Annotated in this window: 96 protein-coding genes and 5 pseudogenes; 49 read left to right on the forward strand and 52 right to left on the reverse strand. The window is 67.6% G+C overall.

The window, feature by feature from the left end:
- The first annotated feature begins 291 nt into the window (after positions 1 to 291).
- Complete coding sequence (locus A5659_RS20115; RefSeq protein WP_067183719.1) at positions 292 to 2,241, forward strand: NAD(P)/FAD-dependent oxidoreductase; 1,950 nt, start codon at positions 292 to 294, stop codon at positions 2,239 to 2,241.
- A 10-nt stretch (positions 2,242 to 2,251) separates the two neighbouring features.
- Positions 2,252 to 3,371: pseudogene (locus tag A5659_RS20120) on the forward strand (alcohol dehydrogenase catalytic domain-containing protein).
- On the opposite strand, the gene A5659_RS20125 reads toward A5659_RS20120, so the two are convergent.
- Together A5659_RS20125 and dtd are read right to left on the reverse strand one after the other, a co-directional pair.
- A complete protein-coding gene (locus A5659_RS20125) occupies positions 3,282 to 4,193 on the reverse strand; it encodes an SAM-dependent methyltransferase (RefSeq protein ID WP_067183726.1) in 912 nt (303 codons plus the stop codon). The pseudogene A5659_RS20120 and the gene A5659_RS20125 overlap by 90 nt on opposite strands.
- A gap of 65 nt (positions 4,194 to 4,258) precedes the next feature.
- Entirely contained in the window at positions 4,259 to 4,690 is a 432-nt protein-coding gene (dtd, locus tag A5659_RS20130) for a D-aminoacyl-tRNA deacylase (protein WP_066876658.1), read from the reverse strand.
- 51 nt (positions 4,691 to 4,741) lie between these two features.
- Between dtd and A5659_RS20135 the strand changes: the two genes are divergently transcribed.
- Both A5659_RS20135 and A5659_RS20140 read left to right on the forward strand, forming a co-directional pair.
- Entirely contained in the window at positions 4,742 to 5,047 is a 306-nt protein-coding gene (locus A5659_RS20135; RefSeq protein ID WP_066863327.1) for an MTH1187 family thiamine-binding protein, read from the forward strand.
- A gap of 49 nt (positions 5,048 to 5,096) precedes the next feature.
- Entirely contained in the window at positions 5,097 to 6,401 is a 1,305-nt protein-coding gene (locus tag A5659_RS20140) for a competence/damage-inducible protein A (RefSeq protein WP_067183729.1), read from the forward strand.
- Between the two features lie 2 nt (positions 6,402 to 6,403).
- Here A5659_RS20140 and A5659_RS20145 read toward each other — a convergent pair whose 3' ends face one another.
- A complete protein-coding gene (locus A5659_RS20145; RefSeq protein ID WP_255364653.1) occupies positions 6,404 to 7,756 on the reverse strand; it encodes a sialate:H+ symport family MFS transporter in 1,353 nt (450 codons plus the stop codon).
- Here A5659_RS20145 and A5659_RS20150 point away from each other — a divergent pair.
- The gene (locus A5659_RS20150) at positions 7,755 to 8,822 is read left to right on the forward strand and encodes an amidohydrolase family protein (protein ID WP_066863317.1); all 1,068 of its coding nucleotides are present in this window, start codon (positions 7,755 to 7,757) and stop codon (positions 8,820 to 8,822) included. The two genes, A5659_RS20145 and A5659_RS20150, sit on opposite strands and share 2 nt — an antisense overlap.
- Before the next feature lie 47 nt (positions 8,823 to 8,869).
- Positions 8,870 to 9,265, forward strand: a complete 396-nt coding sequence (locus tag A5659_RS20155; protein ID WP_066876664.1) for a phage holin family protein — start codon at positions 8,870 to 8,872, stop codon at positions 9,263 to 9,265.
- On the opposite strand, the gene A5659_RS20160 is transcribed toward A5659_RS20155, so the two are convergent.
- From A5659_RS20160 to A5659_RS20185, 6 genes and pseudogenes are all read right to left on the reverse strand, one after another.
- Positions 9,262 to 10,227 carry an FAD-dependent oxidoreductase gene (locus A5659_RS20160; RefSeq protein ID WP_067183736.1) on the reverse strand — a complete coding sequence of 322 codons (966 nt, stop codon included), beginning with the start codon at positions 10,225 to 10,227 and terminating at the stop codon, positions 9,262 to 9,264. The genes A5659_RS20155 and A5659_RS20160 overlap by 4 nt on opposite strands.
- Before the next feature lie 162 nt (positions 10,228 to 10,389).
- Positions 10,390 to 10,941: pseudogene (locus A5659_RS28265) on the reverse strand (hypothetical protein); the annotation flags it as partial.
- A 38-nt stretch (positions 10,942 to 10,979) separates the two neighbouring features.
- Positions 10,980 to 11,474 carry an SRPBCC family protein gene (locus A5659_RS20170; protein WP_066863309.1) on the reverse strand — a complete coding sequence of 165 codons (495 nt, stop codon included), beginning with the start codon at positions 11,472 to 11,474 and terminating at the stop codon, positions 10,980 to 10,982.
- A complete protein-coding gene (locus A5659_RS20175; RefSeq protein ID WP_066863306.1) occupies positions 11,474 to 12,115 on the reverse strand; it encodes a nitroreductase family protein in 642 nt (213 codons plus the stop codon). Before A5659_RS20175 ends, A5659_RS20170 begins: the two co-directional genes overlap by 1 nt.
- A 237-nt stretch (positions 12,116 to 12,352) precedes the next feature.
- Entirely contained in the window at positions 12,353 to 13,336 is a 984-nt protein-coding gene (locus A5659_RS20180; protein WP_082976133.1) for a nitronate monooxygenase family protein, read from the reverse strand.
- Positions 13,333 to 13,725, reverse strand: a complete 393-nt coding sequence (locus tag A5659_RS20185; protein WP_067183741.1) for a tautomerase family protein — start codon at positions 13,723 to 13,725, stop codon at positions 13,333 to 13,335. The genes A5659_RS20180 and A5659_RS20185 overlap by 4 nt, the downstream gene beginning before the upstream one ends.
- 109 nt (positions 13,726 to 13,834) lie before the next feature.
- Here A5659_RS20185 and A5659_RS20190 point away from each other — a divergent pair, with 109 nt between their 5' ends.
- Together A5659_RS20190 and A5659_RS20195 are read left to right on the forward strand one after the other, a co-directional pair.
- Positions 13,835 to 14,704 (forward strand): LysR family transcriptional regulator, encoded by an 870-nt coding sequence (locus A5659_RS20190; protein ID WP_067023917.1) that lies wholly within the window; start codon positions 13,835 to 13,837, stop codon positions 14,702 to 14,704.
- A gap of 96 nt (positions 14,705 to 14,800) precedes the next feature.
- Positions 14,801 to 15,480: pseudogene (locus A5659_RS20195) on the forward strand (phytoene desaturase family protein); the annotation flags it as partial.
- A 9-nt stretch (positions 15,481 to 15,489) separates the two neighbouring features.
- On the opposite strand, the gene A5659_RS20200 reads toward A5659_RS20195, so the two are convergent.
- The 4 genes from A5659_RS20200 to A5659_RS20215 all read right to left on the reverse strand — a co-directional run bounded on the left by A5659_RS20200 (position 15,490) and on the right by A5659_RS20215 (position 17,402).
- On the reverse strand, positions 15,490 to 16,098 hold the full coding sequence (locus A5659_RS20200) for a YbhB/YbcL family Raf kinase inhibitor-like protein (protein WP_066863297.1): 609 nt from the start codon (positions 16,096 to 16,098) through the stop codon (positions 15,490 to 15,492).
- A gap of 65 nt (positions 16,099 to 16,163) precedes the next feature.
- Positions 16,164 to 16,610 (reverse strand): SRPBCC family protein, encoded by a 447-nt coding sequence (locus A5659_RS20205; RefSeq protein WP_066863295.1) that lies wholly within the window; start codon positions 16,608 to 16,610, stop codon positions 16,164 to 16,166.
- Positions 16,611 to 16,662: 52 nt separating this feature from the next.
- Positions 16,663 to 17,079, reverse strand: a complete 417-nt coding sequence (locus tag A5659_RS20210) for an SRPBCC domain-containing protein (RefSeq protein WP_066863292.1) — start codon at positions 17,077 to 17,079, stop codon at positions 16,663 to 16,665.
- Positions 17,076 to 17,402, reverse strand: a complete 327-nt coding sequence (locus tag A5659_RS20215; RefSeq protein ID WP_066863289.1) for a helix-turn-helix transcriptional regulator — start codon at positions 17,400 to 17,402, stop codon at positions 17,076 to 17,078. The genes A5659_RS20210 and A5659_RS20215 overlap by 4 nt, the downstream gene beginning before the upstream one ends.
- Before the next feature lie 85 nt (positions 17,403 to 17,487).
- Between A5659_RS20215 and A5659_RS20220 the strand changes: the two are divergent.
- The 6 genes and pseudogenes from A5659_RS20220 (at position 17,488) to A5659_RS20245 (ending at position 23,494) form a co-directional block, all read left to right on the forward strand.
- Positions 17,488 to 18,200 (forward strand): annotated as a pseudogene (locus A5659_RS20220) (MBL fold metallo-hydrolase).
- A 246-nt stretch (positions 18,201 to 18,446) separates the two neighbouring features.
- The gene (gene aceA / locus A5659_RS20225) at positions 18,447 to 20,735 is read left to right on the forward strand and encodes an isocitrate lyase ICL2 (protein ID WP_066863286.1); all 2,289 of its coding nucleotides are present in this window, start codon (positions 18,447 to 18,449) and stop codon (positions 20,733 to 20,735) included.
- 261 nt (positions 20,736 to 20,996) lie between these two features.
- The gene (locus A5659_RS20230) at positions 20,997 to 21,215 is read left to right on the forward strand and encodes a hypothetical protein (RefSeq protein WP_067183744.1); all 219 of its coding nucleotides are present in this window, start codon (positions 20,997 to 20,999) and stop codon (positions 21,213 to 21,215) included.
- Positions 21,216 to 21,366: 151 nt separating this feature from the next.
- Positions 21,367 to 21,771 carry a hypothetical protein gene (locus A5659_RS28655; protein ID WP_067183855.1) on the forward strand — a complete coding sequence of 135 codons (405 nt, stop codon included), beginning with the start codon at positions 21,367 to 21,369 and terminating at the stop codon, positions 21,769 to 21,771.
- A gap of 160 nt (positions 21,772 to 21,931) precedes the next feature.
- The gene (locus A5659_RS20240) at positions 21,932 to 23,095 is read left to right on the forward strand and encodes an LLM class flavin-dependent oxidoreductase (protein ID WP_067183747.1); all 1,164 of its coding nucleotides are present in this window, start codon (positions 21,932 to 21,934) and stop codon (positions 23,093 to 23,095) included.
- A 78-nt stretch (positions 23,096 to 23,173) separates the two neighbouring features.
- Complete coding sequence (locus A5659_RS20245; RefSeq protein WP_066863273.1) at positions 23,174 to 23,494, forward strand: hypothetical protein; 321 nt, start codon at positions 23,174 to 23,176, stop codon at positions 23,492 to 23,494.
- Positions 23,495 to 23,551: 57 nt separating this feature from the next.
- Here A5659_RS20245 and A5659_RS20250 read toward each other — a convergent pair whose 3' ends face one another.
- The gene (locus tag A5659_RS20250) at positions 23,552 to 24,019 is read right to left on the reverse strand and encodes an SRPBCC family protein (protein ID WP_066863270.1); all 468 of its coding nucleotides are present in this window, start codon (positions 24,017 to 24,019) and stop codon (positions 23,552 to 23,554) included.
- 209 nt (positions 24,020 to 24,228) lie between these two features.
- Here A5659_RS20250 and A5659_RS20255 point away from each other — a divergent pair, with 209 nt between their 5' ends.
- Both A5659_RS20255 and A5659_RS20260 read left to right on the forward strand, forming a co-directional pair.
- The gene (locus A5659_RS20255) at positions 24,229 to 26,076 is read left to right on the forward strand and encodes a fatty acyl-AMP ligase (RefSeq protein ID WP_067183751.1); all 1,848 of its coding nucleotides are present in this window, start codon (positions 24,229 to 24,231) and stop codon (positions 26,074 to 26,076) included.
- A 40-nt stretch (positions 26,077 to 26,116) separates the two neighbouring features.
- On the forward strand, positions 26,117 to 26,794 hold the full coding sequence (locus A5659_RS20260; protein ID WP_067183755.1) for a hypothetical protein: 678 nt from the start codon (positions 26,117 to 26,119) through the stop codon (positions 26,792 to 26,794).
- A 10-nt stretch (positions 26,795 to 26,804) separates the two neighbouring features.
- On the opposite strand, the gene A5659_RS20265 is transcribed toward A5659_RS20260, so the two are convergent.
- Positions 26,805 to 27,575, reverse strand: coding sequence for an SDR family oxidoreductase (locus A5659_RS20265; RefSeq protein ID WP_066876701.1), 771 nt, complete (start codon positions 27,573 to 27,575; stop codon positions 26,805 to 26,807).
- Between the two features lie 58 nt (positions 27,576 to 27,633).
- On the opposite strand from A5659_RS20265, the gene A5659_RS20270 reads away from it, so the two are divergent.
- Positions 27,634 to 28,110: a nuclear transport factor 2 family protein gene (locus tag A5659_RS20270; protein ID WP_066863261.1), complete on the forward strand. Its 477-nt coding sequence runs from the start codon at positions 27,634 to 27,636 to the stop codon at positions 28,108 to 28,110.
- Positions 28,111 to 28,177: 67 nt separating this feature from the next.
- Here the strand turns inward: A5659_RS20270 and A5659_RS20275 are convergent, their stop codons facing one another.
- A complete protein-coding gene (locus A5659_RS20275) occupies positions 28,178 to 28,918 on the reverse strand; it encodes a DJ-1/PfpI family protein (RefSeq protein ID WP_066863257.1) in 741 nt (246 codons plus the stop codon).
- 19 nt (positions 28,919 to 28,937) lie between these two features.
- The gene (locus A5659_RS20280; protein ID WP_066876858.1) at positions 28,938 to 29,888 is read right to left on the reverse strand and encodes a GlxA family transcriptional regulator; all 951 of its coding nucleotides are present in this window, start codon (positions 29,886 to 29,888) and stop codon (positions 28,938 to 28,940) included.
- Positions 29,889 to 29,998: 110 nt separating this feature from the next.
- On the opposite strand from A5659_RS20280, the gene tpx reads away from it, so the two are divergent.
- The gene (tpx, locus tag A5659_RS20285) at positions 29,999 to 30,493 is read left to right on the forward strand and encodes a thiol peroxidase (protein WP_066863254.1); all 495 of its coding nucleotides are present in this window, start codon (positions 29,999 to 30,001) and stop codon (positions 30,491 to 30,493) included.
- A gap of 17 nt (positions 30,494 to 30,510) precedes the next feature.
- Here tpx and A5659_RS20290 read toward each other — a convergent pair whose 3' ends face one another.
- Both A5659_RS20290 and A5659_RS20295 read right to left on the reverse strand, forming a co-directional pair.
- The gene (locus tag A5659_RS20290) at positions 30,511 to 31,479 is read right to left on the reverse strand and encodes a nitronate monooxygenase family protein (RefSeq protein ID WP_066863251.1); all 969 of its coding nucleotides are present in this window, start codon (positions 31,477 to 31,479) and stop codon (positions 30,511 to 30,513) included.
- Positions 31,476 to 31,856, reverse strand: a complete 381-nt coding sequence (locus A5659_RS20295) for an NYN domain-containing protein (RefSeq protein ID WP_067023956.1) — start codon at positions 31,854 to 31,856, stop codon at positions 31,476 to 31,478. Before A5659_RS20295 ends, A5659_RS20290 begins: the two co-directional genes overlap by 4 nt.
- Positions 31,857 to 31,932: 76 nt before the next feature.
- Between A5659_RS20295 and A5659_RS20300 the strand changes: the two genes are divergently transcribed.
- From A5659_RS20300 to A5659_RS20315, 4 genes are all read left to right on the forward strand, one after another.
- On the forward strand, positions 31,933 to 33,117 hold the full coding sequence (locus A5659_RS20300; RefSeq protein WP_067141941.1) for an acyl-CoA dehydrogenase family protein: 1,185 nt from the start codon (positions 31,933 to 31,935) through the stop codon (positions 33,115 to 33,117).
- Between the two features lie 388 nt (positions 33,118 to 33,505).
- Positions 33,506 to 34,954: a condensation domain-containing protein gene (locus tag A5659_RS20305; RefSeq protein ID WP_067183759.1), complete on the forward strand. Its 1,449-nt coding sequence runs from the start codon at positions 33,506 to 33,508 to the stop codon at positions 34,952 to 34,954.
- Between the two features lie 18 nt (positions 34,955 to 34,972).
- Positions 34,973 to 36,328, forward strand: coding sequence for a hypothetical protein (locus A5659_RS20310; protein WP_067183762.1), 1,356 nt, complete (start codon positions 34,973 to 34,975; stop codon positions 36,326 to 36,328).
- A 168-nt stretch (positions 36,329 to 36,496) separates the two neighbouring features.
- A complete protein-coding gene (locus A5659_RS20315) occupies positions 36,497 to 39,388 on the forward strand; it encodes an RND family transporter (protein ID WP_369829390.1) in 2,892 nt (963 codons plus the stop codon).
- Here the strand turns inward: A5659_RS20315 and A5659_RS27260 are convergent.
- Positions 39,316 to 39,999 carry a response regulator gene (locus A5659_RS27260; RefSeq protein WP_082972422.1) on the reverse strand — a complete coding sequence of 228 codons (684 nt, stop codon included), beginning with the start codon at positions 39,997 to 39,999 and terminating at the stop codon, positions 39,316 to 39,318. The two genes, A5659_RS20315 and A5659_RS27260, sit on opposite strands and share 73 nt — an antisense overlap.
- Positions 39,981 to 41,666 (reverse strand): ATP-binding protein, encoded by a 1,686-nt coding sequence (locus A5659_RS20320; protein ID WP_197498113.1) that lies wholly within the window; start codon positions 41,664 to 41,666, stop codon positions 39,981 to 39,983. The genes A5659_RS27260 and A5659_RS20320 overlap by 19 nt, the downstream gene beginning before the upstream one ends.
- Before the next feature lie 124 nt (positions 41,667 to 41,790).
- Here A5659_RS20320 and A5659_RS20325 point away from each other — a divergent pair, with 124 nt between their 5' ends.
- Positions 41,791 to 42,693, forward strand: coding sequence for an NAD(P)-dependent oxidoreductase (locus A5659_RS20325; protein WP_067183770.1), 903 nt, complete (start codon positions 41,791 to 41,793; stop codon positions 42,691 to 42,693).
- A 32-nt stretch (positions 42,694 to 42,725) separates the two neighbouring features.
- Here the strand turns inward: A5659_RS20325 and A5659_RS20330 are convergent, their stop codons facing one another.
- Positions 42,726 to 43,295, reverse strand: coding sequence for a TetR family transcriptional regulator (locus A5659_RS20330; RefSeq protein ID WP_066863227.1), 570 nt, complete (start codon positions 43,293 to 43,295; stop codon positions 42,726 to 42,728).
- Positions 43,296 to 43,374: 79 nt separating this feature from the next.
- Here A5659_RS20330 and A5659_RS20335 point away from each other — a divergent pair, with 79 nt between their 5' ends.
- The 5 genes from A5659_RS20335 to A5659_RS20355 all read left to right on the forward strand — a co-directional run bounded on the left by A5659_RS20335 (position 43,375) and on the right by A5659_RS20355 (position 47,534).
- Positions 43,375 to 44,193, forward strand: a complete 819-nt coding sequence (locus A5659_RS20335) for a class I SAM-dependent methyltransferase (protein ID WP_067141954.1) — start codon at positions 43,375 to 43,377, stop codon at positions 44,191 to 44,193.
- The gene (locus A5659_RS20340) at positions 44,186 to 45,040 is read left to right on the forward strand and encodes a lysophospholipid acyltransferase family protein (RefSeq protein WP_067183773.1); all 855 of its coding nucleotides are present in this window, start codon (positions 44,186 to 44,188) and stop codon (positions 45,038 to 45,040) included. Before A5659_RS20335 ends, A5659_RS20340 begins: the two co-directional genes overlap by 8 nt.
- A gap of 59 nt (positions 45,041 to 45,099) precedes the next feature.
- The gene (locus A5659_RS20345; RefSeq protein WP_066863218.1) at positions 45,100 to 45,552 is read left to right on the forward strand and encodes a helix-turn-helix transcriptional regulator; all 453 of its coding nucleotides are present in this window, start codon (positions 45,100 to 45,102) and stop codon (positions 45,550 to 45,552) included.
- Between the two features lie 4 nt (positions 45,553 to 45,556).
- Positions 45,557 to 45,967: a VOC family protein gene (locus A5659_RS20350; RefSeq protein WP_066876714.1), complete on the forward strand. Its 411-nt coding sequence runs from the start codon at positions 45,557 to 45,559 to the stop codon at positions 45,965 to 45,967.
- Positions 45,968 to 46,079: 112 nt separating this feature from the next.
- Entirely contained in the window at positions 46,080 to 47,534 is a 1,455-nt protein-coding gene (locus A5659_RS20355) for an aldehyde dehydrogenase (RefSeq protein ID WP_067183777.1), read from the forward strand.
- A gap of 72 nt (positions 47,535 to 47,606) precedes the next feature.
- Here the strand turns inward: A5659_RS20355 and A5659_RS20360 are convergent, their stop codons facing one another.
- Entirely contained in the window at positions 47,607 to 47,861 is a 255-nt protein-coding gene (locus A5659_RS20360; RefSeq protein ID WP_066863208.1) for a hypothetical protein, read from the reverse strand.
- A 169-nt stretch (positions 47,862 to 48,030) separates the two neighbouring features.
- Between A5659_RS20360 and A5659_RS20365 the strand changes: the two genes are divergently transcribed.
- Positions 48,031 to 48,714 carry a hypothetical protein gene (locus A5659_RS20365; protein ID WP_067183780.1) on the forward strand — a complete coding sequence of 228 codons (684 nt, stop codon included), beginning with the start codon at positions 48,031 to 48,033 and terminating at the stop codon, positions 48,712 to 48,714.
- Between the two features lie 30 nt (positions 48,715 to 48,744).
- Positions 48,745 to 49,587 (forward strand): SAM-dependent methyltransferase, encoded by an 843-nt coding sequence (locus A5659_RS20370; protein WP_067183784.1) that lies wholly within the window; start codon positions 48,745 to 48,747, stop codon positions 49,585 to 49,587.
- 12 nt (positions 49,588 to 49,599) lie between these two features.
- Here A5659_RS20370 and A5659_RS20375 read toward each other — a convergent pair whose 3' ends face one another.
- Positions 49,600 to 50,448 carry a family 16 glycosylhydrolase gene (locus tag A5659_RS20375; protein WP_066876724.1) on the reverse strand — a complete coding sequence of 283 codons (849 nt, stop codon included), beginning with the start codon at positions 50,446 to 50,448 and terminating at the stop codon, positions 49,600 to 49,602.
- Positions 50,449 to 50,696: 248 nt separating this feature from the next.
- Between A5659_RS20375 and A5659_RS27875 the strand changes: the two genes are divergently transcribed.
- From A5659_RS27875 to A5659_RS20395, 5 genes are all read left to right on the forward strand, one after another.
- Complete coding sequence (locus A5659_RS27875; RefSeq protein WP_156749290.1) at positions 50,697 to 50,909, forward strand: hypothetical protein; 213 nt, start codon at positions 50,697 to 50,699, stop codon at positions 50,907 to 50,909.
- A gap of 381 nt (positions 50,910 to 51,290) precedes the next feature.
- Positions 51,291 to 53,603 carry an acyl-CoA dehydrogenase gene (locus tag A5659_RS20380; RefSeq protein WP_067183787.1) on the forward strand — a complete coding sequence of 771 codons (2,313 nt, stop codon included), beginning with the start codon at positions 51,291 to 51,293 and terminating at the stop codon, positions 53,601 to 53,603.
- Positions 53,604 to 53,620: 17 nt separating this feature from the next.
- Complete coding sequence (locus A5659_RS20385) at positions 53,621 to 54,994, forward strand: 4-hydroxyphenylacetate 3-hydroxylase N-terminal domain-containing protein (protein WP_067183790.1); 1,374 nt, start codon at positions 53,621 to 53,623, stop codon at positions 54,992 to 54,994.
- A 79-nt stretch (positions 54,995 to 55,073) separates the two neighbouring features.
- Positions 55,074 to 56,273 (forward strand): LLM class flavin-dependent oxidoreductase, encoded by a 1,200-nt coding sequence (locus A5659_RS20390; protein ID WP_067023843.1) that lies wholly within the window; start codon positions 55,074 to 55,076, stop codon positions 56,271 to 56,273.
- Positions 56,270 to 57,211 carry an LLM class flavin-dependent oxidoreductase gene (locus A5659_RS20395; RefSeq protein ID WP_067183792.1) on the forward strand — a complete coding sequence of 314 codons (942 nt, stop codon included), beginning with the start codon at positions 56,270 to 56,272 and terminating at the stop codon, positions 57,209 to 57,211. Before A5659_RS20390 ends, A5659_RS20395 begins: the two co-directional genes overlap by 4 nt.
- On the opposite strand, the gene A5659_RS20400 is transcribed toward A5659_RS20395, so the two are convergent.
- The 5 genes from A5659_RS20400 to A5659_RS20420 form a co-directional block, all read right to left on the reverse strand.
- On the reverse strand, positions 57,158 to 57,928 hold the full coding sequence (locus tag A5659_RS20400) for an SDR family NAD(P)-dependent oxidoreductase (RefSeq protein WP_067023837.1): 771 nt from the start codon (positions 57,926 to 57,928) through the stop codon (positions 57,158 to 57,160). The two genes, A5659_RS20395 and A5659_RS20400, sit on opposite strands and share 54 nt — an antisense overlap.
- Positions 57,925 to 58,611 (reverse strand): GntR family transcriptional regulator, encoded by a 687-nt coding sequence (locus tag A5659_RS20405; RefSeq protein ID WP_066876865.1) that lies wholly within the window; start codon positions 58,609 to 58,611, stop codon positions 57,925 to 57,927. The genes A5659_RS20400 and A5659_RS20405 overlap by 4 nt, the downstream gene beginning before the upstream one ends.
- A 10-nt stretch (positions 58,612 to 58,621) precedes the next feature.
- Positions 58,622 to 59,263, reverse strand: a complete 642-nt coding sequence (locus A5659_RS20410) for a carboxymuconolactone decarboxylase family protein (protein ID WP_066876734.1) — start codon at positions 59,261 to 59,263, stop codon at positions 58,622 to 58,624.
- Positions 59,264 to 59,390: 127 nt separating this feature from the next.
- Positions 59,391 to 60,068, reverse strand: coding sequence for a TetR/AcrR family transcriptional regulator (locus A5659_RS20415; protein ID WP_231997928.1), 678 nt, complete (start codon positions 60,066 to 60,068; stop codon positions 59,391 to 59,393).
- A gap of 106 nt (positions 60,069 to 60,174) precedes the next feature.
- Positions 60,175 to 60,948 (reverse strand): enoyl-CoA hydratase/isomerase family protein, encoded by a 774-nt coding sequence (locus A5659_RS20420; RefSeq protein WP_066863356.1) that lies wholly within the window; start codon positions 60,946 to 60,948, stop codon positions 60,175 to 60,177.
- 66 nt (positions 60,949 to 61,014) lie between these two features.
- Here A5659_RS20420 and A5659_RS20425 point away from each other — a divergent pair, with 66 nt between their 5' ends.
- On the forward strand, positions 61,015 to 62,166 hold the full coding sequence (locus A5659_RS20425) for an LLM class flavin-dependent oxidoreductase (RefSeq protein ID WP_066863176.1): 1,152 nt from the start codon (positions 61,015 to 61,017) through the stop codon (positions 62,164 to 62,166).
- Here the strand turns inward: A5659_RS20425 and A5659_RS20430 are convergent.
- From A5659_RS20430 to A5659_RS20440, 3 genes are all read right to left on the reverse strand, one after another.
- Positions 62,163 to 62,834 carry a UbiX family flavin prenyltransferase gene (locus A5659_RS20430; protein ID WP_067183795.1) on the reverse strand — a complete coding sequence of 224 codons (672 nt, stop codon included), beginning with the start codon at positions 62,832 to 62,834 and terminating at the stop codon, positions 62,163 to 62,165. The genes A5659_RS20425 and A5659_RS20430 overlap by 4 nt on opposite strands.
- Positions 62,834 to 64,318, reverse strand: a complete 1,485-nt coding sequence (locus A5659_RS20435; RefSeq protein ID WP_067183799.1) for a UbiD family decarboxylase — start codon at positions 64,316 to 64,318, stop codon at positions 62,834 to 62,836. Before A5659_RS20435 ends, A5659_RS20430 begins: the two co-directional genes overlap by 1 nt.
- 78 nt (positions 64,319 to 64,396) lie before the next feature.
- Positions 64,397 to 65,095 carry a cutinase family protein gene (locus A5659_RS20440; protein ID WP_156749291.1) on the reverse strand — a complete coding sequence of 233 codons (699 nt, stop codon included), beginning with the start codon at positions 65,093 to 65,095 and terminating at the stop codon, positions 64,397 to 64,399.
- 119 nt (positions 65,096 to 65,214) lie between these two features.
- Here A5659_RS20440 and A5659_RS20445 point away from each other — a divergent pair, with 119 nt between their 5' ends.
- Positions 65,215 to 65,877 carry a class I SAM-dependent methyltransferase gene (locus A5659_RS20445; RefSeq protein ID WP_067141630.1) on the forward strand — a complete coding sequence of 221 codons (663 nt, stop codon included), beginning with the start codon at positions 65,215 to 65,217 and terminating at the stop codon, positions 65,875 to 65,877.
- Between the two features lie 12 nt (positions 65,878 to 65,889).
- On the opposite strand, the gene A5659_RS20450 is transcribed toward A5659_RS20445, so the two are convergent.
- The 3 genes from A5659_RS20450 to A5659_RS20460 are packed head-to-tail and all read right to left on the reverse strand — an operon-like array spanning position 65,890 to position 68,955.
- Positions 65,890 to 66,966, reverse strand: coding sequence for a prenyltransferase (locus tag A5659_RS20450; protein ID WP_067183802.1), 1,077 nt, complete (start codon positions 66,964 to 66,966; stop codon positions 65,890 to 65,892).
- A complete protein-coding gene (locus tag A5659_RS20455) occupies positions 66,953 to 67,711 on the reverse strand; it encodes a class I SAM-dependent methyltransferase (protein ID WP_066863162.1) in 759 nt (252 codons plus the stop codon). The genes A5659_RS20450 and A5659_RS20455 overlap by 14 nt, the downstream gene beginning before the upstream one ends.
- Positions 67,705 to 68,955 (reverse strand): glycosyltransferase family 4 protein, encoded by a 1,251-nt coding sequence (locus A5659_RS20460; RefSeq protein ID WP_066863159.1) that lies wholly within the window; start codon positions 68,953 to 68,955, stop codon positions 67,705 to 67,707. Before A5659_RS20460 ends, A5659_RS20455 begins: the two co-directional genes overlap by 7 nt.
- Before the next feature lie 321 nt (positions 68,956 to 69,276).
- On the opposite strand from A5659_RS20460, the gene A5659_RS20465 reads away from it, so the two are divergent.
- Positions 69,277 to 70,095, forward strand: coding sequence for a DUF1906 domain-containing protein (locus A5659_RS20465; protein ID WP_067183806.1), 819 nt, complete (start codon positions 69,277 to 69,279; stop codon positions 70,093 to 70,095).
- Between the two features lie 182 nt (positions 70,096 to 70,277).
- Here the strand turns inward: A5659_RS20465 and katG are convergent, their stop codons facing one another.
- The 3 genes from katG to A5659_RS20480 all read right to left on the reverse strand — a co-directional run bounded on the left by katG (position 70,278) and on the right by A5659_RS20480 (position 74,391).
- Complete coding sequence (katG, locus tag A5659_RS20470) at positions 70,278 to 72,518, reverse strand: catalase/peroxidase HPI (RefSeq protein WP_066863153.1); 2,241 nt, start codon at positions 72,516 to 72,518, stop codon at positions 70,278 to 70,280.
- A 50-nt stretch (positions 72,519 to 72,568) separates the two neighbouring features.
- Entirely contained in the window at positions 72,569 to 73,009 is a 441-nt protein-coding gene (locus A5659_RS20475) for a Fur family transcriptional regulator (RefSeq protein ID WP_156749292.1), read from the reverse strand.
- 95 nt (positions 73,010 to 73,104) lie between these two features.
- Positions 73,105 to 74,391 (reverse strand): Ig-like domain-containing protein, encoded by a 1,287-nt coding sequence (locus A5659_RS20480; protein ID WP_066876747.1) that lies wholly within the window; start codon positions 74,389 to 74,391, stop codon positions 73,105 to 73,107.
- A gap of 155 nt (positions 74,392 to 74,546) precedes the next feature.
- Here A5659_RS20480 and A5659_RS20485 point away from each other — a divergent pair, with 155 nt between their 5' ends.
- Together A5659_RS20485 and A5659_RS20490 are read left to right on the forward strand one after the other, a co-directional pair.
- Entirely contained in the window at positions 74,547 to 75,356 is an 810-nt protein-coding gene (locus A5659_RS20485; RefSeq protein ID WP_066876749.1) for a hypothetical protein, read from the forward strand.
- Positions 75,357 to 75,419: 63 nt separating this feature from the next.
- A complete protein-coding gene (locus A5659_RS20490; protein WP_067020655.1) occupies positions 75,420 to 76,910 on the forward strand; it encodes an FAD-dependent oxidoreductase in 1,491 nt (496 codons plus the stop codon).
- 13 nt (positions 76,911 to 76,923) lie between these two features.
- Here A5659_RS20490 and A5659_RS20495 read toward each other — a convergent pair whose 3' ends face one another.
- Both A5659_RS20495 and A5659_RS20500 read right to left on the reverse strand, forming a co-directional pair.
- Positions 76,924 to 77,967 carry a bifunctional 2-polyprenyl-6-hydroxyphenol methylase/3-demethylubiquinol 3-O-methyltransferase UbiG gene (locus A5659_RS20495; RefSeq protein ID WP_067020623.1) on the reverse strand — a complete coding sequence of 348 codons (1,044 nt, stop codon included), beginning with the start codon at positions 77,965 to 77,967 and terminating at the stop codon, positions 76,924 to 76,926.
- A gap of 59 nt (positions 77,968 to 78,026) precedes the next feature.
- The gene (locus A5659_RS20500; protein WP_067183810.1) at positions 78,027 to 79,193 is read right to left on the reverse strand and encodes a glycosyltransferase; all 1,167 of its coding nucleotides are present in this window, start codon (positions 79,191 to 79,193) and stop codon (positions 78,027 to 78,029) included.
- 467 nt (positions 79,194 to 79,660) lie between these two features.
- Between A5659_RS20500 and A5659_RS20505 the strand changes: the two genes are divergently transcribed.
- The 3 genes from A5659_RS20505 (at position 79,661) to A5659_RS20515 (ending at position 82,811) form a co-directional block, all read left to right on the forward strand.
- Positions 79,661 to 81,040, forward strand: a complete 1,380-nt coding sequence (locus A5659_RS20505) for a PPE domain-containing protein (RefSeq protein ID WP_067183813.1) — start codon at positions 79,661 to 79,663, stop codon at positions 81,038 to 81,040.
- A 100-nt stretch (positions 81,041 to 81,140) separates the two neighbouring features.
- Complete coding sequence (locus A5659_RS20510) at positions 81,141 to 81,905, forward strand: C39 family peptidase (protein ID WP_067183816.1); 765 nt, start codon at positions 81,141 to 81,143, stop codon at positions 81,903 to 81,905.
- Between the two features lie 60 nt (positions 81,906 to 81,965).
- Positions 81,966 to 82,811, forward strand: a complete 846-nt coding sequence (locus A5659_RS20515; RefSeq protein ID WP_067183819.1) for an MOSC domain-containing protein — start codon at positions 81,966 to 81,968, stop codon at positions 82,809 to 82,811.
- A gap of 36 nt (positions 82,812 to 82,847) precedes the next feature.
- Here the strand turns inward: A5659_RS20515 and A5659_RS20520 are convergent, their stop codons facing one another.
- The 7 genes from A5659_RS20520 to A5659_RS20550 form a co-directional block, all read right to left on the reverse strand.
- Positions 82,848 to 83,099, reverse strand: a complete 252-nt coding sequence (locus A5659_RS20520) for a hypothetical protein (RefSeq protein ID WP_066863124.1) — start codon at positions 83,097 to 83,099, stop codon at positions 82,848 to 82,850.
- Positions 83,096 to 83,311 carry a DUF3072 domain-containing protein gene (locus tag A5659_RS20525; protein WP_066863121.1) on the reverse strand — a complete coding sequence of 72 codons (216 nt, stop codon included), beginning with the start codon at positions 83,309 to 83,311 and terminating at the stop codon, positions 83,096 to 83,098. Before A5659_RS20525 ends, A5659_RS20520 begins: the two co-directional genes overlap by 4 nt.
- Positions 83,312 to 83,375: 64 nt before the next feature.
- Complete coding sequence (locus tag A5659_RS20530) at positions 83,376 to 83,624, reverse strand: DUF6480 family protein (RefSeq protein WP_066863117.1); 249 nt, start codon at positions 83,622 to 83,624, stop codon at positions 83,376 to 83,378.
- A complete protein-coding gene (locus A5659_RS20535; protein ID WP_066863114.1) occupies positions 83,599 to 84,834 on the reverse strand; it encodes a zinc-dependent alcohol dehydrogenase in 1,236 nt (411 codons plus the stop codon). The genes A5659_RS20530 and A5659_RS20535 overlap by 26 nt, the downstream gene beginning before the upstream one ends.
- A gap of 14 nt (positions 84,835 to 84,848) precedes the next feature.
- Positions 84,849 to 85,337, reverse strand: coding sequence for a hypothetical protein (locus A5659_RS20540; RefSeq protein ID WP_066876765.1), 489 nt, complete (start codon positions 85,335 to 85,337; stop codon positions 84,849 to 84,851).
- Between the two features lie 193 nt (positions 85,338 to 85,530).
- Complete coding sequence (locus A5659_RS20545; RefSeq protein ID WP_067183823.1) at positions 85,531 to 85,785, reverse strand: hypothetical protein; 255 nt, start codon at positions 85,783 to 85,785, stop codon at positions 85,531 to 85,533.
- Between the two features lie 176 nt (positions 85,786 to 85,961).
- A complete protein-coding gene (locus A5659_RS20550) occupies positions 85,962 to 86,510 on the reverse strand; it encodes a thioredoxin family protein (RefSeq protein ID WP_067183826.1) in 549 nt (182 codons plus the stop codon).
- 218 nt (positions 86,511 to 86,728) lie between these two features.
- Here A5659_RS20550 and A5659_RS20555 point away from each other — a divergent pair, with 218 nt between their 5' ends.
- Entirely contained in the window at positions 86,729 to 87,286 is a 558-nt protein-coding gene (locus tag A5659_RS20555; RefSeq protein ID WP_067020636.1) for a CsbD family protein, read from the forward strand.
- 26 nt (positions 87,287 to 87,312) lie between these two features.
- A complete protein-coding gene (locus tag A5659_RS20560) occupies positions 87,313 to 87,987 on the forward strand; it encodes an IF2 family translation initiation factor (protein WP_067183829.1) in 675 nt (224 codons plus the stop codon).
- A gap of 8 nt (positions 87,988 to 87,995) precedes the next feature.
- On the opposite strand, the gene A5659_RS20565 is transcribed toward A5659_RS20560, so the two are convergent.
- Complete coding sequence (locus A5659_RS20565) at positions 87,996 to 88,658, reverse strand: cutinase family protein (RefSeq protein ID WP_067183834.1); 663 nt, start codon at positions 88,656 to 88,658, stop codon at positions 87,996 to 87,998.
- Between the two features lie 105 nt (positions 88,659 to 88,763).
- A complete protein-coding gene (locus A5659_RS20570; protein ID WP_231997929.1) occupies positions 88,764 to 89,186 on the reverse strand; it encodes a DUF3253 domain-containing protein in 423 nt (140 codons plus the stop codon).
- Between A5659_RS20570 and A5659_RS20575 the strand changes: the two genes are divergently transcribed.
- Entirely contained in the window at positions 89,185 to 90,297 is a 1,113-nt protein-coding gene (locus tag A5659_RS20575) for a spore photoproduct lyase family protein (RefSeq protein ID WP_067183837.1), read from the forward strand. The genes A5659_RS20570 and A5659_RS20575 overlap by 2 nt on opposite strands.
- Before the next feature lie 3 nt (positions 90,298 to 90,300).
- Here A5659_RS20575 and A5659_RS20580 read toward each other — a convergent pair whose 3' ends face one another.
- The 3 genes from A5659_RS20580 to A5659_RS20590 form a co-directional block, all read right to left on the reverse strand.
- Entirely contained in the window at positions 90,301 to 91,074 is a 774-nt protein-coding gene (locus A5659_RS20580) for an enoyl-CoA hydratase/isomerase family protein (protein ID WP_067183841.1), read from the reverse strand.
- 59 nt (positions 91,075 to 91,133) lie between these two features.
- Positions 91,134 to 92,156 (reverse strand): YihY/virulence factor BrkB family protein, encoded by a 1,023-nt coding sequence (locus tag A5659_RS20585; RefSeq protein WP_066863086.1) that lies wholly within the window; start codon positions 92,154 to 92,156, stop codon positions 91,134 to 91,136.
- Positions 92,157 to 92,225: 69 nt separating this feature from the next.
- Positions 92,226 to 93,209: a GGDEF domain-containing protein gene (locus A5659_RS20590; protein ID WP_066863083.1), complete on the reverse strand. Its 984-nt coding sequence runs from the start codon at positions 93,207 to 93,209 to the stop codon at positions 92,226 to 92,228.
- A 193-nt stretch (positions 93,210 to 93,402) separates the two neighbouring features.
- On the opposite strand from A5659_RS20590, the gene hrpA reads away from it, so the two are divergent.
- From hrpA to A5659_RS28660, 3 genes and pseudogenes are all read left to right on the forward strand, one after another.
- Positions 93,403 to 97,362: an ATP-dependent RNA helicase HrpA gene (gene hrpA / locus A5659_RS20595; protein ID WP_067183844.1), complete on the forward strand. Its 3,960-nt coding sequence runs from the start codon at positions 93,403 to 93,405 to the stop codon at positions 97,360 to 97,362.
- Positions 97,363 to 97,516: 154 nt separating this feature from the next.
- The gene (locus A5659_RS20600) at positions 97,517 to 98,992 is read left to right on the forward strand and encodes an FAD-dependent monooxygenase (RefSeq protein WP_067183848.1); all 1,476 of its coding nucleotides are present in this window, start codon (positions 97,517 to 97,519) and stop codon (positions 98,990 to 98,992) included.
- A 95-nt stretch (positions 98,993 to 99,087) separates the two neighbouring features.
- Positions 99,088 to 99,576: pseudogene (locus tag A5659_RS28660) on the forward strand (hypothetical protein); the annotation flags it as partial.

Consider the following 99,576-nt stretch of genomic DNA (forward strand, 5'->3'; position numbering starts at 1 on the left):
TGCGGACCCCACCACCGCCTCCTCGAGAAGGGCTGGACCACCCGAAAACGCGCCAACGGCGACACCGAATGGATCCCCCCACCACACCTCGACCGCGGCCAACCCCGCACCAACACCTTCCATCACCCCGAAGAAATCCTCGCGGACGAGGACGACGACGATCCCTAGCGGCCACGATCCGTAGCTGCGAACGTCTTGATCCCGCGCCGAGCGACCGGGTAGCGTAGTGCTGCCAATTACGAAACTATGGGTAGCGTAATTGGTACCAAGCCACCGAGAGGATCTCCCGTGATGCGCAGCCGCTACGCCGGCGATCCCTTCACCACATCCACACCCGAGATCGCCGCCGTGCTAGAGGATGTCAGCATTCCCACGCTGTTGCTCTCGCTCGTCCACATCACCGGCGACCCACGGTTCATCCGCGACTTCAAGCAGATGGGCATCTTTCTCAACGAGGTCCAGGGGTTCATGTCAGAGGACGACAAGGCGCGGGCGCGCGCCGAGGCCCTGTCGGTCATCACCGAGTATCGCGACCGCGGTTGCCCCGAACCGCAGCCGCTGAGCCCCGAACTCATCAGGGAGATGATGGACTGGGCGGCTTGCGAACACGTGCCCGACGACTACTTGTCGCTGATCTCCGAAGAGCTCGACCTCGACGGCGTCGACCCTCGCCGGCCCGCCACATTGCCCGCCGAGCGCACCGCCGAACTTCCGGTCCTGGTCGTGGGATGCGGCGAATCGGGCATCCTGGCCGGCGTGCGCCTCAAGCAGGCCAACATCCCGTTCACCATCATCGAGAAGAACGCGGGCCCCGGCGGAACCTGGTGGGAGAACAGCTATCCCGGCGCCCGGGTGGATGTGGCGAACCATTTCTATTGCTACAGCTTCGAGCCCAACAACGACTGGACGCATTTCTTCGCCGAGCAATACGAGCTGCAAGACTATTTCACCAAGGTCATCGACAAACACGGCCTGGCAGACCATGTGCGTTGGCGGACCGAGGTTCTCGCGGCCGAATGGAATGACGACGACGGCGCGTGGAGCGTTTCGCTGCGCTCGTCCGACGGTCGGGCGACCACCGTGCGCGCCCGCGCGGTCATCACCGCGGTCGGGCAGCTGAACCGTCCGAACATCCCCGAGTTCGCCGGCGCGGACACCTTCGCGGGGCCGTCATTTCACTCGGCGGCCTGGGAACATTCGGTAGATCTCAACGGCAAGCGGGTCGCGCTCATCGGCGCCGGCGCCAGCGGATTCCAGATCGCCCCCGCGATCGCCGAGGACGTGGAGCACCTCACCGTGTTTCAGCGGACCGCGCAGTGGATGTTCCCGAACCCGATGTATCACGACGAGGTCGGCGACGGGGTGCGCTGGGCGATGCGCCATCTTCCGTTCTACGGCAGGTGGTATCGCTTCCTGGTGCTCTGGCCCGGCTCCGACAAGGGTCTCGACGCGGCCGAGGGTGACCCGGGTTACGCCGACCAGGAGCACGCCGTCAGCGACATCAACGCCGCCGCCCAGATGATGTTCTCGCAGTGGATCACCAGTCAGGTGAGCGAGGATTCCGAGTTGCTGGCCAAGGTGATGCCGGACTATCCCGCCTGCGGCAAACGCACCTTGCAGGACAACGGCAGTTGGCTGCGAACGCTGCAGCGCGACAACGTCGAATTGGTCCGCACACCCATCGACAAGATTACGCCAAACGGCATCGTCACAGGTGACGGTGTGGCTCATGACGTCGACGTCATCGTGTACGCCACCGGGTTTCGGCACACCGACGTGCTCTGGCCGCTGAAGGTCACCGGCCGAAACGGCACCGATCTGCATGAGATGTGGGGGAGCCGGCCATACGCCTACCTCGGCATCACGGTGCCGGAGTTCCCAAACTTCTTCATCGTCTACGGCCCGGGAACTCATCTGGCCCATGGCGGCAGCCTCATATTTCAGTCGGAGTTGCAAATGCGTTACATCGACCAGTGCCTGGCCCGACTGGCCGAAACCGGCGTGCATTCGCTCGAACCGAAACCCGAGGCCGCCACCGATTGGCACCGGCGGACGCAGACCCAGATCAAGAAGATGGTGTGGTCGCATCCGGCGGTCAAGCATTCGTATTTCAAGAACGCCGACGGGGAGATCCACACGGTGAGCCCATGGCGTCTCAACGAATACTGGTCGGCGGTGCGCGAGCCCGATTGGTCACAGTTTGTAGTCCGAACGAAAGATTCGGCGCGACAGGGAAAGTGAGCATGTCAATATGCGCACCGTAGTCGTCGACGGGCCCCGCAGCATTCGGGTGGACACCCGCCCCGATCCGGCGCTTCCGGGGCCCGACGGAGCGATCGTCGAGGTGAGCGCCGCGGGCATCTGCGGATCCGACCTGCACTTCTATGAGGCCGACTTTCCGATGCCCGACCCGATCGCGCTCGGCCACGAAGCGGTCGGCACCGTCGTGGAAGCCGGGCCGCAGGTGCGCGACGTCAAGGTCGGCGATCAGGTGATGGTCTCGTCGGTCACCGGTTGCGGCGCGTGCGCGGGCTGCGCCACCCGCGATCCGGTGATGTGTCACTCCGGATTTCAGATCTTCGGCGGCGGCGTGCTCGGCGGCGCGCAGGCCGACCTGCTCGCCGTGCCCGCCGCGGATTTCCAGCTGCTGAAGATGCCCGAGGGCATCAGCACCGAACAGGCACTGCTGCTCACCGACAACCTGGCCACCGGCTGGGCCGCGGCGCAGCGGGCCGACATTCCCTTCGGCGGCACGGTGGCAGTGATCGGCCTGGGCGCGGTCGGCCTGTGCTCGCTGCGCAGCGCGCTGTTTCAAGGTGCCGCAACGGTTTACGCGGTCGATCAGGTCGAAGGCCGGCTACAGCGGGCCGCCCAGTGGGGCGCGACGCCGGTGCAGGCGCCCGCGCTCGAGGCGATCCTGGCCGCCACCGGCGGCCGTGGCGCCGACGCGGTGATCGACGCCGTCGCGACGGACGCCTCCCTGACCGAGGCGATCAACGCCGTCCGGCCCGGCGGCACAGTCTCGGTGGTCGGCGTGCACGACATGAATCCGTTTCCCCTCAACGCGCTGGGCTGCCTGATCCGCAGCACCACGGTGCGGTTCACCACCGCACCGGTGCAGCGCACCTGGCCGGAACTGATTCCGTTGCTGCAGTCGGGCCGGCTCGACGTCGACGGGATCTTCACCACCACAATGCCGTTGGACGAGGCGGCCAAGGGCTACGCGACGGCGGAGTCGCGTTCGGGCGACGACGTGAAGATCCTGCTGAAACCCTAGGTGATCAGCGGGTCGCCGTGATGTATTGGGACCGCATGAAGCTGTCGATCTTGACGTCGACGTCAGGCGGGGTCATGCCGTAGCCGGCCTGTAGGTCGAGCGTGTTGCGGACGGGTTCGACGGCCCAATCGTGGGCCGCGAGCCACTCCGCGGGGTCAGACTGGGGTTCATAGGTCAGGGCCGAAAAGTCCACATTGCCGGACACATTCACCCCGGGGTGGCTCGCCTCCAGGGCGTGGAGCTGGTCGTGGTCCAGTCGCGATCCCAGCGCGCCGATGGCGATCCGGCTGCCCGGCGCGCTGAGCCCGCTGATCCGGGTGAAAAGCGCGTGTTGCGCCTCGTCGGTGAGGTAGGGGAGCAGCCCCTCCACCGACCAGGCGCTCGGGGTCTCCACGTCGAACCCGGCCGCTTCCAACGGCCGTGACCAGTCGGTGCGCAGATCGGCGGCGACCTCGACGCGACGGGCCTTCGGGGTCGCGCCCTGTTCGCCGAGGACGCGGGCCTTGAATTCGAGGACTTTCGGGAGATCGACTTCGAAAACCCTTGTGTCTCGCGGCCATTGGAGCCGATACGCCCGAGAATCCAGGCCGGCGGCTACGATCACCGCCTGCCGGATGCCCGCGGCTGCCGCGGCCTCGAAGAAGTCGTCGAAGAAGCGGGTCTGGACTCCGTAGAGGCGCGGGAAGGCCGTCTCGTCGTCGGAGGTACCGGGGTTGGCAAGCACACTCGCCAGATACGGGTCCTGCGAGGCGGCAATGAAGACTTTCGCGTATTCGTCGCGCACCAGCGGCCGCGGGCTCACGGCGTGCAGCGCTCGCCATCCCGCGACGAGCAGCGCCGTGTACCCCACGCTGCTGACGATGTCCCAGTTGTCGTCGTCGGAACGGAGTGACCCGAATTCGGGTGTCGTGCTCATGGTTGCCCTCCCGTCGGCGCCGGCGACGACAAGCCGCCGGGTCCACGGTACCCGTGGGGGCGGGCTCACAGCTCCAAGAGCACCGTCACCGGACCGTCGTTCACCAACTCGACCTGCATGTTCGCCCCGAACACCCCGGTCTGCACCTCGGCGCCCGACCGCCGTAACGCCTCGGCGAACTCCGTCACCAGCGGCTCGGCGACCGCTCCTGGAGCGGCCGCGTTCCACGACGGGCGGCGACCCTTGGCGGTGTCGGCGTACAGCGTGAACTGACTCACGACCAGGATGGGCGCGTTGACATCGGCCGCGGAGCGTTCGTCGGTGAGAATCCTTAGCTGCCAGAGCTTCTCAGCGAGCCGTCGCGCCTTGTCGCCGTCGTCGCCGTGGGTGACACCGACGAATGCCAACAGGCCCTGACCAGCCGGACGGATCGCGCCCACCACCGCGCCGTCCACCGAGACCGTTGCCGACGAAACCCGTTGCACCAACACCCGCATGGGCCTCGATGGTGCCAGACCGGCCCCGCGGATCTTGGGTACGCTCGATGAATGTCTGTGCTCGTCGCGTTTTCCGTCACCCCGATGGGGGTGGGCGAGGGGGTCGGTGAGATCGTCGCCGAAGCGGTTCGGGTGGTGCGCGATTCCGGGCTGCCCAACAAGACGGATGCGATGTTCACCGTCATCGAAGGCGAAACCTGGGCGGAGGTCATGGCCGTGGTGCAGCGTGCGGTCGAGGCGGTGGCCGCCCGGGCGCCCAGGGTCAGCACGGTGATCAAGGCGGACTGGCGCGCCGGGACGACCGACGCGATGACGCAGAAGGTCGCCACCGTCGAGCGTTACCTTTCCGAGGGCTAGCTGTACCGACCTGAGCCGTTAGGCTTCCGGACGAACGTCCTCGGAGCCGATGCGTAGGCTCGGGGCGGTGAGCACACGCGCAGGAATCGTTGTCACCGGAACCGAGGTCCTGACCGGTCGGGTTCAAGATGCGAACGGCCCCTGGATCGCCGATCGCCTCTTGGAGCTGGGCGTCGAGCTGGGCCACATCACCATCTGCGGTGACCGGCCGGCCGACATCGAAGCGCAGCTGAGGTTCCTGGCCGACCAGGGCGTGGACCTGATCGTCACCAGCGGGGGCCTGGGGCCGACGGCCGACGACATGACCGTCGAGGTGGTCGCGCGCTTCTGCGAGCGCGAGTTGGTGTTGGACGCCGAGGTCGAGGAGAAGATCGCCAACATCCTCAAGAAGCTGATGGGCCGCAACCCCGCGTTCCAATCCGCCTTGGATCCCGGCACTTTCGAGTCGCTGCGGGCAGCCAATCGCAAGCAGGCCATGGTGCCGGCCGGGGCGCAGGTGCTCGACCCGGTGGGGACCGCTCCCGGTGTCGTCGTGCCCGGCAAGCCGACGGTGATCGTGCTCCCGGGTCCGCCGCGCGAGCTGCAGCCGATGTGGCACACCGCCATCGAGACGCCCGCGGCGCAGGAGGCGATCGCCGGCCGGACCGTCTATCGGCAGGAGATGCTGCGCATGTTCGGGCTGCCGGAGTCGGGACTGGCCGAAACGCTGCGCGACGCCGAAACGGCCGTGCCCGGCTTCGAACAACTGGAGATCACCACCTGCCTGCGGCGCGGCGAGATCGAGATGGTCACCCGCTACGAGCCGGACGCCGCGGACGCGTACGCGCAGTTGACCAAGCTGCTGCGCGAGCGGCACGGGCATCAGCTGTACTCCGAGGACGGTTCGCGCGTCGACGATCTGGTGGCCCAGCTGCTGGCCGGCCATCGGATCGCGACGGCGGAGTCCTGCACCGCGGGCCTGCTGGCCGCGCGGCTGACCGACCGGCCCGGGTCGTCGCATTACGTGGCCGGCGGCGTCGTGTCCTACTCGAACGAGGCGAAGGTGGAGCTGCTCGGCGTCGACCCCGCGCTGATCGACGCGCACGGCGCGGTGTCCGAGCCGGTGGCCGAGGCAATGGCCGCGGGTGCGTTGCAACGCTTCGGCGCCGACACCGCGATCGCGATCACCGGAATCGCGGGCCCGGGCGGGGGGACCGAGGAAAAGCCGGTGGGCACAGTCTGCTTCAGCGTGACGGCCGCCGGCCGGACCGATACCCGCACACTGCGGCTACCCGGCAACCGCTCGGATATCCGGGAGCGCTCGACCACGGTGGCCATGCACTTGCTGCGACGCCTACTGGACAACAGCGACTAGCGTCACGTCACTTCGCTTGCCAGGAAAGCGCTTTCGGTGGTGCCGAACCGGATTCCGGTGGCGTCCCTTCCGATCAGCGTCAGCCCCGCCACCGCGATCAGCACCGGCACGATCGTGGCCGCCAACGCGAACGGATAGCCGTGCGATTCGGCGAGGCGTTCCTGGATCGGTAGGTTGAACGCCGCCAGCAGGTTGCCCAGCTGATAGGTCACCCCGGGATAGAGGCCGCGGATGGCGTCCGGCGACATCTCGGTGAGGTGCGCGGGAATCACGCCCCACGCGCCCTGCACGAAGAGCTGCATCAAAAACGAACCCAGGCACAGCATCGCGGCGCTGCGCGAGTACGCGAACAACGGGACGATGGGCAGCGCCAGGATCGCACAGAAGACGACGGTGTAGCGGCGGCTGAAGCGCTGCGACAGCGTGCCGAAGACCAGGCCCCCGACGATGGCGCCGACGTTGTAGACCACCACGATCCACTTGACCGTCGTGCTGGACAGACCGGCGCCCTGATTGGCGTGCGCCCCCAGGAAGGTGGGATAGACGTCCTGCGTGCCGTGGCTCATCCAGTTGAAGGCCGTCATCAGCAGCACCAGGTAGATGAACCGACGGATGATGGCGCCGCTGCGCAGCACGTCGCGGATCCGGGTGCTGGTGAGCTTCATCTGATCCTGGGCGGCTTCCCACACCTCGGACTCCTCCACGCGGTAGCGGATGACCAGGCTGATCAACGCGGGGACGATGCTCAGACCGAACAGCCACCGCCACGACAGCCCGATCCAGTCGATCACCACCAGCGAGGCGACGCTGGCCAGCAGGTAGCCGAACGCGTACCCCTCCTGCAGCAGCCCGGAAAAGAACCCGCGCCGCTCGACGGGAACCTTCTCCATGGCGAGCGCGGCGCCCAGCCCCCATTCGCCGCCCATGCCGATGCCGTACAGCAATCGCAGGATGACCAGCACGGTGAAATTGGGGGCGAATGCGCACAGGAAGCCGACCACGGAATAGAACATCACGTCGACCATCAGCGGCAGCCTCCTGCCGACGCGGTCGGCCCAGAGGCCGAACAGCAGCGCGCCGACGGGCCGCATGATGAGGGTGGCAGTGGTGACGAACGCGACCTCGGCCTTGCTGTGATGGAACGTCTTGGCGATGTCGGCGTAGACGAGCACGACGATGAAGTAATCGAAGGCGTCCATCGTCCAGCCCAGTAGCGCCGCGATGAAGGAGTTTCGCTGATCGGCGGTCAACTTCTGACGAGGGCGTGGTGTGGTCACGTCAGCATCGTGGCTTACCCAGCGCGCCGGCGCGAGTTGTTTCACCATGTGGACCGCGGGAGTAAGTTCCGGATACATGCGGATCATCGACGCCGACGGACACGTGGCCGAGAATTCCTCGCTGGCAATCGAAGCGATCAAACGATGGCCGCAGCACGTCAGGCCCAGCACCGACGGCCGGCCGGGATTGACGCTCGAGGGCCGCAACTACCCCGAGGACACGGGTCCGGGCGCGGGTTGCCCGCCCGAACACGGGATCAGTAGGGCGCCCGACATCAACTGCCGCTCACCCGAGGGCGTGCTGGGGGACGCCGATCGCGACCACATCGACACGATGGTGCTGTATCCCAGCATGGGGTTGTGCGCGCCCAGCCTCGAGGACCCGGAGTTCGCTGCGGGATTCTCGAGGCTGTACAACCAGTGGATCGCGGACTACTGCGCCTCATCGGGTGGCCGGTTGCGCGGCGTCGCCGTCACACCGATCGAGCACGGCCGCGTCGCCGTCGACGTCATGACGGAGGCCAAAGAGCTTGGGCTGGTTGCCACCTTGGTGCCGCCGGCGCTCAAGAGCCGCAACCTCGACCACCCCGACCTCGATCCGTTCTACGCCGCCGCCGTCGAGCTCGGCATGCCGTTGGGGGTGCACGGCGCCCCGGGCATTCACCTGCCCAAGATCGGTGTGGACCGTTTCACGAATTACATTCAGGTGCACTGCATCAGCTTCCCCTTCGATCAGATGACGGCGATGACCGCGATGGTCTCCGGCGGCGTCTTCGAGCGCCACCCCGAGTTGCGGGTCGCCTTCCTCGAGGCCGGCGCGGGCTGGGTCCCGTTCTTCATCGACCGACTGCACGAGCATTACGAAAAGCGCGGCGACTGGGTCAAGGGCGGCTGGCGCCGCGATCCGCACGACTATCTGGCCGCGGGCAACATCTGGGTGACGTGCGAGCCGGAGGAACCGATCCTGCCCGGCGTGATCGACGTGCTGGGCGACGATTTCATCATGTTCGCCAGCGACTACCCGCACTGGGACGGTGAGTGGCCGGAGAGCACCAAACACCTGCGCACGCGAACCGACCTCAGTGAGGACTCGCGGGAAAAGATCGGCGGCTTGAACGCGCAGCGCTTCTACAATCTGAACTGAGCTCCGCCGCTTACTCCCGGCCCCGACGGGTGGCAGGATTTGCGACCATGGGCCCATTTCTGTTGCGCGCCGCGTTGACCGGCCTGGCGCTGTGGATCGTCACCCTTTTCGTGCACGGCCTTAGCTTCGTGGGCGGGGACACGAAGCTGGAACGCGTCGGCATCATCTTCGTCGTCGCCGTGATCTTCGGGTTGGTCAACGCGTTCATCAAGCCGATCGTCCAGATCCTGTCGATCCCGCTGTACATCCTGACGCTCGGCCTGTTCCATGTCGTCGTCAATGCGCTGATGCTGTGGATCACCGCGCGGATCACCGAGCACACCACGCACTGGGGATTGCAGATCGATCACTTCTGGTGGACCGCGATCTGGGCCGCGATCGTACTGTCGATCGTTAGTTGGTTGCTGTCCTTGGTGATTCGGCGTACCGGCGCCCGGCGCTAGCCGTCATTGGCCAGGTTCACCACATCGCCCGCGCAACCCCAGGACAAGGTGACGCCGTTGCCGCCGTGCCCGTAATTGTGTATGCACCGCGCCCGCCCCAGCGGCTCGGCTTCCACCCGCACCGAAGGACGGTCGGGACGCAGGCCGGTGATCACCTCGATCACCTCGGCGTCGTTCAGGCGCGGCTCGACGCGGCGACAGCGCCGCAGGATGCGTTGCGTCACGTCGGGGTCGGCCGCGGTGTCCCAGCGCCCGGGGATGCTGACGCCGCCGCAGACCACCCGTTGCGGATGGGGGAAGTAGCAGGTCCAGTCCGGGCCGCCGTCGGTTTCCACAAACAATTGCCGCAGACCGGGATTGGTGAGCACCACATGCTGGCCGAACAATGGCTGCATGGTGTCGTCGCCGACCAGCGCGCCGGCGGCCAGCCCGGCGCAGTTGACGACGATTTCGGCGGCGTCGGCGGCCTCGTCGAGCGTCCGCACGGGATGCTCCTCGATTTCGCCGCCGGCCGACGCCAGCCGTCGGGTCAGGTAGTCGAGATAGTGCGGCATGTCGATCATGGGCAGGGTCGCGCGAAACCCGGTGCGGGAGCCCTCGGGGAGATCGGCCGGGTCGGCCGGCCGCAGGTCGGGAATCAACGCCGCCGCCGCCGATGACATCGCCTCGGTCGCGGTCAGTTCACCGGCGGCCAGCGCCGGCGCCAGCTGGACCCCGGAGTCGGGATCGTCGGCAAGATCGGTGAACACCCGCAGCGAGCGCTCGGTCCACTCCAGCGTCTCGGCTGCGCGATCGGCGGGTCGTGGGGGGAGCCAGACGGCGCCGGCCACCGCCGAGGTCGTCTGCTTGCGCGTGGCGGCCGCCCATACCCGTACCGGCCAGCCGGCCTCGGCCAAACAGATGGCCGACGTCAGCCCGCTGACGCCGGCGCCGACGACGACAATCTGCTGCGAAGGTGCCACGGCGCCACGGTAACGAAAACGGCCCGGCCGCGGAACGGGCCGAGGGTCGATCAGGGTCGATCAGGAATGCGCGCCCTGCGGGGCCGGCGAAGCGGGGGAAGCCGCCGGCGCTTGCGGGGCCGGCGAGGCGGGTGAAGCCGCCGGGGCCTGGGGGGCCGGCGAGGCCGACGGCGCCCGCTGGGCACCCCCGCCCAGCAGGCTGTTGAGGATGCCGAGCGTGCCCTGCACACCCGCGGGCGGCGCGCTCGACGGCACCGCGGCGTCCGGCGTCAGCTGCCAGGGCTGGCAGCCCGAGGTCTTGAACGCTTTGTCGCCCGGATCGATCTGCACGACCTGGGGCTTCTTGGACATGGCGTTGTCGATGATGTTGCCGTCGGGGTTGCCGGTCCGCTTCCAGTAGCAGGTGCCGTCGCCGACGGGACCCCCGGAGCTGTATATGCCCGGCACGATGTCGCTACCCACCGCGTAGATGCCGTCCTTGTCGATGGACGTCTTCGGTTCCGCCGGCGCGGGCGAGGCCCCCGGGGACGCGGCCGGCGACGGCGACGCCGAAGGTGCCGGCCCGGGCGCCGGCCCCCGCGTCTCGTCCGGATCGGCGCTGGCGACGACCGTGGACGCGGCCCAGCCCGCGACCATCAGACTCGCAGCGACCACCCTCGCCGCAGCAGGTACTCCACCCATAGAGATCGAGGGTACCGGGGCGGACAACCTAATTCATATCGTTGTGAAATCTGCGGAGTGGCAAAGAACGGCTAATCCAGCCGCCGGACCCGGCCCGCGTAGCCGAGCGCGTGCTCGTAGGTCGCGAGGTTGTCGCGGGAGATCTTCGCGTGCACCGGGCGTTCGAGAAAGAAGCGCAGCACCGGGTTGTAGGCGTGGTACGTCTCGTGGAAGGTCAGCACGGTGGTGCCGTCCGGCTGCTCTTCGAGCCGGTGATATCCCTCGGCCCGCGACCACAGCGGGGCGCCAACGGCGACGTAGCGCGACAGCTTGTTGAGCTCGGCCTCGGTCACGGTTTCCCAGGATCGCGCCCTACCGCCGGACAGCAGGTATTTGGGCACTTCGAAGATGCAGGTCCGGACCAGGCCCTCGCCGGCTTCGTTGCCCTCGTTGAGGATTTCCATGCTGCCGTTGGGCCACTCGAGCACCCGCGGCCGCGGGGCGTTCGGTGGGGCCGGCGGATGCAGCACCCGCCACACTTTGCGCGGCGGCGCATCGACGTGGAATCGCACGGTGTAGGACTGCATCAGCTGGCTCCGACGGGCCGTTCCCAGGTGTCCCAGTACGTGATGGTCTCCGCGGGCGGCCGCTTGGCCGGCCGGAAGTCGGTGCCGATCGTGTAGGCGACGGGGAACAGCGCCGCCTGCGTGACGGTCGGCGGGATGCCGAGCAGTTCGGCGACCTCCTTCTCCTTGAACAGATGCATCGTCGTCCACACCGATCCCAGCCCGCGCGAGCGCAGCGCCAGCAGAAAACTCCACCCCGCGGGGATGATGGATGCCCAGGCCGCCGCGGCGATGCCCGGTTCCGCGGTGTCGATGCGCTCGGTGAGGCAGGGGATGACGTGCACGGGCACCTCCGCCAGCGTCTCGGTCAGGCTCATCGCGCTCTGGTACACCCGCTGCGTTTGGGCGTCGGTCGCGTTGTCGGCCGCGTAGGCCAGGTACTGGGCGCCGATGCTGCGGTAGATCTCGGCGATCGCGGCGCGCTTGTCCGCGTCGGTGATGACCAGCCAGCGCCAGTTTTGCGTGTTGCTCGCCGTGGGCGCCTGCATCGCCAGCTGGATGCACTCCAGGATCACGTCGCGACCGACCGGGCGGGTCAGGTCGAGGCGTTTGCGGACCGACCGTGTGGTGCTCAGCAGCTCGTCGACGGTGGCGATGTCCATGGGTTCCTTTCCGATGGGTGATCAGAGGTCGATGGCGCAGGACTTGTCGATGCAAAGGCATTGGCGCGCAGGGTATCCCGGACAACTGGCGGATGCGGCGACACAGTCGTCGATCATGGCGGCTTCACCGCCGGGGCCATCCGGGACGTTGATACGGGCCATCGCGCACTCCTGCCCGCGCAGACAAGGCGGAAACAAGCTAGCCAGCTGAGCAAACCAGACTCGTCGCTCGGCTGTCTAGGGCGCGGGGTCGCGGTTGAGGATGCGGTTGGCGTCACCGACCATCTCGGTGACGATCTCCGCGGCGGGCCGAACCTCGCGGACGCGCCCCACCCCTTCGCCGGTGAGGATGGCGGCGGTATCGAAATCCTCTGCGGCTACCGCTTTTTCGTAGGCGTCGATCGCTTCGGGCAGCCGCGCCGACAGCTCGGCCTCGTTGCCGTGCCAGGTGTTCAGGAAGGCGTTGTTCAGGGCCCGCACGGTGTATCCGGTGGGCCAATCGAGGCGGCGCACGACGTCGTAGACCCGGGTGCGCACGGTGTCGTCACCGCCGGCCGCCACTGCGCGCCGCTGCGCTTGGGGTGAGACGAGCGCTTCCGGCGTCGCCCAGAACCGGGTACCGACTACGGCGCCGTCGGCGCCCAACGCGAGCGCGGCGGCCAATCCGCGGCCATCGCCGACGCCACCCGCGGCCGCCACCAACGTGGCCGGAGAGCGGTCCGCCACGAAGTCGACGACCTCGGGCACCAGGGTGAAGGTCGACCGCACGCTCATGCCGTGCCCGCCGGCCTCGCCGCCCTGCGCCACGATGACTTCCGCACCGGCATCGAGCGCGCGACGGGCCTGATCTAGGTTCTGCACCTGCGCGATCAGCGGAACGCCGGCCGCATGGATGCGATCGGCGAAGGGCGCCAACTCGCCGAACGACAGCATCACGGCCGCCGGATCCCTTTCCAGCGCGACGTCGAGCACCTCCGGATTGCGGGCCAGGCTCCAGGTGATGAACCCGTATCCGACCCGGGCGCCGGCGGCCCGGTCGATCTGCGTCTGCAGCCATTCGGCGTCGGGATAGCCCCCACCGATGAGCCCCAGTCCGCCCGCCCGTGTCACCGCCGCCGCCAGCCGGCCCCCGGAGACCAGGGCCATCGGCGCGAGCAGGATCGGGTGCTCGATCCCGAACAGGTCGGTCAGGCGTGTCGGCAAACCCGTGGCGGCGCTCACTTGAGTTCACCGGTGAGGAACTGGGCCCTCCCGTGGCCGAAAGACCAGTCCTCGTCGTCGTTTTCGGTGACCGAGACGATCAGGTCGGCGGGGTCGAGCCCGCACCGGTCGGCGAGGCGCGACGCCAGCAGTTCATAGAACTTCTGCTTGAGCTCGCGCGGCCGCCGTCGGCTTACCACGTGCAAGATCACCTGGCGAGACGACCGATCGATGCCCAGACCGGTGTCCAGCGTGACGATTTCATGTACCGGGTGGGTATGCACCACCTGGTAACGATCCCGCGGCGGAACGCCGAACGCCTCGACGACCGTGTCGTGGATCGCGTCCAGCAGGGCGCGAACCTCCGAGGGCGTACGACCCTCGATGAGGTCGATGTACAACAGCGGCATTTTTCCTCCTGCGAACAACAGCGCGGATTGCGCTCCCAGTGCAACCGACGTTAGGTCTTCGGGAATCCCGCGTGAAATGCCTTGTGTGAAGGATCTATGCTCATCGAGCATGGACGCGGTGCAGTCCGGGCGAGTCGAGTTGCGTCACCTCCGGGCGTTCGAAGCGGTGGCCCGCCTCGAATCGTTCACGCTGGCCGCGCAGGAGCTCAGCATCACCCAGCCCGCGCTGAGCCGAACCATCAAACAGCTCGAAGACGCGCTCGAAGCGTCGCTGCTAGACCGCAGTTCGCGCCACGTGGCGACCACCCCGGCCGGGCGGGTCTTCCTCGGTCACGTCGAGCGGGTCCTGGCCGAGCTGGGGCGTGGGGTCGACGCCGTCCGGCAACAAGCGAGCATCCGCCTCGGATTCAGCTGGCTGCTGCCCGACCCGTGGGCGCAGGACACCGTCGCGCGGTTCGAGCGGACCACCCGGACCACCGTCAGCCTGATCCGCACCGACGACGCGCTCGGGGCGGTCCAGCAGGGCCGGGTGGACATCGCCCTGGTGCGCGGCCACGTGACCTCGACCGCCGTTCGAATCGTGCACCTTTTCGATGAGCCCCGGGTGGCGGTGTGTTCGGTGCATTCGCCCCTGGCCAAGCGGGCGAAGCTGGACTGGGCCGAGGTGCCACGCTGGCCGCTGGTGGTCAACACGGCCAGTGGTACCACCGGGCCCTGGTCGTGGCCGGCGGGGGATGGGCCGGAAACCATTGTCGAGACAACGAATTTCGACGAGTGGATCGAATCCGTCGCGGCCGACCGCGGCATCGGGGTCATTCCCGACGTTGCGATCAGGCGCAACATCCACCCCGGCGTGCGGTTCGTCGCGCTGCGAGGCGCGCCCGACATTCCCGTCGCGTTGGCGTTTGTGAAGCGGGCCAACGGCCCCGTGCTGCGGCGCTTCATCGAGGCGGCCGTGGACGCCGCGGCAAACCAGTGACGGCTTCGGGCGGGGGTGCCGTCAGGCCAGCGGCGCCAGGCCGGAGCGCACCAGATCAAGACTCGCGGTGACGGCGTCGGCGAGATCGCCGGAACAACCGAGCTGATCGCGCCCGAACACGTTCCCGCCCAACTGGTCTCGCGTGTCTCCGGCCGCGATCACCGGGCCTCGTTCGTGCAGATCCACTTCGCGCTGGGCGGGCTGCCCGAATTCGCCCCGCCCTATGAGTTCCTCAATGAGGAAGGAATGCAACAGTCGGTCGGAATCTTCGGGTCACCCGAGGAGCAACAGCTGCACTGGGAAAACTGCCGCCGGGGCGTCATTCCGGACAACCCGTCGATGGGCATGCAGATCCCGTCGGTGCACGATCCCAGCATGGCGCCGCCCGGCAAGCACGCGGCCAGCGCATTCGCTTACGCGTTTCCGGTCGAAGTCGCCCGCGACCAGCATGGCCATCTCAAAAACGCGATGGCGCAACGGGTTATCGACAAGATCACCCGATTGGCGCCGAACTTCAAGGACATCGTGATCCGCCACATCACCTTCGCGCCCTACCCATGAACACCATGTTCGGCGCGCCCTCGGGCGACTTCTGCCACGGACTGCTCCACCCCGACCTGATGGGCCCGAACCGGCCCGGCCCGAAGGGCTTTGTCGACATGCCCATCGAAATCGACGGTCTCTATCTCGCCGGCGCCGGATGCCACGGCGGGCCCGGCATCACGTTCACTCCCGGCTACAACGCCGCCTATCAGGTTCTCGACGACGCGTCGTGACGGGCCCGATCAGCCGCCGAAGACCGCGGTGAGCTGAGCCTGCGCGGTCGCGACGCCGCCGATCGTCTGCGCCGCCTGCACCCCGGCCAGACCGGCGGGCAGCTGATAGTCGTTGGGCAGCTGATAGAGGGTGAACCGGTAGTGATGCGTACCGGTTCCCGCCGGGGGACAGGGCCCCTTGTACGCCGGCTGGCCGGCCGTGTTGGGCAGCGCGGTCGCCCCGGCCGGGGTCTGACCATCGGCGGTGCTTCCGGAACCAGGCGGGATTCCGACGACGACCCAGTGGACGTACAGCCCGTTGACGGCGTCGGGGTCGTCGACCACCAGGGCCGCACCCAGCGGCGCCGACCACGCCAACGGCGGCGCGATGTCGGCGCCCTTGCAGGTGTACTGCACCGGGATCGGGGCCCCGTCGGCGAAAGCGGGACTGCTGATGGTCAGCGGTCCGTCGGCGGGCGCGCGCGGCGCCGTGCGACCGAGGGTGGTGATCTTCGGCGCCGACGACGTCGTCATGTGGCCATCGCCGTGGCCGCCGCAGCCGGCCAGCGCCGGCGCCATCGCCAGCACACCGATGATCGCTGCGATTCGGTGCGGCCTGCCCGCCGGCGTAGGTTCCATGACTACCAGTCTGACTCGCGCGCTCACACTCGGGAAGGGCCCGATTTCACCCGCGCGAGGCCAAGCTACTTGCCGCGCTGCTCGACTTCGAGGACCCGCTTGCGCAGTCCCTCGGTGGCGGTGTCCATCAGGCTCTTGGCCCCCTTCTTGACCAGAAATCCGGGGACGGGCGCCACCAGGTCGACGGTGAGCTCGAAACGGACCCGGGTGCCGTCCCCCTCGGGGGTCAGCGTGTACCGACCCTCTTGAGCGCGTTGCTGTTTGGAGCTGACTAACGTCCAGCCGACGCCGTCGTCGTGAACGGTGTAGGCGAGCTCCTGTTCGTCGCTGACGCCGACGAGCTTGACGACCTGTCTGGATCGCCTCGGATGGTTCTGGTCGTCACGTTCGAGCACCTCGACCTTCTTGTGCGCCGACGACCACTCGGTCAACGACTCGAGGTCGAACAGCACGTCCATGATTTCGTCGGGCGTCGCCTCGATGACGACTTCGCGGGAATCGGTGATAGCCATTCCGGGGTGATAGCCCGAGCGGTCTGCCCCGAAACCAGTCCCACGGTGGGGTCTAGCGAGTCGTCTGGGCGCCGAGCTGGGCGAGTCGGGGCAGGACGACGTCGCGCCATCCCGGCCCCATGCGCTCGAACGCCCGGGCCATGCGGCCGTCGCCGAGGTCAAAGCCGCTGTGTTCCAAGAAGACTCGGGTGCCGTCGCCTTCGGCTTCCAACCGCCAGGTCAGCGTCCAGGCCGCGGTGAACGTGTAGACGAACCGGTGCGGTGCGTCGACCTCGAGCACCGTGCAGGGCTGCTTGCCATAACCCGGCATGTCGAGCGTGAACTGGTGTCCCACCACCGCGGCCACCTGCCCCTCGGCCCACCAGAGCTTTATCAGCGCGGGTTCGGTGAGCAATCGCCACACGGTGGCCGGTGGCGCCGCGACGAATTGATCGACCCGGACCGTCGCGGACCGTGACGTTTCGGTCATTCCAGCTCCTGTGCTACCTCGGCGAGCTTGGCCAGTCGGCCGCGCCAGAACTTCTCGAAGGGATGCAGCCAGTCGCCGAGGTCTGCCAACGGCTCGGCGGTCAGGCGGTAAATGCGATGACGCCCCTGCGGCCGGTCGGCGACCAGTCCCGCGTCACGCAGCACCTTGAGGTGCTCGGCGACGGCGGGGCGGCTGAGCTCGAAGCGATCGCTGAGTTCTCCCGCCGAGAGCGGTTGGGCGGCGAGGATCTCCAGCAGTTCGCGCCGCACCGGATTGGCCAGGGCGAGGAAGACGCGATCGACGCTGTGCACGTCCGCCAACATACGTCGGGAATTTCCGACATGTCAACCATGTCCGACATAAGAAGCGGGCGGCGACCGCTTGCCGGGGCGGCTACCTTCGGAGGCTGTGCAACTCGCCTGGGAACGGTTGACCGCCACCGCGCGTCGCTGCCGGCTTCCGTTCTGCGACGTGACCGTCGGGCTGGTGTGGGGCCGCACCGGCGCATTGCTCGTCGACACCGGGACCACGCTCACCGAGGCCGCCGCGATCGACGCCGACGTCCGGCTGCTTGCCGGGCGCCCGGTGACCCATATCGTGTTGACGCACAAGCACTTGACCACGTACTCGGTGCGTCGCTGTTCGCCGGGGCGAAGGTTTTCTGCGCCCCCGAGGTGGTCGAATACCTTTCCTCGTCAACCGGCGACCTGCGCCAGGACGCGCTGCGTCATGGCGGCGACCCCGCGGAAGTGGACGCGGCGATCGCGGCTCTGCGGCCCCCGCGCGGTGGAGGTCACGACGCCGTCATCGACCTGGGGGACCGGGCGGTGACGATCGCCCACCTCGGCCGGGGCCACACCGCGTCGGACTTGGTGGTGGTCGTGCCCGCAACGGAAGGCGGCGATCCGACCGTGGTGTTCACCGGTGACTTGGTGGAGCAGTCCGGCGACCCCGCGATCGACGCCGACTCCGATATCGCGGCCTGGCCCACGACCCTGGATCGGCTACTGGCGGTCGGTGGGCCCACGGCGATCTACGTCCCCGGCCATGGCAGCGTCGTCGACGCAAGATTCGTCCGGCGCCAGCGAGACTGGCTGGCCCGTCGTGCGGCGGCCCCGTGATCGATACCGTATCGAAAGGTATTGTCTCCCAAGGCGTTGAAACCGCACCGCGCCGCGGTGCCTCGCTGTCCCAACGTCCTCAGCCATCCGGTGGTTCACGCCGGTCACCGGTCCGCCACCGAAAAGCTCTCGCAAGTACATGGCGGGGCAACAGTTTTGGCTCAAGTCGTTCGAGCCCTGATTGAACTGCCGTTTCCGGGGATAGACTCACGTTCAGTGGAATCATGCGCGCGAAGGAGCGAAGACATGGCGATCATTGATAAGGACACGCAAGTCCGGCCATCGTTTGACGACGAGGTCGCTGCCACGCAGCAATACTTCGACGACCCGCGCTTCTCTCGCATCACGCGCCTCTTCACGGCCCGCCAGGTAGCAGAGCAACGCGGCACCATCCCCACCGATTACACCGTCGCCCGCAACGCGGCGGCCGCGTTCTATGAGCGGCTGCGCGAGCTGTTCGCCGAGAAGAAGAGCATCACCACGTTCGGTCCGTACTCGCCCGGCCAGGCCGTCGCGATGAAGCGGATGGGCATCGAGGGGATCTACCTCGGTGGTTGGGCGACGTCGGCCAAGGGTTCCACCACCGAGGATCCCGGCCCCGACCTCGCCAGCTACCCGCTGAGCCAGGTGCCCGACGACGCCGCGGTGCTGGTGCGCGCGCTGCTGACCGCCGACCGCAACCAGCAGTACCTGCGCCTGAACATGAGTGAGCAGCAGCGGGCGACCGCCACCGAATACGACTACCGGCCGTTCATCATCGCCGACGCGGACACCGGCCACGGTGGTGACCCGCACGTGCGCAACCTCATCCGCCGGTTCGTCGAGGTCGGGGTCCCGGGGTACCACATCGAGGATCAGCGTCCCGGCACCAAGAAGTGCGGCCACCAGGGCGGCAAGGTGCTGGTGCCGTCGGACGAGCAGATCAAACGCCTCAACGCCGCGCGCTTCCAGCTCGACATCATGAAGGTGCCGGGCATCATCGTCGCCCGCACCGATGCCGAGGCGGCCAACCTGCTCGACAGCCGGGCCGACGAGCGCGATCAGCCGTTCCTGCTCGGCGCCACCAACCTCAACATCCCGTCGTACAAGTCCTGTTTCCTGGCGATGGTGCGTCGCTTCTACGAGCTGGGCGTCAAAGACCTCAACGGTCACCTTCTCTATGCACTGCCCGAAGGGGAGTACGCCGAGGCCGGCGCCTGGCTGGAGCGCCAGGGCATCCAGGGCGTCATCTCCGACGCGGTCAACACCTGGCGCGAGAACGGTCAAAAGTCGATCGACGACCTGTTCGACCAGGTCGAGTCGCGGTTCGTGGCGGCCTGGGAGGACGATGCCGGGCTGATGACCTACGGCGAGGCCGTGGCCGAGGTGCTCGAATTCGATGCGAGCGAGGGCGAGCCGGCCGACATGAGCGTCGACGAGTGGCGAGCGTTCGCGGCGCGCGCTTCCTTGTACTCGGCCAAGACCAAGGCGAAGGAATTGGGCGTCGACCCGGGTTGGGACTGCGAGCTGTCGAAGACCCCCGAGGGCTACTACCAGATCCGCGGCGGCATCCCGTACGCCATCGCGAAGTCACTGGCGGCCGCGCCGTTTGCCGACATCCTCTGGATGGAGACCAAGACCGCCGACCTGGCCGACGCCAAGCAGTTCGCCGACGCCATCCACGCCGAGTTCCCCGACCAGATGCTGGCCTACAACCTGTCGCCGTCGTTCAACTGGGACACCACCGGCATGACCGACGAGCAGATGAAGCAGTTCCCCGAGGAACTGGGCAAGATGGGCTTCGTCTTCAACTTCATCACCTACGGCGGCCACCAGATCGATGGCGTCGCGGCCGAAGAGTTCGCCACCTCGCTGCAACAGGACGGCATGCTGGCGCTGGCCCGCCTGCAGCGCAAGATGCGTCTGGTCGAATCCCCTTACCGCACACCGCAAACCCTGGTCGGCGGGCCGCGCAGCGACGCGGCGCTGACCGCGTCGTCGGGTCGCACCGCGACCACCAAGGCGATGGGCGAGGGATCGACCCAGCACCAGCACCTGGTACAGACCGAGGTGCCGAAGAAGCTGCTCGAGGAGTGGCTGGCGATGTGGAGCGAGAACTACAGCCTGGGCGAGAAGCTGCGCGTGCAGCTGCGGCCCCGCCGGGCCGGCTCGGACGTGCTGGAACTCGGGATTTACGGCAACGACGACGAGCAGTTGGCCAACGTCGTCGTCGACCCGATCAAGGACCGGCACGGCCGCAGCATCCTTCAGGTCCGCGACCAGAACACCTTCGCCGAGAAGCTGCGGCAGAAGCGACTGATGACGTTGATCCACCTCTGGCTGGTGCACCGCTTCAAGGCCGACGCGGTGATCTATGTGACGCCGACCGAGGACAACCAGTATCAGACGTCGAAGATGAAGTCGCACGGCATCTTCAGCGAGGTCTACCAGGAGGTCGGCGAGATCATCGTCGCCGAGGTGAACCGGCCCCGCATCGCCGAACTGCTGCAGCCCGACCGGGTCGCGCTGCGCAAGCTGATCACCAAGGAAGATTAGCCAGCCACCCGACGGCGGCCGCCCGATCGACCGATGCGGCGGCCGCTAACGGAGTCATCATCCAGCGCCGACGTGCACCGGCGCGCCGCCCGAGCCCGGCGCGGGCCGCTCCCGCCACCCGCGCATTCGACGTGCCCCGGTTCGCCGTGCGACACGATGCCAAAAATTTACCCTGCGCATAGTTGCACAGGTGTAGGATTTAGCTAGTAACAAACGTGCGCTCAGATTTAACAAACGTCCTGGAACAGAGAGGAGCGCCTGATGGGGACCCCAATCAACAAGGCGATCGCGGTGTTCGTTGGTGCGGCAGCGGTTGTTCTGGCGGTCGGATTCGGTGCCGTGGGCGTTAGCCAAACCGGCAACGCAGCGACGGCGGCGACGCATCCGCCAGCCAGCGTCGCGATGCCGCAGCCCGGCACGACCGTCCCCGGCGTGCATATCGGCACGCTCGCGGCCTGCATCGTAGGATCGAACTGCTAGCCGACCGCTGTTCGCGATGGCCCATCACACCTGCGTGATGGGCCATTTTCGTCCGGCACGATTTCGCCGCCCGAATCTGTTTGCGCGGCGAGGCCGCGGGGTAAGAAAAAGTGGGCGGCGCGAAGTGGCGCACGTGGAGATGGGGGATCTGATGAGATCTGGCCCGAGGACGGCGGTCGCACTGTTCGGCGGTGCGGCGATGCTCGTGTTATCGGTCGCCTGCGGTGGCGGACATAAGGGCGGCCCCAGCAGCAGCACCACGACCCCGACGACCACACCGTCCTCCAGCGTGGCGCCCTCCACCGCACCCGGTGGCGGCGGCGGTGAGCCGGGCGGCCCGAACGGCGGCGGTGGCCCTAATGGCGGTGGCGGCGGCGTGCCCGGCGGCCCGACCGGTGGCGGCGGTCCCGGTGGCGGTGGCGGCGGCGTGCCCGGCGGCCCGACCGGTGGCGGCGGTCCCGGCGGGGGCGGCGGCAGCATTCCGGGCGTCGGCGGTGGTGGCGGCGGACCGGGCGGTGGCGGCGGTTGCGTCGGCAACGTCTGCGGCGGTTTCTGATCACCCGATGAGCCGGCGCTAAAGCGCAAACACCAAGACTTGCTCCCTAGCCGGTGGGGCCGGGATCACCTGGCCCCATCGGCTGAACCCTTGTCTGGACCTAGGGCCCAAGCCGCATTCCGAGTTATGGTTCTGCCAACTCGGATGCAAGGGGACTTCAATGTCGAAGCTGCGGTTCGGATACTTCATCGCCCCGTTCCACCGCGCGGGCACCAATCCGACGCTGGCCCTGCAACGCGATCTCGCCTTCGTCGAGCATCTCGACGCGCTGGGCTTCGACGAAGTCTGGTTGGGCGAACACCACTCGGCGGGTAGCGAAATCATCAGCTCCCCAGAGATTTTCATCGCCGCCGCCGCCGAACGCGCGAAGCGAATCCGGTTCGGCACGGGTGTCATCTCGCTGTCGTATCACAATCCGCTGTGGGTCGCCGACCGGCTGATGCTGCTGGATCACCTCACGCACGGCCGCATCATCGGCGGCGTCGGGCCGGGCTCGCTGCCCAGCGACTCGTCCATGATCGGACTCACCCCGACCGACACGCGCGAGCTGCTGGAAACCAATCTCGACATCGTGGTGCGGCTGCTGGCGGGCGAGACGGTCAGCGCCAAGACCGCCACCCATCAGCTCTTCGATGCGAAGCTGCAGCTCGCTCCCTACTCCGATGGCGGGATACCGCTGTCGGTCGCGGCGGTCGCCTCACCGACGGGCGCGCGGTTGGCGGGTAAGCACGGCATCGGCCTGCTGTCCATCGGGGCGACGTTGACCGTCGAGGGTTTCAACGCGCTGTCCTACCACTGGGGCATTGTCGAGGAGCGCGCCGCGGCCTTCGGCACGCAGGTCGACCGCAAGAACTGGAGCCTGGTCGGTTTGTTCCACCTGGCCGAGACCGAGCAGCAGGCCCGCGAGGAGGTCAAGTTCGGCATCGAGCCGTGGTTCCGGTACTTCCAGAAGGTGGCGGCGTTCCCGCAGATGACGATGCCGGGAGAGCAGCTCGACGAAATGATCGACGTCATCAACGAGAACGGCGCGGGCGTGATCGGCACGCCGGAGCGGGCGCGCGAACAGGTGCAGCGGCTCTGGGACCAGTCCGGCGGATTCGGCTGCATGCTGCAGATGGGTCACGAGTGGGCCAACCCGGCCGCCACCCGACGGTCCGCCGAGTTGTTCGCCGCCGAGGTGATGCCGCACTTCCAGGGCCAGGCGCAGCCGACGCTCGACGCCGCCGCGCGCGCCGGCCAGGCCCGGGAGAACCTGGCGCAGTCGCAGCTGGACGCCGTCGCGCACATGACCAAGAAGTATCAGGACGAGGTCGAGTCCAGATAGCGGCTCATTGCGAGGCTTCATACCGAGACGACAGCCGCCTCCCAGTGGGCAGCTAAAGACGCGGCGCATACCTGGAGAATGACCACCGACACCCTTGGCCCCGCGATCACCCGCGTCTTCGGAATTGCCGCCACCCTGGCCGTACTCGCGCTCTACGACGCGGCGCGTGTCACGACACCGGAGACCGTGCCGAGCTGGGACTCGGTGCACCTGGCGGACGCCGCCGGTTCACCCGGTCTCACCGGCGGTTTCGCGACCGATGACGGCGACGATCAACTGCAGCAGCAGCTACAGCAATCCATGCAACAGGCCGAACAGCAGAACGAGCAGGCCCAGCAGCAGTTCAATCAGGACATGCAGCAACAACAAACGTACGAAAACCAGTTCAACAACCCGTGATTCGTGAATCGAAGCGTGGCGGCCGCTTCGTGCGGCAGTCATGCGGGTGCGGGACGGTCAGCGCCCCGCGCGGGATTCCCGCTCGGCCGCCTTCACCAGCCGGCCCGCGAAGAACCGGACCGCTCCACCCATGGCGGCGCGCATCAGCGGACCCGTCCCGCGGACGCCTTCGGTGAACGAACCGGTCCAGCGGATGTCGGTCCCGCCCGCCGCGTTCGGCGTCAGGACCACCTCGCCGCCGTAATCCTGGGCCGGGGTGCGCGGGCCCACCAGCTTGTAGGCGTGGCGACGGTCCGGCTCGTAGGCGACGGTTTCCTCCTGCACGTAGACGGGCCACATGCCCACCTTGCGGACGGCCCCGATGCCACCAGGCGCCGGGTCGCCCTGGCGCGCCCAACTCGAGTGCACGACGATCGGCTTGGCCCACTGCGACCAGTTGGCGCCGTCGGCCACCAGCCGGAACACCGTCGCCGGGGGCGCACTGCTGGTGCGGGTGACTTCGAAGGAATAGTTGCGGCCCGGCATGACGACTCCTGGTGGTAGCAAACGGACGGCCCTGGACGCCGCTCGCCGGTAGGCTACCGCCCGCCCCGGCCCATGACCGGATCGGGTTGACCGTCGCCGCGCGCCCGGTGATCGAGCACCCGCCCGAGGCGGCGAATGCCCGCGCCGCTCTTGCTGTTTGCCGATTCACCGGCGCGAAGACCGCCGCTCGGCTTGCCTAGACTGCAGTCATGGATCGCGGCTCCCGGCAGGACGGCCCGGCTGCCGGTGGCCTCCTTCGCATCGAGGACTGCCTGGACGCCGCGGGCCGGGTGGTGCTGCCGCCCGGGGTCAACCTGATCTCGCTCATCGACCGCAACATCGCGAACGTCGGTGACACCGTGGCGTACCGCTACCTCGATTTCAGCCGTTCGGCGCGGGGCGAAGCCGACGAGGTGACATGGACCCAGTTCGGTGCGCGGCTGCAGGCCATCGGCGCATGCATCCAGCAGGCCGCGGGCCGCGGTCAGCGCGTTGCCGTCCTTGCGCCGCAGGGCATCGACTACGTCGCCGGGTTCTACGCGGCGGTCAAGGCCGGAACCATCGCAGTGCCGTTGTTCGCCCCGGAGCTGCCCGGGCACGCCGAACGCCTCGATACCGCGCTGCGGGATTCGGAGCCCACCGCCGTGCTCACGACGACCGCCGCCCAAGGGGCGGTGGAGGCGTTCCTGGCCGGCCATCCGCATCTGCGCCGGCCGCAGGTGATCGCCATCGACCAGATACCCGACGCGGCGGGGGAGTGGTTCGCGCCGACCGAGCTCGGCATGGACGACGTCTCGCACCTGCAGTACACGTCGGGCTCCACCCGCCCGCCGGTCGGTGTCGAAATCACCCACCGCGCGGTGGGCACCAACCTGGTCCAGATGATCCTGTCGATCGACCTGCTGGACCGAAACACCCACGGCGTCAGCTGGTTACCGCTCTACCACGACATGGGTTTGTCGATGATCGGCTTCCCGGCGGTCTACGGCGGCCACTCCACGCTGATGTCTCCCGCCGCCTTCGTCCGCCGCCCGCAGCGATGGATTCAGGCGCTGTCCGACGGGTCCCGACAGGGCAACGTCGTCACCGCCGCACCGAACTTCGCGTACGAATGGGCCGCGCAGCGCGGACTGCCCGGCCCCGAGGCGGACATCGACCTGCGCAACGTGGTGATGATCATCGGTTCCGAGCCGGTCAGCATCGACTCCATCAAGACCTTCACCAAGGCGTTCGCGCCCTACGGGTTGCCGCCCACCGCGTTCAAACCCTCCTACGGCATCGCCGAGGGCACCTTGTTCGTCGCGACCATCGCCCCGGCCGCCGAGCCGACGGCGGTGTACTTCGACTCGGAACTGCTGGGCGCCGGATCGGCGGTGCGCGTCGACGCCGATCATTCCAGGGCCGTCGCGCACGTGTCGTGCGGTCAGGTCGCACGCAGCGAATGGGCCGTCATCGTCGATCCCGCCAGGCGATCGGAGGTGCCGGACGGCCAGGTGGGCGAAATCTGGTTGCAGGGCAACAACGTCGGACGGGGCTACTGGGGACGGCCCGACGAGACGCGACGGGCCTTCGGCGCCAAGCTGCAGTCGCGGCTCGCCGACGGCAGCCACGGCGACGGCGCCGATCTGGACGGCTCCTGGCTGCGCACCGGGGACCTGGGCGTGTATCTCGACGGTGAGCTGTACGTGACCGGCCGGATAGCGGACCTGGTGACGATCGACGGCCGCAACCACTACCCGCACGACATCGAGGCCACCGTCGCCGAAGCCTCCGAGATCGTCCGGCGCGGATACGTGACGGCGTTTTCCGTGCCGGCCGACGATGACCCGGATACCGCCCGACTGGTGGTGGTCGCCGAACGCGCGGCGGGCACCAGCCGTCAGGATCCGCAACCGGCGATCGAGGCCATCCGGGCGGCGGTCGCACAGCGACACGGCCTGAGCGTGTCGGACGTCCGTCTGCTGCCGGCCGGCGCCATCCCGCGCACGACCAGCGGCAAGCTGGCCCGCCGGGCCTGTCGCACGGAATACCTCGCCGGCACCCTGGGCGTCCGCTGACCCGGGGTCAACCCGGGGGAGTTGCTGGCATCCTGGCGGTGTGGGTCTGATATTCCGGTTGGCGGAGCTGTTGATCGTCATCCTGCCGCTGACGGGCGCGATCGTCGCCGCCGTGCGCGCGTTCGGCAGCTACCGACGACGCGCCGACGAGCGGTCGCGGGAGTTCGGCCGCGAACCACTGCCCGGCGCGCCCGCGGGCGACGGCGCGGGCGGAAATCAAGCGGCCCAGTGGCGCGCGATCCGGCGCGTCCTCGATGAGCATGGCCGCACGGATGCCCGCTGGCTCGAATATGAGCTCGATGTCGCCAAACTGCTGGACTTCCCGCTGATGACCGACATGCGCGAGGCCAACACGATCGCGTTCCACAAGGCCAAGCTGCGGGCCGACTTTCTGCGGCCGGCGCAGGCCGAGGATCTGCTCGACGACCGCGACGGCGCCGCGCGGTACATGGCCGCGGTCGAGGACTACGTCACGGCGTTCAACGCCGCCGAGGCCGAGGCGATTCGCCGCCGCCGCACCGATTTCTCCAACGCGGACCAGCAGCGAATTGCGCGGGCGCAGAGCCTGTTACGGGTGGCGGCGGACCCCGCCGCGGCCGCCCAGGAACGTCAACGCGCCTACGATGTGGCCCGCAACGAACTCGAGGGCCTGCTGGTGTTGCCCTCGGCGACGCAGGCCAACCTCGAACGCGGGATCTCCGGCGAGCTCGAGCGATAGGGCCGGTGAGCTAGGGACAGGTGTAGCCGCCGTCGATCACGACGTCCGACCCCGTCATATAGCTGGACGCCTCGCTGGCCAGATAGACGTACAGGCCGACGAGTTCCTCGGGGCGACCGATGCGGCCGAGCGGAATCTTCGGCTCCCACTGGCGGTGATACTCGGTTAACGGCTCGACGAGCTCGGTGAGGATATAGCCGGGGCTGACGCTGTTCACCCGGATGTTGTGGGCCGCGAATTCGACCGCCATGGCCTTGGTCAACTGGATGACGGCCGCCTTGGCGGTGCAGTAGTGACCGACCTGCTGCGGAACGTTGATGATGCTGCCCGACATCGACGCGGTGTTGATGATGACGCCGCCGCGCCCCTGGGCGACCATCGCCCGGGCCGCCGCCTGCGCGGTCAGGAAGACTCCCGTCACGTTGGTGTCCTGGATCCGCTGGAATTCCTCCGGCGACATCTCCAGCATCGGGACGACCGCGATGATGCCGGCATTGCAGACCGCGACGTCGATCCCGCCCAGCTCCGCGGTCACCCGGTCGACCATGCTGTTCACCTGGTCGGGTTGGGTCACGTCACATCGAATCGGCAGGACCTTGCCGGCGCCGTCCGCCGCCAGCTCGCCGGCGATGCGTTCCAGCGCCTCGACATTCCGCGCGGCGATGGCGACGTGGGCGCCGGCTTGCACGTAGGCCTGCGCGACTTTCCTGCCGATGCCGCTGGACGCCCCGGTCACCAACGCCCGCTTGCCGCGCAGGCTGAACAAGTCCAACACGTTCATCCGATCTCCCCATTCATACGAGCGACCCAAAACCGAAACACGTTCTAGTGTGTCCGCTATGGGCAAATTCACCAGGGCAGAAATCGACGAAGCCGTCGAGAACTACACCAAGGTCGTCGAAGGGTGCAGCGCTTCGGGCGACTGGCGGCCCTTCGCGGACCTCTTCACCGAAGACGTCGTCTACACCGAGCATCACTACGGCGTCTTCCACGGACGCGAGGCGGTTCGCGACTGGATCGTCGCGGTGATGGCGCCGTTCCCGCACATGCGGTTTCCCAGTGACTGGATCGCCCACGATGAGGACAACGACGCCGTCGTCGTCATGATCAAGAACCTGCTCGACCATCCGACCGATCCGAACGGCGAGCCGTTCTGGTTCCCCAACTGGACCCGCCTGGTCTATGCCGGCGACGGGCTGTTCTCCAGCGAGGAGGACATCTACAACCCCGACCGTGACGCTCCCGGCGCCGTCGCGGCGTGGCTGCAGGCCGGCGGGCAACTCGCCACCACCGAGATCCTGCAGCCCGGCGCCTAGCGGCTAGGCTCTGGCTCGAGAGTGCTTGTGCGCGAAGCGCTATCACCGGCGCTAGCGCATTCCCCAGTTACGTAATGCTCTCCAGCGGCCGCCTGCGCCGCCGCGACCGGACCTTGTCCAGCGCCTGCTCCCAGGCGAGCAAGGTCGTGGCCTTCACGTTGGCGGGCTTCACGCTGTCACGGGACAGCAGCGCCGTCGCAGCGGCCTTCGTCGTCGCCGAGGCCTTCGACATGTGGCCCGAATCGAATGGCGGCTGCGGATCGTATTCGAGCGCGAGCTGGATTGCCTTCGCGCGGGATTCGCCGGCGATCTGTCCGGCCAGCCACAACGCGAGGTCGAGCCCGGCGGACACGCCGGCGCTGGTGACCATGTCGTCGGAGTGCACGATCCGTTCGTCGGCCACCGGAACCGCGCCGAATGCCTTGAGCGCGGGGATCGTCAGCCAGTGCGACGTCGCCCGCCGGCCGTCCAGCAGCCCCGCGGCCGCCAAGATCACCGACCCGGAGCACACCGACGTCGTCCAGCTCGCGCTGCGGTGGGCCCGGCGCAGCCAGTCGAGCAACGCGTCGTCGCGTGCGTGCACCGGGGTCGACGGCCCGCCGGGCACGAGAATGACGTCGGGGGAGGGTGTTTCGGCCAGCGAGTGGGTGGCGCCGATGACCAGCACCCCGGAGTCGGCGGTGATCGGTCCGGCCTCGTGCCACACGAAGCGAACCTCGGCGCCGGGCAGGTTGCGCAGCACCTCGTACGGCCCGATCATGTCGAGCGCGGTGAATCCGGGGTAGGCCACGATGGCGATTTGGGTCATCGGTGTCGTCCTTTCGGTGTCAGGCGAAAGCCTTGCGGTATTGATCGGGCGAAATACCCACGCGGCGAAGGAAATTGCGCCGCATGGTTTCCGCGGTGCCGAAGCCGCACCGGGCGGCGATGGCGACGACGGTGTCGTCGGTCTCCTCCAACTGCCGGCGCGCGGCTTCGGTGCGGATCCGTTCGACGTATTGGCCGGGCGCCTCGCCGATTTCGGCGGTGAACACGCGGGTGAAGTGGCGCGGGCTCATCGCGGCCCGGCGGGCCAGATCACCGATGCTGTGCGGACGGCCCGGGTCGACCTCGATCGCCTCCTGCACCTCGCGGATGGAATCCCGTCTGGCCCTCGGCATCCACACCGGCGCCGCGAACTGCGTCTGGCCGCCCGGTCGGCGCAGATACAGCACCAGCCAGCGGGCGACCGTCTGCGCGACCTCGGTGCCGTGGTCGTCCTCGATCAGCGCCAGCGCCAGGTCGATGCCGGCGGTGACGCCCGCGGCGGTCCACACGGTCTGCGAGCTCCGCACGAAGATCGGGTCGGCGTTGACCTCGATCGCGGGGAATTGCGCCGCCAACCGTTCGGCGAAGGCCCAGTGTGTGGTCACCCGCTGCCCGTCCAGCAACCCCGCCTCGGCCGCGAGAAACGCACCGGTGCACACCGTCACCATGCGGCGGGCCTGGCCGGCGACGGCCTTGATCCAGGCGACGAGCTCGGCGTCGGCGCGTGCCTCGTCCACGCCGGCACCGCCGGGCAGCACCACTGTGTCGATCGGGTCGGCCGGGTCCGGCAGCGGCGTCGTCACGAAGGCCAGCCCGGTCGCCGTGGCTATCGGTTGGCCGCCGACCGAGGCGACAGCGACGTCATACCCGCCGCCGGTCAACATCGATGCGCTGGTGAACACGTCGTATGGGCCCACCACATCGAGCGCCTGCACACCGGGGAAGCCGGCGATCACCACCTTGCGAGGCATGGATTCAGTGTTGGCCACGCGGGGGCACGTCGTCTACGCCATGCACCCCACCAATTAGGACATGGGACCTGCCCCGTGGCGGCCGCGACGGCCTTGGCAGACTGTTGCCCATGGCACAGATAACGTTGCGTGGAAACCCGATCAACACTGTCGGCGAGCTGCCTGCCGTCGGATCCAAAGCCCCGGCCTTCAGCCTGGTCGGCGGCGATCTGGCCGCGGTCAGCAGCGAGCAATTCGGCGGTAAGCCCTTGGTGCTCAACATCTTTCCGTCCATCGACACGCCGGTGTGCGCGACCAGCGTGCGGACCTTCAACGAGCGGGCCGCCGGCGGCGGGGCGACCGTGGTGAACGTCTCGAAGGACCTGCCGTTCGCGCAGGCACGGTTCTGTGGCGCCGAGGGCATCGAGAACGTCAAAACCGCGTCGGCGTTCCGGGACAGCTTCGGCGAGGACTACGGCGTCACGATCACCGATGGCCCGATGGCCGGATTGCTCGCGCGCGCCATCGTGGTGGTCGGGGCCGACGGCAACGTCGCCTACACCGAGTTGGTGCCCGAGATCGCGCAGGAGCCCAACTACGACGCGGCTCTGGCGGCCGCGGGCTGATCCGCGCCCGCTGCCAGTCAGGCCTGTTCGAGTTCGGCCCGCCCCACGCGCTGCGACGTGGCCCCCAGCACCTCGCGGCAGCCTCGCCACATCTGCTCGATGATGTCGGCGGCCGGGGGCAGGTCCTCGATGCGCCCGGCCACCTGGCCGGTGTTGGCGACGCTGGCGTCGAGGTCGCCGTCGAAGTAGAGCCGCTGCACGCGTTGTAGGGCCGCGGCGCCCGCTTCGGCGGACGTCGCGGCGTCGAGCCGCTCGGCGGCGGGCGTGCGGATGACGCGCATCATCCGGTTGCCGTCGAGGGGGAGCAGCACCGTGCCGGTCTCGTCGGCGTCGACGACCGCTTGCTTGAGGTTGCCGTGCACCGGCGAGTCCGCGGACGCGAGCAGCCGGGTGCCCATCTGCACCGCGTCCGCGCCGAGGACGAAGGCGGCCGCCATGGACCGCGCGTCACAGATCCCGCCCGCGGCCACGATCGGGACGTCGACGTGGGCGGCCACCAACGGCAGCAGCACCATGGTCGAGGCGCCGAACCGATTCTTGAATCCGCCTCCTTCGACGCCTTCGACCACCAGCCCGTCCACGCCGGCATCGACGGCCTTCTTGGCCGCGGCCAGGGTGCCTACCACGTGGAACACCGTGATGCCCGCATCGTGCAGACGTTCGGTGAAAATCGACGGGCTGCCGGCGGAGGTGGTCACGAAGCGAATGTCGTTGGCGACAAGCAAGTCCAGCATCGCCGGATCACGATTGAACAGCAACGCGATGTTCGCGCCGACGGCACCGGCGGTCAGTTCGCGCACCCGCCGCAGGTCGGCTCGTCCTTGATCCGAGGTGGTCTCGATGATTCCCAGCGCACCGGCGTTCGACACCGCAGCGGCCAGTTGGGCGCCGGCGATATAGGTCATCGGCGCCTGGATGATCGGGATGTCGATGTGCGCCAGCGCGCAGACCCGGTTGCCCGGTGGACCGGGTTCGGCGGTGGTCATCGGTCCCGCGGATCGACGAGGTCGCGGAAGCTTTCCGACCGCTGAACGGATGCGCCCAGGCTTCGCACCCGGTCGGTCAGCGCGCGGTCGGATGTCACCACGCGAATGTCGTGCGGCGCGGCGTCGGCCGCGACCAGCCGGACGATCTCGTCGTCGGCCGAATTGGCGGCCGCCCTGGGTGCGTGCGCTATCTCGATCACCGATGACGTGATGGCGCTCGACGGCGGTCGCTCAAAAACCACCGTCACCGTTTCTCCTTGCCGCGACGCCCATCGATTCAGCCTTTCCACCAAGGTGACCATCGCACCGTTGCGGTCCTTCCACCAGCCATCGGGACGGCTTCCGATCACATTCATGCCGTCGACAATCCAGCGCACCACCCACACGGTAAACGACCTGTCACGACGGCTGATTTCGTTCGCAAAACCGGGAGTGGTTGATACGGTCACCCCCATGACCTCGATCGCCGACACAACAGACCGGGTGGTGGCGCTGGCCCGCGGTATGCGGGACCTGGTGCAGTCCGAAGCCGCCGAATCGGAGCGGCTGCGCACGCTGTCCCCGGCGATCGTCGATGCGATGTGGGCCAGCGGGCTGATGTCGGCGTTCAACCCGGTGGCGGCCGGTGGCGTCGAGCCGTCGTTCACCGAGATGATCGAGACCTGGATCGAAATGGCTTGGCAGGATGGGTCATTCGGTTGGGTGGGGATCGCCAATCTGCCCTCGTCGTTCGCCGCGGCAGCATACCTGCCCGACGACGGCTTCGCCGAGGTGTTCACCGCGCACGACAACCGGGTCACCCTGGGCGGCCAGTTCTTCCCCAACGGACAGGGCGCCGCCGGCGACGGTGGCTACCGGGTGAGCGGCGCGTGGAACTTCGGCTCGGGCATCGGGCACGCGGAATATGTTGCCGCCGGGTTCCTGCCGATGGACAACGGCGAGATGCGCTGGATCAGTGAGGGTTTCCCCGAGATGCGGGTCGCCGTCATTCCGCGCGACGAGATCAGCTTCAACGACGGCTGGTTCGTGCAGGGACTGAAGGGAACCGGTTCCTACGACTACAGCGCCGCAGACGTTTTCGTGCCCGAGAGGCGCACGTTTGAACTGTTTGTGCGGCAGCCCCACCGCGGGACGTCGCCGGCCAGCCGGATGGGACTGATGCCGGTGACCGCGGCCGGGCACGCGTCGTGGGCGCTGGGCGTGGCCAAGAGCATGCTCGACGATGTCCAAGAGCTGGCCGCGACGAAGTTCCGAATGAGCGACATGGCGTCGCTGGCCAGCCGCCCCACCTTCCAGAAGGGCCTGGCGCATCACCGCGCGGCCTGGCGCGCGGCCCGGCTGTTGGTGCTCGACGCGTTCACCGCCGCCGAGGCGGCGGTGGCATCGGGACAGGACCTCACCCCGGCGCTTCGCGCCGACATGCGGGTGGCCGCCGTCTACGCCACCGACACCGCCCGCGGCTGCGCCGAATGGGCGCATCTGGTCGCCGGGACCAGCTCGATCCGCGAGGGCAGCCGGTTGGAGCGCGCCTTCCGCGACATCTACACCGGAACGCAGCACGCCTTCATCAGCGAGAAGGTCGCCATCGACGCCGCCCAGATCTGGCTGGGCATCATCGACGACCAGCCCGGGTTGTAACCCGCCGGCGCCGGGCAGTTTGCGCACGCGCCTAACCGGCGGTGGCAATTGGCTGGCCCCTGAACCGATCCTCGAGATCAACCCCACCGCGTTCCTCGAGGCGGCTGACGGCAGGCGTCAGCTGGTGCGCATCGATCGCCGCCCATCGCGACGGATGAGCACAATGCGCAAAACCAGGAAATCGTCGCTTTTGGTGACTATTGACTACAACAGCGACACAGCTCTAAGCGGCGTCGTACGTTCGGATTGCACAACATATCCGAGTGCGGCGCATGATTACGGAACCACTGGAAATGCACGCGGGCGCGAAGTTTATCCGCAAATGGCCGGTTCTGCCATTCATGTGCAACGTACTAAATGTCGATGTTGAAAGACAAGGAGCGAGGAAATGGTCGCATTGGGCAGCATCAACGGATGGCAACCGGCCCATGGTCCGGTAGTCACATGGACTGCCTCAGCAGTAGCGCGTGAGGCGGCTCGTACGGCACCGCGATCGGACCTGCCTGCCACTTACCAGCAGTTCCAACACGTGCGAATCGCTCACTACGCGAAGGCGATGGGCAGGCAGCTGCCCCGTTTGATGGTCGTGGCGTGGGACATCCCCGGTGTGTGTGACATCGCGGCGATGACGGCCGCAATCAATGCGCATGTTCGTCGTCACGACACCTACCACAACTGGTTCGAATTCGATAATGACGACGTTGTCCGACATGCCATCGACGACGTGGAAGCCGTCGAATTCCTCCCGGTGCAGTCCGGGAATATGGACGTGGCGCAGATAAGGGCGCATGCAATGACGACAACGCCGGGAACCCTCGAATGGGATTGCTTTACCTTCGGCGCCATCCAGCACAGCGAATACTTCACGTTCTACGCCAGCGTCGACCATCTCCACATCGACGGCATCTCCGGCAGCTTGATATTCCTCGACATTCACCTCGCCTACCAGCGCTCGCAGCTTGCCGCACCGCTCACGCTTCCGCCAGCCGGGAGCTACAGCGACTACACCATGCGCCAACACGAGCAGCTGGCCGGCCTGACCTCGTCGTCCCCGCAGGTCAAGGATTGGCTCAAATTCGCGCACGACACCGACGGTGACTGGCCGAGCTTCCCGTTGCCGCTCGGCGACACGTGGGCCAGCGACCGAGGCGACTTTCTGACTGTCGACTTGCTGGACGCGGCCCAGACAGAGTCCTTCGACACCGTCTGTCGCGCAGCCGGCGCCCGATTCAGCGGTGGAATTCTGGCCTGCGCAGCCCTGGCCGAACGCGAATTCACCGGCGCCGACACCTATTACGGATTCACGCCGTACGACACGCGGACGCCCGGCATCGACACGATGAGTGTCGGGTGGTTCGCCAGTCTCATTCCCGTGACCGTGCCGACGGGTGCCGGCTGTTTCTTCGAGTCGGCGCCGGCAGCCCAGAAGGCGTTTGACTCCGCGAAACATCTTGCCGGCGTGCCGTTGGAACGGGTCTTGGAGTTGACGACCCCAGATCAGCCGGCCATCAAGCTGCCCACGCGCCCGGCCATGATGGTGTCGTTTCTTGATTTCCGAAAGATACCGATCGCCGCATTGTGGGAAGAAACGAACTTCGGCGCCTACGGCGACAACTTGTCGCACGGCGGGATCAACATCTGGATCAACCGGCACGCGACAAAAACCACCGTGACCATCTCCTTTCCGGATAACCCGACCGCGCGCGATTCGGTACATCGTTACATCTCGGCATTGACGCAAGCATTCACCGCCGTCGCCGAGACCACTTCGCGGTGGGCGGATGTGGTTGCAGACCACGCCAACTCGAGCCACGCCGTACCCGCAATCACCCTCTAACCCGAAGGGATAAGCACAATGACCAATGTCATCGACCTGGTGGACCAGATCCACTTCCTCGGCGAGCAGGCCACCGGAACCAGCAACGTGCTTCAATGCGTCTGGGTCTACGACCGGACCATCGACGTCGATGGTGTGCGGCGGTTTCACCACCATCTTGAGCGAGGACGGTTAGCCCGTCGCATCGAACGGTCACCGGTGCCCTGCGGCCGGCACCGCTGGGTAACGCCCGGCCGCTCATCCGGCCTCGAGATCGTCGCCCGCGCCCGCTCCCGCGCCGAGTTCGACGCCTGGTTGGACGAGCAGGCCAGCACCCCGCTGGATTGCGAGCACGGACCCGAATGGCACCTCGCCGTTCTGCCGTTCGCTGAGGGCGGCGCGGGAATCAGCCTGGTCATCTCACATTGCCTCACCGACGGTGTCGGGCTTTGCGAGGCATTGGCGGATGCGGCCGACGGTCTGGACGACGTGATTACATGGCCCGCCGCGCAATCGCGCTCCCGGTGGCGCGCGCTTCGCGAGGACAGCCGCCAGACGATGCGCGACATCCCCGCGATCAGTCGCGCCATCACCGCAGGCACACGGACGCTACTGCGCAGCCAGAGTCGTGACGGGTCTGGCACCCCTGCACCGGATGGGACACAGCTGCCTTTCGTCGGGACTGACGAACTCGTAACTGTCCCGACGGCAACGGTATTCGTCGACGCGCAGGAGTGGTACGGACGCGCACAGACGCTCAGGGGAACTGGCAACGCATTGCTTGTGGGACTGGCGGCACGCCTGGCCCACCGAATGGGGCGGGTCGCAGCCGACGGTTCGGCGGTCGTGGCAATACCCGTCAACGACCGCGTGCCCGGTGATACCCGCGCCAACGCGATCACCGGTATCGACATCTCTGTCGACCCGCTGTCAGCGGCGACGGACCTTCAGGAGATCCGCGCCGCAACCAAGCACGCGCTGACCCACCGCCAGGAGGTGCCCGACGAACGGTTCGCGCTGCTGCCCATCGTTCCCCTGCTACCGAAGTGGTTGGTAAAGCGAATGATCGGTCTGGCCGTTGGCAATACGACCACCGCGTCGTCCAACCTCGGAGTCGTCAACCCGGCCGCCAACCGGCCAGACGGCACCGACGCCGACTACTTCGCCATGAAGATGCGTTACCCCAGCATGACCAAGGCGACGATGCACCATACCGGCGGGCTGCTCAGCTTGCTCTCCGGCATAACACACGGACGGGTCTTCGTCTCCGTCGTTGCATACCAACCTGGAAACATGACAGACGAACTGCAGCAGATGATTTCGGACACGCTGAGCGACTTCTCGCTCACCTGCACCACGAACTGGCGAAGCCCCGAAGTCGTGGCCGCCGGATAGACGCCGGTAAAAGGCCACCCACGAAAGCGGCATCAGAAGCCGCCCCCTCGACCGCACCCACACGAATGAAGGTTGGCCATGGCCACGCAATCGATCACCCCCAAGGTCTCGACAGGCAGCGACGCGTTCGCTGTGCTGGGCCGCCTCATCAGCCGTGCACCTTGGCTCGTGATCGCCGTCTGGCTCGCGGCAGTCGGCGTTCTGGCGGTGGCCTTCCCCTCCCTGACGAAGGTGGTGGAAAATCAAACCGTTCAGGCACTTCCGGCCAAAGACCTGGCGGCGGCCGACCAGATGGCCAAGGATTTCGGTGAATCCGCGCAGAACATCCTGATCGTCGTGCTCACCGATGGCAACGGGCTGACACCCGCCGACGAGGGGGTCTATGGCAGGCTGGCCGCCAGGTTGCGCGCCGATACCCGCGATGTGGCCGGCGTGCACGACCTCGTCACCATGCCCGCTCTGCGCCCTTCGATGGTCAGTGCCGACAACAAGGCGTTCTACCTTGCGGTGGACCTCAAAGCGCCCGCGGGCTCCCCGGAGTCCTCTCAGGCTTATCAGCGGATCGCAGCAGTCACCGAACGCTCCGCCACGGGCTCCGCGCTGACCGCGCAGGTGACCGGACAAGCCGCCGTCGTCGGTGACATGTCAATCGTGACGGCCCACGACATGCACTTGATTGAAATCGCCACCGCCGCACTGGTGCTCACCATCCTGTCGGTGATCTATCGGCGCCCGGTCACCGTGTTGGTGCCCTTGCTCACCATCGGATTTTCGGTGGCCTCGGCCCAGGGCATAGTGTCCGCGCTGAATCAGCTGGGGTTAGGTGTGTCCGCACCGACGATCGCATTGATGACCGCGATGATCGTCGGCGCCGGCACCGATTACGCCGTTTTCTTGATCAGCCGTTACCACGAGTACCTGCGGTCGGGTGCCGACTCCGACCTCGCAGTACAGAAAGCGTTGACCTCCATTGGCAAGGTCATTGCCGGCTCGGCGGCCACGGTCGCCCTCACTTTTTTGGGCATGATCTTCACCCGCCTACCCGCGTTCACAACTGTTGGCCCGGCACTTGCTATCTCGATCCTGATCGCCTTTCTCGCCGCGATCACGTTGTTGCCCGCCACGCTCGTCCTTGCAGGCCGGCGCGGTTGGGTGGCGCCCCGAAAAGCTCTGACTGGCCGGCTGTGGCAGAGGTCAGGCGTGCTGATCGTTCGCCGGCCCAAGATGCATCTCCTGATCAGTCTGGCACTGCTGGTCGCGCTGGCCTCCTGCGCCGCCTTCCTATCACCCACCTTCAACGACCGTATGCAGCTGCCGCAGTCGGCACCGAGCAATGTCGGCTTCACGGCGATGGAACGTCATTTCGCGACCAGTGCACTGCTGCCGCAGTACATCTACGTGCGCTCGCCACGTGACCTCCGTACCCCACAAGCCTTGGCCGACCTGGAGCAGATGGCCCAACGCGTTTCGCAGCTGCCCGATATCGCCGCGGTGCGCGGCGTCACGCGACCCAACGGCCAACCGCTCGATCAGACAAAACTGAGTTTTCAAGCCGGACAGGTAGGCACCAACCTCGAGAATGCCTCAACCCAAGTCTCCGGCAGAAGCGACGACCTCGACGCATTGACCGCTGGCGCGGACAAACTGGCGGCAAGTCTCGGCCAGGTTCGCGACCAGACCCATATTGCTGCCAGGCCAGCAATGGAACTCGGCACGACCTTGAACCAGGTGCGACAGCAGCTGGTCGCCGCGTCGCAGTTCTTGGACACCCTGCGTGGGCTGGCGAACACCGGGTCCGCCGCGCCGCTGGTCGACGGTGCCGTTGACGCGGTCGGCCCCATGATCGACGCCTTGAACGTGAGTCCGCAATGCAACGCAGACCCTGCGTGCACTGCTGGCCGCGCGCAACTGCAACAACTAGCCCCGGCGCGAAACGGTGGTACGTTGATTGCGCAGATAGCCCCTGTGGTGCAACGGCTCGCGACGATGATGCAGCGGCTGAGCGCACTGTTGGCGGCGGCGGGCAATACCGACGTGCCCCAACGGTTGGTTCGGCTGCAACAAGGTGCCGACGCGCTCGCCGACGGGAGCCAGCGGCTGGACCAGGGAGTGCGCACACTCGTCGAACAGACCAAGAAGATGGGCGTCGGAATGAACCAGGCGGCCGACCTGCTGCTCTCGATGAATCGTGACGCGTCGCAAACCGCCATGGCGGGCATGTACATCCCGCCCAAGGTGATCACGTCGGACGACTTCAAGAACGCCGCGAAGATGCTCATCTCGGCCGACGGGCGTTCGGTGCGCTTCATCGTCGAGACGAAATTCGATCCGTTCAGCACAACCGCAATGGATCAGGTGGCGTCGATCCTCAATACTGCTCGCGGCGCCCAGCCCAATACCTCACTCTCGGATGCATCGATATCGGTCGTCGGCACCACCGCGATGTACAGCGCGATGCGGAGCTACTTCAACGACGACGTACGTCTGATCGTCATCGTGACGCTCGCGGTTGTCTTCTTTATCCTCGTCGCACTGCTGCGGTCCATCGTGGCTCCGCTGTATCTTATTGCCTCCGTGGTGATCTCGTTTCTGTCGGCGCTGGGCGTGGGAGTCGTCGTCTTCCAGTTCGTGCTCCATCAGGCCATCTATTGGAACGTGCCGGCCATGGCGTTCATCGTGCTGGTCGCCGTCGGAGCGGACTACAACCTGCTCTTGATCACACGAATTCGCGAAGAGTCAGCCTCGGGCGTCCAAAGCGGAGTCATCCGTGCCGTTCGTTCGACCGGTGGTGTCATCACCTCGGCCGGCATCATTTTCGCGGCCTCGATGTTCGGGCTCCTATTCGGCAGCCTGTCTTCCATGGTGCAAACCGGGATGATCATCGGTGTAGGGCTGTTGGTCGACACCTTTGTGGTGCGCACCATTACGGTGCCGGCTCTGGCGGCAATGCTCGGCCGGGCGAACTGGTGGCCCGGCAAGGCGATCACTCAGCGGGGTAGACGCCTTCGTCGCTTGTCGATCGCTACGAATTCCTGCTCGGGTCGTCCCGTGGCTCCGTAACGCAGGCCCACGGTGAGGTCACCGGTGCTGGCCAACGCCGCCAGATACCGTTGGGCGGTTGCCCTCGATATCCCGATCGCAGCAGAAACTTCCGCCGCCGACATCGGCTTGTTCGATGTTCCTAAGGCTTGCAGCACAAGCTGTTTGGTGGAGGAAGCCGCTAGGGTGGCCGGCTGGGAAGGAGCAATCCTCGGGCGCAGCGCGTCGAGTGCCGCGTCCACGTCGCTGGAGCTCAGGTTGGGGCTGGAAAGGATTTTGCGGTACCGCGCATAGCCGGCCAGCCGCGCGGCGAGGTCTGTGGTCGCGAACGGCTTCACGAGATAGCTCAGAGCCCCGGCCGACATGGCTGCTCGGATCGTGGCGGCCTCGGTTGCCGCCGTCAGTACCATGCTGTCGCCGCGTAATTCACGGACAAGATCAATTCCGGACCCGTCGGGTAGGTAGACGTCCACCAACGCAAGATCGACGGCGTCGGCCTTGCGCGCGGCGTCGAGCGTGTTGACGGTGGCGACCACCGTGAAGCCGCCAAGCGTATTGACGACCTCCGCGTGCATATTGGCGACGCGGAAGTCGTCATCGACGACCAGCACCGTCAGGTCTGCGTCGCCCATTGCGCCTCCTCTACCATCACGCCTGGCAGTCGAGCGATGAACTCCGCGCCCTGCAGCTGCATCTCGGTGTTCCCGGGACTGGCCAGCCATAGATCGCCGCCCAGCGAGCGGCTGATCTGACGCGACAGCGCGAGCCCGATACCCCGGCCGCCCGGGATGCCGGAGTCCGGCTTGGTCGTCCTGCCCTCGGTGAACAGATCGCCAACGAACTCGGGCGCGACGCCGTCGCCGCTGTCGGCCACCGTGACATGCAGCGTCGAACCGTCCTGCAATAGCTCGACTTCCACTTCTCTGGGCTCGGTATCGCTCACCCGAGCGGCATCGATGGCGTTGTCCAGCAGGTTGCCCACCACGGTGGTGACGTCGACTGGCAGCACGAGCCGGCCTGACACCCAGGTGTTCTCACCGATCTTCAGCGTCACGCCGGCTTCGCGCGCGGCCGCAGCCTTGGCCGCCAAAAAGGCCTGCAGGTACGCATCGCGGATCGAGTCGATGCCCGGTAGCGCGGATCCCAACGGGCCGGAGCCGAGAAGCTCTTCCAGATATTGCAACCCCTCGTCGACATGGCCGCCGTGCAACAGCCCGTTCAGTAGGTGCAGACGGTTGGCGAACTCATGGCGCTGTGCGCGCAGCACGGTGCTCATCACCTGCACCGCGTCGAGTTGCCGCGTCAGTGATTCGACATCGGTTCTGTCCCGCACCACCAGCACGGTTCCCAGTTCGCGTCCTTCTCGCAATACCGGCCGCGCGGAGACCACTACGATGCGACCACTGACATTGGCCAGCGTTGGCGCCGAATCGGCCGCTTTGAAAACGTCACGGACCCGTGGGGTCAACCCGATGTCATCGACGGAGCCGCCTGTGTCGCTACCGATCTCGAGAAGCCGGCACGCCTCATCGTTGACGAAGGTGATGTTCCAGGAGGTGTCGGCTGCCAGCACGCCCTCGCCGATGCCTTGCAGCACCGCCGTCTGGCTGCGCACCAGCTCGACGATCTCGGCCGGCCGCAAACCCAGCGTCAGCCCTCGCCAACGCCTGGCCAGCAACACGGAGCCGACCACACCGACCACCAGGAGAACTCCTCCCATCGCGGCCAGCACGCGCAGATTGCCAGAAAACTGTTCATCGAACGCCCTCGTGGAGATGCCAACGCCGACGAAACCCAGCACACGATCAGAACCCGCGTCCAGCACCGGAACCCTGGCAACTATCGACCGGCCGTAGACCGTGATTTCATGAAATGTCTCCTCGCGCCCGGCAAGGGCCTGCGTGATATCGCTACCGACCATCCGGGCCAAATTGTGCCGATCGGGAGAGGCGAGCCTGATGCCACGCATGTTGGCGATCACCACAAACGACACGTGCGTGCGCTGTTCGACGTGTGACGCAACGCTTTGAATTGGACCGACCGCAAGTTCGTCGACCAGTGCAGGGCTTGCGGTCAACGGGGTGTCGTTGTAGCGGGAGATGTTGTTGATGACCGTCGGGGAAGAGGCCACTACCCGAGCTATATCCAAGGCGTGAACGCCGTACTCGACGTCGAGACGGTGACGGTTGAATGCGGCGAACAAACCAAACGCGACGATCAACGTCAGCGTCACGACGACGAGCTGCACCAGCAGTACCTGGGTGCCGAGTCGCAGGTCGATGCGGCCTGTGGCGGCCATGCAAAGACCCTATCGCTCTCGTGAGCAAAATGCGCGAAAGTTCACGACGTGGGGCCGCAACCACCCCAAACAAGGGTGGACGGTTATGCAACATCCAGTTTCGTCACCGCATACCATTGCGCCCATGCGCGGCGCAAAAATCCTGATCACCGGCCCGACCGGTCAAATCGCCACCCCCATCGCCCGGGCGCTTGCCGGCGACAACGAGGTCTGGGGGATCGCCCGTTTCACCGACACCGCCGCGCGTGAAGGCCTCGAGAAGGCCGGAATCCGTTGCGAGAAGGTGAATCTCGCGGCCGGCGACTTCACCGGTGTGCCAACCGATTTCGACTATGTCCTCAACCTGGCGGTGGCCAAGAGCGGAAGCTGGGACAAGGACCTTGCGGCCAACGCGGAGTCGGTCGGCCTGCTGATGGCCCACTGTCGCACCGCAAAGACCTTCCTGCATTGCTCGTCGGCGGCCGTCTACGACCCGCCGGACGACGAGCCGCGCAGCGAGCGGTCCGCCCTGGGCGACAACCACAAGCCACTCTTTCCGACCTATTCCATTTCCAAGATCGCCGGGGAAGTGGTGGCCCGGTCGGCGGCTCGCATTCTCGGCCTGCCCACCACGATCGCGCGGCTCAACGTTCCCTACGGTAACAACGGTGGTTGGCCGTTCTATCACATGGAGATGATGCTGGGCGGCATCCCGATTCCCGTCCCGCCCGGTGAGCCCGCGCGCTACAACCCCATTCACGAGGACGACATCATCGCCACCATCCCCAAGCTGCTCGAGGCCGCGTCGGTCCCGGCGACCACGGTCAACTGGTGCGGAGACCAGACCGTCAGCTTGCAGGAGTGGTGCGACTACCTCGGGTCCCTAATCGGCGCCGAACCGGTCTTCGAGCCGAGCGAGCAAGCGCTACGCGGCAATCCCACCACCATCGACCGGATGCACGAGCTCATCGGCGGCACCTCGGTCGACTGGCGCGACGGAATCCGTCGCATGGCGGCCAAGTACCACCCGGAGCTCGTTGGCGTCTAACCGGTTGCGGCACAACATTATCGGCGAACACATCAGGCTCGGCCCCGGATAAGCCGGGCCGCGGCCTCCACCGCGGCGGCGCGGCGGCGTGCGATGACGTCCGCGTCCGTGGTCGCCGCGTCGGGGTCGGGCCAGTGGGCCCAGGCCAGCCCGATGCCGAACAGCAGCACCAGCAGCTGCCTCGGGTCCCACGACGGATCGACGTGACCGTCTAGGCGGGCGCGTTCCAGCGCCGCGACCGCCCTGTCGGGCGGGGACTCGCCGTCGAACTCGGGCTTGTCGAGCGGAAAGCCCTCCAGCCGCGCCCAGGTGATCATCCGCAGGTGTTCCGGCCGGTTCTGGGCGAGATCGAAAATGTCACCGACGAACTCGGGGACCGCGTCGGGGCGCACCTGAACGGCGCGGAAGAACTCCGCGCCGTCAGCGGCGACCACATCGCGGAACAGGGTCTCCTTGTCGCCGAAATGCGCGTACAAACGTTCCTTGCTGGCACTGGCGGCCCGCGCGATGCGGTCGATCCGGGCGCCCGCCAATCCGTATTGCGCGAATTCCGCGCGAGCGGCGGCGAGAATTTCGCCGCGCAGCTCAGTGGTGGTCCTCACAGACTCATCATAGGCGGACGAACTGGTTCGTTTGTTACGGTGGTGGGAGCACACCGCAAAGCGCAAAGGAGACGGGGCGATGGGAACGGCCAGAACACTCGATCAAGCTGCGGTCGCGACGATGCCGCGGGGCGGACCCGATGCGTCGTGGCTGGATCGCCGGTTCGAGACCAATACGCCGGAGTACCTCGATCGCGAGGACGTCGCCGACGAGGTCAAGCAGAAGGTCATCGGGATGCTGGATCGCATCGGCACGCTGACCAACCAGCACGAGACGTTCGCGCGGATGGCCCTGGATGTCGTGGCCGACATCGCCAACCCCCGCGTCCTGGAACTGGGCGCGGGTCACGGCAAACTGTCCGCCAAGATTCTGGAGCTGCACCCCACGGCGACGGTCACCGTCTCGGATGTGGACGCGACCTCGGTGGCCAACATCGGCGCCGGTGCGCTCGGCGCTCATCCACGCGCGCAGGCAAAACTGATCGACGCGACGGCGATCGACGCCGCGGACGACAGCTATGACCTGGTGGTGTTCGCGATGGCGTTTCACCACCTGCCGCCGGCAGTGGCTTGTCGTGCCATCGCCGAGGCCACCCGGGTAGGCAAGCGGTTCTTGGTCATCGACCTCAAGAGGCGAAGTCCGTTGGCCACGTTGCTGTTTCCGGTGGTGACGCTGCCGGTGAACCTGGTGCTGTTGCCGTGGTCGTGGATACACCCGTGCCTGCACGACGGGTTCATCAGCGCGTTGCGGGCCTACAGCACGTCGGCGCTCGAGGCCCTCGGCCACAGCGCCGGCCCCGACATCCGGATGCAGGTGTTGGCTTCGCCGCGGCGACGCGGGATGCCGTCGCACGCCGTCGTGTTCTCGCGTCCGGAGGGACCCGCCGACCATGAGTGACGGACCCGATCTCGTCGCCATCACCGACCCCGGCGAGCGTGTCCGGGCGCTGCGCCGGGTGCTCGATGCGGTGACCGATGGGCTGCACCCCGTGCTGAACCTGTCCCGTCCGTACGTCGACGGGCTGGAGAATCTGCCGCCCGACGGGCGATTCCTGTTGGTGGGCAACCACACTCAGCTCGGCTCCGAGGTCTTTCTGATTGCGGATGCGGTGCGGCGCAGCATCGGAACGCGGGTACGGCCACTGGCCGACCGGAATTTCGGGCGGCTGCGCGGATTGCCCGCCGATCTGATGGCGGCGTTCGGCGGCGTGATCGGCGCACCCGAGAATGCGCGTGAACTGATGCGCCACGACGAAACCATCCTGGTGTTCCCCGGCGGCGGAGGCGAGATCGCGAAATTCAAAGGCGAGGAGTACACGCTGCGCTGGCAAGGGCGCTCGGGCTTCGCCCGCCTTTCGGTCGAAAATGGCTACCCGATCGTGCCGGTCGGCCTGGTCGGGGGCGACGACGTGTATCGCAGTTGGACCACCCGCGACAGCGCATACGCGAAAGTCAGTGCGGCCCTGAGCCGGCGATTGAATGGCCGGCCGGACATGGCGATGCCGTTGCTGCGGGGGATCGGGCCGACGCTCATCCCGCGCCCGCAGCGGATGTATCTGCGGTTCGGCCCTGCGATCGACACCACGACGCCGCTCGGCGTCGAAAACGAACAGTGGGTGGATATCGTCAGGCAGCGGGCCCGGCTGCAGTTGGAAGACATCCTGGCCGACCTGCTCCGGCTGCGCGGGCAGGACCCCTACCGCGGGCTGAACCCGCTGGCCTGGCGCAGCGCCACAATGGCCTGAGGACGAAACACCCCGAGAGAGATGCGCCCTCAACAGGTCGGGGTGGCAGCATCACGTAGGTGACCAACACACCGGACGCCGCGGCGCAGCGCCTGCGCACCCTGGTCCTGTTGCGCCGCGTTCGGGACCGCATCGACCGGGACTACCGGCAGCCGTTGGACGTCGAAGCGCTCGCGCGCGGGGTGCACATGTCCGCCGGCCACCTCAGCCGCGAATTCCGGCGTGCCTACGGCGAATCGCCGTATTCGTATTTGATGACGCGTCGCATTGAGCGGGCGATGGCGCTGCTGCGCCGGGGCGACCTGAGCGTGACCGAGGTCTGCTTCGCGGTCGGCTGCTCGTCGCTGGGCACCTTCAGCACCCGATTCACCGAATTGGTCGGTGTGCCGCCCAGCACCTACCGCCGCCAGGCTGCTGACGCGCTGGCGGGCATGCCGCCATGCGTGGTCAAACAGGTGACCAGACCGATCAGGAATCGAGAAGCAGCTGCCATCGGACCGCACCTAACCTGACCGCATGGACATCACCATTCACTCGAGTTTCCTTCCCCACACGGACCCGGAATCATCGCTCGCCTTCTATCGCGACGTCCTCGGCTTTGAAGTTCGCCTGGACGTCGGGAAGGGCACGATGCGCTGGATCACGGTGGGTCCGCCAAACCAGCCGGACACGTCCATCGTCTTGAACCCGCCGGCCGCCAATCCGGGCATCACCGACGAGGAGCGCCGCACCATCGCCGAGATGATGGCCAAGGGCAGCTACGCCACGCTGCTGCTGGCCACCAAGGATCTCGACGGCACCTTCGAACGGCTGCAGGCCGGCGACGTCGACATCGTCCAAGAACCCACCGACCAGCCGTATGGGCTTCGCGACTGCGCCGTCCGCGATCCCGCCGGAAACCTCATCCGCATCCAGGAATCGCGCTGAGCCCATCCGCGTGCGGATGCTTGACCAGCCGTGTGCACAATGCTAAGCAAGTGCTCAGCACTGAGCGCACGGGGCGCCGGGGCGCCACGACTGGCAAGACGAAAGGGATCAGATGACGGTGCAGGCGGTATTGGACGACATTCGCAAGCGCCCCGGAACGGGGGACGTCATCGCGGTCATCGATCCCGCGACCGAGGAGACGATCACCGAGTTCACCGACTGCGGGCAGGAAGCGGTCAATGACGCAGCGGCCAAAGCGAAGGCGACCTTCGAGTCCGGCGTCTGGGCGGAGCTGCCGGGCCGCGAGCGGGCCAAGATCTTGTGGCGGATCGGCGAACTGATCGACGAGCACGCCGAGGAGTTCGCCCAACTGGACTCGCTCAACACCGGCATGCCGTTGCTGCAGGCCCAATTGCAGATGTCGACCTGCTCGGAGTTCTTCCGCTACTACGCCGGTTGGTGTTCGAAGATCAACGGCGTCGCCTACGACGTGAAGACCGACGGCATCGCCACCGACAACTACGTCAACATACACGCCTACACGCTGAAGGAGCCGTACAGCGTTGTGGGACTGATCTTTCCGTGGAACGGCCCCATCTTCAACGCCAGCGCGAAGCTGGCACCGGCCCTGGCGGCGGGCGGCAGCCTGCTCGTCAAGCCGGCCGAGGAGACCCCGCTGTCGGCGCTGCTGCTGGACCGGCTCATCCACGAGGCCGGGGTGCCCGAGGGGGTGGTCAACCTGCTGACCGGATACGGCCACACCGCCGGCGCCGCGATCACCGCGCACCCCGATGTCGAGAAGGTGGCCTTCACCGGCTCGACCGAAGTCGGCAAGGAGATCGTGCGGGCCTCCGCCGACAACCTGAAGAAGGTCACGCTCGAACTCGGCGGGAAGTCGCCGGTGCTGATCTTCGACGACGCGAACCTGGACAACGCCATCATGATGGCGTCGCTGGGCATCTTCGTGCACTCCGGCCAGGGCTGCGTATGCGGGTCGCGCATCTTCGCCCAGCGCGGCGTCTACGACCGGGTCGTGGAAGGCATTGCGATGATGGCGAATTCGTTCAAGTTGGGCGCCCCCAGCGAGGAGGGCTGCGTCAGCGGGCCGCTGATCAGCCAGAAGCAGCTGAACCGGGTCATGGGCTTCATCGACGAAGGCCGCAGCGACGGCGTCGAGGTGGTCACCGGCGGCCACCGGCTGGACCGCAAGGGCTACTTCGTCCACCCGACGGTGCTCACCAACGTCGACACCAGCATGCGGCTCTACCAGCAGGAGATCTTCGGTCCGGTGGTCACCATCCTGCCGTTCGACGACGAAGACGAGGCGGTGGCGCTGGCCAACGACACCACCTACGGCTTGGCGGCCACCGCCTGGACGGAGAACCTCGGTCGGGCCCACCGGATCATGCGCCGACTGCAGGCCGGCAGCGTGCAGGTCAACTGCCAGCTGGTGTTCGACCACGATGTCCCGTTCGGCGGGTACAAGCAGTCCGGCTGGGGTCACGAGTTCGGCAAAGAGGGCCTCGAGATCTACCTCAAGACGAAGTCGGTCTGGGCTCAGCTCTAAAGCAATTGCGCCACAACGGAAAGTCCCGGACCCGTACCAGGTCCGGGACTTCTCCGACGGCCGTCAGACGAGTCAAGATCCCTTGTTGTAGCGGGTGAGGAATCCGACGGAGGCCACCGCGGCGGCCGTGCCGATCACACCCCACAACACCACCTGGAAGGCCATCGCGCCGAAGAACCAGCCGAAAGTCATTCCGAGGTAGAGCATCCAGATCAGTCGGTAGACGCTCCAGAGCGCAAGCAGCCCGGTGCTGATCCCGATGTACAGGCTGCGCTGCCGATCGACGCGGTTGATCTGCTCTTGGATGCTGGTCGGCACGATGTTCATTTGCTGTCTTCCTTTCCTGGGTCGCCACCTCCTTGGCGGCGTCATGGCAGCAAGTACAGCCCCGGCCCGCGGCTACCGATCCCAATCACGCGTCGCCGCCCAAACCGGCCCGCCGAATCCACGGCGCGTCCTACCCTGCAGGAGGGGGCCTGACGAAGGGGTTGGCTCGATGAACGTGACGCGCTGTGTGGCCCGGATCTTCACCGTTGCTGCGCTCGCCCTGCCGACGCTGTCAACGGCGGCGGCCGGGCCCGCGGCGGCGGATCCGCCGCCCACCCAGTCGATCACGGTGATGGCCGTCGGGCCCAGCGGTGAAGCGATCAACGGCTACCACGTGGCGTCCGGGCCGGGCAACGTCGGGCAGGCGAGCGACTGCTCGGAACCGTCGCCGTCGGCGGTGGCCGACAACGTCTACTACTGTTCGCCGAGCGCGGCCGGAGCCGGCACATGCTGGCCCTCCACGCCGGGATCGCTTCTGTGCGTGGACAATCCGTGGGACATGCAAATGCACCGGGTCACCTTCGACGGTCACCTTCCGCCCGTGCACCCGACCGCCGACCCGGACCCGTTCGCGCTCACCCTCGACGACGGCACCCGCTGCCTGCTGCGCAACGGTGGCGCGTGGGGTGGGCGCGCCGATGGGTACGTCGGCGTCTACGGATGCGGCGGCGCCGGTAGTGACCTGGCCGTGCTGTGGCTGCCCAGTCAGGGTGCGGGATCCTGCATCGATCGCTCGTCGTCGGCGTGGAGCGTCAAAGTCGGTCGCCTCGGCCCGCCCGACGCCGTTCTTCCACCGCCCGCCACCCGTGGGGTGACCGCCGCGTGGTTCGCGGGAGGCAGGGCCGGCCAATAGCGCGGCGCCGGTACTGCTATAACGCAACGTATGTCTGGTCCAGGGCACACGATCACCCATGTTTCCGATACCGCCCGGTGGACGGCGTTGCACCGGGCAACCGAAACGCTGCGCCCCGACGCGCTGTTCAGCGACCCGCTCGCCGAACGTCTCGCGGGAGAGCACGGCCGCGCGATCGTCGCGGGAGTTCCCTGGACGGACCGCAGCGGTTGGTGGCTGGTCGCACGGACCAAGCTCATCGACGACGCCATCGCAGCCGCACTCGCCCAGGGCTGTGACCGCGTCCTGAACCTGGCCGCCGGCCTGGACACGCGGCCCTATCGCTTGGAGCTCCCACCCGATCTGACCTGGATCGAAGCCGACCTACCCAAGCTGCTCGCCGAAAAGACGCAAATCCTCGCCGATCAGACACCGCGCTGCCGGCTGAACCGCGTCGCGGTCGACCTCGCCGACCCACACGCCCGGGACGCCTTCCTCGACGAGGCGCTGGCCGGCGCGACGAAGGCCTTCGTGCTGACCGAGGGGCTGTCGATGTACCTGGAGGCCTCCGACGTCGCCGCCCTTTCAGGTGCGATCAAGCGACCCGAGGTCACCTGGTGGATGATCGATTTCGCCTTTCCCGGTCTCAAAGAGCGGATCAACAAGAACGTCGCCGGGATTTCGGAAAACGCACCCTTCAAGTTCGCGCCCGAAAACGGGTTGGCCTTCTTCGAAGACCTCGGCTGGCGAGCCGTCGAAGCGGAATCGCTGCTGGTGGCCGCCAAACGGTTCGGCCGACTACCGATCTTCATGCGCCCGTTCGCCTGGCTGCGATCGGATTTGCGCCGTCCGGGTCGCAGGCCGACGACGGCGGTCGCGCTGCTGACGCACTGAGGGCGCGCCGCCCTACCAGACGCGAATCCAGTCGACGAGCATGTCGGCGGGGTAGCTGCCCGGGCCCGGGTCTTCCCCGCCCGATCCGGCCACCGCCAGGTTGAAGACCGGATAGACCGTGTAGCCCGCACCGTTGAACGGCCAGTCCGGCAGCGAACTCGCCGGCACGTCGAAGTAGGGCGCGGCGCCCTCGGTGTAGTCCTTCCAGAACCGGATGCCCGCCTCGTCCCACTGCGTGCGCCAGGTATGCCAGGCGCTGTCCACCGCGATGTTGTGCGTCTTCCATTCGCCGCCGTTGGCCTTGGCGTGCACGGTGGTGGCCGACGGCCACTTGCCGTTGCCGTACCACTCCATGACGTCGATCTCGCCCTGATCGTCGTTGCCGAGCCAGTACGCGGGCCAGGCGCCCGCGGTCAGGCAGTTCAACTTGATCCGGGCCTCCCAGGTGTGGCCGACGCCGCCGCGCCACAGGCTCTGCACCTTGCCGCTGAAGTAGGTGGGGCCGTCCTTGGCGGCGCGCAGCACCAGGTTGGAATTCCCGTCCACGAACACGTTGCGGCGATCGTCGCGGTACTGCCCGATGTGCTCGGGCAGCTCCCAATAGGTCGGGTCCTTGATCGTCTCGCGGGCTTTGGCCACCGCCCACTTCGACGCGTCGGGGGCCGACCCCGCCGGACCATCGAATTCGTCCGAGAAGATGTAGTTCCCGGATTGGCCGCTGGGCGCGGCGGGCGGCGGTATCCGGCCGGCAGGCTCGTCCTGTCTGGCAGGGGAGGCCCAGGCGTTCGAGGTGGGCAGCGCTGCTGCCAGCACCCCGATCCCGGTCGTCAAGATCATGCGGCGGCGATCAATCTCCGGCATAAGCAAGGGACCCTAGCAGCCCACCGGGCACGAGGTTGAAACGGAATTCTGTCGGTGCCCGTCGCTATGGTTCTGATCGCGGTCGGACCAGCGTGGACGACAGCACGGCAGTGGCAACGGATTACGCGCGCAAATTCACGGCCAATTCTCACCTTGGCGGGTGGTTTGGTCTCAGGATTCGGCGGGCATTCTGGAATCACGATCCGATAACCACACTGTTGTAGCTTTTGCGGGTGGTACTGAGAGGAGTGACGATCGTGGCGAATACACCAGAAGGCACGGTTATTTTCCTTCAGTCCCATCCAGCATGGGCCGCCGCGCAGCGTCGCGAACGCGAACGCAATGCGGCAATGCGTCGTCATCCCTCATTTCGCGCGCGCCAGCGCGCCGCAGCGGGGAACCCGGTCGTTCCGCTGGTCCGCAACTTCAAGCTCTACTCGAGCGGCAACACCCCGGCCTGAATTTCGCCACGAATTGTGGTGGCCGCGTTTCTCATCTCTGAAAAGGCGGTCCGTGGCAATTGACGCGCAGCCATCGAATTGCGCACGCCGCTTCGGTCGCAAAGTCTCAAGCCCAAGTCGAGAGATGTCCGGGTGCCACTACCGTGCGTTTCCATAGGTCGGTGCGCATGCCGCCGGCATTTCTTAGGCATTTGAAGCCGGCCGCCCACCGGGACCGACCAGCAACGTCAACCGCTTTTCCCGGCTGACCCCCGGCTGCGGCATCGGGCATTGCCACCCGCCGCGCTCCGGGCCGAGATTGCATACAACCAGCGGCGCACGGCGATACCTTGCTGGCCATCGAACATTGACACCCGTCAAATCGGCCCTACTGTATACAAAATGGCCGTCTCGCTGGACGCGCTGTCGTCTGCCTCCGAACTCGACGACCTGCGTGACATGGTGCGCAAACTCGTGGCCAAGCGCCTTCCGCTGCACGAGACGCGGCACGCCGGTGCCGCGGCCGCACGCCGCGCGGGGTGGGCCGAGCTGGCCGAATTGGGGCTGCTCGGCATCGCGGTGCCGCAGCAATACGGCGGCAGCGGCGCCGGGCTGTACGAACAGGCCGTCGTCTGCGAAGAACTCGCGCGGGAACTGGGCGCGGTGCCCTACCTGCCCACCGCCTGCCTGGCCGCCGAAGCGCTGCTGGCCTGCGGCGACGACGCCGTGTGCGCCGAACTGCTGCCCGGCCTGGTCACCGGCGAGCTGACCGCCACCCTCGCCGACGGCACCGGCCACGCCGAGCGGCACGGGCCGAACTGGGTGGTGTCGGGCCAATTCCACCACGTCCCCGACGGCGCCGACGCCCAGATCGTCTTGGTCGCTGCGGACACCGACGGGGGCACCACGCTGTACGCCGTCACCGGCTCCGACGGTGTAGACCGCGAGCGGTTGTCCACCCTGGACCCCAGCCGCGGCCTCGCCAATCTCCGACTGAGCGGCGCACCGGCTCGACAGGTCGGTGCCGTGGCGGCGGCCGAGGCGGTCCTGGCCCGGGTGCGGCTGCGCGCGACGGCGCTGCTGGCCGCCGAGCAGGCCGTGCTCGCCGAGCAGTGCGTCGCACTGACGAAGCAGTACCTGTTGGATCGGCGGCAGTTCGGCCGGCAGATCGGGGCGTTCCAAGCCCTCAAGCACCGCCTCGCGGACGCCGCGGTACGGGCCGAATTGTGCGCCGGCAGCGCCTGGTACGCCATCCGGCAGCTGGCCGGCGACGCGGCCGACGCGGACTTCGCCGTCAGCGTCGCCGCGGCCGCGTGCGGGGAAGCCGCACTGCAGAACGCCGCCGAGATGATCCAGCTGCACGGCGGAATCGGCTACACCTGGGAGCACGTCGCACATCTGTACCTGCGCCGCGCCAAGGCCAACCAGTACCTGTTCGGGACGCCGTCGGCCCACCGCCACCGGCTCGGCACGGCCGTGGCCGAAAGCCGTTCGACCGCAACGGAAACCGTATCCGATCAGGCCCGGGGCGAATCGCCGGCGCCCGACGAGCTGCGCCGCTGGCTGGCCGACAACCTGACCGACGCGATCATGCGCGATCACGCCCCGCCGCCGCCGGGCGAGAAATACTCTGCGGTGCAGCGAGATTGGTATCGCCGCCTCGGCGAGGCCGGCTGGGCCACACCGACCTGGCCGACCGAATACGGCGGCCGCGGTCTGGGTCGCGACGAAGGCGGTGCCGCGGTGGAGGAGTTGCGCCGCCGCGGTGTCGACCGGCCCGAGGAGGACTTCGTCGGCGTATGGCTGGCGGGTCCGACCATTCTGCAGTGGGGCACCGATGAGCAGCGAGACACCTACCTGCGGCCGCTGGCCCGCGGCGATCACCGCTGGTGTCAGCTGTTCAGCGAGCCCGGCGCCGGATCGGATCTGGCGTCGCTGTCCACCTCGGCGGTGCGTATCGATGACGACCGCTGGCTAATCAACGGCCAGAAGATCTGGAGTTCGTTCGCCGACACGGCCGATTTCGGGCTGTTGATGGCGCGCACCGATCCGACGCTGCCCAAACATGCCGGCATCACCTATTTCCTGCTCGACATGCGCACGCCCGGAGTGGACGTGCGGCCGCTTCGGCAGATGACCGGTGACGCCGAATTCAACGAGGTCTTCCTGACCGACGTCATAGTGCCGGACGCGGCCCGCCTGGGTCCGCTCAACGCCGGCTGGAAGGTGGGCATCAGCACCCTGATGCAGGAACGCAACAGCCTCACCGGGCCTCCCGTCGTCGGCCCCGGCGTGGCCGACCAGCTCATCGCGGAGGCGGTGCGTAGCGGCGCATGGCAACGGGCCGATGTGCGAGACCGCCTGCAGCACATGCTCGTCGACGAACGCGCACTGCAGAGCGCCGGCTTTCGGGCCAGCGTCGCCGCGGACCGCAACCCCGGGGCCATCGACTCCATCCGCAAACTCGTCAGCGCCGACCTGCACGAGCGCGCGGGGCGCATCCGCGTCGACCTGCTTCCCGAACTCACCATGGGCTGGCCCGTCGACACCGAAATGCCTTCGGGCACACGGTCATTCTTGGAGATGAAGAAGTATTGCATCGCCGGGGGCACCTCCGAGATCCAGCGCAACATCATCGCCGAGCGCGTGCTTGGGCTGCCCCGCGAGGCCGACCCCGACCGTGACACACCCTTCAACCAGCGGACCAGCCGATAGAGGAGAGCGCACCGACCATGATGACCGGCGAGCAGTACACGAACTCACTCCGTGACGGACGGCGGGTCTACCAGGACGGCAAGCTGGTCGCCGACATGGACACCGATCCGCTGCTGGCGCCGGCGCTCGACGCGGTGGCCGCCGGATACGACCAGTACTACCGGCCCGACGGCGACGCGGTGAACCCGTTGGTGGAGGCGCCGCGCAGCGTCGCGGAACTACGTGACCGGGTGCCGATCCTCACCAGCATGGACCTGCTGCTCAACGTCACCTACCAGTCGCTCATGACGCTCGTGGTGGCGGCGGCGCGGCTGGCCGACGCCCACCCCGAGTTCGTCGCCCGCATCAACTCCTATGTGGCACAAGCCCGCCGGGACGACATCCGAATCGCCGAATGCATCACCGACTCCAAGGGCGACCGATCCAAGGCGCCAGCCGCGCAGGACGATGCCGACCAGTACGTGCGCGTGGTGGCGCGCCGCGACGACGGCGTGGTGATCCGCGGCGCGAAACTTCACATCAGCGCGGCACCGTTCGCCCATCACCTGATGGTGATGCCGACCAAGTCGATGAAGCCAGGGGAGGAGGACTACGCGATCGCGTGCGCGGTACCGGTCAACGCCCCGGGGGTGCACGTCATCAGCCGCACCGTGCAAGCCCGCGGCGGGGACGAGCGCGACTACCCGGTGAGCGCGCGGCGCAGCATGCCGGACGGGTTCGTGATCTTCGACGACGTGTTCGTCCCGACCGAGCACGTGTTCCTCGATGGCGTTGCCGCACAGGCCGGCATCTTCGCGCACTCGCTGGGCCTGTGGGAGCGCCTCGGCGGCACCGCGGTGATGGTGGAACAGGCCGACGAGATGGTGGGCCTGGCGCAGTTGATGGCCGAAGCCAATGGGACCGCACGGGTGTCACACATCCGGGAGAAGATCGACGAGATGATGATCCATGCCACCAACTTGCGGGCCGGCATGGAGGCCGCGATCAGCAACGCCCACACCACGCCCGAGGGCTACTACTATCCCGACGACCTGTACACGAACGCGACCAAATACCTAGGCGCGGCGAACTTCAATTTGATGGTCCGGCATCTGCACGACATCGCCGGCGGCGGGGTGATCACCACACCGTCGATGGCGGACCTGGACAACCCGGACATCGGCCCCCAGTTGCGCAAATACCTGACCGGAGCGGCCGACGTGTCCGGCGACGCCCGCGCCAAGCTGTTCCACGCCATCCGCGACACCACCGCCGATTCGTACGGCGGCTGGCACCTGGTGACCAACGTGCAATCCGGCGGCGGACTGTTCGCACAGCGGCTCGTGACCCGCAAGCACTACGACATGGAACGCGCCAAGCGCCTGGCGCGGCACGCCGCCGCCCTGGACTGAGACCCCCATCCCGCCCTGCCGTTGATCGTCACGACGGCGGCTGCTTGCATGAACGTGAACGTAGACGTAGATTTAGGCCATGCGCTTTGGTGTCTTCATCGCGCCGTACCACATGGTCGGCGACAATCCGACGCTCGCATTCGAGCGCGACCTGCAGTTGGTCGAAGCAGTTGAGGAACTCGGCTACGAGGAGGCGTGGTTCGGCGAACACCACTCGGGCGGAACGGAAATCATCGGCGCGCCCGACCTGATGATCGCGACGGCCGCGGCCCGCACCAAGCGCATCCGGCTGGGCACCGGGGTGGCCTCATTGCCGTATCACCACCCGTTCATGTTCGCCGACCGCATGGTGCAACTCGACCACCTGACCCGCGGGCGCCTGATCGTCGGCGTCGGACCGGGCGCGCTGCCCGGCGACGCCTACATGATGGGCATCGAGACCACCCGTCAGCGCGACATGATGCTCGAATCCCTAGAGGCGGTGCTCGAACTGTGGCGCGACGAAGCCCCGGTCAACCGGGAGACCGACTGGTTCACGCTGCGTGACGCCCGGTTGCAGTTGCGCCCGTACAGCAAGCCCAACATCGAGGTCAGCGTGGCGGTGACGGCGTCGCCGTCGGGCCCGGTGGCCGCCGGCAAGTTCGGCATCGGACTGCTCTCGATCGCGGCCACCCAGAAGAAGGCCTTCGATGCGCTGGCCCGCAACTGGCGCACCGCAACCGAAACCGCCGCCGCGCACGGAACCACGGTGAGCCGTCAGGGCTGGCGGATGTGCGGGCCGATGCACATCGCCGAATCCGTGGAACAGGCCCGCAAGGATGTCGAGGTGGGTCTGGCGCAGTGGGTGGACTACTTCCAAAACGTCGGGGCCATACCGATTTTGGGCGATTTCGACCCCGGCGAAGACATCGTGTCTGCCGTCAATGAGACCGGCGTGGGCGTGATCGGCACTCCCGACATGGCGATCGAGCAGCTGCGCCGGCTGCAGCGGCAATCCGGCGGCTTCGGCACCTATCTGTTGATGGCCCACGAGTGGGCCAACCGCGAGGCCACGCTGCGCTCCTACGAGATGATCAGCCGCTACGTCATGCCGGTGTTTCAGGATTGCCTCGAGCCGCTGGAACGCAGCCGCGACTGGACGATCTTTCACCGGGAGACGTTGATGGGCAACATCACCAACGCGATCGTCGGTGCCACCCAGCAATTCCTGCAGGAGCGCGACGCCCGTCGCCGCGCCGAGGACGAAGCCCACACCAAAACCCTGCCCGCGGGCCGGTGACCGACTTCGGGGCGCTGCTGTTTCCCAATGTCTCCTGGGCCACGCTGGTGGACCGCTGCGAACGGGCCGAGGAGATGGGCTTTCGCAGCCTCTGGATCGACGATCACGGCGCCAATCCGCAAGCACCCAGGTCGAATTGGTTCGAAGCGTTCACCACGCTGGCCGGTCTGGCCAACTGCACCCGCCGGATCCTGCTCGGGCCGCTGGTGTCCAACGTCGTTCTGCGGCACCCGGTGATGCTGGCACGCCAGGCCCTCACCGTCGAGAACATGTCGGGTGGGCGGCTGCAATTGGGCCTCGGCGCCGGCTATGCCCCCACCGACCACGAAATGGTCGGCAGCGCGGCCTGGCCGCGCGCGGAACGCGCGGAGAGATTCGCCGAAGCGGTCGAACTGATCGATGCGCTGCTGCGCGCCGAACCGGTCGACTTTTCCGGCGCCCACTACCGGGTGAGTGATTTCCGGTTGCGACCGCCGCCGCTGCAACGGCCCCGGCCCCCGATTTGTGTTGCCGCGCATGCCCGTTCGAGCCTGCAGCTGGTGGCCCGGTTCGGCGATATCTGGAGCTCGTTCGGCGGATGGGGGCTGTCGTCGCCGCGGCTGCTGGAGCTCACCGCGCGGCGATCGGCCACCCTCGACGAGTTCTGCACCGAATCCGGCCGCGACCCCGCGACCATCCGTCGCCAGATTCTGGCCGGCAGCCCGGCCACCACGGCCGACCCCATTTGGTCGTCGGTGCAGGCGTTCGACGAATGGGTGGCCGGGTGGCAGCAGGCGGGCATCGACGAGATCGTGCTGTACTTCCCGCCGGACCTGCTCTACGAGCCGGAACTGATCGACCCCGCCGTCACCGAACACCTGCGCGGCCTGCTGTTCGCTCGCCGGTCAGGTGATCAGGGCGCCACCGTCAACGGGCAGCACGGCACCACTGACGAATGAGGCCGCCGGACTGGCGAGGAACAGCACCGCGGCGGCGACCTCGTCGGGTTCACCCAACCGCGCCGCCGGTACCCGGGTGGCGACGAAGTCGTCGTTGAACCCGTCGGGGGTGAGTTCGGTCAGGCCGGTCGACAAGAATCCCGGCGCCACCGCATTGACCCGAATGCCCTTGCGGCCGGTCCACTGTCGGGCCAGGTCGCGGGTGAGTCCCAGCAGCCCCGCCTTGCTCGACACGTAGCCGGCCTGCGGCAGCGAAGTCGTGGTCAGCCCCAGGATGCTGCTGATCATCACCACGGCCGAACCGGGCCGCATCGATCGCCCGCACGCCTGACTCATCCAGTAGGCGCCCATCAGGTTGACCTCGACGGTGCGCCGGAACTGCGCCGGGTCCTCGCGCGTCGCCGGTGCGGCCGTGCCCACACCGGCGTTGTTGACCAGCACGTCCACGCCGCCGAACCGATCGATGATCAGATCCGTTGCCGCCGTGCACGATTCGTGATCGCTCACGTCCACCCGGAAGGCGGCGGCGTCGATGCCGTCGTCGCGCAGCTGGGCGCAGCGCGCTTCGAGCTCATCGAGGCGCCGGCTTGCCAACGCAATTCGCCCGCCCGCCGCCCCGAGCGCTCGCGCGATCGCCAGCCCCAATTCGGACGTCGCCCCGGTCACGACGGCGACGCGGCCGTCCAGCCGGAACCGGTCGCCGAGGCCGACGGTCATGAAGCGTGCGTTTCGGTCTCGCGACCCCGCTGCGACCTCAACGACAGCAGGGAATCGCGGCCCTGCAGGATGTGCTCGGCCATCAGCGCACCGGCGCGCAGCGGTTCCCCCGCCGCTATCGCGTCGCGCACCATGCGGTGGAACAGATTCGACCGCTCCCGTTCCTCCCGCGTCTGATGCCGAAACACCTGATACACCAGGGGGATATCGACGGCGTGCTCCAGCAGGGCGGATAGCCGCCGATGCTGGGCGCCCACCACGATGGCCTGATGAAAGGCGCTGTTGGCGGCGGTGATCCGGCGCAGCCCGGCGTCGGCCGAACCCTTCGATACCAGCTCGATGCCGTGGTCGAACTCGACGATCGCGGCGTCCAGTGCCGCGATGCCATCGTCGCGCATCCGGGTCGCGGCGCGTTCGGCGGCCAGCGACTCCAGGCGGGCGCGCAGTTCGTACTGGTCGCGGATGTCGGTCTCGGACATGGTGGCCACGATGGCGCCGCGGTTGCGCTCGATGGTGACCAGGCCGTCGGCGGCCAAGGCCCGCAACGCTTCTCGCACCGGGGTGCGGGACAGGTCGAACATCTCGCCGATGCGTTGTTCGACCAGTCGCGAGCCCGGCTCGAACTCGCCCTCGGCGATGGCACGCCTGATCAGCCGGTACGCCAGCTGCGAGCGGCCGTCCATCTCGCTCACCTCAGTCACCCCCGGACGTCGCTGCGCCGATGTCGAGCACACCGCCGCCTTCCGGGTCGACGACCTCGACGGTCGGGTCGTCGACATCGTCGAATTCCAGCCGCAATGCCCGGGACATGATCGCGTGCATCACGTACATGGTGGTGGTGTAGGTGAATTCGAGGATCTCGGTGTCGCTGAAAACTTCCCGCAGCTGGGTCATCAGCCGCTCGGGCACCCGGCCGTGCTGTCCCGCAAGGCAATCCGTGTAGGCCAGCAGCAGCCGCTCGGCCGGGTCAAAACAGTCCGCCGTCTGCCAGGACGGGATCGCCTCGATCTTCTCCTCGGACAACCCCGCCGACCGGCACGCCTTGCAGTGTTGGGAGAAGACGAACTGGCTGCCGACCACCCAGCCCGCCCGGATCTGGCCCAGCTCGCGGTGATCGGCGCGGATGGACACCTCTTCGCGGTAGAGGCGAAAGCCGCGCACGGCGTGGCGCAGCGCGGCGGGGGACTGCGCCATCACCGTCCACCAGTTGCCCGGAGTGCCGCCCACCGTGCCGGGCTCGGCCACCGGGTCACGGTCGCCGAACATGAAGTCATACATCTTCAACGTGAATTCGTCGGTGACTTCATCGCGCGGAATCGGCTTCAGACGCGGCATCGCGTCTCCTCTCGGCTGACGGCACGGACCAAGCATTACTGCAGATTGCATTCAATCCTAGGCTCAAGCGCCGCGTCAACGCAGTTCGTCGCCCGCACAGAGGGTGCGATTGCGTACAGTCTGGGGATCAGGGCCGCAGGCTGGACAGCACCATGGCCGCAAAGGCGTCGCCGATCTCGGTCAGCGAGTTGCGCCCGCCGGGGACATACCAACGGTGGATCCAGTTGTGCATGCCCAGGATGCCGAGCATGGCCAGCCGAGGATCCAGATCCGAGCGGAACACGCCCCCGGCCACACCCTCTTCGATGATCGCCAGCAGCGTCTTGCCGTAGGCGTCGGCGTTGGCGACGATGCCCTGTGCCTCCGGAATCGTTGCGATGTGCTGACTTTCGCCGAACAGCAGGAAGAGCTCGGGATAGGTGGCCAAGTCGCTGATGTAGGAGTCCAGCGCGCGACGCAGCTTCTGCTCGGGTGGCGCATCCGATTCGAGCGCGTCGCGGCAGTGCCGGGTCATCTCGTAGGCCGGCTGCTCGATGAGCGCGACCAGCAATTCCTCTTTGGTGCCCACGTAGTAGTAGAGCGAGGCGCGGTTGATGCCCACCTCGACCGCGACGTCCTCCAGCCGGGCGCGGGCGAACCCCTCTCGGCGAAACACCTCCGCGGCGCCCTTGAGGATGGTCTGCCAGCGCTCGTTGGACGCGCGGCGGTCAGCCGTGCGCCGCTCGTGGCGGCGCCGCGCGTTGTCGCTCTGCTGGCGTGCGGCGGGAATCGTCGGCCTCCTGGTGTGCGGGTGTCGCGTTGTCAAAATACGCCATCCGGGGGACTGACCTGAGGATTAACCCGCTTGTCAACGTGAACGTTGACGTTGACAATTCCCAGGGAGGGTCCTAGCGTCCCTATTGATGCAAGCCTCACGCGCGGCCCAACTTCGCCATCGCGGCGCGGAAGTCGTCATGCTCCATGGCGGCCGCCTCGAGCGCGAGGGAGAACGGCAGGACCGCGCCCGAGGCCATCGCGAGGAGCCGATTCACCGCGGCCTTGGTGCCCTGCACCGCCTGGGGGGCCAGCGTGGCGAGTCGTTGCGCCATCGCCAGCGCCGACGGCACCACATCGGCCGGCGGGACGACGCGGGTGACCAGCCCGAGGCGTTCGGCCTCCGCCGCGGTGAGGACCTCGCCGGTCATCAGCAAGTATTTGGCGCGGTTGAGCCCGACCAGCAGCGGCCAGATCACCGCGGCCCCGTTGCCCGCCGGCAGCGCGGCGTGCACATGCAGATCACCGAGTTTCGCCCGCTCCGAGACGTAGGAGACGTCGGCCAGGGTGGCCAGCACCGCGCCCAGCCCGATGGCGTGGCCGTTGACGGCGGCGACGAGCGGCTTGGTCAGCCCGACGATGTCGTCGACGATGTGGCGCGCCTCCTCGATCGGGGTCCGTCCCGAACTGGACGCGTACTGCCGATCGCTGGACTCGTCGCCGCCGGCGGAGAAGGTCCGGCCCGCCCCGGTCAGCACGACGGCGCGCACCCGGACGTCGTCTTGGGCCGCCGCGAACACCCGCGATAGCTCCGAATGCATCACGTCGTCGACGGCGTTGGCCTTGTCCGGCCGGTTCAGCGTCAGCACGGCGACGGCGGTCGCGCCGTCCACGGCGACATCGATGGTGCGGTATGCGGCGGGATCGAGCATCGAGGCGCCCCTTACTGGTCATCAGTTGAACATGAACGTTGACGTAGATCATAGGAGCAGGACGGCATGTTGAGGTTCGGAACATTCATCGCGCCCTACCACCCGGTCCGCGAGAGCCCGTTGACCACCTACGAGCGGGACCTCGAGCTCATCGAATGGTGCGACCGGTGGGGCTTCGACGAGGCGTGGGTGGGCGAGCACCACTCGGCGGCATGGGAGAACATCGCCGATCCGGCGATGTTCCTGGCGGCCGCCGGGCAACGGACCCGGCGGATCAAGCTCGGCTCCGGCGTCGTCAGCCTGCCGTATCACCACCCGATGATGGTGGCCGACCGGTTCGTGCAGCTCGACTACCTGACCCACGGCCGGGCCATGTTGGGCGTGGGGCCCGGGGCGCTGATCTCCGACGCCACGATGATGGGCATCGATCCCAGCACGCAGCGCCCGCGGATGAACGAGGCCCTGGGCGTGATCATCCGGCTGCTCGCCGGTGAGGTCGTCACCCATCACAGCGACTGGTTCACCCTGAATGAGGCTCGGCTGCAGCTGCTTCCGGTCAACGGGTCGATGCCGATCGCCGTCGCGTCCAGCACCTCGCCGTCGGGCATGACGGCCGCGGGCACGCACGGCGTGGGGGTGTTATCGCTGGGCGCCGGCCTGATCGGCGGCAAGAAGGACCTGGCGGCGCACTGGGCGCTCGGCGAGAAGGCCGCCGCCGAAAGCGGCAAGCAGCTGCGCCGCGACGAATGGCGCCTGGTGATCCGGGCCCATCTCGCGCCCACCCGCGAACAGGCCAAGTCCGAGGTGATCGAGGGGCGCGAGGCCGAACGCGTCGGATACTTCAAACGGGTCGCCGGGCTGAAGAACGACTACACGCTCGAGCAGGAGATCGAAGAGGACGCCGCCATCGTGGGCACACCCGACGACATGATCGAGGCCCTGCACCGGTTGCAGAACATCACCGGCGGGTTCGGGGGCTTTTTGGTGCTGGCCGGGGATTGGGCGGACCGCGAGGCCACGCTGCGCAGCTACGAATTGATGGGCCGCCACGTGATTCCCGAATTCCGCGGCCAGCTGGATTCGCTGCGCGCCAGCTACGACATGGTGGTCGCGAAGAAGCGCGACTACGGCGCGCCGGCGATGGCCGCGATCAAGAAGGCCTACGAGGACGCCGGCCAGCAGATGCCCGACGACCTCAACCCCACCAACCTGCGTTAGGCGTGGCCCGTCGGCACTTCCGGTGCTTCCTGCGATTCCGGCACTTCCGGCGTTTCGTGTTGCATCTCGTGTTGCATCACGGTCCGGCGCAGGTCGTCGTCCCAGCGCGGGAAGACGTCGGTGTGGATGCCGAATTGGTCCAGGGCCCGGCCGACGGAGTGATCGACGATGTCCTCGAGGCTGGTGGGCCGGAAGTAGAAGGCCGGCACCGGCGGGAAGATGGTGCCGCCGGCTTCGCTGATCGTCGCCATGTTGCGCAGGTGGATCAGGTTCAGCGGCGCCTCGCGCACCATGAGCACCAGGCGGCGACGCTCCTTGAGGACGACGTCGGCGGCCCGGGACAGCAGTGAACTGGACACGCCGTTGGCGATCTCGCCCACGCTGCGCATCGATGCGGGCGCGATCAGCATGCCCCGCGTCAGGAAGGAACCCGACGCCATGGGGGCGCCGACGTCGGTGACGCTGTACACGTGGTCGGCGCGGGCCTCGATCTGCTCCCGGGTGAGATCGGTTTCGTAGGCGCGGGTCAGGTGCCCGGCACGGGTGACGATGAGGTGGGTTTCGATGCCGACGCTGCGCAGCACATCGAGCGCCCGCACGCCGTAGACGATTCCGGTGGCTCCGGTGATGCCCACGATGACGCGGTCGGGCTGGTTCGGCTGGGTCATCACGGATACTCCAAGTCCAGATCGGGGGCATACGGGCGGGGGTCGACATCGCGGAAGTGCGCCCGTTCGAACTGGGCTTGCATGCGAAACGGTGCGGTGGCGTCGAAAATCGTTTTGCACGTGGTGCCCTTGGCCGGCAGCGTCGGGTCGTACTCGGGCTGCTGGGTCGGGTCCAGAACATGACCGGCCACCCCGGGAATGGTGACGATGTCGCGGTTGCCCTGCATCCGGGTCTGCATCGCCCACAGCACGTCGTCGCTGTCGAAGATGTCGACGTCGCCGTCGACCAGGATGACGTTCTTCAGTTCCGAATAGACGCCCAACGCCACCAGCGCGGCTTGGCGCGCGCGGCCGTCATCGAAGGCCTTGGTCTTGTTGCACTTGAGGACGGCCAGGAACTTACCGCCGCCGGCGCTGTGGGAGTAGACGTCGGTGACGAAGCCGGGCATGGCGGCGTGCAGGGCGTGGAAAATGCTGGCCTCGGTGGGGATTCCGGCGAGGCTGACGTGCTCCTCGCCGGGGCCCACCAGGGTCTGCAGAATCGGATCGGTGCGGGTGGTCACCGCGGTCACCTTGATCACCGGCAAGGCCGGGTTGGCCGGGCCGTCATAGCCGGGGAACTCCGGCATGGCGTGCCCGGTGTGGGTGTTCTGGTCTTCGGCCTGCCGTTCGCCGGGGATGATGTAGCCCTCGATGACGACCTCGGCCGTGGCGATCGCCTTCTGGTCGACCGTGACGCCCTTGACCAGTTCGACGGGTTTGGCGCGCAAGCCGCCGGCGATGGCGAGCTCGTCGTGGCCGAGCGGGGTGGTGGGCGCCTCGAACGTGGCGCCCAGCGGGATCGCCGGGTCCAGGCCCATGTTGACCGTGATCTCGAACTTGCGTCCGTCGGCCTCGGCGCGTTGCCGGAAGGCGTCGATGTGGCGGCCGGGTGCGAAGAAGATCGTCATCTCGTCACGGCCCTGCACGCACAGCCGGTGGATGGTGACATCGGTGCCCAGTTCGGGGTCGCTGCCCAGCACCAAACCCAGGCAGAAGTACGGCCCCGCGTCCAGGTCGGTGTTGGTGGGCGCGGGCAGCAGGGTACGCAGATCGAAGTCCGGGTGATCGGCGCGATGGACCACCTCTTGGCAGGGCGCATTGTGGCCAGTGAAATCCGCTGGGCCCAAGGCGTTTTCGTAGGCATCGGCCATGCGTTGGGTGAGCCGGTCGGCCGGCGACTCAAGCAGGATGCCGACGCGTTTGCGGCTGGCCATCAACCCGACCAGCACCCGCCAGCCCGGAAAGCCGGTCACGTTGTTGAAGATCATGGCCGGTCCGATGCGCGTCGGTCGTTCGACGGTGCCGCCGGCGCCGATGCGGCGGTAGACGCCGGCGAGTTCCCCGATCGGGTCGATCGGATGGTCGGTCTCGATCAGCTGCTTGTCGTGGCGCGCCAGTAGCGCCAGCGCGGATCTGAGGTCGACGATCTGGTCATCCGGCAATGGCTAGTCCCTCCGCGCGCACCTGGAGTTCCTAATACCCGTCTGTGCCGGGCTAAACGCAAGCGGCGGCCGCCTGACTCAGAGCTTGCTGGCGACGAAGTCGGCGGCCTGATTGGCCATGCCCGCGTCGATGTAGGCCCCGGCGAGGTGCTGCGGCCAGTTTTCCTTCCACGTGTTCGGGTCGGCGGGATTGCAGATGGGATCGGCACCGTGGCACAACTCGATGGTCCGGTCGTTGTAGACGGGACTGAAGTTGGTGATCGGACCCACCCATTGGCTGCCATTGCCGAACAGGGCGACGGCGGCGACGTGCTGATCGATGCCCGGCGGCAGCGGGCTGTCGAAACCGAACGCGCCGATGGGCGCCGCCAGCACAACGTCGGTGACCGCCGCGCCCAGCGAATAACCGCCCAGCACCAACCTGGTGTCTGGGCAGCTGTTGACCATGTCCTGGATGTGGTGGCTCATGTCGTTGGCGCCCTGGGCGACCTCGGTGTCGGCGGGATATTGCACGGCGTACACGCCCACGGTCCTGTTCACCTTGGACCGCAGGGCGCTGATGAACGCGTTGCCCAGCACACCCGGCCCCGGCGATTCGTTGCGCCCCCGGGCGAACACGACCTGTACCGGCGGGCAGTTCGCGGCCGCGGCCGGTGGCGCCGCCCCCGGGGCCCCGGGCGTCAGCACCGTGGCGGGCAGCAACGCGGCGGCCGCGGCCATGACCGCGGCGAGTCCGACACCAGCAAATTTGCGGATAAGCAAGGCGCGCACGTCCATGATGGTAAGGCGAAGGCGCTCTGGCCGCCGCACACCCGGTCAACAGAGCTCCGGTGATCGCTGAGCGCGAACAGCGACCACGGTGTCGGCAGCGGCGATCGAGGCGATAGGTTCAGCTGATGAGTCACGTCGACGCGAGTGCGCCCGAGCGCTTGTTCGCGCTGGCCGAGCAGGTACAAGGTTTCATGCCGGCCGACGAGGGGCGCGCGCTGTACGACGCCGCGCTGCGGTATCTCGGCGGCGGTCTGGGCGTCGAGATCGGCACCTACTGCGGCAAATCCACCCTGCTGCTGGGTGCGGCCGCCCAACAAACCGGCAGCGTGCTCTACACGGTCGACCACCACCACGGGTCCGAGGAGCACCAGGCCGGGTGGGAGTATCACGACGCGTCGATGGTGGACGAGGTGACGGGCCTGTTCGACACGCTGCCGACGTTTCGCCGGGCGCTCGACACCGCCCGGTTGGACGAACACGTCGTCGCGATCGTCGGCAAGTCGCCGCTGGTGGCACGGGCGTGGCGGGCGCCGCTGCAGTTCCTGTTCATCGACGGCGGCCACAGCGAAGCCGCCGCGAACCAGGACTTCGACGGCTGGGCCAAGTGGGTCGCCCCCGGCGGGGCGCTGGTCATCCACGACGTATTTCCCGACCCGAAGGACGGCGGGCGCCCGCCCTACTACATCTACTGCCGCGCACTCGATTCCGGACAGTTCCGGGAGGTATCGGCCACCGGATCGTTGCGGCTGCTCGAACGAGTCAGCGGTCAGCCGGGGGAGCGGGTCTAGCCAGCCCGGGGCTTACCGGCCGGGGCCGGTGACCACGCATTCGCAGTCGAAGTCGGTCTGCAAACCCGGTGGCAGCTCGTCGCCGCGAAAGATGCCCGCACCGGCGGTGGTGTTCGACAGGGCGTCCGCCGCCAAGATCACGGCCGCGCCCGTCCATGTGGTGCGCTCTTCCGGCCACCGTTTGCCGTCGGCGAAAACCAGTCCCGTCCAATAAGATCCGTCATCCTCGCGCAGATGCTGCATCGCGGCGAACTGACGGTAGGCGTCGGAGTGCTGTCCGATCGCGTCCAGCGCCATCACCAGCTCGCATGTTTCGGCGCCCGTCACCCACGGGCGGTCGCCGACGCACCGGATGCCCAGGCCGTCGACCACGAAGGCATCCCAACGCTGCTTGATGCGCGCGGCCGCCGCCGGGCCACGCAAGGCGCTACCGAGGATGGGGTAGTACCAGTCCATCGAGTAGCGGTCCTTTTCGGTGAACGCCTCGGGATGCGCGGAGATAGCGTGCCCCAGACGGCCGAGCGCCAACTCCCACTCCGGCTGCGGGTCGCCGACCAACGCGGCCAGGGCAAGCGCACAGCGGATGCTGTGGTAGATGCTCGAGCACCCGGTCAGCAGGGCCTCCGGCAACACACCGGCTTCGCTTCGGGCCCAACCGATCTCGCCATACCCGACCTGCATGTCGATGACGAAGTCGATCGCTTTGTGCACCACCGGCCACATTTCCGCCGCGAATGACTCGTCGCCGGTGACCAGCACGTGGTGCCACACCCCGGCGCCGATGTAGGCGCAGAAATTGCTGTCGCTGTTGTCGTCTTCGATGACCCCCGACCGGAATTGGATGGGCCAGGATCCATCCGAGCGCTGGGTGCGCCGGCTCCAGTCGAACGCGGCGCGCGCCGGCTCCAGCAGTCCGGCGGTGGTCAGCGCCATCGCGCACTCGATGTGGTCCCACGGATCGGTGTGCCCGCCCTCGAACCAGGGGATGGCACCAGTCGATTCCTGTGCGGCGGCGATGGAAAGCGCGGTCTGGCGGCACTGCTCGGGAGTCAACACCCCCGCAACGGCTGGCACACTAGACCGATGCAACTGAATATCCCTCAGTCGCCTGGCTTTTCGCCTCCTGCGGCTTGACGAAGTACATCGCTACGCTCTTGCCCACCAGCGGGTTGAGCAGCGACTCCGCCAGCTGGGTGATCTTGGGCCGCTGCATCAGGTCCCAAACCAGGAGCTTGTGGTAGGCGGTCACCGCGGGGTGGTCGGTGTTCTCCACTCCCACAGCGCATTTGAGCCACCAGAAGGGGGAGTGCAGCGCATGGGCGTGATGGGTGTGGGTCAGTGCCATTCCGTCGCGGGCGATCTTGCCGCGCAGCTCGCTGGCCCGGTAGATGCGTACGTGGCCACCCTCGTTGGCGTGGTACTCGTCGGACAGCAACCAGCACAGGCGCTCGGGCAGCCACCGTGGGACGCTGACCGCCAGCGTGCCACCGGCTTTGAGCACTCTGATCAGCTCGGCGATCGCCACGTCGTCGTCGGGAATGTGCTCCAGGATCTCCGAAGCGATGACGCAGTCGAACGTCTCGTCGGCGTAGGGCAACTTCAGCGCATCACCGACGACCACCTTCGCCGAGGCACCGGCGGGCGCCTCGCCGGCTTCGGCCATCGCGCGCAAAATGGTGTCCACCGAACGCAATTCGGCCTCGTCGCGATCGAAGGCCACGACGTCGGCGCCGCGGCGATACGCTTCGAACGCGTGCCGGCCGGCTCCGCAACCCACGTCGATGACCTTGCTCGACGGTCCGATCCCCAGCCGGTCGAAATCGACTGTCAGCATGGCGCTTCGCTCTGCGCGTTGCGTGCGATCGCCCGCTCGTAGACCCGAACGGTTTGCGCGGCCACGGCTTCCCAGCTGAAGACGTTGACGGCGCGGGTTCGTCCCGCCTTCCCGAGGCTGCGGCGCTTTTCCGGTGAGTCCAGCAGTTCACCGAGCGCGTGGGTCAGCGCATCGACGTCGGCGGGCGGCACCAGTTCGGCGCAAGCACCGTCGGTCCCGAGGACTTCCGGCAGGGCACCGACCCGGCTGGCGACGATCGGGGTGCCGCTGGCCATGGCTTCCACGGCTGGGAGCGAAAAGCCTTCGTAGAGCGACGGAATGCAGGCGACCTCCGCGGAGGCGAACAGGGCGGCCAGCTCGGCGTCGGACAGCCCGCTGGTGATGTGCACGATGTCGGAGATCCCGAGTTCGGCGATGAGTTTGTGGGTCGGGCCGTTGGGTTCCACCTTGGCAACCAGCCGCAGCTCGAGATCACGCACGGTGCGCAGCCGGGCGACCGCTTGCAGCAGGGTGCGGACGCCCTTGAGCGGGGTATCGGCACTGGCGATCGCGATGATGCGGCCGGGCTCGCGGGGGCCCGATCCCGGTTTGAACAGTTCGGTGTTCACGCCCAGCGGCACCACGTGAAGTTGGTCGGGCGCGACGCCGAAGTCGGCGATGATGTCGGACGCGGACGACGAGGAGACCGTCAACAGGTCGGGGATGTGGCGGGCGACCTCCTGCTGCATGTCCAAGAACCCATACCAGCGGCGCACCAACGGTTTTCGCCACCATCGCGCTGCCGCCAGATCCAGCACCCGGTCGCGGGTGATCGGGTGGTGCACGGTGGCCACCACGGGAAGTCCCGCCTCGGCGATGCGCAGCAATCCGGTGCCCAGGCTCTGGTTGTCGTGGACGACGTCGAAATCGGCTGTGCGCTGGGCAAGTAACCGCGCGGCCCGCATCGTGAACGTCCGCGGTTCGGGAAAGCCCGCGGTCCACGTGGTGAGCAATTCCCGCAGGTCGATCGAGTCGCGAATCTCGCTGGGCCGCGGCACCCGGAACGGGTCGGGTTCCCGGTACAGGTCGAGGCTGGGCACTTCGGTGAGCCGGACCCGCGGGTCGAGCAGGTCGGGATACGGCTGGCCGGAGAACACCTCGACGTCGTGGCCGAGCTCCACCAGGCCGTGGCTGAGATGGCGCACGTAGACGCCCTGTCCGCCGCAATGTGTCTTACTACGGTAGGACAGCAGGGCAATTCGCATACTCAACTCTTCTTTGCTGGAAAATGACCGCGGAATGGCGCCGAATACATCGCGGTCAACGGACTCCCGAACTCCGCGACAGCAAACTGGACATGTGTCCAGACTATAGTTCGATCACCTAATCGTGCGCAACGAGCCGGAAACCCACCGTCCCTCGCGCAGGCGGCCCCCGGGATGTCCGACACGCAAAGATCATGCCACTGGCCGGTGTCCGCCCGCTTTCCGACCGGTCGGTTCCGCACGCGAGGCGCCTCGGCCCAGCGGCGCTGACCGGCGAAGATCGCTCTGAGGAAGGCCCGTGCCTTTTGTTACCATCGCGCGGTGCGGGATTCGGCCGGACCGGGTGGACGCGGCGATCGGTGGTCGCCGTCGAGGCGCGAGGTCCTCAAATACGCCGGCGCCTATGTCGTGGCGCCGGCCCTGCTCAGCCTGGGCGCGGTGGCGGCAAGCCCCGCCGCCCCGAAAGCCTCGGCGGCCGGCATGAGGCTGATCGATTTCGCCGAGCGCAGGATCGCACCGGAGGAGATCAAGTCGGGGGGCTATGACGGCGTGGTGAACTACGTGTCGCAGTCGCGGCCGGGTGCCAACTTCGAAGCCAAGCCGCTGACCCGGGAGTACGCCGATGCGCTGCGCGCGGCGGGCCTGCATATCGTCAGCAACTTCCAATACGGCAAGCCCGGTTGGCCGGACCCGTCGGATCTCACCCGCGGCTATGACGGCGGCGTCGCGGACGCCCACACGGCCATGCAGCTGCACTCGGCGGCCGGCGGCCCGAACTCGGCCCCGATCTTTTTCAGCGTCGACGATGACATCGACGCCAACACGTGGAATAGCGTTGCCGTCCAATGGTTTCGAGGCATCAACTCGGTGCTGGGTGTGGGTCGCACCGGCATCTACGGGCATGCCCGGGCGTGCGGGTGGGCCATCAGGGACGGGGTGATCGGGCCGTCCACCAGCGCCGGGCACCAGTGGGCGTGGCAGACCAGGTCGTGGTCGCACGGCGAGCGCGAACCCGCCGCTGTGCTCTACCAAACGGTCGTCAACAGCCCGGGAAATCCGGGCCCGCTGCTGGGCGGCATCAATGTCGACGTCGACGATGTCCTCGCCGCCGATTTCGGGCAGTGGGACCTGGATCGCTGACCTGGACATCCTTCTCCGCCACACGAGACATAAACCAGGGCGACCGATCGCGGCGTGTCGTGTGCGTGGTTTACGTGTCGCGAGATCGCGGGCGCATCGTCCATGAAAGAGGGCGGCATGAAGGAACGGCACCCCGCGAGCGCATGGCTCGCGGGGTGCCGTTTCTTGCCGGTGACCGGGTCTTACTTGAGGTCGAACCGGTCGTTGTTCATGACCTTCACCCACGCCGCGACGAAGTCCTCCACGAACTTGCCGTGGTTGTCGTCCTGGGCGTAAACCTCGGCCAGCGCGCGCAGCACCGAGTTCGAGCCGAACACAAGGTCATTCGGGGTCGCGGTCCACTTGAGCTCGCCGGAGGCCCGGTCGTGCCCTTCGTAGACGTTCTCCGCGGTCTCCGAGGCCTTCCACTCGGTGCCCATGTCGAGCAGGTTGACGAAGAAGTCGTTCGTCAACGCGCCCGGCCGGTCGGTGAACACACCGTGCTTGCTGCCGCCGTGGTTGGCGCCCAGCGCGCGCAGCCCGCCGACGAGCACCGTCAGCTCCGGACCGGTCACACCCAGCATGTAGGCCCGGTCCAACAAGAGCTGCTCGAGCGGGGCCTTCTCGCCGGGCCGCGCGTAGTTGCGGAACCCGTCGGCCCGCGGTTCGAGCACGGCGAACGACTCCACGTCGGTGCTCTCCTGCGAGGCGTCGGTGCGCCCGGGGGCGAAATGCACCGAGATCTCGTAGCCCGCGTCCTTGGCCGCCTTCTCGACCGCCGCGGAACCGGCCAGCACGATCAGGTCTGCGATCGAGATCTTCTTCCCGCCGGAGGCCGAGGCGTTGAAGTCCTGCTGGATCCGCTCCAGCACGGGCAACACCTTGTCGAGTTCGGAGGGCTCGTTGACCTCCCAGCTCCGCTGCGGCTCGAGTCGCAGCCGCCCGCCGTTCGGGCCACCGCGCTTGTCGGTGTTGCGGTAGCTGACCGCGGCCGACCAGGCGGTCTTGACCAGCTGCTGAACGGAGAGACCGGACGCCAGGACCTTGCTCTTCAGGTCCGCAACGTCCGTCTCGTCGACCAGCGCGTGGTCGACGGCCGGCACCGGGTCCTGCCACAGCTGCGGTTCGGGAATCCACGGCCCCAGGAAGCGGGTGACCGGTCCCATGTCGCGGTGCAGCAGCTTGTACCACGCCTTGGCGAAGGCGTCGGCCAGCTCCTCGGGGTGGTCCAGCCAGCGCCGCGTGATGTCGCGGTAGATCGGGCTTTCCCGCAACGAGATGTCGGTGACCAGCATCGTCGGGGCGCGCCCCGGCCCACCGAACGGATCCGGAATGGTCCCGGCGCCCGCGCCGTCCTTGGCGGTGAACTGCCAGGCCCCGGCGGGGCTCTTGGTGAGCTCCCACTCGTAGCCGTACAGCGTCTCCAGGAAGGAGTTGTCCCACTTGGTCGGCGTCGGCGTCCAGACCACCTCGAGGCCGCTGGTGATGGCGTCCTTGCCCACGCCGCTGCCGAACGAGCTCTTCCAGCCCAGCCCCTGCTGTTCGATCGGGGCTGCCTCAGGTTCCGGACCGACCAGGTCGGCGTCGCCGGCACCGTGCGTCTTGCCGAAGCTGTGGCCGCCGACGATCAGCGCGGCCGTCTCCTCGTCGTTCATCGCCATCCGGCCGAAGGTCTCGCGGATGTCGATCGCCGCCGCGACCGGGTCCGGCTTGCCTTCGGGGCCTTCCGGATTGACGTAGATCAGACCCATGGTGGTGGCACCGTAGGGCTGCGCGAGGTCGCGTTCACCCGAGTAGCGCTTGTCGGTTCCCAGCCACTCTTCCTCTTCACCGAAGAGAATCTCCTCGGGCTCCCAGACGTCTTCGCGGCCGAAGGCGAAGCCGAACGTCTTGAACCCCATGGATTCCAGGGCCGTGTTCCCGGCGAACAGCAGCAGGTCCGCCCAGGAGATCTTGTTGCCGTACTTCTTCTTCAGCGGCCACAGCAGCCTGCGCGCCTTGTCCAGGCTCGCGTTGTCCGGCCAGCTGTTGAGCGGAGCGAAGCGCTGCATGCCCTGGCCGCCGCCACCGCGGCCGTCATAGATGCGGTAGGTGCCGGCGGCGTGCCAGCTCATCCGGATGAACAGGCCACCGTAGTGGCCGTAGTCGGCGGGCCACCAGTCCTGCGAGGTGGTCAGCAGCTTGATCATGTCGGCCTTGAGCGCCTCGACATCAAGCTTGGCGAACTCCTCGGCGTAGTCGAAGTCCTCGCCGAGCGGGTCGGACTGGGGAGCATGCGGGTGCAGGCGCGACACATCGACCTGGTTGGGCCACCAGTCCTGGTTGGTCCGCGGGGCGCTCGACTTGGGCTGCGGTGAAGGGATTGCTGGGTTTTCGCTTTCGCTGTTGCTAGCCGACCCGGCGTCGGGTTGGGGAGGGCGGCTGGCGGATGTATCAGATGACACAGCATTCCTTTCGAGGGTGGGTGAATCGGGCTGCGATCACGGGCTGTGATCTAAGAACCTGTCGTCGAGCAATCGGCACACAGGCCCCAGTAGATGACTTCGGCCTCGTCGAGAACGAAGCCATCGAGAACGTTGTCGTCGTCCGAGGGCGTCAGGCAGGGAGCGTCACCGACGGCGCAGTCGATGTCGGCGATGATCCCGCAGGATCGGCACACGACGTGGTGGTGGTTGTCGCCGACGCGCGATTCGTAGCGCGCGACCATGCCCAGGGGCTGGATGCGCCGAACCAGACCGACGGTGGTCAGCGCATTGAGCACGTCGTACACGGCTTGACGCGAAACATCGGGCAGGCCAACCCGTACCGCCGAGAAGATCGTCTCGGTGTCGGCGTGCGGATTGGCGTCCACGGCTTCCAGCACGGCAACCCTGGGCCGGGTGACCCGCAGATCGGCCATCCGCAACCTGCCCGCGTAATCGGCCGTCGATGACACGCCACCAATATGACGCCTTAATTGGAACGAGTCAAGAGTTTATTGTGAAGTGGGGCACAACACGAGGCGACGAATGAGGTGGATCACCTGCGGGCTCAGGTCGGTTTCAGGGCGCTGCCCTTGCGCCAGTCGTCCCAGCTGAGCGTCCAGTCGCCGTTCTGGGCCAGCGTCAGCGGTGGCCCGCCGCTGTTGCGGACCTCGACTACGTCGCCCGGTACCGAAAAGTCGAAGAACCATTTCGCGTTGTCGGCGTTGAGGTTCAGGCAGCCATGCGACGTGTCGCGGTGGCCCTGGGCCCATACGGTCGCGTCGAGTTCGTGCAGATATATGCCGTCGCTGCTGATCTTGGTCGCCCAGTTGATGGTTTCGCGGTATCCGAGCCGGGAGTTCTTGGGTAGGCCGAAGGTCGAGGAGTCCATGATGACGGGATTGCCCTTGTCCAGCACCGTGTAGACCCCGGACGGGGTCCACAGCGAGATAGTCTTGCCGCCGACGTTTTCCGTGCCGCCCATTCCCATGCTGGTCGGCATCGTGCGCACCAGGTTTCCGTTGTCGAAGACGCTGACCTGGTGGGTGGCGTCATCGGCGATCGAGACGTGTGCGTCGCCGATCCGAAACGAGACCTTGGTGTCGTCCTGCCCGAACAGGCCGTCGCCCAACGCTATTCCGTAGATCTTCGCCTCCGCGGTGACGGTCGTGCCGGGCGCGTAGTAGTGCTCGGGCCGCCAATGAGCGTTCTGGTCGTCGACCCAGTACCAGGATCCCTCGACTTTCGGGTTTGTGGTCACCGACAGTTGTCGCTCGGCGGCGGCGCGATCCGCGATCTTCTCGTCGAAGTGCGCCACGATCACCGTTCCGACGCCGTAGGTGCCGCCGTCGCGCAGCGCGGCCTCCGACGTGGCGGTGAACGACACCTTGGTCTGATTGGACGGCTTCAGCGTGGAAAACGACGAAACCTGCTTGGCCGCAACACCACTGACGCCACTGCTGGTGACGGTCAGGGTGTAGGTGCGTCCGTAGCCCAGCGGGACCGTCGGCTTCCACACCGTGTTGTCGGGTGTCATGACGCCCTCGATCGGCTTGCCGCTCTCGTTGACCATCTCGACACCGGTCAGGGTTCCGTTCTCGGCTTTGACCGTGACCGGGGCGACCGGGTCGACGTCATGCGAGTCGGGGGCGGGAGTGATCGTTATCTGCGCCGGCCCAGCGGTTTTCGCGGGCGCGCCGCCCTGCCCGCAGTGAGCGCCCAGACAATGTGTGGTCGACACAACGTATATCGCGGCCACCGCGGCGACGATCACGCAGACCGCGAGCAAGAGTCGGCGAGGCCGGCTGACCCGCAGGATCCGGCCGACGAACTGATCGCTGTTCTTGGACATCATGAAGCTGCCGAATCCCTGCTTTCTGGTTCTCGCAGGCCTGAGAATTCTGCCCGGCGAAGTCGATGTTGTAGGTGAGGTATCCCGCGACATGCGGTTTTTAAACCGCCCGGGGTAACCGGGGCCGGCAACCGGCGTGCGCGCGAGATCATGGCGTCATGGCCGATGACGAACTCGACAGCCTCTATGAGGTGGCGCCGAAGGAGTTCACCGCGCAACGCACCAAACTGGCCGCCGCCGCCAAACAGCGCGGCGATACCGCCGCGGCGAAACGGATTTCCGCCGCCAACAAACCGACGACGGCCGCCTGGGTCGTCAACCGGCTGGCGCTGCGGCACGCGGACACCCGGCGGCGACTCGCCGACCTCGGGGAGCGACTGCGCGCCGCGCATGCGGCGATGGATGGCGGACGGATCCGGGACCTGACGGCCGAGCAACGCAAACTCATCGACGAGCTCACCCGCAAGGCGCTCGAGGAGGCCGATCTCAAGCAACCGTCGGCGGCGGTGCGCGAAGACCTCACCAGCACGCTGCAGGCCGCCATCGCCGACCCGCAGATCGGGGACCGCCTGGGCCGGTTGACCCGGCCCGAGCAGTGGTCGGGTTTCGGTGGCTTCGGCGAGGCCGCGCCGGAACCGGCGGGGACTCCGAGCGAACCGGCGAAGCGCCCCGGCGCCCCGGCTCCGAAGCGGTCGGCGGACGCCAAGGCGCAAACCGAACGGCGCGAGAAACTGAGCGCGGCCGTCGACACCGCCGAACGCGTCAAGGCCGAGGCCGATGACGCGTTGTCGCTGCGACAAGCCGAACGAGATGGCGCCCGCCGGCGTCGTGACGATGCGGCGCGGGCGTTGCGGGCGGCCGAACGGGAACTCGACCGCGCCGAAACGGACTACGACGAGGCGCGGCAGGTGAGCCGAGCCGCCGCGGAGTCGGTGAAGGAGGCCAAAGCGCGGTTGAAGCGGGCGTGAGCCCGCCGGGTGCGTTTCCACGGGCCGGGCCGGGGTATCAGCAAAGCCGTGACCTCTTTGTGGATGACAGAACGAAGCGAACAGCCCTGGACCGCAAGCCGGCTTGACCAAGGTTCGGTGTCCGCCGATGTCATCGTGGTGGGCGCCGGCATCACCGGCCTGATGACGGCCGTCCTACTGGCCCGCGCCGGCAAGGACGTGCTGGTGCTGGAGGCGCGCACGGTGGGGGCGTGCGCGACCGGGAACACCACCGCCAAAATCAGCCTGCTGCAAGGCAGTCAGCTCTCCAAGGTGCTACCGCGGCATGGCCGGGACCTCGCGCGCGCGTACGTGGACGGCAACCGCGAAGGCCAGGAGTGGGTGCTGGCGCACTGCGAGGCCAACGGCGTCGCCGTGCAGCGCGAGGACGCTTACACCTACGCCCAGTCGGTGCGGGGCGTCCCGCGGGCGCGTGCCGAACTGACCGCGTGTCAGGCGGTGGGCCTGCCGGCGGTGTGGGACGACGACGCCGACGTCCCGTTCCCGTATCACGGCGGGGTGCGGCTGGCCGACCAGGCGCAGTTCGACCCGATGCCCTTCCTCGACTCGCTGGCCGTCGAGCTGCTCGACCGCGGCGGACGGCTGGTCGAGCACACCCGGGTGCGTCGGGTCTCCTGGCGCGGCAAGCAGGTCCGCGTGCAGGTCAACGACGCCGCCGAGCGGGACGTCGAACTGCAGGCTCGCCAGCTGGTGCTGGCCACCGGCATCCCGATCCTGGATCGCGGCGGTTATTTCGCTCGGGTGAAGCCCAGCCGGTCCTACTGCCTGGCCTTCAAGGTTCCGGGCAACATCACCCGCCCGATGATGATCTCCACCGACTCGCCGACCCGTTCGGTGCGGTACGCCCCGGTCGCGGACGGGGAGCGGCTGATCGTGGGCGGCGCCGGTCATACCGTGGGGCGCGAGAAGAGTCCGTCCCAGGCGCTCGACGAACTGTCGGCGTGGGCACGCAAGCACTACCCGGGCGCCGTGCAGACCCACTTCTGGTCGGCGCAGGACTATACCCCGATCGACCATCTACCCTATGTGGGTCCGATCCTGCCGAACAGCGAAACCATCTTTGTCGCAACGGGTTTCAACAAGTGGGGGATGACCAACGGGGCCGCCGCGGCGCTGGCACTGTCGAGCCGCATCCTGGGCGGGCGGATGGACTGGGCCCGCGCGTTCGCCAGCTGGAGTCCGCACGAGTTGACCGGGTTGACGACCGCCCTGCAGGCCAACCTCGAGGTCGGCTTCAACCTGACGAAGGGCTGGATCACCCCGTCGATACGGACTCACCGCCGCAGCCCCGTCAACGGGGAAGGCGGCGTGGTGAGCGGTCCGCCATGGCATTTGGAGGCGCGCTGCCGCGTCGACGGGACCGAGCATCGCGTCTCACCCGTGTGCACGCACCTCGGCGGGATCGTGAACTGGAACGACGCCGACAAGGCGTGGGAGTGCCCGCTGCACGGGTCGCGGTTCGCGCCCGACGGCACCTTGCTGGAAGGGCCGGCCACCCGCGATCTGACCTCGTAGACCGGCGCCCGACTCAGCCCGTCTTGCGAAAGACGAGCCAGCGCAATTCGATTGGGGAGTCGCCACGCTCGACGTCGAACACGTCGAGGCCGCCGGCCCATCCCTCGAACCATCCCGTGGGCGGCCAGGCGTCCGAAGCCGACCGGGCCTTCTCGTATTCGTACGCGGAGTCGTCGGCGATCGGTTCGAGGGGCAGGCCGGCCGCCGCGGCGGCCACCTCGTCGCGGGTGAAAATCATGCTGTTGCACTGCTGGCTGAATTGCACGGCGACGTCGTCGGGGACATAGCCGTCGCGAGCCAGGAAGGTGTTGAACACCAGCCGGCCGCCTTGCGCCAGGCATTCGGTGGCGAGTTCGAACATGCCGCGCAACTCGCGCGTCGTGCGGAAGTCGGACACCACCTCCGAGAGCACCATGAGCTGATAGCGCTCGCGTACACCCTCCATCGCGGTGAAGACATCGCTTTGAATGACGTTCACGCTCAACGATTCGCCGGCGGCGTCGGCGACGATCACCTCCGCGAACTTGGCGGTCATCTCGACCGCATCGACCGGATGCCCGCGCCGGGCCAGGGCCAGCGCGTTGCGTCCGGTGCCCGCGCCGACGTCCAGCACCCGATAGGCCGAAGGGTCGGCCGCCTCGGCCGCCAGGGCGAGCACGCGTGCATCCGGCTCGGTGCCGAACAACGGCGGCGGGCGGACCTGCACCCACTGGTCGTAATCAGCCTCGACCGTGCGCCAGTCCGCTTGGACCCGAAAATTTACGTCCGTCCCGAACGGAGCCTGATACGAGATCAATACCTCCGAACGGGGGGAGGCCTTGAAGGCCTTCGCCAACTCGACTTCCAGCGCCGCCCGCAGCCGCGCGGAGTTTTCGGGGGTGTACCAGACGCCCAGGGTGGCGCAGACGTTGCCGCACAGCGCGACGTACTCGTCGATCAGGGCCGGCACCGCAGGCACCCTGATGTGGCCCTCGGCCGACAAGCGCCGATACAGCCGCCTGATCATCGCTTCGCGCAGCATCAGCGGGTCGAACGACGCATTCGGCGGATCCTGCACCAGAACCTTCTACACGACCTTCCGGCTTTGCACCACCGCTCGGATGAACCGGCGCTCCGCTACGCCCCGCGGGCGGCGCCTTCGAGGAGGTCGCCCGCCGCCGCCACGCTTTCGGCGGGTTTGCTCAGCCGGGTGGCGACCTCCCTGGCGCGGCTGAGGTAGTGCGCAGAACGCACCGAGCGCAGGTCGGCAACCAACGAGTCCAGGGTGGAGGCCGAGAACGCCCGTCCCACGCCGACTTCCAGCTTGCCGATCGCGTCGGCCCAGATCGGTTGATCGAGCCACAGCCAGAGAATCAGCATGGGCACGCCCGCCCGCAGGGCCGCGGCGGTGGTGCCGGCACCGCCGTGGTGCACGATCGCACGGCAGGCCGGAAACACCGCGCCGTGGTTCACCGTCTCCACGATCTTCACGTGGTCGGCGGCCGGGATATGGGTGAAATCGTTTGGGCCGCTGCAGATCAACGCCCGCTCGCCGATCTGCGCACAGGCCGCGCTGATCACGGCGACGGTCTCGGCGGGGGAGGTGACGGGCGTGCTGCCGAATCCGAAATAGATCGGCGGCGTCCCGTCGGCGATCCAGGACAACACCTCGTCGTCGGCGTCGGTGGGCAGACCGAGGGTCAGCGACCCGACGAAGGGCCGCCGGTATCCCGACCTGGCCCATTGTTTGGCCAGCTCGGGCGCCAGCAGCTCGTCGTAGGTCTGGATCTCCACCGGCGATTGCGCCGACGGGGTGCCGGGCAGTCCGAGCGCCCGCCGCTGCGCGCCCTCGGCCGCGCTGGTGACGTCCGACTGCAGCCGGCCCAGTTCCAACGTCTCGGCGGGAAAGAAGTGCAGCGCCGCCAGTGGGATGCCGACATGTTCGGCGACGTTGGCGGCGAGCCGCTGTTCGTTCATCCCGGCCACCAGCAGGTCGGCACCGGCCGCCAACGAGGCCAGCGTCTCGCTCTTGCCGGTCCACACGGTGGTGACCCGCTCGATGACTTGCGGCAACGCGCTCATCGGGTTCTGCACGTTGCGGACGAAGGTGGTGGCCATGTTGATCTGCTCGCGGCTGTCGGGCCCGTAGGCGACCGCAGCAAGCCCCACCGACTCGGCCACGTCGAGCTTGTCGGGCGGGACCGCGATCACGACGTCGTGTCCTCGCCCACGCAGCTCGCGGGCGACGGCAACGCAGGGCTCGACGTCGCCGCGGCTGCCGTAGCCGGCCAGCACAATTTTCATCAACAGACCTCACTCGCGGGGATGGGATCAAATCCAAGCAGAAGGGAGGGCCGCCCGACTTGCTGGGCGCGCGCCTACCCCGCTGACCACGGATTTGTCGACGGGCAGGCTGCGGGCAACTGCGCGGGAGCGGCGAGCGCGGCCCGGGCAGATGCCGTTGAGAGCCCGCTGAGAGTGATTTGCGCAATACGAGCAGAACCCTTGTGAGTTTCCGCCGTCATGTGCAGGTAACCTATCGTTAACCCACGGCAACAGTTTCGCTGTAATCGTTGACGTGGGGGCACCTGCAACGCGTAAGACCGGTCCGCTAGCGCTGGGGACGGTCTTATTCGGCCGTCTTCGTTCGCGGCACTGGCAGCACCGGAGGGAATGCGATTTGTTTGCTGCTCGGCTGGTTATCCCCATACGACGCGCATCGAGGTCGTCGAGGCCCTCGCGGTCAGTGAAGGCAATCGGAGGAGAACGACATGGACTTCGCGGTACTACCGCCGGAGGTTAACTCCGCGCGGATGTACGCCGGTCCGGGGTCGGGACCGATGCTGGCCGCCGCGATGGCCTGGGACGAACTGGCCGCCGCGCTGCAATCGACCGCGACCTCATACGAGGCCGAGATCACGGCTTTGACCTCCGGCCCGTGGGTGGGCCCGTCGGCGGCGTCCATGGTCGCCGCGATCACCCCCTACCTGGACTGGATGCGGGCTACCGGCGCCCAGGCCGAAGAGGCCGCCAACCAGGCCAGAACCGCGGCGTTCGCCTACGAGACGGCGTTCGCCGAGACGGTGCCGCCCCCGGTGGTCACGGCCAACCGCACCCTGCTGGCAACGCTCGTCGCCACCAACGTTCTCGGGCAGAACACGCCCGCGATCGCCACGACCGAGGCGGAATACGCCGAGATGTGGGCGCGCGACACCGGGGCCATGTTCGGCTACGCGGGTTCTACCGCCGCGGCGACGCGGCTGACCCCGTTCACCCCACCCGACCAGACGACCAACTCCGACGTCGCGCAATCCGAGGCGGTAGCCCAGGCCACCGGCACCGCGGCCGGTAGCACGCGTAATGCCGTGGCCCAGCAGTCGTTCTCCGCGGTGCCCAACCTGCTGAGCAGCGCCGCGTTCGGCCCGGCCGCCGTCGACCCGACGTCGGCGACCGACCTGCTGAACCTCGAGGCCGACCTCATCACGGTTTTCCTTGACGCGCCGGCCGCCGTCGCCGGCCTCGGCGTCGACTCGCCCTCGGCCGCGATCGCGCTTCCCTTCGACATCGCCGGCGCGCTCACCGGTTTCCACACCGACGACATCGTGAGTGGTTGGGCCGGGGTGCAGTCCTGGCCGGGCACGGGCGCCGTGCCGCCGTCGCCGTTTCCGGTCATCACGAACCCGGCGGGGGGCTTCGGAACGTTGGCGTCGGCGGGCCTGGGCCAGGCGAACACGGTCGGCGGCCTCTCGGTGCCGCCGGGCTGGACAGCGGCCGCCCCGGCAATTCGCCCGGCCGCCCTGGTGCTTCCGACCACCACCGCCGGTGCCGCCGCGGAGGCGGCCGCCGCGGCCGCGCCCAGCGGCGCCGGGAGCCTGTTCGGCGAGATGGCCGTGGCGAGCATGGCCGGGCGCGCAATGGCCGGCACCGGCGGTGCGCTGGGTCGCGAGCGGGCCCGGACCGCCGACGCCGGCAAGGCCAAGCGCGAGCCGAAGAAGGACCCGGCGAACGAGCCGGCCGCGCCGCAGGTTGTGGCCGGGGGTCCCATCACCAGCATCGCCGCCGAGTTGCGCGAACTCGCGTCGCTGCGTGACGCGGGGATTTTGACGCAGCAGGAATTCGAAGAGCAGAAAAAGCGCCTGCTGCCGAGCTGATCCGGGCACAACGGTTCACCGGTCAATCAGCCATGGCGGCGCGGTACGGGTGTTACCGTTTGCTGGCCATCCGACCGTCGACGGGATTCTCCTAGCCCTCATGTTCACCTTCCGGCTCGCCCGAGTGGCGGTGGCGGGCGCGTGCATCGCCCTGACCGGTGCGCCGCTGGTGGCGTGCGGCTCCGCCCCGCCGGCGTCCACGGCCGTTACCACCTCAGTGACGAAAGTCGTTGCGGCACAGAGCAGTACACCTCTCGCCCGTTCGGGCGGCCCTGCGCCGACGACGGCATCCGGCGTGTACGGCGACCCCGCCGCCGCGGCGAAGCACTGGGTGGCGCAGTCGCTCGAGGACAACTGCGGCCTCGTCTCGGTCGCCGACGTCGTGGGTGAACTCACCGGCAACGCGCCGACCGAGCGGCAGATGCTGGACCTGGCGGAGTCGACACCGTCGGGGGCCAATCCGGGGCCTATCTACGCGCCGCGCAACGACCCGAGCCACTCCGGACCGGACAGCGGCGTCTCGATGGCCGACTTGGTCATCCTGCTCGACCACTTCGGTATCAAAGCGGAGATGACCGCGGAGTCCGACCGGGATCGCAACGGCCTGCCCCTGCTCGAGCAATATCTGGCGCAGGACCGCAAGATCATCGCGTTCGTCAACTCCTCGGTGATCTTGAACGCCGACGACCAGCGCACCAAGGCCGACCACTTCCTGGTCGTCACCGGCATCGACACGGGCAGAGATATCGTTCATCTCAACGACCCCGGCATCGACCACGCCGACGAACAGGTCAGCGTCACCGCGTTCATGGCCGCCTGGCAGACCAGTGATCAGTCGATCGTCGTCACGGCGTCCCGCGGCTGATCACTGGTAACGCCAGGCGGTTTCGGGCACAGTGTGCAGTACTACCGAGCGAGGTACCTCATGGAGAAGTCGTCCGTCCCCAACGCTTCCGGGGCGGTGCCGATGCGGGTGCAGGCATTGCTTCGGTATCCGGTCAAGTCGATGCTGGGCGAGACCCTCGATTGCCTGCCGGTCGACGAGCGTGGCGCCGACGGCGACCGGCGATTGGCACTGCTCGACGGCGAAACGGGGCACGTGGCCAGCGCCAAGAATCCCCGGCTATGGCGCGATCTCCTGACGTGCACCGCGCATGCGGACGCCCGGGGAGTGCGCATCAGGCTGCCCGATGGGACCGACGTGGCCGCCGACGATCCCGGCGTCGACGAGCTGATCTCCCGCTTGACCGGACGGCGGGTGCGGCTGATCGCCCAGCGCCCCGACGGTGCGACACTGGTGCGCCCCGATCCGGAGCAACTGCTCGAACTCGGTCTGGACGCCGAGGTCGGTGGCCGCATTCTGCGGATCGCCGCCACCACCCCGGGTGAATCGTTCACCGACGAGGCCCCGTTGCATGCGATCACGACGGCCACCCTTGAGCACATCGGTGTGGAGGCGCTGCGCTACCGCCCGAATGTGGTGATCGCGACACCGCCCGACTATCCGCCATACGCCGAAAACGAGTGGGTTGGCGGCGAAATGGCCGTGGGTGAGACGCGGTTGCGCGTCCTGACGGCCACGTCACGCTGCGTGGTGCCCACGCTCGAGCACGGCCCGTTACCCCGGGCTCCGCAGGCGCTTCGGATCCCCGCCGCCGATAACCGTTTGGACACAGGCGGTCACGGCAAACAGGCGTGCGCGGGCGTTTACCTCGCCGTGGTGACCAACGGCGTCATCCGCGTCGGTGACGCCGTCACTGTCGCGCCATAGACCGGCCGTCCGGATCGGCTCACCGCCTTCGTGGCGTCAGCCACCGAGATTGCGCACCGCCGTGTCGAGTTCTTCGGCCTGTTCGACCAACTCGCGGTCGGACAGCTCTGCGTGCCCGACTCGCTGCACCAGTTCCTCGCGCGTCGCGACCTGCAGGGCGCCCCGGTACTCGTCGGAGTTCAGATCCGCCGGCGCGACGACCGCGGCACGCCCCTCGACCACCACCAGCGCTGTGTCCGCGTCCTTGCTGGCGAGCAATCGCCGGACGTCGTCGGCACCGATGGTCATGAGCCACCCCGCCCGGTTCGTTGTTGCAGCTCGTCGATCAAGCGGGAGGCCTGGGCCTTGGTGAGATTCTCGGGGACCTGTTCGCCCGCTTCTTGCGCCAGCGTGTTCAAGTAGCTGCGCTGCGGGCCGGTCATGGGCTCGTCGCCGGTCACCCACTGCGACTGGTCCTTCTCCGGATTCTCCTGTGGCGCCTGCGCGGCATCGTCGGACATGCATTTGGCTATGCCCGCTACCCGGCCAACGTAATCAGGAGCCGGCGCGAAAGGTTTCGGCATGCTAGCCCGCCGCCCCGGTCATCTTCATCACCAGCAACACCGCCACCGCGATGAACACGAGGACGAAGACGCCGACGGCGACCACGGTCAGCACGAGACTGGGAGTGAATCGTCGGGTGTTCGGCGGCTGCGGCGCAGACACCCCCGAGGTCTGGGGCGCGGCCGGGGGGGTGGCGCCCGGTGCGGTGCCTCCTCCGGGCTCGAGGCCGGGGATCTGCGTCGGGTCAGGATCGGGAGGTTGCGCGGTCATGATCGGCTGCGGCCCTTTCGTCGCGGGCGGCGCTGGGGACATTCGGTCGCATCGCCACCCGAATGCAGTTGTCCTTCTTGTTCTTGAACAGCTCGTAGGCCCGCACCCCGTCCTCCAGCGACACGTCGTGGGTGATCAGCTTGGCGGGGTCGAGGTCGCCCTGCTCGACGTAATCGAACAGCCGGGTTATATAGCGTTGTCCGTGTTGTTGAGCGGTTTTCAGGGTGAGGCCCTTATTGGTCAACACCCCAGTCGGGAACTTGTCGGTCAAGCCGTATACCCCGAGCACGGACACCACTCCACCTTTGCGGCAGGCCAGGATCGCCTGGCGAAGCGCGGAAGCGCGGTCGGTCTCCATGCGCAGCAGTTGCTTGGCCCGGTCGTAGAGCTGCTGCACCCCGGTGCCGTGGCCCTCCATGCCGACGGCGTCGATGCAGCCATCGGGTCCGCGGCCGCCGGTCATCTCCCTGAGCGTCTCGTGCACACTGTCGACCGCCTTGTAGTCGATGGTCTCCAGCCCGAACTCGTTGCGCGCCAGGGCCAACCGCTCCGGGATGCGGTCGATGACGATGGCCCGCTCGGCGCCCAACAGCAGGGCGCTCCTGGCGGCCATCAGGCCGACGCCGCCGGCACCCCAGACCGCGACGGTGTCGCCACCGGCGATGTCGCAGAAGTCGGCGCCCATGAAGCCGGTGGGCACCGCGTCGGATAAGAACAGCGCCTGCTCGTCGGTGATATCACCGGGAATCGCAAAGCAATTCGCGTCGGCGAAAGGCACCCGGACGTATTGGGCGTGCGAACCCGCGTAGCCACCGAACGGGTGCGTGTATCCGTAGATACCGCCGGACGGGTATCCCAACAACGGCTGTTGCAGTTCGGCATTGGGATTCGTTGTATCGCAACACGAATACATTTCATGATCGCAATACCAGCACTGGTTGCATGCGATGAAGGACGGCACCACGACGCGGTCGCCGACTTTGGTGTCGCGCACCTGCGGACCCGTCTCCGCCACCACCCCCATGAATTCATGGCCGAACACGTCGCCGGCCCGCATGCCCGGCAGATAGCCGTCGATGAAGTGCAAGTCCGACCCGCAGGTCGTGGTGAGCCGGACTTCGACGATCACGTCGTGCGGGTTCAGGATTTTCGGGTCATCGACCGTTTCCACGGACAGGTCATTGACGCCGTTCCAGCACAGTGCACGCATGTTGAGCCTTTCGCTTACCGCGCGGATTTCCGCGCGCTGGGGTTGGACCGGATGGTCGGCACCTCGCCCGTCTGCATCAACGCGCGCAGCCGGTACAGGATCTTGAAAGCCGCGGCGCCGGACAACAGCGCGGGCGCCGGGGCCTTGATCCGCAGCGTCACCTCGGTGCCGAGCTCGTGTGGGGCGGGCCGATACCGGACGGCGATCTCGTTGCCCTGGCCGACGAAGCGCACTGCGCCGGGCTCGGCTACCCGCGTGGACTTCCACTCAACGGGCGGTTCTGCCGACATCTTCCAGCGATAGCGATCCCGTTCGTCGACGTCGATCTCCGCGATGTCACCGAGCACCACCGACAACTGGTCGGGGTCGCGCCAGAACTGCTCGATGCGCTCGACGGGGCACGCGATGGTGACCGTTTGCGCCCTGCCCTGCCGGGACGGCAGGTCGATCACCTTGTTCACGGCGCCCAGTACTTGCTTCTTGGCGGACTCTAGATAGCTCACCGCGTGCTCCCTCCGTCGGGGCATGGCGGTACCCGCCCACGGGCCACCCAAACCGAGCGCGCTGCAGCGAGTTGGCCGAACCGATCGGCGCACGCGACGGTGTCAGTCCGCGCCGGCCCCCGCACGGTGCGCGTCGATTAGCGGAAAGCCCTGCCCGACAACAGGTTCGGGCACGCTTGTCGCGCTGGCGGCCTTAACTCTGCGAGTTCTGGGTGGGGCTCTGCGCGGACTCCCACTTGGCCTCGAGCGATCTCGTCACCCTGGTGCCGGCGGGCAGCTCGAGCTGAAATGTTTCACCGCCATCGGCCTCGAACGTGACGAGAAATCCCGCGTCGCTGGAATCCTTGAAAACGACCTTGTAGGGCTGTTCACCCGAACCGCGGTCCACGGCGATGATGTCGCCAGGGGTGACGTCGTCGATCAGGTCGTTTCCGGAGACTTTGGACATAGGGTCGACGTTAGCCGAAGAGACGCGGCCGCTGCCCGGGCCGGCCGGGTCAGTGACCGACCTCACCTAGGGTTGCAGGAAGGTCTTGAATGGCGCGACGCTCGTCCATGGCGCGGTAGGCCTCGGCGACCCGCTCAAGGGCCCAGCTACCCGCAATCGCCGCTGCCAACCGCGCCTCAGCGCCATTTGATGCCGCATCCGATCGACGGACGCTGCTCGGGGCTCACCGGTCGCCCGGCCAGCACCGCGTCGACGGCGGCACGGACGTCCGCGGCGGTGACCGGCCGGCCGTTGCCGGGTCGCGAATCGTCGAGCTGGCCGCGATAGACCAGCCGGCGGTCGCCGTCGAAAACGAACGTGTCGGGCGTGCAGGCGGCCGAGAAGGCGCGGGCGACGTCTTGGGTTTCGTCGTACAGGTAGGGGAAGGTCCAGCCGTGGTGGCGGGCCTCCGCGACCATCTGCTCGGGGCCGTCCTGCGGGTAGGTGGCCACGTCATTGCTCGAAATGCCCACCATTGCAACGCCCTGCTCGGCGAGGTCACGCCCCAGCGCGGCAAGCCCGTCGGCGACGTGCTTCACATACGGGCAGTGGTTGCAGATGAAGGTGACGACCAGGGCCGGCCCCGACAGGTCGTCGCGGCGCAGCGTGCGGCCGGTGGCCGGCTCGGGCAGCGTGAAATCCGGCGCGACAGTGCCCAGGGCGAGCATGGTGGACTCGACGGCCATGCGGGCCAGGGTATCGCCCTTTTGTTGGGATCACGCACGACACCGGGCGATCCACACGAAACATCCAATGGCGCTTGGCAATTCATCACCAATACCCGCGCTCGGGCCGCTTGATTGCGCATGACCCCGGACACGCCGATGTTTGAGCGGCCCCGTCCGTGGAATCACACACCGTGGCACGAACGAACGTTCTTGGCCAACCCTCAAGGAGTATTTCGATGAGTGAGCACAACAAGGCCGACGAAGCGCGCAGGGGCCTGATCGACTCGGTCAAAGGCAAGGCAAAAGAGGTCGTCGGCGCTGTTACGGGCAACGAATCGCTGACCGCCGAGGGCCAACTCGAGCAGACCCAGGCGCATGAGCGCAAGGAAGCGAACGCGGCGGAGGCCGTGGCAGAAGCCCAGGTCAAGCAGGCGCAGGAGGACGCGGCCGAGGCCAGGGTCGAAGGCGCCCAGCAACGCCTGGCGGCGAACGCCCAGGCCGTCGCCGCCGAGAACTCGATCGAGGCCCAGGAGGCCGCGCAGAAGCGCGCGGCCGACCGCGCGGCCCTTCAGCAGGCCACCGCCGCGAAGACCCAGGCCGAGGTGGACGCGCAGCGCGAGATCCAGCAAGCCAAGGCCGAAGAGCGCGCGGAAATCCGCGAAGCGTCCGAGGACATCGTCGACGCCGTCGCCGAGCATCAGACCTCGGTTCAGGTGGCCCGCAACGACGAGTCGGAAGCCGACCGTCTGCGACGCCATGCCCAGAACGTGACCGACGAAGCCGACCTGCCCTGACGGCGGGCCTTACCCAGGAGAAGTTGATGAAAATTTCCGAAGTCCCGTTGGCAGTTCTGCGGTTTCATTACCAGCTCGCCCGGTTCCCGCTGCAGTTGATCGAGGATCGGGTGGTCAACCGCATCCCGACGGAAGCTCCCGCGCGACTGCTCTACGAGCGCTCGCTGGGCATGCTCGACACCACGGTGGGCAACGCGCTCGGTGATCCGGCGATCGTCGAACGGGGGACCGCCTTGGTCGATCGCAGCGACGCGCTGGGCCGTGCGGCTCAATTGGATGCCAGGGCCGCCGCCCGGAAGGAACAGGCCGACGCCAAGCTCAAGGGCGTCCGCGACGAGGCGATCCGCGAGCGCGAGGAGGCGCAGCAGGCCACCAAGCAGGAGGTCAAAGAGGCACGCGTCAACGCCGAGCAGCGCAAGCGTGCGGCGGCGCAGTCGGCGCAGCAGCAGAGCGCCGCGGCCAAGCAGCGCGCCGACGAGGCGGCCGCCAAGCGCAAGCAGGGGGTCGAGTCAGCCAAGCGCCAGGTGGAAAGCCGGACTCAGGCCGCCGAGAAGGCCGCGGTCAAGGCCTCGGCCGCCAAGGTCGACGAAGCCGAGGACAAGCTCGGCGAGGCGGCCGCCACGCGCGCCGAGGCGGATCGGGTGGCCGAGTTGGCGGCCGTCGAGAAGCGGCAACGGCAAGAGGAGCGGGCGAAGGACTGAGGCCGCCTCTAGGTTCGCGGCGAGCCCTGGTTGATCCGGTCGGCCGCAAACGTGGCGGCCTGGGCCGTCATCCCGGCGTCGATGTAGGAAACGTGGGCCATGATGTTGCCGCCGCCGGAGCAGATCGGGTCGTCGGGCGCACACAAGCTGGTGACCTTGCCGCTATAGGCAGGATTGATTGTCGGTAGCGGCTGACCGCCCCATAGCATGCTGGAGAACTGGCTGGTGGGCTCGCCGAAGAGGGCGACGGCGGCGACGTGGTTTGCCGCCGCGGGTGGCAGCGCGTTGGTGGCCAGGTCGATCACCGTCGAGCCCTGGGAGTAGCCGCCCAGCACGATGCGCGAGTTCGGGCAGCCGGCGATGACGTCCTGGATGTGTGTGCTTGCGTCGGTGGCGCCCGCGTTGGCGCTGTTGTGATAGTCGTCGTTGGCGGGGTAGTTGACCGCGTAGACGTCGACGGACTTACCGCCGAGCTGCGAGGTGAGCGAGTCGACGAAGGCCTGTCCGATGTTGCCGAGGCCGGGCTCCTGATGGGTGCCCCGGGCGAAAACCACCGAGACGTCGGAGCAGGGATCGGCGGCGGCTGTGGGGCCGCCGATGGGTGCACTCAGCAGCGCCCACATCATCAGAACCGGGATACCAACCAAGCGAGCAAGTCCGCGTGCACTCATGCCGAAATCCTGTCATATCGGCGGTTCCGGCGGTTCCGGCGGTTGGCGCTGAGCCGGCCGGACGCCGGTGGGAAGACGAAAGACGTTGCGCCCCAGTGCTAATTGCTAGGTCCCGGTGGTGCGGATGCGGATGGGTCCGGCCCAGTCGCCGTCGGGGTCGACGGCGTTGCCGCGCTGGGTGATCTCCACGTCACCCGATCTGGCGAGGCGCCGGGCGGCCAGGCGGGCGTCGTCCATCAACGCGCGCCAGTCGTCGCCGCCCACCGCGCGGGCGGCGTCCGACGGGCAGATGCTGCTGCGTGGCCCGCGATGCTCGGCCAACGCGCGGATCGACGCCTCCAGCCGCTGCCCGATCGGTCCGTCGCCGAGGGCGGTCTCGGCGTGGTCGGCGCCACGGCCGCCATCGCTGAGCACGCGAACCAGTTCGTCACGCAATCGCTGACCCATCCCACCAGTCAAGGCCACGGCGTCACCGGTTCGCCAGCGCCCGATGGAACCGCGCCCGGCGGGCGGGCGTTGGATAAACATGCCGCCCACGCTCGCCGAAGACACGAATGCGCACCGGGCGCCGGTCGACCTCACGGACCGCCTTCTCGACATCAAGCGGATCTACCACGAGCCCGACATCGACCGGTTCCCCCGCGCGCGCCAGGTGCTGGACCGATTTCCCGACGCCGAGCGCATCCAGGTCGCCTCGCACCAGGCGATTCCAGGCCTGTATGGCAACGAGGGCAACGTCGAGGACTGGGTCCGCATCAAACGAGAAGTGCTCGTCCTGGGCGAGAAGAAGAGCCTGTCGGCGCGCCGCAACGAGCGGTCCAGCGATTGGATCGCGCCCTCGACGGCCAATGGGTGCGCGATGGCGTGCTCGTATTGCTACGTCCCGCGCCGCAAGGGCTTCGCCAACCCGATCACCGTGTTTGCGAACATCGAGAAGATCACCGGTTACCTGGAACGCCACGCCGCCCGTCAGGGCGTCAAACCCGAGCCCAATCAATGCGATCCCGTCGACTGGGTCTACGACATCGGGGAGAACAGTGACTGCTCGGCCGATGCGATGGTGTCCGACAACGTGGCCGACCTGATCGAGCTGTTCGCCCGCATTCCCAATGCCAAGGCCAGCTTCGCGACCAAGCTCGTCAACCGCGACCTGCTGAACCGTGACCCCAGGGGCGGCACCCGCGTGCGGTTCAGCCTGATGCCGGCGCAGGCATCGCGCCTGGTCGACATCCGCACCTCGAAGATCGCCGACCGCATCGCGGCCATCGACGACTTCGTCGAGGCGGGCTACGAGGTGCATCTGAATCTCAGCCCGGTCATCGTCTACGACGGCTGGCGCGACGACTGGGCCGAGCTGCTGCAACAGGTCGCCGACAACACCAGCGAGCGCACCAAGCGCCAGCTGGCGGCCGAGGTCATCTTCCTGACGCACAACCAGGAGCTGCACGACGTCAACCTCGGCTGGCATCCCAAGGGGGAGGAGCTGCTGTGGCGGCCGGACCTGCAACAACTCAAGCGCAGCCAGAGCGGGCAGTGGAACGTCCGCTACAAGAGCCCGTGGAAGGGACGCTGGGTGCAGGACCTGACCGACCTGCTCGCGGTCACGCTGCCCGCGTGCCGAGTGCGGTACGCCTTCTGAGCGTCAACGCCCACGCCACTGCGGTTTGCGCTTCTCGGCCCAGGCCCGCAATCCCTCGGCGACGTCTTCGGTCGCACCGGCCACCTTGCGCATGGTCTCGCCGAAGCGCACCGATTCGATCCAGCCCATGTCCGCGGTCCGCCACGCCACTTCCTTGGTCGCCCGCTGGGCCAGCGGTGCGGCCTCGGTGAGCGTGCGGGCCCACGCCTGGGCTTCGGCCTGCAGCTGGTCGGGCTCGACCAGCTTCCACACCAGACCGACCTCCTTGGCCCGCTCGGCGCTCATGGGTTTTCCGGTCAACAGCAACTCCATCGCGTTGGCCCAGCCCACCCGTTGCGGGAGCCGGATGGCCCCGACGATGGTGGGCACCCCGATCGACACCTCGGGAAAGCAGAACGTGGCCTCGGTGCTGGCGATGACGAAGTCGCAGAACAACACCCCGGTCACCCCGTAGCCGATGCAGGGACCGTGCACGGCGGCGATGGTCGGCTTGAACAGTTCCATGCCGGATTCGAAGGAGTTGATGGTCGGCTTCTCCCAGAAGGTGCCACCGAAGGTCCCGACCGAGCCTTCCCCGTCCTTGAGGTCGCCGCCGGCGCAGAAGACGCCGCCGTTGGCCGTCAGGATCCCGACCCAGGCGTCCAGGTCGTCGCGGAAGCGATCCCAGGCGGCGTTGAGGTCCTGGCGGAGCGCGCCGTTGATGGCGTTGCGGGCCTCCGGGCGGTTCAGGGTGATGGTGGCAATGTGGTCGTGCAGCTCATAGGTGACCAGACTCATCACTGCAGACTATTGCGCCACGCCAACGCCCTCGCCACACACCGGGAAACAAGCTCGCGTCATGGCGTGCGCGGGCGGCGAAAGTCATGGAACGCGCCAAGGCGCCCAACGGTTTTCGCGGGCAACCGCTTGATGTCGTCGAAATGAACATGCACCCGCTCGAAGGCTTTGACCCGTTCGGCTTTGACCTTCTTGGTGTAGGTCCGCCGATCCGCCATCGTCAGATCCGCGTCGTCGGTGAATGCGCCGAGCAGGGCGCGCGGGTACAGCCGCTCCACCAGGACGACGTTGATCTCGGCGCACATCACCAGCGCCACCGAGGTCAGGAACAGAAACGCCAACGCCCCCAACACCAGTGCGAACACGCTATTGGTGGCGCTGGCCCTCTTCACGGTGTGCGCCACGTAGCCGGCGCCGAACCACTGCAGCATCTGCCAAATGAACGCCGCGGCAACCGCTCCGGGCAACACCTGCCGGTAGGTCAGTGCGCGTGCGGTCGTCACGCGAAAGGCCACCAGGCAGATCATCGCGTTGATCGCCACGGCGGCCAGTGCGAGGCCGATCTTGCTGAAGACGCCGAGCGCGCTGGTGGCGTGGCCCGCCGCGGCCAACACCGTGGCCGCGATGGCGGCCGAGCCGAGCACCAACAGCAACAGCAGGCTACGCAGCCGGGACCGAATCGGGTTGGGGCGCTTGTGCTTCGGCACCGCCCACACCGTGTCCATCGCGTTTTGCAGCGCCTGTCCCACGCCCAGGCCGCCGTAGAGCGCGCCGAGCAACCCGACGGCCACGCCCACCGCTCCGCCGCTGAGCCCCTGGGGGTGGTGCAGCTGGTCGCCGAGTACCGGGAACTGGCTCAGGGTGCTGTGCAGCACCTGCGCCTGCAGATCGGGTCTGCCGGCCAGCACCACCCCGAGGCCGGTGGTCAACAGCAGCAGCAGCGGAAACAGCGACACCAGCCCGTAATAGGTGATCAGGGCGGCGAGGTAACCGCCCTGATCGTCGTTGTACTTGTAGACGACACCGACGATCACGCCGACGACTCGATTACGTCGCTGCAGCCTGTCCAGCCAACCGACCATCGCCGATCACTTCCCCCGCAAGCCGGCATCCAAATTCGATGCACACCTGATACCCGGATTCAGCCGCCGTCAACCTCGCGACGGCCGCAGATCGGGGCCGCGTCTCTCACGCTTGACGTTGTACAGCTCCGCGTCGGCAGCCGCGTACATCGAGGTGATGTCCGCGCCCTCACCGCTGCGGGTTGCGGTGCCGACGCTGGTGCCTGGCGTGTGTTCGTGGACGCAAGCAATGAACCTCTCCGCTTCGGCACCCGTTGGACGACGGTCGGCGATGCACACCGCGAACTCATCGCCGCCAAACCTGGCCAGAACGGCATTGGCGGGCGCGACTTGTCGCCAAAAAGCCGCGCAGCTGATCAGATGCTGGTCGCCGGCTACGTGGCCCTGGGTGTCGTTGAGGCTTTTGAAGTTGTCGATGTCCATCGCGATCACGGTGACAGTGGTTGCGGCAGAACGAGATCGCGCCAACAGGTCCGCGGTGGCGATCTCCCACCCTGCGCGGTTGAGCAGGCCCGTGAGGGGATCGGTGCACGCCGCTGCGACGAGGGCGCGCGTCAGCAACCCGAATGATTCAGCCGCGCCGATGATCGCGACCACGAAAATGACGTAGTCGATCCACAACTTCGGCGTGGGCGCGACCGCGAGTGCCGCAACCGACAGCCCGGTCAGCACAGCCACCAGGGTCCCTCCGCGGCGTGGCGAGTAAAACGCGCGCAGGTACATCGCCAGGAACATCGGTCCGATCAGGCAGACGAACTCGGCAACGATCGCGCGGTGGAACGCCATCACGATGGGTGTGGCCACGATCGCCGCTACCGTCGCGGGCGCTGGTTTGTCGGGCCGGGCGGCCAGTAAGGCTAGCGCACCCACACCGAGCCCGACCGCAACGATTCCGCCTGTCGGATTGGACAGGGTGAGCCCCGAACGGATCGGGAACAAGGTGAACACCACCCCGTAGGCGTACAGGAATGTGGTGGCTCCCAAGAAGATTCGCAGCATCCGCGCCTGTTGTGTGCGGTAGAAGACCGTCCCCGCATCGGCGCGCAGGCGCAATCGATATCGGCGCGTATCCCGACCGCCGTACGGGCCACCGAAACTGTGACGCATTCCGTTAAGTCTCCTCGTCACCCCCGTGCTGGCGACGTGCGGCGAATTGCTGCATCGCCATTCTGACACCACGTCGACCTCTGCAGCGTCGCCGACACCTCGTGGCCGGCGCCGCCGGATGACGCCTATCGTGGCAGCAGTGGCCGAACCGTCTGTCGCGCAGTTGCGCACACAGCTCGACGGTGTGACGCTGCGCGACGCGGCCCGCTTCGGCCGGCGCCTGAAGAATTTGCGCGGGGCCCCGGCCGAGAAGCTGCGGCGGCTCGCCGACCAGATCGCGGCCGCGCAGGCGGTCGTCGCCGCGCGCCACGCCGCGGTCCCCGCGATCGCCTACCCCGACCTGCCGGTCAGCGAGCGGCGGCAGGAGATCGCCGAGGCGATCCGGGCGAATCAGGTGGTGGTGATCGCGGGCGAGACCGGGTCGGGGAAGACCACCCAGCTGCCCAAGATCTGCCTCGAGGCCGGCCGCGGTGTCCGCGGAACCATCGGGCACACCCAGCCGCGCCGGCTGGCCGCCCGCACCGTCGCACAACGCATCGCTGACGAGCTGGGCAGCCCGCTCGGCGACGTCGTCGGCTACACGGTGCGGTTCACCGACCAGGTCAGCGACCGCACGCTGATCAAGCTGATGACCGACGGGATCCTGCTGGCCGAGATCCAGCGCGACCGCCGCCTGCTGCGCTACGACACCCTGATCCTCGACGAGGCCCACGAGCGCAGCCTCAACATCGATTTCCTGCTCGGTTACCTGCGCGAGTTGCTGCCGCACCGGCCCGACCTGAAGGTGATCGTCACCTCGGCGACCATCGAGCCGCAGCGTTTCGCCGCCCACTTCGGTGGAGCCGAACCTGGGCCCAGCGGCGGAGCCGAGCACGGGCTCAGCACCACCGCGCCCATCATCGAAGTGTCGGGACGCACGTATCCGGTGCAGATCCGCTACCGGCCGCTGGAGGTTGCCGTACCGGTCGACACGCAGGATGATCCCGACGACCCCGACCACGAGATCGTGCGCACCGAGACCCGCGACGAGGTCGAGGCGATCGTCGACGCCATCGCCGAGCTCGAGGCCGAGCCGCCGGGGGACATCCTGGTCTTTCTGTCGGGTGAGCGCGAAATCCGAGACACCGCAGAGGCTTTGGGCGGCGTCCTCAAACACACCGAGGTGCTTCCGTTGTACGCCCGGCTGCCCACCGCCGAGCAGCAGAAGGTGTTCGCGCCCCACACCGGGCGCCGCGTCGTGCTGGCGACCAACGTCGCCGAGACGTCGTTGACCGTGCCCGGGATCCGCTATGTGATCGACCCGGGCAACGCCCGCATCTCCCGTTACAGCCGGCGCCTGAAGGTGCAGCGGCTGCCGATCGAGCCCGTCTCGCAGGCGTCCGCCGCGCAGCGGGCCGGCCGGTGCGGCCGGGTGGCGCCCGGCGTGTGCATCCGGCTGTACTCCGAACAGGACTTCGCGACCAGGCCGCGCTACACCGATCCCGAGATACTGCGGACCAACCTGGCGGCCGTGCTGTTGCAGATGGCGGCGCTGCAGCTCGGCGACATCGACGAGTTTCCCTTCCTCGATCCGCCAGACCGGCGCAGCGTGCGCGACGGTGTGCAGCTGCTGGCCGAACTGGGCGCGTTCGACCAGCACGGCGCGATCACTGACCTCGGCCGCCGCCTCGCGCGGTTGCCCGTCGACCCGCGGCTGGGCCGGATGATCCTGCAGGCACAGACCGAGGGATGTGTGCGCGAAATGCTGGTGCTGGCCGCTGCGTTGACGATTCCCGACCCGCGGGAGCGGCCCAGCGACCGCGAGGAGGCGGCCCGTCAAAAGCATGCCCGCTTCGCCGACGAGCACTCCGACTTCATGTCCTATCTCAACCTTTGGCGCTATCTGCGCGAGCAGCGGAAGTCGTTATCCGGCAACGCGTTTCGGCGGATGTGCCGTTCGGACTTTCTGCACTACCTGCGCATCCGCGAGTGGCAGGACCTGGTCGGGCAGCTGCGCAGCATCGCCCGCGACCTGGGAATCGTGGAGGACGCCGCGTCCGACGAGCCGGCCGATCCGGCCCGGGTGCACGCGGCGCTGCTCGCCGGGCTGCTGTCGCATGTGGGTATGCGCCGCGAAGACACCCGCGAGTATCTGGGCGCGCGCAACTCGCATTTCGTGCTGGCGCCCGGCTCGGCGCTCACCAAGCGGCCCCCGCGCTGGGTCGTCGTGGCGGAGCTGGTCGAGACCAGCCGGCTGTACGGGCGCACCGCCGCCCGCATCCAGCCCGAGCTCGTGGAGCGGGCAGCCGGTGACCTGGTGCAGCGCACCTACAGCGAACCGCATTGGGACGCCAAGCGCGGCGAGGTGATGGCCTACGAACGGGTGACGCTGTACGGGCTGCCGCTCGTCGCGCGCCGCCGGGTCGGGTACGCACGCATCGAGCCGATGTTGGCGCGGGAGCTGTTCATCCGCCACGCGCTGGTCGAAGGCGACTGGCAGACCCGTCACCACTTCTTTCGCGACAACGCACGGCTGCGCGCGGAGCTCGAGGAGCTGGAGGAGCGCGCCCGGCGGCGCGACTTCCTGGTCGGCGACGACGAGATCTATGCGCTCTACGACGCCCGCATCCCCGCCGATGTCGTCTCGGCGCGGCACTTCGACGCCTGGTGGAAAAAGCAGCGCCACCAGACGCCGGACCTGCTCACCTTCGCCCGCACCGACCTGCTGCGCACGAACGAGACGGCCGACGCGGATCGGCCGAACACGTGGCGGACGGGCGATGTCGCGCTGCCATTGACCTACCGCTTCGAGCCGGGCGCCGCTGACGACGGCGTCACCGTGCACGTGCCGATCGACGTGCTGGCCCGCCTGGGCGGCGACGAGTTCGCCTGGCAGGTGCCGGCGCTGCGCGAGGAGCTGGTGACCGCGCTCATCCGCTCACTGCCGAAAGACTTGCGCCGCAACTTCGTTCCCGCCCCCGACACCGCGCGCGCGGTGCTGGCGGCAATCGACCCGGGCGGTGAGCCGCTGCTGCCGGCGCTGCAACGCGAGTTACGCCGTCGCACCGGGATATTGGTTCCCGTCGACGCCTTCGATCTGGACAAGCTGCCGTCGCATCTGCGGGTGACGTTCGCGGTCGAGTCCGGTGACGGCGCCGAGGTGGCGCGCGGCAAGGATCTGCGGGTGCTGCAGGAACGGCTCACGACGCCGGCCCAGCAGGCCGTCGCCCATGCGGTCGCGGGTGATCTGGAGCGGACCGGGTTGCGCGGCTGGCCCGAGGACCTCGACGAACTGCCGCGGGTCGCCGAACGCACTGTCGGCGGGCGCACCGTGCGGGGCTTTCCCGCATTCGTCGACGCGGGCGGCGGCGTGGACCTGCGCGTGTTCGCCACGTCGTTCGAGCAGGAGCAGGCGATGCGACCCGGGATCCGGCGGTTGATTCGCCTCAGCCTCGCGTCACCTACCAAAGCCATTGTGCGTCAACTTGATCCACGCACCCGGTTGGTTCTCGGCAGCAATCCGGACGGTGACCTGTCCGCGCTGCTGGACGACTGCGCCGACGCCGCGGCCGACGCGCTCATGTCGGCGCCGGTGTGGACGCGCGCGGAGTTCGCCGCGCTGCAGCAGCGGGCGGCAAAGTCCTTGTCGCCCACCACCGTCGACATCGTGGGCCGGGTCGAAAAGGTGCTGACTGCCGCCCAGGAGGTGCAGCTCCAGGTGCCCGCGAATCCGCCGGCCGCGCAGGTCGACGCGATTGCCGACGTCCGCGCGCAGCTGGATCGGCTGCTGCCGGCCGGTTTCGTCACCGCTACCGGGGCCGCCCACCTCGCCGATCTCAGCCGCTACCTGCTCGCGATCCGCCGCCGCCTAGAAGGCCTGTCCCGTGCGGTCCAGGCCGATCGGGAGCGCATGCGCCGGGTGCACGCGGTGCAGGATGCCTACGCCGAGCTGGTGCGCGAGCTGCCGCAGGCGGCCAAGGCGGCCGCCGACGTCCGGGATGTCGCCAGGCAGATCGAGGAATTCCGGGTGAGCCTGTGGGCCCAGCAACTCGGCACGCCCCGCCCGGTCAGCGAGCAGCGGATTTACCGCGCGATCGACGCCCTGCGCGACCGCTGGTGATCGATGTTCCCCGCCACTTTCAACCTATAGCGCATCCGGGGGCTTGCCGCAAGACCCGGGTGCTGATGCAAAATCGCTGTCCTCAACCAGAATTCAATCGAATCGGGGTAGCGAAGTGGGCGTTTGGCGGTCAGCGGAGAACTCGAACGGCGACATGGAGCACGCGGTGCTCATTGTCGGGGGCGGCCCGACGGGGCTGATGCTGGCGGGCGAACTGGGTTTGGCGGGAATCGACGCCGCCATAATCGAGCGGCGCACCAGCCAGGACCTGGTCGGGACGCGGGCCGGCGGGCTGCATGCCCGCACGATCGAGATTCTCGATCAGCGTGGCATCGCCGATCGGTTTCTGTCCCGGGGCCAGGTGGCTCAGGTCGCCGGCTTCTCCCAGATCCGGTTGGACATCAGTGACTTTCCCACCCGGCATCCCTACGGACTCGCGCTGTGGCAGAACGAGATCGAACGTATCTTGGCGGACTGGGTCGACGAGCTGGGCGTGCCGATCTATCGGGGCGAAGAGGTGGCGACCCTCGCGCAGGACGACGACGGCGCCGACGTCGGACTGTCCGATCACCGGATGCTGCGGGCGCAGTATGTCGTGGGGTGCGACGGCGGACGCAGCGTCGTCCGCAAGGCGGCCGGCATCGAGTTTCCGGGCTGGGAGGCGACCACGAGCTATTTGCTCGCCGAAGCCGAAATGGACTCCGCGGCCGAGCAATCCCCGCAGTGGGGCATCCGCCACGACGCGCTCGGTGTCCATGCCCTCTCGGTTGCCGAGGAGGGGGGACCGGTTCGGATCATGGTCACCGAGCGGCGCCTCGGGCCGCCGTCCGAACCCACGCTGCGCGAGCTGAGTGAGGCGCTCGTCGCCGTATACGGAACCGACTACGGGATCCATAGTCCCGCTTGGATTTCCCGGTTCACCGACGCGGCGCGACAGGCCGCGAACTATCGGCGCGGGCGGGTTCTGCTCGCCGGCGACGCCGCGCATATCCATCACCCGGTGGGTGGGCAGGGCCTGAACACCGGCGTGCAGGATGCGGTGAATCTGGGCTGGAAGCTGGGCCAGGTGGTCACCAAGACATCACCCGACAGTCTGCTGGACACCTATCACGCCGAACGGCATCCGGTCGCCCAGCGTGTGCTGCGCAACGCGTTGGCGCAGATGGCGCTCCTTCGCCCCGACGACCGCACCCAGGCGCTGCGCGACACCGTGACCGAGTTGCTCGACATGGACGAACCCCGCTCGCGTTTCGCGGCGATGATGTCGGGCTTGGACATCCGCTACGACCTGGGGGAGGGGCACCCGCTGGTGGGGCGCCGCATGCCCGACTTGGATCTACTCACCGCCGACGGTTCGTCGCGCGTGTTCGACCTGCTGCGAGACGCCCGTCCGGTGCTGGTCAATTTCGGCGACGCCGGCGGCATCGACATCGTGTCCTGGGCGGACCGGGTGCACCTGGTCGACGCGAAACATGTTGGCCCATGCGAACTTCCGGCGCTAGGGGCGGTCAGCGCGCCGCCGGCGGTGCTGATCCGACCGGACGGGCACGTCGCCTGGGTCGGCGCCCGCGCCGACACGGCGCTGCAGCGGGCCCTCGGCACCTGGTTCGGCCCACCCGTCGCGACCTGAGGCCGACCGCGCCCGCGCCGAAAAAGGTGACTTGTGTCGGCCCGCGCAGGGTGTAACGTGCGTGTTCGCTGTTCAAGAGCAGGAAAGCACTCATCGTGGACATGGCAACCGAGCAACCGCCGACGGCGCCGCAGGATTGGGCCGAGGCCCAACCCTTGCTCAGGCCGGTGCTGCGCCCGCAGAGCTACGTCAATCACTTGGTCAACACCGGCGCCCAGCCGTGGGTGCGCCCGGTGTTTCCCTTCATCAACGAGATGGTCGTGGTCGACCTGCCGACCGTGCGGGCCATGGTGACACCGGCGGAAACGGGTGCCTGGGGCATCACCGGCGATCAGGCCTTCGCGGTCGCCCGGGAAAAACACCAGCGGACGGGGGCCGCCGGCCACCGCCAGCGAACCCAGCCACCCGGTGGCCAGGATCATCGAATCGATATAGGTGCCGCCATCGGCGTCCTTCAACAGGAACTTCTCACCCGGCGCGAAGGTCTGCTGCTGCGCCGACAGGTTCTCCCGGGCGACCGCGAAGGCCTGATCGCCGGTGATGCCCCAGGCACCCGTTTCCGCCGGTGTCACCATGGCCCGCAC

The sequence above is a fragment of the Mycobacterium sp. 1165196.3 genome (assembly GCF_001673415.1).
Classification (GTDB): domain Bacteria; phylum Actinomycetota; class Actinomycetes; order Mycobacteriales; family Mycobacteriaceae; genus Mycobacterium; species Mycobacterium europaeum_A.

Coding starts and splice junctions, on each gene's coding strand:
- A5659_RS20115 (WP_067183719.1), top strand. CDS start 292: ATGCGCAGCCGCTACGCCGGCGATCCCTTCACCACATCCACACCCGAG.
- A5659_RS20125 (WP_067183726.1), bottom strand. CDS start 4,193: ATGAGCACGACACCCGAATTCGGGTCACTCCGTTCCGACGACGACAAC.
- dtd (WP_066876658.1), bottom strand. CDS start 4,690: ATGCGGGTGTTGGTGCAACGGGTTTCGTCGGCAACGGTCTCGGTGGAC.
- A5659_RS20135 (WP_066863327.1), top strand. CDS start 4,742: ATGTCTGTGCTCGTCGCGTTTTCCGTCACCCCGATGGGGGTGGGCGAG.
- A5659_RS20140 (WP_067183729.1), top strand. CDS start 5,097: ATGCGTAGGCTCGGGGCGGTGAGCACACGCGCAGGAATCGTTGTCACC.
- A5659_RS20150 (WP_066863317.1), top strand. CDS start 7,755: ATGCGGATCATCGACGCCGACGGACACGTGGCCGAGAATTCCTCGCTG.
- A5659_RS20145 (WP_255364653.1), bottom strand. CDS start 7,756: ATGTATCCGGAACTTACTCCCGCGGTCCACATGGTGAAACAACTCGCG.
- A5659_RS20155 (WP_066876664.1), top strand. CDS start 8,870: ATGGGCCCATTTCTGTTGCGCGCCGCGTTGACCGGCCTGGCGCTGTGG.
- A5659_RS20170 (WP_066863309.1), bottom strand. CDS start 11,474: ATGCAGTCCTACACCGTGCGATTCCACGTCGATGCGCCGCCGCGCAAA.
- A5659_RS20175 (WP_066863306.1), bottom strand. CDS start 12,115: ATGGACATCGCCACCGTCGACGAGCTGCTGAGCACCACACGGTCGGTC.
- A5659_RS20185 (WP_067183741.1), bottom strand. CDS start 13,725: ATGCCGCTGTTGTACATCGACCTCATCGAGGGTCGTACGCCCTCGGAG.
- A5659_RS20190 (WP_067023917.1), top strand. CDS start 13,835: ATGGACGCGGTGCAGTCCGGGCGAGTCGAGTTGCGTCACCTCCGGGCG.
- A5659_RS20200 (WP_066863297.1), bottom strand. CDS start 16,098: ATGGAACCTACGCCGGCGGGCAGGCCGCACCGAATCGCAGCGATCATC.
- A5659_RS20205 (WP_066863295.1), bottom strand. CDS start 16,610: ATGGCTATCACCGATTCCCGCGAAGTCGTCATCGAGGCGACGCCCGAC.
- A5659_RS20210 (WP_066863292.1), bottom strand. CDS start 17,079: ATGACCGAAACGTCACGGTCCGCGACGGTCCGGGTCGATCAATTCGTC.
- A5659_RS20215 (WP_066863289.1), bottom strand. CDS start 17,402: ATGTTGGCGGACGTGCACAGCGTCGATCGCGTCTTCCTCGCCCTGGCC.
- aceA (WP_066863286.1), top strand. CDS start 18,447: ATGGCGATCATTGATAAGGACACGCAAGTCCGGCCATCGTTTGACGAC.
- A5659_RS20230 (WP_067183744.1), top strand. CDS start 20,997: ATGGGGACCCCAATCAACAAGGCGATCGCGGTGTTCGTTGGTGCGGCA.
- A5659_RS28655 (WP_067183855.1), top strand. CDS start 21,367: ATGAGATCTGGCCCGAGGACGGCGGTCGCACTGTTCGGCGGTGCGGCG.
- A5659_RS20240 (WP_067183747.1), top strand. CDS start 21,932: ATGTCGAAGCTGCGGTTCGGATACTTCATCGCCCCGTTCCACCGCGCG.
- A5659_RS20245 (WP_066863273.1), top strand. CDS start 23,174: ATGACCACCGACACCCTTGGCCCCGCGATCACCCGCGTCTTCGGAATT.
- A5659_RS20250 (WP_066863270.1), bottom strand. CDS start 24,019: ATGCCGGGCCGCAACTATTCCTTCGAAGTCACCCGCACCAGCAGTGCG.
- A5659_RS20255 (WP_067183751.1), top strand. CDS start 24,229: ATGGATCGCGGCTCCCGGCAGGACGGCCCGGCTGCCGGTGGCCTCCTT.
- A5659_RS20265 (WP_066876701.1), bottom strand. CDS start 27,575: ATGAACGTGTTGGACTTGTTCAGCCTGCGCGGCAAGCGGGCGTTGGTG.
- A5659_RS20270 (WP_066863261.1), top strand. CDS start 27,634: ATGGGCAAATTCACCAGGGCAGAAATCGACGAAGCCGTCGAGAACTAC.
- A5659_RS20275 (WP_066863257.1), bottom strand. CDS start 28,918: ATGACCCAAATCGCCATCGTGGCCTACCCCGGATTCACCGCGCTCGAC.
- A5659_RS20280 (WP_066876858.1), bottom strand. CDS start 29,888: ATGCCTCGCAAGGTGGTGATCGCCGGCTTCCCCGGTGTGCAGGCGCTC.
- tpx (WP_066863254.1), top strand. CDS start 29,999: ATGGCACAGATAACGTTGCGTGGAAACCCGATCAACACTGTCGGCGAG.
- A5659_RS20290 (WP_066863251.1), bottom strand. CDS start 31,479: ATGACCACCGCCGAACCCGGTCCACCGGGCAACCGGGTCTGCGCGCTG.
- A5659_RS20300 (WP_067141941.1), top strand. CDS start 31,933: ATGACCTCGATCGCCGACACAACAGACCGGGTGGTGGCGCTGGCCCGC.
- A5659_RS20305 (WP_067183759.1), top strand. CDS start 33,506: ATGGTCGCATTGGGCAGCATCAACGGATGGCAACCGGCCCATGGTCCG.
- A5659_RS20310 (WP_067183762.1), top strand. CDS start 34,973: ATGACCAATGTCATCGACCTGGTGGACCAGATCCACTTCCTCGGCGAG.
- A5659_RS27260 (WP_082972422.1), bottom strand. CDS start 39,999: ATGGGCGACGCAGACCTGACGGTGCTGGTCGTCGATGACGACTTCCGC.
- A5659_RS20320 (WP_197498113.1), bottom strand. CDS start 41,666: ATGGCCGCCACAGGCCGCATCGACCTGCGACTCGGCACCCAGGTACTG.
- A5659_RS20325 (WP_067183770.1), top strand. CDS start 41,791: ATGCGCGGCGCAAAAATCCTGATCACCGGCCCGACCGGTCAAATCGCC.
- A5659_RS20335 (WP_067141954.1), top strand. CDS start 43,375: ATGGGAACGGCCAGAACACTCGATCAAGCTGCGGTCGCGACGATGCCG.
- A5659_RS20340 (WP_067183773.1), top strand. CDS start 44,186: ATGAGTGACGGACCCGATCTCGTCGCCATCACCGACCCCGGCGAGCGT.
- A5659_RS20350 (WP_066876714.1), top strand. CDS start 45,557: ATGGACATCACCATTCACTCGAGTTTCCTTCCCCACACGGACCCGGAA.
- A5659_RS20355 (WP_067183777.1), top strand. CDS start 46,080: ATGACGGTGCAGGCGGTATTGGACGACATTCGCAAGCGCCCCGGAACG.
- A5659_RS20360 (WP_066863208.1), bottom strand. CDS start 47,861: ATGAACATCGTGCCGACCAGCATCCAAGAGCAGATCAACCGCGTCGAT.
- A5659_RS20365 (WP_067183780.1), top strand. CDS start 48,031: ATGAACGTGACGCGCTGTGTGGCCCGGATCTTCACCGTTGCTGCGCTC.
- A5659_RS20370 (WP_067183784.1), top strand. CDS start 48,745: ATGTCTGGTCCAGGGCACACGATCACCCATGTTTCCGATACCGCCCGG.
- A5659_RS20375 (WP_066876724.1), bottom strand. CDS start 50,448: ATGCCGGAGATTGATCGCCGCCGCATGATCTTGACGACCGGGATCGGG.
- A5659_RS20380 (WP_067183787.1), top strand. CDS start 51,291: ATGGCCGTCTCGCTGGACGCGCTGTCGTCTGCCTCCGAACTCGACGAC.
- A5659_RS20385 (WP_067183790.1), top strand. CDS start 53,621: ATGATGACCGGCGAGCAGTACACGAACTCACTCCGTGACGGACGGCGG.
- A5659_RS20390 (WP_067023843.1), top strand. CDS start 55,074: ATGCGCTTTGGTGTCTTCATCGCGCCGTACCACATGGTCGGCGACAAT.
- A5659_RS20400 (WP_067023837.1), bottom strand. CDS start 57,928: ATGACCGTCGGCCTCGGCGACCGGTTCCGGCTGGACGGCCGCGTCGCC.
- A5659_RS20405 (WP_066876865.1), bottom strand. CDS start 58,611: ATGGACGGCCGCTCGCAGCTGGCGTACCGGCTGATCAGGCGTGCCATC.
- A5659_RS20410 (WP_066876734.1), bottom strand. CDS start 59,263: ATGCCGCGTCTGAAGCCGATTCCGCGCGATGAAGTCACCGACGAATTC.
- A5659_RS20420 (WP_066863356.1), bottom strand. CDS start 60,948: ATGCTCGATCCCGCCGCATACCGCACCATCGATGTCGCCGTGGACGGC.
- A5659_RS20425 (WP_066863176.1), top strand. CDS start 61,015: ATGTTGAGGTTCGGAACATTCATCGCGCCCTACCACCCGGTCCGCGAG.
- A5659_RS20430 (WP_067183795.1), bottom strand. CDS start 62,834: ATGACCCAGCCGAACCAGCCCGACCGCGTCATCGTGGGCATCACCGGA.
- A5659_RS20440 (WP_156749291.1), bottom strand. CDS start 65,095: ATGGACGTGCGCGCCTTGCTTATCCGCAAATTTGCTGGTGTCGGACTC.
- A5659_RS20445 (WP_067141630.1), top strand. CDS start 65,215: ATGAGTCACGTCGACGCGAGTGCGCCCGAGCGCTTGTTCGCGCTGGCC.
- A5659_RS20455 (WP_066863162.1), bottom strand. CDS start 67,711: ATGCTGACAGTCGATTTCGACCGGCTGGGGATCGGACCGTCGAGCAAG.
- A5659_RS20460 (WP_066863159.1), bottom strand. CDS start 68,955: ATGCGAATTGCCCTGCTGTCCTACCGTAGTAAGACACATTGCGGCGGA.
- A5659_RS20480 (WP_066876747.1), bottom strand. CDS start 74,391: ATGATGTCCAAGAACAGCGATCAGTTCGTCGGCCGGATCCTGCGGGTC.
- A5659_RS20485 (WP_066876749.1), top strand. CDS start 74,547: ATGGCCGATGACGAACTCGACAGCCTCTATGAGGTGGCGCCGAAGGAG.
- A5659_RS20490 (WP_067020655.1), top strand. CDS start 75,420: ATGACAGAACGAAGCGAACAGCCCTGGACCGCAAGCCGGCTTGACCAA.
- A5659_RS20500 (WP_067183810.1), bottom strand. CDS start 79,193: ATGAAAATTGTGCTGGCCGGCTACGGCAGCCGCGGCGACGTCGAGCCC.
- A5659_RS20505 (WP_067183813.1), top strand. CDS start 79,661: ATGGACTTCGCGGTACTACCGCCGGAGGTTAACTCCGCGCGGATGTAC.
- A5659_RS20510 (WP_067183816.1), top strand. CDS start 81,141: ATGTTCACCTTCCGGCTCGCCCGAGTGGCGGTGGCGGGCGCGTGCATC.
- A5659_RS20515 (WP_067183819.1), top strand. CDS start 81,966: ATGGAGAAGTCGTCCGTCCCCAACGCTTCCGGGGCGGTGCCGATGCGG.
- A5659_RS20520 (WP_066863124.1), bottom strand. CDS start 83,099: ATGACCATCGGTGCCGACGACGTCCGGCGATTGCTCGCCAGCAAGGAC.
- A5659_RS20525 (WP_066863121.1), bottom strand. CDS start 83,311: ATGTCCGACGATGCCGCGCAGGCGCCACAGGAGAATCCGGAGAAGGAC.
- A5659_RS20530 (WP_066863117.1), bottom strand. CDS start 83,624: ATGACCGCGCAACCTCCCGATCCTGACCCGACGCAGATCCCCGGCCTC.
- A5659_RS20535 (WP_066863114.1), bottom strand. CDS start 84,834: ATGCGTGCACTGTGCTGGAACGGCGTCAATGACCTGTCCGTGGAAACG.
- A5659_RS20545 (WP_067183823.1), bottom strand. CDS start 85,785: ATGTCCAAAGTCTCCGGAAACGACCTGATCGACGACGTCACCCCTGGC.
- A5659_RS20550 (WP_067183826.1), bottom strand. CDS start 86,510: ATGGCCGTCGAGTCCACCATGCTCGCCCTGGGCACTGTCGCGCCGGAT.
- A5659_RS20555 (WP_067020636.1), top strand. CDS start 86,729: ATGAGTGAGCACAACAAGGCCGACGAAGCGCGCAGGGGCCTGATCGAC.
- A5659_RS20560 (WP_067183829.1), top strand. CDS start 87,313: ATGAAAATTTCCGAAGTCCCGTTGGCAGTTCTGCGGTTTCATTACCAG.
- A5659_RS20565 (WP_067183834.1), bottom strand. CDS start 88,658: ATGAGTGCACGCGGACTTGCTCGCTTGGTTGGTATCCCGGTTCTGATG.
- A5659_RS20575 (WP_067183837.1), top strand. CDS start 89,185: ATGCCGCCCACGCTCGCCGAAGACACGAATGCGCACCGGGCGCCGGTC.
- A5659_RS20570 (WP_231997929.1), bottom strand. CDS start 89,186: ATGTTTATCCAACGCCCGCCCGCCGGGCGCGGTTCCATCGGGCGCTGG.
- A5659_RS20580 (WP_067183841.1), bottom strand. CDS start 91,074: ATGAGTCTGGTCACCTATGAGCTGCACGACCACATTGCCACCATCACC.
- A5659_RS20585 (WP_066863086.1), bottom strand. CDS start 92,156: ATGGTCGGTTGGCTGGACAGGCTGCAGCGACGTAATCGAGTCGTCGGC.
- A5659_RS20600 (WP_067183848.1), top strand. CDS start 97,517: ATGGAGCACGCGGTGCTCATTGTCGGGGGCGGCCCGACGGGGCTGATG.